The 82,702-nt window shown below is 55.6% G+C and carries 86 protein-coding genes and 2 pseudogenes (1 of these 88 only partly in view); 41 read left to right on the top strand and 47 right to left on the bottom strand.

Annotation, left to right across the window (positions count from 1 at the left end; all coding sequences use genetic code 11):
• A protein-coding gene (locus tag M8010_RS15515) for a GH36-type glycosyl hydrolase domain-containing protein (protein ID WP_250093457.1) crosses the window boundary here: on the bottom strand, positions 1-365 show its start. The gene continues 8,191 nt to the left of window position 1, outside the view; 365 of the gene's 8,556 nt are visible here — the first part of the coding sequence; the start codon lies at positions 363-365; its stop codon lies off the left edge, out of view.
• A 302-nt stretch (positions 366-667) separates the two neighbouring features.
• On the opposite strand from M8010_RS15515, the gene M8010_RS15520 reads away from it, so the two are divergent.
• Positions 668-2,029, top strand: coding sequence for a diguanylate cyclase domain-containing protein (locus M8010_RS15520; protein ID WP_250093460.1), 1,362 nt, complete (start codon positions 668-670; stop codon positions 2,027-2,029).
• 40 nt (positions 2,030-2,069) lie between these two features.
• On the opposite strand, the gene M8010_RS15525 is transcribed toward M8010_RS15520, so the two are convergent.
• Positions 2,070-3,476, bottom strand: coding sequence for a sigma-54-dependent transcriptional regulator (locus tag M8010_RS15525; protein ID WP_250093461.1), 1,407 nt, complete (start codon positions 3,474-3,476; stop codon positions 2,070-2,072).
• A 399-nt stretch (positions 3,477-3,875) separates the two neighbouring features.
• Here M8010_RS15525 and M8010_RS15530 point away from each other — a divergent pair, with 399 nt between their 5' ends.
• The 9 genes from M8010_RS15530 (at position 3,876) to M8010_RS15570 (ending at position 11,489) form a co-directional block, all read left to right on the top strand.
• Positions 3,876-4,271, top strand: coding sequence for an EF-hand domain-containing protein (locus tag M8010_RS15530; RefSeq protein WP_250093463.1), 396 nt, complete (start codon positions 3,876-3,878; stop codon positions 4,269-4,271).
• A gap of 300 nt (positions 4,272-4,571) precedes the next feature.
• Positions 4,572-5,090, top strand: a complete 519-nt coding sequence (locus tag M8010_RS15535; protein WP_250093464.1) for a hypothetical protein — start codon at positions 4,572-4,574, stop codon at positions 5,088-5,090.
• 41 nt (positions 5,091-5,131) lie between these two features.
• Positions 5,132-5,587 carry a phage holin family protein gene (locus M8010_RS15540; protein ID WP_250093466.1) on the top strand — a complete coding sequence of 152 codons (456 nt, stop codon included), beginning with the start codon at positions 5,132-5,134 and terminating at the stop codon, positions 5,585-5,587.
• Positions 5,584-6,429, top strand: a complete 846-nt coding sequence (locus M8010_RS15545; RefSeq protein WP_250093468.1) for a DUF3618 domain-containing protein — start codon at positions 5,584-5,586, stop codon at positions 6,427-6,429. Before M8010_RS15540 ends, M8010_RS15545 begins: the two co-directional genes overlap by 4 nt.
• A 3-nt stretch (positions 6,430-6,432) precedes the next feature.
• Complete coding sequence (locus M8010_RS15550) at positions 6,433-7,710, top strand: FAD-dependent oxidoreductase (protein ID WP_250093470.1); 1,278 nt, start codon at positions 6,433-6,435, stop codon at positions 7,708-7,710.
• 267 nt (positions 7,711-7,977) lie between these two features.
• A complete protein-coding gene (locus tag M8010_RS15555) occupies positions 7,978-8,580 on the top strand; it encodes an SRPBCC family protein (protein ID WP_250093471.1) in 603 nt (200 codons plus the stop codon).
• A complete protein-coding gene (locus tag M8010_RS15560) occupies positions 8,565-9,383 on the top strand; it encodes a PIG-L deacetylase family protein (protein ID WP_250093473.1) in 819 nt (272 codons plus the stop codon). Before M8010_RS15555 ends, M8010_RS15560 begins: the two co-directional genes overlap by 16 nt.
• 113 nt (positions 9,384-9,496) lie before the next feature.
• Positions 9,497-10,432: an ectoine hydroxylase gene (gene thpD, locus M8010_RS15565; protein ID WP_250093475.1), complete on the top strand. Its 936-nt coding sequence runs from the start codon at positions 9,497-9,499 to the stop codon at positions 10,430-10,432.
• A 379-nt stretch (positions 10,433-10,811) separates the two neighbouring features.
• On the top strand, positions 10,812-11,489 hold the full coding sequence (locus M8010_RS15570; protein WP_250093477.1) for a hypothetical protein: 678 nt from the start codon (positions 10,812-10,814) through the stop codon (positions 11,487-11,489).
• A 34-nt stretch (positions 11,490-11,523) separates the two neighbouring features.
• On the opposite strand, the gene M8010_RS15575 is transcribed toward M8010_RS15570, so the two are convergent.
• Complete coding sequence (locus M8010_RS15575; protein ID WP_250093479.1) at positions 11,524-13,869, bottom strand: membrane-bound PQQ-dependent dehydrogenase, glucose/quinate/shikimate family; 2,346 nt, start codon at positions 13,867-13,869, stop codon at positions 11,524-11,526.
• A gap of 235 nt (positions 13,870-14,104) precedes the next feature.
• Between M8010_RS15575 and M8010_RS15580 the strand changes: the two genes are divergently transcribed.
• The 9 genes from M8010_RS15580 (at position 14,105) to M8010_RS15620 (ending at position 22,309) form a co-directional block, all read left to right on the top strand.
• A complete protein-coding gene (locus M8010_RS15580) occupies positions 14,105-14,653 on the top strand; it encodes a PRC-barrel domain-containing protein (RefSeq protein WP_250093480.1) in 549 nt (182 codons plus the stop codon).
• Positions 14,654-14,813: 160 nt separating this feature from the next.
• Positions 14,814-14,999, top strand: coding sequence for a hypothetical protein (locus M8010_RS15585; protein ID WP_250093483.1), 186 nt, complete (start codon positions 14,814-14,816; stop codon positions 14,997-14,999).
• Positions 15,000-15,050: 51 nt separating this feature from the next.
• Positions 15,051-16,085: a potassium channel family protein gene (locus M8010_RS15590; protein WP_250093484.1), complete on the top strand. Its 1,035-nt coding sequence runs from the start codon at positions 15,051-15,053 to the stop codon at positions 16,083-16,085.
• A gap of 86 nt (positions 16,086-16,171) precedes the next feature.
• A complete protein-coding gene (locus tag M8010_RS15595) occupies positions 16,172-16,321 on the top strand; it encodes a hypothetical protein (protein ID WP_250093486.1) in 150 nt (49 codons plus the stop codon).
• Between the two features lie 76 nt (positions 16,322-16,397).
• Entirely contained in the window at positions 16,398-18,647 is a 2,250-nt protein-coding gene (locus M8010_RS15600) for an HAD-IIB family hydrolase (protein ID WP_250093487.1), read from the top strand.
• Between the two features lies 1 nt (position 18,648).
• Complete coding sequence (locus M8010_RS15605) at positions 18,649-19,827, top strand: glycosyltransferase family 28 protein (RefSeq protein WP_250093488.1); 1,179 nt, start codon at positions 18,649-18,651, stop codon at positions 19,825-19,827.
• Entirely contained in the window at positions 19,814-20,704 is an 891-nt protein-coding gene (locus M8010_RS15610) for a glycosyltransferase family 2 protein (protein WP_250093490.1), read from the top strand. The genes M8010_RS15605 and M8010_RS15610 overlap by 14 nt, the downstream gene beginning before the upstream one ends.
• Positions 20,701-21,297, top strand: coding sequence for an SAM-dependent methyltransferase (locus M8010_RS15615; RefSeq protein WP_250093491.1), 597 nt, complete (start codon positions 20,701-20,703; stop codon positions 21,295-21,297). The genes M8010_RS15610 and M8010_RS15615 overlap by 4 nt, the downstream gene beginning before the upstream one ends.
• Positions 21,284-22,309 (top strand): hypothetical protein, encoded by a 1,026-nt coding sequence (locus M8010_RS15620; protein WP_250093493.1) that lies wholly within the window; start codon positions 21,284-21,286, stop codon positions 22,307-22,309. The genes M8010_RS15615 and M8010_RS15620 overlap by 14 nt, the downstream gene beginning before the upstream one ends.
• A gap of 4 nt (positions 22,310-22,313) precedes the next feature.
• Here M8010_RS15620 and M8010_RS15625 read toward each other — a convergent pair whose 3' ends face one another.
• Together M8010_RS15625 and M8010_RS15630 are read right to left on the bottom strand one after the other, a co-directional pair.
• Entirely contained in the window at positions 22,314-23,228 is a 915-nt protein-coding gene (locus tag M8010_RS15625) for a formate/nitrite transporter family protein (RefSeq protein ID WP_250093494.1), read from the bottom strand.
• Positions 23,221-24,339, bottom strand: a complete 1,119-nt coding sequence (locus M8010_RS15630; protein WP_250093497.1) for a histone deacetylase family protein — start codon at positions 24,337-24,339, stop codon at positions 23,221-23,223. Before M8010_RS15630 ends, M8010_RS15625 begins: the two co-directional genes overlap by 8 nt.
• 240 nt (positions 24,340-24,579) lie before the next feature.
• Here M8010_RS15630 and M8010_RS15635 point away from each other — a divergent pair, with 240 nt between their 5' ends.
• Positions 24,580-27,564: a sensor domain-containing protein gene (locus tag M8010_RS15635; protein ID WP_250093498.1), complete on the top strand. Its 2,985-nt coding sequence runs from the start codon at positions 24,580-24,582 to the stop codon at positions 27,562-27,564.
• Here M8010_RS15635 and M8010_RS15640 read toward each other — a convergent pair.
• From M8010_RS15640 to M8010_RS15650, 3 genes are read right to left on the bottom strand one after another with little or no spacing between them, the layout of a single operon-like run.
• A complete protein-coding gene (locus M8010_RS15640) occupies positions 27,561-28,829 on the bottom strand; it encodes a DUF2254 domain-containing protein (RefSeq protein ID WP_250093501.1) in 1,269 nt (422 codons plus the stop codon). The two genes, M8010_RS15635 and M8010_RS15640, sit on opposite strands and share 4 nt — an antisense overlap.
• Positions 28,826-29,398, bottom strand: coding sequence for a DUF421 domain-containing protein (locus tag M8010_RS15645; protein ID WP_250093614.1), 573 nt, complete (start codon positions 29,396-29,398; stop codon positions 28,826-28,828). The genes M8010_RS15640 and M8010_RS15645 overlap by 4 nt, the downstream gene beginning before the upstream one ends.
• Positions 29,399-29,407: 9 nt before the next feature.
• The gene (locus M8010_RS15650; RefSeq protein ID WP_250093502.1) at positions 29,408-31,750 is read right to left on the bottom strand and encodes a catalase; all 2,343 of its coding nucleotides are present in this window, start codon (positions 31,748-31,750) and stop codon (positions 29,408-29,410) included.
• A 281-nt stretch (positions 31,751-32,031) separates the two neighbouring features.
• Between M8010_RS15650 and M8010_RS15655 the strand changes: the two genes are divergently transcribed.
• The 3 genes from M8010_RS15655 to M8010_RS15665 all read left to right on the top strand — a co-directional run bounded on the left by M8010_RS15655 (position 32,032) and on the right by M8010_RS15665 (position 35,380).
• Positions 32,032-33,312: a DUF2254 family protein gene (locus M8010_RS15655; protein ID WP_250093504.1), complete on the top strand. Its 1,281-nt coding sequence runs from the start codon at positions 32,032-32,034 to the stop codon at positions 33,310-33,312.
• 17 nt (positions 33,313-33,329) lie between these two features.
• Complete coding sequence (locus M8010_RS15660) at positions 33,330-34,541, top strand: NAD(P)/FAD-dependent oxidoreductase (protein WP_250093506.1); 1,212 nt, start codon at positions 33,330-33,332, stop codon at positions 34,539-34,541.
• Positions 34,542-34,669: 128 nt separating this feature from the next.
• Positions 34,670-35,380 carry a matrixin family metalloprotease gene (locus M8010_RS15665; RefSeq protein ID WP_250093509.1) on the top strand — a complete coding sequence of 237 codons (711 nt, stop codon included), beginning with the start codon at positions 34,670-34,672 and terminating at the stop codon, positions 35,378-35,380.
• A 6-nt stretch (positions 35,381-35,386) separates the two neighbouring features.
• On the opposite strand, the gene M8010_RS15670 is transcribed toward M8010_RS15665, so the two are convergent.
• Positions 35,387-35,935, bottom strand: a complete 549-nt coding sequence (locus M8010_RS15670) for an outer membrane beta-barrel protein (RefSeq protein WP_250093511.1) — start codon at positions 35,933-35,935, stop codon at positions 35,387-35,389.
• Between the two features lie 241 nt (positions 35,936-36,176).
• On the opposite strand from M8010_RS15670, the pseudogene M8010_RS15675 reads away from it, so the two are divergent.
• A pseudogene (locus M8010_RS15675) lies at positions 36,177-36,914 on the top strand (Crp/Fnr family transcriptional regulator); the annotation flags it as partial.
• Positions 36,915-37,389: 475 nt separating this feature from the next.
• On the opposite strand, the gene M8010_RS15680 reads toward M8010_RS15675, so the two are convergent.
• Together M8010_RS15680 and M8010_RS15685 are read right to left on the bottom strand one after the other, a co-directional pair.
• On the bottom strand, positions 37,390-37,668 hold the full coding sequence (locus tag M8010_RS15680; protein WP_250093512.1) for a hypothetical protein: 279 nt from the start codon (positions 37,666-37,668) through the stop codon (positions 37,390-37,392).
• A 116-nt stretch (positions 37,669-37,784) separates the two neighbouring features.
• Positions 37,785-38,228 (bottom strand): BON domain-containing protein, encoded by a 444-nt coding sequence (locus tag M8010_RS15685; RefSeq protein WP_250093514.1) that lies wholly within the window; start codon positions 38,226-38,228, stop codon positions 37,785-37,787.
• A gap of 177 nt (positions 38,229-38,405) precedes the next feature.
• On the opposite strand from M8010_RS15685, the gene M8010_RS15690 reads away from it, so the two are divergent.
• Complete coding sequence (locus M8010_RS15690) at positions 38,406-38,609, top strand: CsbD family protein (RefSeq protein WP_250093516.1); 204 nt, start codon at positions 38,406-38,408, stop codon at positions 38,607-38,609.
• Positions 38,610-38,678: 69 nt separating this feature from the next.
• Here the strand turns inward: M8010_RS15690 and M8010_RS15695 are convergent, their stop codons facing one another.
• On the bottom strand, positions 38,679-39,047 hold the full coding sequence (locus M8010_RS15695) for a hypothetical protein (RefSeq protein WP_250093517.1): 369 nt from the start codon (positions 39,045-39,047) through the stop codon (positions 38,679-38,681).
• Positions 39,048-39,285: 238 nt separating this feature from the next.
• Between M8010_RS15695 and M8010_RS15700 the strand changes: the two genes are divergently transcribed.
• Positions 39,286-39,453, top strand: coding sequence for a hypothetical protein (locus M8010_RS15700; protein WP_250093518.1), 168 nt, complete (start codon positions 39,286-39,288; stop codon positions 39,451-39,453).
• A 127-nt stretch (positions 39,454-39,580) separates the two neighbouring features.
• Here M8010_RS15700 and M8010_RS15705 read toward each other — a convergent pair whose 3' ends face one another.
• The gene (locus M8010_RS15705; protein WP_250093519.1) at positions 39,581-40,948 is read right to left on the bottom strand and encodes a sensor domain-containing diguanylate cyclase; all 1,368 of its coding nucleotides are present in this window, start codon (positions 40,946-40,948) and stop codon (positions 39,581-39,583) included.
• A 222-nt stretch (positions 40,949-41,170) separates the two neighbouring features.
• Between M8010_RS15705 and M8010_RS15710 the strand changes: the two genes are divergently transcribed.
• The 3 genes from M8010_RS15710 to M8010_RS15720 are packed head-to-tail and all read left to right on the top strand — an operon-like array spanning position 41,171 to position 46,888.
• Positions 41,171-42,550 (top strand): efflux transporter outer membrane subunit, encoded by a 1,380-nt coding sequence (locus M8010_RS15710; protein ID WP_250093521.1) that lies wholly within the window; start codon positions 41,171-41,173, stop codon positions 42,548-42,550.
• Positions 42,547-43,779 (top strand): efflux RND transporter periplasmic adaptor subunit, encoded by a 1,233-nt coding sequence (locus M8010_RS15715; protein WP_250093522.1) that lies wholly within the window; start codon positions 42,547-42,549, stop codon positions 43,777-43,779. The genes M8010_RS15710 and M8010_RS15715 overlap by 4 nt, the downstream gene beginning before the upstream one ends.
• Entirely contained in the window at positions 43,772-46,888 is a 3,117-nt protein-coding gene (locus tag M8010_RS15720) for an efflux RND transporter permease subunit (protein ID WP_250093523.1), read from the top strand. Before M8010_RS15715 ends, M8010_RS15720 begins: the two co-directional genes overlap by 8 nt.
• Before the next feature lie 3 nt (positions 46,889-46,891).
• Here the strand turns inward: M8010_RS15720 and M8010_RS15725 are convergent, their stop codons facing one another.
• Genes M8010_RS15725 through M8010_RS15735 form a run of 3 tightly spaced genes read right to left on the bottom strand, consistent with a single transcriptional unit; the run spans position 46,892 to position 48,868 of the window.
• Positions 46,892-47,602: an aspartate/glutamate racemase family protein gene (locus M8010_RS15725; RefSeq protein WP_250093525.1), complete on the bottom strand. Its 711-nt coding sequence runs from the start codon at positions 47,600-47,602 to the stop codon at positions 46,892-46,894.
• Between the two features lie 25 nt (positions 47,603-47,627).
• Positions 47,628-47,840: a penicillin-binding protein gene (locus M8010_RS15730; protein ID WP_250093526.1), complete on the bottom strand. Its 213-nt coding sequence runs from the start codon at positions 47,838-47,840 to the stop codon at positions 47,628-47,630.
• 44 nt (positions 47,841-47,884) lie between these two features.
• Complete coding sequence (locus M8010_RS15735; protein WP_250093528.1) at positions 47,885-48,868, bottom strand: GlxA family transcriptional regulator; 984 nt, start codon at positions 48,866-48,868, stop codon at positions 47,885-47,887.
• A 187-nt stretch (positions 48,869-49,055) separates the two neighbouring features.
• Between M8010_RS15735 and M8010_RS15740 the strand changes: the two genes are divergently transcribed.
• From M8010_RS15740 to M8010_RS15750, 3 genes are read left to right on the top strand one after another with little or no spacing between them, the layout of a single operon-like run.
• Positions 49,056-49,487, top strand: a complete 432-nt coding sequence (locus M8010_RS15740; RefSeq protein WP_250093529.1) for a GFA family protein — start codon at positions 49,056-49,058, stop codon at positions 49,485-49,487.
• Between the two features lie 60 nt (positions 49,488-49,547).
• Complete coding sequence (locus tag M8010_RS15745) at positions 49,548-50,360, top strand: DUF1206 domain-containing protein (RefSeq protein ID WP_250093530.1); 813 nt, start codon at positions 49,548-49,550, stop codon at positions 50,358-50,360.
• Positions 50,361-50,378: 18 nt separating this feature from the next.
• On the top strand, positions 50,379-50,981 hold the full coding sequence (locus tag M8010_RS15750) for a YqaA family protein (RefSeq protein WP_250093532.1): 603 nt from the start codon (positions 50,379-50,381) through the stop codon (positions 50,979-50,981).
• Positions 50,982-50,993: 12 nt separating this feature from the next.
• Here the strand turns inward: M8010_RS15750 and M8010_RS15755 are convergent.
• Positions 50,994-51,131 (bottom strand): annotated as a pseudogene (locus tag M8010_RS15755) (hypothetical protein); the annotation flags it as partial.
• Between the two features lie 83 nt (positions 51,132-51,214).
• Here M8010_RS15755 and M8010_RS15760 point away from each other — a divergent pair.
• Positions 51,215-51,739 carry a type II secretion system protein gene (locus M8010_RS15760; protein ID WP_250093533.1) on the top strand — a complete coding sequence of 175 codons (525 nt, stop codon included), beginning with the start codon at positions 51,215-51,217 and terminating at the stop codon, positions 51,737-51,739.
• A 41-nt stretch (positions 51,740-51,780) separates the two neighbouring features.
• On the opposite strand, the gene M8010_RS15765 is transcribed toward M8010_RS15760, so the two are convergent.
• Both M8010_RS15765 and M8010_RS15770 read right to left on the bottom strand, forming a co-directional pair.
• The gene (locus M8010_RS15765) at positions 51,781-52,977 is read right to left on the bottom strand and encodes a CaiB/BaiF CoA transferase family protein (RefSeq protein ID WP_250093535.1); all 1,197 of its coding nucleotides are present in this window, start codon (positions 52,975-52,977) and stop codon (positions 51,781-51,783) included.
• A 35-nt stretch (positions 52,978-53,012) separates the two neighbouring features.
• A complete protein-coding gene (locus tag M8010_RS15770) occupies positions 53,013-53,924 on the bottom strand; it encodes a histone deacetylase family protein (RefSeq protein WP_250093536.1) in 912 nt (303 codons plus the stop codon).
• A 158-nt stretch (positions 53,925-54,082) separates the two neighbouring features.
• Here M8010_RS15770 and M8010_RS15775 point away from each other — a divergent pair, with 158 nt between their 5' ends.
• Both M8010_RS15775 and M8010_RS15780 read left to right on the top strand, forming a co-directional pair.
• Positions 54,083-54,736 carry an ABC transporter ATP-binding protein gene (locus M8010_RS15775; protein ID WP_250093616.1) on the top strand — a complete coding sequence of 218 codons (654 nt, stop codon included), beginning with the start codon at positions 54,083-54,085 and terminating at the stop codon, positions 54,734-54,736.
• Entirely contained in the window at positions 54,726-57,293 is a 2,568-nt protein-coding gene (locus M8010_RS15780) for an ABC transporter permease (protein WP_250093538.1), read from the top strand. Before M8010_RS15775 ends, M8010_RS15780 begins: the two co-directional genes overlap by 11 nt.
• A gap of 6 nt (positions 57,294-57,299) precedes the next feature.
• Here M8010_RS15780 and M8010_RS15785 read toward each other — a convergent pair whose 3' ends face one another.
• From M8010_RS15785 to M8010_RS15800, 4 genes are read right to left on the bottom strand one after another with little or no spacing between them, the layout of a single operon-like run.
• On the bottom strand, positions 57,300-58,283 hold the full coding sequence (locus M8010_RS15785; protein ID WP_250093539.1) for a LysR family transcriptional regulator: 984 nt from the start codon (positions 58,281-58,283) through the stop codon (positions 57,300-57,302).
• A 4-nt stretch (positions 58,284-58,287) separates the two neighbouring features.
• The gene (locus M8010_RS15790) at positions 58,288-59,571 is read right to left on the bottom strand and encodes a TRAP transporter large permease (RefSeq protein WP_250093541.1); all 1,284 of its coding nucleotides are present in this window, start codon (positions 59,569-59,571) and stop codon (positions 58,288-58,290) included.
• Entirely contained in the window at positions 59,568-60,062 is a 495-nt protein-coding gene (locus tag M8010_RS15795; RefSeq protein ID WP_250093543.1) for a TRAP transporter small permease, read from the bottom strand. Before M8010_RS15795 ends, M8010_RS15790 begins: the two co-directional genes overlap by 4 nt.
• A 16-nt stretch (positions 60,063-60,078) precedes the next feature.
• Positions 60,079-61,083 (bottom strand): TRAP transporter substrate-binding protein, encoded by a 1,005-nt coding sequence (locus M8010_RS15800; RefSeq protein ID WP_250093545.1) that lies wholly within the window; start codon positions 61,081-61,083, stop codon positions 60,079-60,081.
• 303 nt (positions 61,084-61,386) lie between these two features.
• Between M8010_RS15800 and M8010_RS15805 the strand changes: the two genes are divergently transcribed.
• Positions 61,387-62,256 (top strand): polysaccharide deacetylase family protein, encoded by an 870-nt coding sequence (locus M8010_RS15805; protein WP_250093547.1) that lies wholly within the window; start codon positions 61,387-61,389, stop codon positions 62,254-62,256.
• On the opposite strand, the gene M8010_RS15810 is transcribed toward M8010_RS15805, so the two are convergent.
• On the bottom strand, positions 62,229-63,116 hold the full coding sequence (locus tag M8010_RS15810; RefSeq protein WP_250093549.1) for a phytanoyl-CoA dioxygenase family protein: 888 nt from the start codon (positions 63,114-63,116) through the stop codon (positions 62,229-62,231). The two genes, M8010_RS15805 and M8010_RS15810, sit on opposite strands and share 28 nt — an antisense overlap.
• A gap of 131 nt (positions 63,117-63,247) precedes the next feature.
• Here M8010_RS15810 and M8010_RS15815 point away from each other — a divergent pair, with 131 nt between their 5' ends.
• Positions 63,248-63,487, top strand: a complete 240-nt coding sequence (locus M8010_RS15815) for a DUF1289 domain-containing protein (protein WP_250093551.1) — start codon at positions 63,248-63,250, stop codon at positions 63,485-63,487.
• A 44-nt stretch (positions 63,488-63,531) separates the two neighbouring features.
• Here M8010_RS15815 and M8010_RS15820 read toward each other — a convergent pair whose 3' ends face one another.
• The 6 genes from M8010_RS15820 to M8010_RS15845 form a co-directional block, all read right to left on the bottom strand.
• Complete coding sequence (locus tag M8010_RS15820) at positions 63,532-63,918, bottom strand: nuclear transport factor 2 family protein (protein ID WP_250093553.1); 387 nt, start codon at positions 63,916-63,918, stop codon at positions 63,532-63,534.
• 30 nt (positions 63,919-63,948) lie between these two features.
• The gene (locus M8010_RS15825) at positions 63,949-64,359 is read right to left on the bottom strand and encodes a hypothetical protein (RefSeq protein WP_250093555.1); all 411 of its coding nucleotides are present in this window, start codon (positions 64,357-64,359) and stop codon (positions 63,949-63,951) included.
• On the bottom strand, positions 64,352-65,704 hold the full coding sequence (locus M8010_RS15830) for a GMC oxidoreductase (RefSeq protein WP_250093557.1): 1,353 nt from the start codon (positions 65,702-65,704) through the stop codon (positions 64,352-64,354). Before M8010_RS15830 ends, M8010_RS15825 begins: the two co-directional genes overlap by 8 nt.
• 38 nt (positions 65,705-65,742) lie before the next feature.
• Positions 65,743-66,702: a GGDEF domain-containing protein gene (locus tag M8010_RS15835; RefSeq protein ID WP_250093559.1), complete on the bottom strand. Its 960-nt coding sequence runs from the start codon at positions 66,700-66,702 to the stop codon at positions 65,743-65,745.
• 192 nt (positions 66,703-66,894) lie between these two features.
• Positions 66,895-67,827 (bottom strand): DMT family transporter, encoded by a 933-nt coding sequence (locus tag M8010_RS15840; RefSeq protein WP_250093560.1) that lies wholly within the window; start codon positions 67,825-67,827, stop codon positions 66,895-66,897.
• Positions 67,828-67,900: 73 nt separating this feature from the next.
• Complete coding sequence (locus M8010_RS15845; protein ID WP_250093562.1) at positions 67,901-68,647, bottom strand: SDR family oxidoreductase; 747 nt, start codon at positions 68,645-68,647, stop codon at positions 67,901-67,903.
• A gap of 127 nt (positions 68,648-68,774) precedes the next feature.
• Here M8010_RS15845 and M8010_RS15850 point away from each other — a divergent pair, with 127 nt between their 5' ends.
• Positions 68,775-69,107, top strand: a complete 333-nt coding sequence (locus M8010_RS15850; protein ID WP_250093564.1) for a DUF3135 domain-containing protein — start codon at positions 68,775-68,777, stop codon at positions 69,105-69,107.
• 37 nt (positions 69,108-69,144) lie between these two features.
• Positions 69,145-69,795 carry a TIGR02117 family protein gene (locus M8010_RS15855; protein WP_250093565.1) on the top strand — a complete coding sequence of 217 codons (651 nt, stop codon included), beginning with the start codon at positions 69,145-69,147 and terminating at the stop codon, positions 69,793-69,795.
• Between the two features lie 14 nt (positions 69,796-69,809).
• On the opposite strand, the gene M8010_RS15860 is transcribed toward M8010_RS15855, so the two are convergent.
• The 5 genes from M8010_RS15860 to M8010_RS15880 all read right to left on the bottom strand — a co-directional run bounded on the left by M8010_RS15860 (position 69,810) and on the right by M8010_RS15880 (position 74,517).
• Positions 69,810-70,787, bottom strand: a complete 978-nt coding sequence (locus M8010_RS15860) for a Gfo/Idh/MocA family protein (protein WP_250093567.1) — start codon at positions 70,785-70,787, stop codon at positions 69,810-69,812.
• A 32-nt stretch (positions 70,788-70,819) separates the two neighbouring features.
• Positions 70,820-71,206: a hypothetical protein gene (locus M8010_RS15865; protein WP_250093569.1), complete on the bottom strand. Its 387-nt coding sequence runs from the start codon at positions 71,204-71,206 to the stop codon at positions 70,820-70,822.
• Between the two features lie 11 nt (positions 71,207-71,217).
• Positions 71,218-72,813: a phage tail sheath subtilisin-like domain-containing protein gene (locus tag M8010_RS15870; protein WP_250093571.1), complete on the bottom strand. Its 1,596-nt coding sequence runs from the start codon at positions 72,811-72,813 to the stop codon at positions 71,218-71,220.
• A 29-nt stretch (positions 72,814-72,842) separates the two neighbouring features.
• The gene (locus tag M8010_RS15875; RefSeq protein WP_250093572.1) at positions 72,843-73,448 is read right to left on the bottom strand and encodes an ATP-binding protein; all 606 of its coding nucleotides are present in this window, start codon (positions 73,446-73,448) and stop codon (positions 72,843-72,845) included.
• 148 nt (positions 73,449-73,596) lie between these two features.
• Complete coding sequence (locus M8010_RS15880) at positions 73,597-74,517, bottom strand: LysR family transcriptional regulator (RefSeq protein WP_250093574.1); 921 nt, start codon at positions 74,515-74,517, stop codon at positions 73,597-73,599.
• 102 nt (positions 74,518-74,619) lie between these two features.
• Here M8010_RS15880 and M8010_RS15885 point away from each other — a divergent pair, with 102 nt between their 5' ends.
• Together M8010_RS15885 and M8010_RS15890 are read left to right on the top strand one after the other, a co-directional pair.
• Entirely contained in the window at positions 74,620-75,375 is a 756-nt protein-coding gene (locus tag M8010_RS15885; RefSeq protein ID WP_250093576.1) for an SDR family oxidoreductase, read from the top strand.
• 84 nt (positions 75,376-75,459) lie between these two features.
• Positions 75,460-75,726: a hypothetical protein gene (locus tag M8010_RS15890; RefSeq protein WP_250093578.1), complete on the top strand. Its 267-nt coding sequence runs from the start codon at positions 75,460-75,462 to the stop codon at positions 75,724-75,726.
• Between the two features lie 296 nt (positions 75,727-76,022).
• On the opposite strand, the gene M8010_RS15895 is transcribed toward M8010_RS15890, so the two are convergent.
• The 12 genes from M8010_RS15895 to M8010_RS15945 all read right to left on the bottom strand — a co-directional run bounded on the left by M8010_RS15895 (position 76,023) and on the right by M8010_RS15945 (position 82,416).
• Entirely contained in the window at positions 76,023-76,253 is a 231-nt protein-coding gene (locus M8010_RS15895) for a DUF2798 domain-containing protein (protein ID WP_250093580.1), read from the bottom strand.
• Between the two features lie 125 nt (positions 76,254-76,378).
• Positions 76,379-76,558, bottom strand: a complete 180-nt coding sequence (locus M8010_RS15900) for a hypothetical protein (protein ID WP_250093582.1) — start codon at positions 76,556-76,558, stop codon at positions 76,379-76,381.
• On the bottom strand, positions 76,545-76,892 hold the full coding sequence (locus tag M8010_RS15905) for a fumarylacetoacetate hydrolase family protein (protein WP_349666115.1): 348 nt from the start codon (positions 76,890-76,892) through the stop codon (positions 76,545-76,547). Before M8010_RS15905 ends, M8010_RS15900 begins: the two co-directional genes overlap by 14 nt.
• A gap of 728 nt (positions 76,893-77,620) precedes the next feature.
• The gene (locus tag M8010_RS20150) at positions 77,621-77,995 is read right to left on the bottom strand and encodes a GNAT family N-acetyltransferase (RefSeq protein ID WP_502846227.1); all 375 of its coding nucleotides are present in this window, start codon (positions 77,993-77,995) and stop codon (positions 77,621-77,623) included.
• A 266-nt stretch (positions 77,996-78,261) separates the two neighbouring features.
• Positions 78,262-78,759, bottom strand: a complete 498-nt coding sequence (locus tag M8010_RS15910; RefSeq protein WP_250093585.1) for a nucleoside deaminase — start codon at positions 78,757-78,759, stop codon at positions 78,262-78,264.
• A gap of 40 nt (positions 78,760-78,799) precedes the next feature.
• Entirely contained in the window at positions 78,800-79,066 is a 267-nt protein-coding gene (locus M8010_RS15915; protein ID WP_250093587.1) for a DksA/TraR family C4-type zinc finger protein, read from the bottom strand.
• 117 nt (positions 79,067-79,183) lie between these two features.
• A complete protein-coding gene (locus tag M8010_RS15920; RefSeq protein WP_250093588.1) occupies positions 79,184-79,663 on the bottom strand; it encodes an acyl-CoA thioesterase in 480 nt (159 codons plus the stop codon).
• 96 nt (positions 79,664-79,759) lie between these two features.
• Complete coding sequence (locus M8010_RS15925) at positions 79,760-79,990, bottom strand: DUF2798 domain-containing protein (protein ID WP_250093590.1); 231 nt, start codon at positions 79,988-79,990, stop codon at positions 79,760-79,762.
• A 3-nt stretch (positions 79,991-79,993) separates the two neighbouring features.
• Entirely contained in the window at positions 79,994-80,290 is a 297-nt protein-coding gene (locus tag M8010_RS15930; RefSeq protein ID WP_250093591.1) for a hypothetical protein, read from the bottom strand.
• 65 nt (positions 80,291-80,355) lie between these two features.
• Positions 80,356-80,709 (bottom strand): TfoX/Sxy family protein, encoded by a 354-nt coding sequence (locus tag M8010_RS15935; RefSeq protein ID WP_250093594.1) that lies wholly within the window; start codon positions 80,707-80,709, stop codon positions 80,356-80,358.
• Between the two features lie 32 nt (positions 80,710-80,741).
• The gene (locus M8010_RS15940) at positions 80,742-81,563 is read right to left on the bottom strand and encodes a 2-keto-4-pentenoate hydratase (protein ID WP_250093596.1); all 822 of its coding nucleotides are present in this window, start codon (positions 81,561-81,563) and stop codon (positions 80,742-80,744) included.
• Between the two features lie 94 nt (positions 81,564-81,657).
• A complete protein-coding gene (locus M8010_RS15945; protein WP_250093599.1) occupies positions 81,658-82,416 on the bottom strand; it encodes a hypothetical protein in 759 nt (252 codons plus the stop codon).
• Positions 82,417-82,702: the final 286 nt, after the last annotated feature.

Below are 82,702 nucleotides of genomic sequence, written 5' to 3' on the forward strand. Positions count from 1 at the left end.
CGACCGTCCATGTGGGAAATCAGTTCCAGCGCCAAGTCGTAGATACGGGGGAAACCGGCCGCCTGGCCATCTGCCAGACGCGGCAATTGCCGACTGTACCCGCGCGGAAGATGTCGCCGTGCCAGGCTGATCTGCTGCTCGATCAGATAGAAGTTGTCGAGCAGCCAGGCCTCGGTGGGTACGATCCTTTGCCCCGCCGTTACCGCTTCCGTGACGACGTCGTAGGCCGCCAACAGAACACGGGCATTGTCCGCCAGACGCGAAAGTAACCTGTCCGCACCCGGGTGCGGATCGATTTGATGCTGCTCCCCCAGGGTCACCGCATGACGCTTCAGTTGCTCAATGCTGAACAACTCCGCGCGCAATACCTCGGTATCCCGGTCAAGGCGAAGCCCATTCCCAGTGCGGGTCAAAAATCTGAACACATTGATGGTTATTGCTCCTTGATAATCCCTTTCGAGACTATGTAAGAAGTGCTCCCCGGTCGGTGCAGTAACACACATAAGAAGCCTGAGTGGGATAGCGCACGGTGACCGCGAGGTGGCAGGCGTAGGCTTTATTGGCTGATGCCCGTTGACAGGCTGAGAGATAGCGCTTATCGCATAGCAGTATCAGATAGCGGGCGTTCCTTATGATTCTTTCTACTCTTTTTTCGGCAGCCTGAAATATGCAGAAGACTATACGATTATCGGATTTTATCCGGGTAGAAATAGAGCCAATTCTTCAGGATTGGGAAGAATTTGCCACATCCATCCTCCATGCCAGGCATATGGGCAAGGTCGGGCTGCGCGACCACGCCAGGGAAATGCTTCTGGAGATTGCTGACGACCTTGATTCAGGCCAGAGCGAATCAGAGCGCGCCGCCAAATCGAAGGGCAGGGGGCCAGAGGATGAGGAGGAATCATGGGCAGAGGTGCACGGCGAGGACCGACATACCAGCGGCTTCAGTGTTATGGAGACCGTTTCCGAGTTCCGGGCCCTGCGAGCAAGCGTGGTGTCATACTGGACCAAAACCCATCCAATCATTGCCGGCCAGCAGCTTGAAGACCTTACCCGCTTCCATGAAGCAATAGATCAGGCCGTTGCCGAATCACTGGAACAGTATGCGACCGCCAAAGAGATGGAAACCCGGCTGTTTGGTGCCATTCTGGTGGCGTCGCCGGATCCGATTTATGTGCTGGATCTCAGGGGCCGATTTATTTATGCCAATAAGGCCACTGCCGACCTTTTCGCTCTGCCACCCGATGCGATCATCGGAAAGTCCAATTTCGACCTCGGGTTTCCCTTTGCTCCGGACTTTAATCGAAATCTTGAAAAGGTGATTGCTGACCAGGCCACCTACCGGGGTAAATTTTCTCACACGTTTGCTTCCGGCCAGGGTGAACGGTTCGACTATGTGCTTGCGCCGGTGTTGGATGAAGATCGAAACACGGAAGCGATGGTCTGCATTTCCCGGGATATTACCGAACAGGCCATTGCCGAAGAAACCATATGGCATACTGCTCACCATGATTTTTTGACCGGGCTTCCTAATCGCCGACTTTTTCTGGACCGGCTGGAACAGGAGGTCAAGCACGCAAAACGCAGTAGCCTGCCCCTTGCGCTACTGTTCCTGGATCTTGATGGCTTCAAGGAAGTCAATGACTCGCTCGGCCATGAGGCAGGGGATCGTGTGCTGTGCGAGGTTGCACAGCGCCTTGCTGATTGCGTCCGGGAAGACGATACGATTGCCCGTCTGGGCGGCGACGAATTCACCGTGATTCTCACTGCCGCCAGGCAGCACAAGGATGTTGAGGTTGTAGCCCAGACCATTATTGATGCACTCGCAAGGCCTTTCCAGACCAAGCATCAGCCCGCGCGGATTTCCGTCAGCATTGGAATCTCGCTCTACCCCGAAGATGCGTCTGATCCTCTTGCTCTGCTGCAAGCGGCAGATAAAGCCATGTATATTGCTAAAGAATCCCGGTCAAACCGAATGTGTTTTTATAGCACGTCTGAGGAACGAAACAGACCTTTGTCTCCCTGGTAAAGGTTTGAAAATGTCGCCTTTGTGCCTATCGTAGGTATCGTCACGCATCATTGCGGTTTTCATAGTGCTTTAACCGGTTGTAAAGGGTTTTCATGCTGACCCCGAGAATATTGGCGGCCTTCTCCTTCTTACCCCGGCACTCGTGCAGGGTAGCAAAGATCAGGGTCTTTTCTGCCTCTGCCACAGAGGAGCCAATACTTACGGTCACAGAGGGCCCCTGGTTGATCTGATTGTTCAGAGGATGAACGACATCGTCTGGTATCTCATCCGCTGTGATTAATCGATCGGCCATGATGTAGGCTCGTTGGACCGCATTTTTCAATTCGCGCAGATTGCCCGGCCAGGAATGTTTCTCAAGTATCCGTAAAGCCGCGTCTGAGAAATCAATTTTGCGCCCATCCTGTTCATTGAGCTCCCGCAGGAAGTGTCTGGCGAGTATTCGGATGTCCTCTGCTCTTTCCCTCAGGGGAGGAAGCGCGATGGGAAAAACCTGCAGACGATAGAGTAGGTCTGCCCTAAACTGGCCTTCTCTCACTTTGGTTTCCGGACAGCAGTTGGTGGCTGCCACGATGCGGACATCTGCCGCTATCTCACCATCACTACCGACGCGGTTGAATCGACGGGTTTCCAGGACCCGCAGCAACTTGACCTGCAGGTCTACAGGCATCTCAGTGATTTCATCGAGAAACAATGTCCCGCCACTGGCTCGCTCAAAGACCCCTTTATGTTCTCTCACTGCTCCCGTAAAGCTGCCTTTCTCGTGACCAAACAGCTCACTTTCTATCAACTGGGGAGAAATCGCGCCGCAATTTACGGGTACAAAAGGGCGGTCCCACCGATCACTGAGCCTGTGGATTTCCTGGGCGACAATCTCTTTGCCTGTGCCACTCTCACCACGGATAAAGACGTTGGCGGTGGTTGGGGCAACCTTTCTCACCTGGGCTGTTATCTCCTGCATTTTGACTGAAGTGCTCGAAGCCATGCTGAACTCCGCTGCGGCTGTTTCTTGTTCCGGACCTACCACTGCCTTCGCCCTGCTGTCACGTTCGATAACCACATTGACCCCCAACGCCTGATAAAGTCGCTCACGGGTGACGGGTCTGGCGAGATAATGGCTTGCACCTTGGCTCAGGCACTGCCTGGCAAACGAGTTACTCTCCGCCGGGCCAACGACAATGATCGTTGCAGAGTACTCCATCGCCAATCTGATCAATTCCAGTTGTCCAATCGTCTCCCTGTCTATATCCAGTACCAGGCAGATAGGGTAAGCACTGCGCAGAATGTGCCTGGCATGGCTCTCCACTTCCGTGTAGGTGGTGGTGAAATGGAGGTTGCCAACCATCTCTGCCAGGCCCCGACCATTGTTACTGACAATAAGTAAATGCGGTGGGATCGCAGAGCTATCATTATTTGAGAGAGGTATAGTTTTTGCCTCTACGAGCTTCATGAATTGCTCCTTTTCACATCGATGCGTCCCAATGCCGAATGGGCCCATTCCCTCAACTCAAGCTAACACGGCGGCAAAGCTCGCTTCTGTGCGATTGCCAACGCAGCTGCAAACACACGAACCGACCAATGGATTAGCAGCAATTCGGTAAATTCGGGTAAGCACCAAGAAAATTTGACGGACCAAAACCCCTTTCCGCGGCCCGATTGGTACCACTATTTCCGAACCCCTCCTGAGTCGCCCGACGATAATCTCACTAACTTATTGATAAAGCGGGCTAGAAAAATAAATTCTGAGAGCAACTATCCCCGGCTATCAGGCGTGGCACGGGGCTTGCGAGATGAGTGATGTCACCGGGCACGAGCCCGGAATCTAAAATCTCTCAAAGAGGGAATAATCATGTTTAAACAATTATTAATTTCAACAGCGATTTCGGCTGCGCTGTTCTCAACTCCGCTGCTGGCGGCAGAGAAGAGCATGGGCAGTGACAATCCGCAAACGACTGGCCAGGGCAACGTTGGCAACATTGGCACCAACGACGCCGGAGGCCAAGCGAGCACATCTGCGCACGGCGCGGATTTCGATGAGCTTGATCGGAACAAGGATGGTGAGCTTGATGAGGATGAGCTCAACCGCTTCGGCGCCACTGCGGCAGGAAGCTCGGACAACCAGGGCGATAAAGACCGCGGTGAACGTATGATGAAGCAGTACGACCGTGACGACGATGGAAGTGTGACCAAAGAGGAGTTTGATAGCGGGTCCGAATCCAAATCGGGGACGACCCTGGAGCAGTGAAGGCAGTGATCTGAAGCGACATTGTCAGATAAACCGGAGGGCGATCGGTCTCCCTCCGGCTCGCCCCATTTAGGCCCCGGTTCATTCCCTCTCTCCCCAGGAACCGTTTGAGTAGAATTTTCCGATTGCGTGCACATCTTGCCATCTTTACCTCTATCACTTCCTCCCCGACGCATTGCTTTTCTCTCGTCTGGACCTGTGCAGTGCGGCATCACCGGCTGTGGCACGGGCTATGCAACGTTTATCTGTGTTCAAACGCGAGAAGTTTGAAATGTCATCCAGCATCTCAGGAGAAATACTATGGAACCAAACGATCCGAATGCTCATCAAGGCAGGGGTACGCAGCCACCGCCTAAATCACCGCCATTGCCTGGTACATCGTCACAACAGGCGGGCGCAACCGGGAATGAAAAGCGTTCCGAGCCAGGCGCCGAATCCGGTTCCGCCGAAGGCGGTGCCAGCGAGCTCGCAGTTGAAGTGAAGAAAGCCGCAAATGCCAAGGTTAAAGAAGGTACGGACATAGCTAAAACGACCGTTTCCAGCACCGTCAGTCACGGTGCTGAAGCGATAGGTCGAGCAGCAGACACTTTCCGGGATCAGGGAGAGGAAACTTTGGCTCAGACAACGACCTCCATCGCTTCCGGGCTGTCTGAATACGCCGAACGGCTTGAAAAACGTACCTCCGAGGATTTGATTCAGGATCTGGCGCGTCTGGCTCGCCAGAACCCGACGATTTTCGTGCTTGGCAGTGTGGCTATTGGGATCGCTTTAAGCCGGTTTCTCAAAGCATCTTCAAGATCGACTGGTGAGAATCGCTGAGCAAACAAGAGCTCTCTAACAAGGAATTCCAGGAGGTTAAAATGGCTGATGCCGCTCAGAATGGAAATCTCGATTCGTCCAGGCCAAACAGTGCCTCACAAGCTGCCAGCCAGCCCGAGGACAAAGTGCGATTTTATGAATTGTTCCGACATCTAATCGACGATCTCGCTCTTCTTCTTCGCAAAGAACTGGCTTTGGCGGGCTCGGAAGTGTCCCACACACTCACCGATACCAAAAAAGCAATATCGGGGCTTCTCAGCGGCGTGATGGTATTGAATTCCGGATACTTGGTCCTGCTCGCTGCTGCCACGTTGGGTCTTGGAGAATGGATGGAGCTTTGGATGGCCGCCCTGATTGTTGGTGGGGTAGTGACCGTTATAGGGCTGATTATGGTAACGACGGGCAAGAAGAAGCTGGAATCGTCCAGCCTGAAGCCGGAACGCACCATGGACAGCGTCAAGAAAGATACGGAATCAGTAAAAGGAAAGGCGTTATGACGACTGCAAAAGAGCAATTTAAAAACGATCTGAAAAAAGATCCTGCGGATCTGGAGCGTGAGGCTGACGGTGCACGTGAAGATCTTGAGGGTACAGTTGACAAGCTGATGCATCAGCTTTCTCCCACGGAACTGCTCAATCGGGGAATTTCAATGGTCCGGAACACAGGTGATGTTGACTTCATTCGCAATCTCGTCAATCGGGTGGAAAGCAATCCGATTCCAACCGTGCTTGCGGGGGTGAGCCTGATCTGGCTGATAACCGCCTCCAGCAGCCCCAATTCATCCTCCCGTGGCTCCGCCGAACGCACCAGGGACGCCGCCGAACGTACACGGGAAGCTGGCCATAAAGTGGCCGAAGGTGCCAGTGATGTTATGCACCGGGTAAGAGACAGCGGCCGCCACACTGCCGAAAATGCACGTAGTGGGCTTCGTGATGCGCGCGAGGGGTATACTCAGCTGCTACGTGAACAACCTTTGTTGGTTGGAATTCTGGCAGTGGCAGCCGGAGCCACTCTGGGAGCCCTCCTGCCACGGACCTCGACGGAGGATCGGGTGATGGGAGATTGGAGCGACAGGGGAACAGACGCTATCAAGGAGAAAGCAGAGGAAAAGCTGCAGGATTTGCAGGGAAAGGCTTCCCCGGACAGTGCAGAGAGCTACGATACACCAGCAGGGGGCATGCCCTCAGCGAAGACTACGAATAAGACTACATCTAGCTCTACAGGTGGAGAGGACGCCCCGGCAGCAACCGGCGCTGGGCAATCGGCCGCGCCGCCGCCTCCGGCCTCACCGGGATCAGGTTCAGATTCCGGCAAGACTCATGGTGGAACTAACTATTAGTGGATGGCCTACTCAATTGCAGTGATTGGTAGTGGCATAGCGGGACTGGCGGCGGCCTACGGGGCTCGTCGCGCAGGCCACGATGTCACCGTATTCGAAGCCCGCGACAGCCATGGCATGGATGCCCACGCCCTTGCAATGGAGGACGGCCGGGTCGATGTGCCTCTGCGAGTAATGAGTCCCGACGCCTGGCCCTGCGTGCTCCAGCTGGCCAAAGAGGTGGGTGTGGGCACCTTCAAGGTACAAGTGCACGCCTCCTGCAGCTGGACCAATCGCTACACCTGGTTTCGCAGTGGAGAAGTGCCGGTTCTTGGCTGGCCTTTTCTTGGCTCGTGGCGCTACCTGAACACCCGTGCGCTTCGCATGGGTTTGGGTATACGGCAACTGGGACACCTGACGCGCAAGCTTCAACACCCATACACCGACGCAACCCTGGGCGAAATCCTGGAGTACCACGACTTCGACCCCCTGTTCTGGCGTGGGCTGGTATTGCCCATTCTTACCACCATTTGCACCTGCGAAGAAAACCATCTACTGAACTGGCCGGCGGCGCAGCTGCTCTCGTTGCTCCATGGCATTCTCTACGGCAAAGACCTTTACCGCCTCGAGGGTGGCACCTCAGCTCTGGTTCAGGGGCTGGCCAAAGGCCTGCCACTGCATTCCGGCAGCCCTGTGACAACGGTTGAAGAAAGCCGCGAAGGCGTGCAGGTCTACAACGAACGGGGCGAAGGCGGTGTATTTGACCGGGTGATCGTTGCTACCCAGGCCAACCAGTTGAGCTTTCTGAATGACACGCAGTTTGGTGAAGAGCGGGAAACCCTGAAAAATATCGGATTTGCCTCGGGCGAACTCTGGGTCCATCAGGACCCACGCTTCATGCCTTCAAAGAAACATGACTGGACCGCGCTGAATTTCCAGATGGATGAAGCGCTGGAAAAGCCCATGTTCACTGTATGGGTCAACAAGGTGGAGCCCACTCTCAGGAACAGCGCGCCTGTGTTCCAGACCTGGAACCCACTTTACGAGCCGTACCCGGACACTGTGCTCGCGCGGGTTCCGCTGGAACGTGCTGTCGTTCACCGCGGCACTGCCCGGGTCCACGATGCCCTCGTCCGCTGGCACCGCCAGCCAGGCCGCAAAGTCTTCTTCTGTGGCTCCTGGGCTTACGAAGGGGTGCCACTGCTTGAATCCGCCGTGCGCTCTGCAAACGCCGTGGTGAACAGCATCGCAGTACCTTATGGAACCGTCCGCCCGCGCAGTGACTGGCAAAAGCGCCGGTAAAACTTACCTGACCAAGTGTAAGACTGACCTGAATTTTTCGTCGCTCTACCGACAATTCTATCGTCCGGTCATCCACCGCTGGGATTCATCGGCCTTTCAAACAGACAGTTAGTGGCAAATTCGGCACTTTCGGCACTTTACCGACCCTATGTTCCAACTCTGGCACACAAGCTGCAAATCACCATGCTACCTATACGATTTTGCGAATTCTGACGGCTCAGGATGCGCAAACAACCCTTTTACTTTTATTTTTCGCGGAGAACCGGCATGAATAACTCAGGCAACCATCGATCAACGTCATTTATTTCCTCTCACTCCAGGGAACTGGGGCTCTTGCTGGGTATAGTGGCGGTCACCGCAGGAATCGCTTTCTATTGGCGTCGCAACGCCGGAACCTTGAGGGCACTGAGCTCTCCTAAAGATGTAAAGCTTGAGAGTCACACCACTATCAATTGCTCTCCTGAAACGGTTTACCGGTTCTGGAAAGATTTCAAGAACCTTCCCCAAGTCATGAGCTTTCTTGAGCGGGTCGAGCGTCAGGAGGGAGACGTCTACCACTGGGTCGCCCGGGGTCCAGCAGGCCCTGGCGTTGAGTGGGACGCGGAAGTGGTTGATGACCAGCCGAACAAGCTATTGGCCTGGCGCTCTCTGGAAGGCTCGGAAATACAAACCTGGGGAACCGTGCTTTTCAACGGCCGTAATGACAACCGGGGAACCGAGGTGGCTGTAGCATTCAATTTCAGCCCGCCGTTTTGCCGAAGGAAGAGAGCCCACAGAAATGAGCAAGTTGTGAAAGCGGTCTGCTGGCGCGGAACTGATGATGGGCATGCTTCAGGGACAGGAGGCAACATTCGATGGAGCAGGCAGTAAGCGCGCAGAGAAAATATCATGTCGCCCCTTCTCACGATTTGAAGCTCGCATGCTGCCATTTCCATCATGGCGCCATTCCGCTATCGACTTTGGGCCCGGTACTCATAGCCTCTCCCCATCCAGACGATGAAACTTTAGGATGCGGTGGACTGATCGCCCGATGCGCAGAAATTGCATGCCCTGTCTCCGTGTTGTCGATGACCAACGGGGAGGGTTCGCACCCGGGTGACACAGCATGGCAGGAAAAGCTTGGTAACATCCGTAAACGCGAGCAACACCGCGCTTTGAAAGCCCTCGGATTGAAGGAACCGGACATTATCTCACTTGGACTGTCTGATGGCGGGATGGAGCAACTGACAGGTGCTATGTACGAACGCGTTGTAGCGGTGATTCAGGATGTTATTCAGTCACGCAGCATCAGAACCGTGTTTGTGCCAGCCATTGACGATCGCCATGCCGACCATCAGCAGACGGCCCGCTTTGTTACCGAAGCCGTCGCAACGCTTTCTGTGGCACATTTTTTCAGCTACCAGATCTGGCCACCTGAACAACGGCCTACTCAGGTGACCGCCAATGAGGTGGAGTATTGCCTTAACATTTCAGACATTGTCGGTGTGAAGCACCGAGCTATCCGGAAGCATCAATCGCAATTAGCTCCGATCGATTCTGCCCATACGGAGGGCTTTCGCATGCCCCAAGAACTTTTGAAAGAAAAGCTGAAAGCTCACGAATCCTACGCACTGGTTCGTGATATGCCCGCCTGGTGCGGTCGATTGAATGAGGAAGCCATTCTACCCCAGTAACACTTCTCGGAGTCCGCAGGATAATGCTAGCGAGGCCTTTGCGTAGGTTAACGCACAGACGCGCGATTGATTCATAGACATTCTGATCTGTACTACGGCAAAGGAGTTTTGCTATGAGCCAATCCAATGATGCCTTTCCTTCGCGCCTGAAAGAGTCCGAAGATCGGATCGATCCCTTTATCCGAACCAATCCGGTGATTCATTCCGGCAATGAATACCGATGGCATGGGCCACTGGATGAAGTCGCGTTATCGAAGTATGAGCGTGACGGCTTTCTATGGTTCGAAGGGTTCTTCAATCAGGAACGGATGGCGCCATTCTTTGAGGAACTGCGTCAGATGGCGCAGGACAAGGAACTTCTGGCATCTGACCAGGTGATCCAGGATCCCAATACGGGTGACATCCGTTCAGTATTCGCCATGCATGAGCTTTCAGATCATTTCAATCGCCTGACCCGAGACCCTCGCATCCTGGGCATGGTCAGGCAGCTGCTTGGCGGTGAGGTCTACATTCATCAATCGCGGATCAACGACAAGTACGGATTTGAAGGCAGTGGGTTTTACTGGCACTCGGACTTCGAAACCTGGCACTGTGAAGATGGAATGCCCCGCATGCGGGCGGTAAGCGCCTCGCTGATGCTCACGGACAACAACGAGTTCAATGGACCGCTGATGCTGATTCCCGGTTCCCATCACTACTTCATCCCTTGCGTGGGTGAAACGCCGGACCTCAATTGGCAACAATCCCTCAGGTCCCAGCGGCTGGGGGTTCCGGACCAGAAAGCACTGGCTATGATGGCCAATCGCGGCGGTATTCAGGCTCCGAAAGGGCCGGCAGGGTCGCTGATGCTTTTCGAGAGCAACACTCTGCACGCGTCGAACAGCAATATGTCCCCCTGGCCCAGGTCTAATCTGTTTTTTGTCTACAACAGTGTCGACAATTTATTGGTAGAGCCCTATGCCGCCAACTCGGAACGGCCCGATTTCCTGGGGGCACGTAAGAACACCGCACCTCTGACCATGTATGATGATTTCCCGGAACTTGCCTGACCAAATCGGGGCCCGGGCTAGTAAACGCGGTCCCGTCGTAGTGGAGGCAGGGTGAATACACAATTGTTGGCAGTGTCTGGAATTATCGTTCTCGTCATCGTGATGGTTGACGTTGCATGGACGACCCTCACTACGCAGGGGAGTGGGCCAATTACCAGACTGATTACCATCGCCGTCGATTCAGCCTCGGCAAAGGCCCACGCTGTCTTTGGTCGTCGTGCCGTACTGGTTACCGCGGGGCCCATTGCCATTGTGGCAGTAGGGTCTGTGTGGGTGCTGTCCCTATGGTCCGGATGGCTGCTTATTTTCAGCGCTTTTCCGTACGGAGTGATCGAGGCACAAAGCGGGCAAACAGCGAATTTAGCGGATCGCATTTATTTTGTTGGCTTCTCTGGGTATGGGGGATTTCAAGCCGGGCGGAGAGTTCACGCGCCTTTTAACGGCGCTGGCGGCGTTTAACGGGCTGGTCTTGGTCACCCTGATTATTACTTATGCGGTGCCAGTGGTTCAGGGGGCGGTTGCGCGGAGAAAGCTGGCGTTCTCGATTTCTTTATTGGGCAGTAGCCCTCAGGAAATGGTTTGGCGAGCCTGGCAGCACAATAATACCCAGGGGTTTGAAAACGCGCTTGGGCAGATTTCCTCGGACTTGATTCAGTGTTCGGAGCAACGATTAGCTTATCCGCTGCTTGATCTGTTTCATTGCAGGCAAAGCCGCTTCTCTCTCGGTGTTCAACTGGGCCGCCTGGACGATGCACTCAGTTTGCTGACAGAGGGTTTGCAATCAGACTACCGGTGGAATTCGTTTACGGTGGATAATACTCGAAACGTTATCTCCCATTATCTGGACAGGTCCGAGCAAAAGAGTAACAACGCTGACGTAGGCGCGCCACCGTTGCCTGCCATTGGACTCCTCAAAATCAAGAACGTACCACTGGCGGATAATCAGGATGATGCGTTCGACCATCAGAAAAACCGACGGGTTCGTTTACACAGGCTTGTTCGCCGGGAAGGTTGGGAATGGTCTGCCGTTGAACGGGAAGACTCGGATGCGCTCTAAAGCTCACTGATCTGTGAATAGATGCACTAACCGGTTATGGCTGATTCAGTTTGTAGGCCAGCACATAATCGCCAAGCGTAGTCCCGACCGAGCCGTGCCCGCCTGCAACCAGCACCACCATCTGTTCTCCCTGGCTGTTCAGGTAGGTCATAGGGGTGGCCTGGCCCCCTGCCGGAAGACGGGCTCGCCACAGTTCCTCGCCATCGGTCAGGTTGTAGGCGCGAAGATAGTTATCGACAGTGGCGGCAAGGAACACCACACCGCCGCGGGTGATGATGGGACCGCCAATCCCGGGAACCCCCAGCTCCAGAGGAATCGGGATGGGCGCCATGTCTTCAATGGTGCCGTTCTTGCGCTGCCAAACGATCTCCCCAGTACGCAGGTCAGCACCTGCCACATAGCCCCACGGGGGGCGTTGGCAGGGGATGTCCAAAGGAGACATCAAGGGCATCATTTCCACTGCGTATTCCGCTCCTACATTTTCGTTAATACCTAATTCACCCTGGTTTGTGGCACCCATGGGCGTGCCGCCGTCTTTTGGCACCAGGCGCTGGATAAACGCCATGTACAAGGGCATCCCGAACATCACCTGGCGCTCGGGGTCCACAGCAATGCCCCCCCAGTTGAAAACACCGAAATTGCCGGGATAGACGAGGGTGCCCTGTACTGACGGCGGCGTGTATATGCCTTCGTAGCGCAGGGACTGGAATTTGATGCGACAGATCATTTGATCGATGAGACTTGCGCCCCACATATCGGATGCCTTCAGGGTTGGCGGGCGGAAGCTCAGCCCGGAAATCGGCTGGGTCGGCGCCGCATAGTCGCCTTCAATGGTGCCCTGGGGAGTGCGCTGCTCGGTGATGGGGATCAGTGGTTCACCGGTTTCCCGGTTCAACACGTACACATCCCCCTGCTTCGTGGGTACCACCAGTCCCGGTTGCACACCCTCGGTGGTTTCGATATCCACGAGGCTGGGCTGGGCCGGCGTATCCATGTCCCAGAGATCGTGATGAACGAACTGCTGCACCCACGCCACCTGTCCGGTTTCCAGGCTGAGCGCGACCACTGAGGAAGCATAGGTTTCTTCTTCCGGGGTCCGGTACATGCCAAGCTGGTCCGGCGTGCGATTACCCATCGGGAAATAGACCAGTCCGAGCTCTTCGTCAGCGCTGGCAATGGACCAGCTATTGGGAGAGCTGGTCGAGTAGGTTGCCTTTTCACTGATGGGTTGCGTCTGTTGCGGTCGTGCAGGGTCCCAGTTCCACACCAGCTCGCCGGTTTTAACGTCGTAGGCACGAATAACCCCGGAAGGCGAGTTGATGTCGTAGTTATCATTGACAGAACCGGCAACCACCACCACTCCATTGGCAACCACCGGGGGTGACGTAGAGTAATAAAAGCCGGCCTGGGTGTATGGCATGTTATGGAGGAGATCCAGTGAGCCGTCATCTGCAAAATTGCTGCAGCGGGCGCCGGTAACCGGATCCAGAGCCAGTAGCCGGGCATCGGATGTGGGCAGAAAAAGCTGGGAATCACATGGCCCGCTGGTCTGGTTTTCCGCAGGGATCTGAAGGGTTTTTACCTCCGGGAGATCGTCGAATTCCGAGCTGGGCGGCAAGTAGGATACGCCCCGGCACGTCTGATGCTGGCGCTGGCTTTCCAGCGGCACTTGCGCATCATAAACCCAGCGCTCCTCTCCATTGTCTGCATTCAATGCCACCAGCCAGTTATGAGGTGTGCACAGGTAGAGCGTGTTGCCTACTTTCAGCGGGGTGGCTTCGTAGGTGGTCTCGCCAATATCATCGGGCCCTTTGCGGTCGCCGGTCTGGTACTCCCAGGTCAGTTCCAGCTCGCGGACGTTTTCGGGCGTGATCTGGTCCAGCGGCGAATATCGTTGACCGAGATTGCTGCGCCCGTAGCTGAGCCAGTCGCCCTCCGGGACATCCCCGAGTCTGGGGTTCGGGATCACCGAATCGGTGGTCAACTCACCGTCAATGCGGTGAGCATCGTAGGGGATGCTCGCCACCGTAAACAGGCCGACGGCCACCCAGGCAATGGCAAGAGTTATTGCCCCCTGCCGATGCTTCGCCGAGCCCGGCAAAAGCAACGGAATGGCCAGCAATAAAAGGACACCCAGCCGGGACGCCAGCGGCCACCAGTCGAAGCCGGCCTCCCAGTATGCCCAGATGGCAGTGGCAACCAGCAGCAGGGCGTAAAAGGTCTGGGCGAGCGCGCGCTGGGATTTCAACAAAAGCGCGATGATTATCAGGGCTGTACCGGCAAGGGCGTAGAACCAGCTGCCACCTAGAACGATGAGCCAGCCCCCTCCTGCCAGCAGGGGAAGGCCGAACAGAATGAGTGCTATCGAAAGTAAGATCATGAGCCTGTCCCTAGTGTCACAACGATCTGACCTTATGCTGCACCTGCCGTGTCAGGAACGTCTGTGCACTAGGCCACACTGCAGCTGCTGAGCGCATTGCAATACCGTCATTAGGTAATCAATCCACGCCCTGCTAGCGTTACAGGCAAGGTGATCGCTGTCCATCACCTGTAAACACCCCGGATTGCAAGAGCGGGGTCCCCCCTCAGGAGTTCAGCAAATACAGGAGTTCAACATGATTCGTACACGTGTGATTCGCACAATGGGCATTTCCCTTATTGCCGGTGGTGCCATAGCCTTTGGCCTGCCAGCCTATGCGGCCCAGGGACTTTATTCTGCAGATGACTTGATGGATGCCGATGTCTATGACAGGAACGGTGAGGAAGTCGGCGAGGTAGAGAATGTCCTCCTGGATGACAACATGTCGGTTCATTCACTGGTGATCAAGACCGGTGATGTGCTGGGCCTGGGTGGCCGTGATGTGGTAACCGAGCGCGGCACCTTTACCTTGCGTATGGAAGAAGACGACAACAACGAGTTTGACGATCTGGATTACGAAATCCATATGGAAGCAACCCAGGATGAGATCAAGGCGCTACCAGAATACGATGAAAGCTGGTGGAACCAGACCAGTGACGCTATGAGTCAGGCCTGGGAAAACACCAAGGAAACCAGCCGCAGCGCCTGGCAGGACACCAAGCAGGCGACTTCCTCTGCCTGGCAGAACATCAAGCAGGGTGTGGACAGTATGTCTGATGGTGCTGAGGATGAAGTTAAAAACTGATTCGTACGGGGGAGTTCGGCTCCCCCGAGACGGACCTCGTGGCCGAGGAAGCCACTCTGCCCCAGTATTACCTCACGGCATCCCCACGCTAATGCTAGCGAGGCCCTCGCGTCTGAAAGAGTCCGAAGATCGGATCGATTCCTTTATCCGGACCAATCCCGTGTCTCATTCCGGCAATAAATACCAATGGCGTGGGCCACTGGATGAAGTCGCGTTATCGAAGTATGAGGGTGACGGCTTTCTATGGTTCGAAGGGTTCTTCAATCCGGAACGGCCCGATTTCCTGGGGGCACGTAAGAACACCGCATCTTTGCCCATGTATGATAATTTCCCGGAACTTGCCTAACCAAATCAGGGCCTGCGCGAATTTAGACGGCCTTGTTTTAGTGGAGGCAAGGTGAACACACAATTGTTGGTAGTGTCTGGAATTATTGTTCTCGTCATTGTGATGGTTGACGTTGCATGGACGACTCTTACTACGCAGGGGAGTGGACCAATTACCAGACTGATTACCATCGCCGTCGATTCGGCATCGGCAAGGGCCCATGGTGTCTTTGGTTGTCGTGCCGTCCTGGTTACCGCGGGGCCCATCGCAATTGTGGCAGTAGGGTCTGTGTGGGTGCTGTCCTTGTGGTCCGGATGGCTGCTTATTTTTAGCGCCTTCCCGTACGGAGTGATCGAGGCACAAAGTGGGCAAACAGCGGATTTGGCGGATCGCATTTATTTTGTTGGCTTTACCTTGTCTACTCTGGGTATGGGGGATTTCAAGCCAGGCGGAGAAGTTACACGCCTTTTAACGGCGCTGGCCGCGTTTAACGGGCTGGTTTTGGTTACCCTGATTATTACTTATGCGGTGCCAGTGGTTCAGGGTGCTGTTGCACGGAGAAAGCTGGCGTTCTCGATTTCTTTATTGGGCAGAAACCCTCAGGAAATAGTTTGGCGAGCCTGGCAGAACAACAATGCCCAGGGGTTTGAAAACGCGCTCGGGCAGGTTTCTTCGGACTTGATTCAGTGTTCTGAACAACGATTAGCTTATCCGCTGCTTGATCTGTTTCATTGCAGGCAAAGCCGTTTCTCACTCGGTGTTCAACTGAGTCGCCTGGATGAAGCGCTCAGCCTCTTGACAGAGGGATTGCAGCCAAGCTACCGATGGAATTCGCTTACGGTTGAAAATACTCGCAAAGTTATCTCACATTATCTTTACAGGTCTGAGCAAAAGAGTAACAACGGTGACGTAGACGTGCCCCCGTTGCCTGCAATTGGAATCCTCACAATCAATAATGTACCACTGACGGACAATCAGGATGATGCGTTCGATCCATTGAAAAACCGCCGAGTGCGTTTGCACAAGCTTGTTCGCCGTGAAGGTTGGGAATGGTCAGTAGTGGGACATCAAGCCCCTGGAGTTGTGGAAAGCCAGAGAGTTCGTTAGCGAACAGACAGATCCCTCCTGCGGTCTGAGAATCTAACAAGGTTAGCGCCAACCGCGCTCCCCTATCCGACCCGGAAGGAGCGACCATGTCGACAATCACCACCATTAATCCTGCGACCGAAAAAGCAATCCAGACTTACGACGTCATGACCGAAAAGGAGGCGACGGAGCGGCTTGAGGCCTGCCATGCGGCGTTTGGCAGATGTTACGCCTGGAATGCCCGCCTACGACGATGAAATCTTCGGGCCTGTTGATGTCAACGCGATTTTCATCCGCCTCAATACGCAGCCGCTAAAGCCCAGGAGGCAGTCTATGGAAAGGCTTCAGTTGAATGGCGAGGGCAGGGTAATCATGCATATTGCACTGCAGGGCTGCATCAGGGCTGGCTCCATCCCCTATGGCCTTACCGCCGATACTGGCGGTCATATCCGGTATTTGCTCGAACTGGTAGAAGCCCTCGCTCAATGCCCTGAAGTCAGCCACCAGATTATTGTGACCCGAGCCTTCGACGCGCCTCATCTGGGTGAGGAATACAAACATCTGAAAGAGACCCTGAGCAAGAACGTGACACTGTGGCGTTGCCGGGGCGCCTCCTCCGTCTACCTGCCAAAAGAGGAGTTATGGCGGGAACTCCCCCACCTGGTCAGGGATCTCCTCGCCCGGATCAAGCAGTCAGGACTGCAGCCAGGCCTGATACACGCCCATTATGCGGATGCGGGAGTCATGGCACTGCTTGTAAAGGCAGCTCTGGGAATACCCTATGTCTTTACCGCTCACTCCCTTGGTGCCACCAAGGCCCAGCACAAACCAATCGACGCCCCGGTAGACAAGACGCTCAGGCGCCGAATCCGCCTTGAAGAAATGGCCATCAAGGGCGCGGACAGGCTGATCGCCAGTTCGGAACATGAGATCCGCATACAATATGGCCTATACAGACACCACGACATCCGCAAGGCGCGGGTGAATCCTCCCGGCTGCGACTTGCAAATGTTCCGTACCCTGGCCCCTGCGACTGCCGCCAGAGAGGTTGACGCTGAGTTGAGGCGTTTTCTCCGCCGCCCTGATCGTCCCTGCCTGCTGGCTATTGCCCGCCCGGTGGAGAAGAAAAATCTTTACGCCCTGGTGAAAGCCTATGGCGAGAATCCAAAGCTTCGTGAGCAGGCTAACTTGGTGATCTTCGCAGGCACCCGCAGTCAGATTCAAGCTGGCGAGCCCGAAGCCCGGCAGGTCTGGCAGCACCTTCTGGAGCTAATAGACGACTACGACCTATACGGCGACGTCGCTTATCCCAAGCACCATGACCTCAGCCATGTGCCGGCCATTTATCAGTGGGCTGCCCGGCGTCGCGGGGTGTTCGTTAATCCAGCCCTCAACGAGCCATTCGGTCTGACCCTGTTGGAAGCGGCTGCTGCGGGCCTCCCCCTGGTTGCCACACAGGAGGGCGGGCCAGAGGATATCGTAGGCCGGTGCCAGAACGGGCATCTGGTTTCACCTACTGACATCCACGCTATTGCACAAGCGTGCCATCACCTGCTGAGTGATGACCTTGCCTGGAAACGTCACAGCTTACGTGGCAGCCAGAATGTCAATTTTTACACCTGGTCGCGGCACGCTAGCCAGTATCTGCAGGATGCAGGCCTCGCACGCCCCGAACGACCGTCTGCCCCTCACGCCAGACCGGTCACGCAATTGATTGCGACCGATATGGATGCCACCTTGCTGGGCCATTGGGAGGGCCTGGCTAAGCTCCGGAATTGGCTGACACAAAACCCGCATTATCTGTTCGTGGTAGCCACTGGCCGGACGGTGAAAGACGCAATGGCTGAGATGGCGGCCTGGTCGGCGCCCCTTCCGGATTTCCTGATTGCGGATGTCGGCTCCTCTATTTATAGGATTGACCGCCACGGCGAGCCGCAATTGATAGCAGACTGGCACCGGCGCCTGGATGAAGGCTGGCGGCGCGAAGCTTGTCGCAGAATCCTCGATAAAGACGAATCCCTCACGCCGCAGCCCGTTTCCACTCAGTTCGCTTACAAACTCAGCTATTTTCTGGACGACTCCCGGATCAGAGCGTCGGATTCGTCCGCTAAGCCGGTCATAGAGCGTATCGAGCAAACCCTGCTAACGGCCGGGCTGACTGCCCGGGTGGTGCATTCCCACGGCAATCTCATCGATATCCTCCCTGCGTGTGGTGGCAAAGCCCGCGCCGTCGGGTTTATCTGCGAGCAGTTCGGGCTGGGTCGCCACCAGGTGGTGGCCGCGGGTGATTCCGGTAACGACGTTGATCTGCTGCACTATGCGGGCCTTGGTGTTGCGGTGGCTAACCACACCGCAGAGCTTGAGGCACTGCGCGGATGCAGGAACATCTATTGGGCTCAGACTGACTGCGCGGCAGGCCTCCTGGAGGGGCTGCGCCACTGGCATGAGCTTAACAATAGCCTGCCAACGAGCAATGTTCCTGACACTGCCGGTTGCGCCGGTTCAAACCCGGTTCATACCCCTCATTCCCGCCCGGTCCCCGCTTTGAAAATCGGGACCCGGGAAATCAAGGCAGGAGCCTGATATGTCCGCGCAACAATTTCCCACCCATGATATCGAGCTCTCCCAGCGGCCCATTGGTTATTTCGTGCATCATCATGGGCACGGGCATGCGAAGCGCTGCCAGGCTATTGCCCATCAACTTTACCCACGTCCAGTGACTATTTTTTGTGCCATACCGGAAATCTTTTCAAGCTTGCCGGAAAATGCCGAAGTTATCCAGATACCGGATTTTCATGGCAAACAGGCCCGATCCGAGCAACTGCACAAAGAACCCACTTGTCTCGCCCTGGATTGCGCGCCGGTGGGTGTGTCTGCCATCCGGGGAACCGGTGGCATTATCGCCGCCTGGCTGGCCCGTAAAGATCCCGCCCTGTTTGTGGTGGATGTTTCGGCTGAACTCGCATTACTGGGCCGAATCTGCAGCGTGCCGGTGGTTAAAATCCGCATGCACGGGGACCGTCAGGATGCGGCCCACCAAGCCGCCTATTCAGCCTGCGCTGCCATGCTCGCGCCTTTCAGCGAACTACTGGAGCAGGACGATTGGCCCGACCACCTGCGCAAGCGAACCTTCTATACCGGTGGTCTGATCGACACCCGGGAGGCGATACCCAGCAAGGCAGAAGCGAGGCAAAAGCTAAGCCTGCCAGACACTCAGCAGATCTTTGTGGTGGTCGCCGGTAATGGCGGCGTGGGCATTCCGATAGCGCCGGTCACCCTTGCGGCACGGGCCTATCCTGATGCGCTCTGGCTTACGGTCGGTAAGAGTGTGCGTTACGGCCACGAGACCGATTTTTCCAATCTTGTGGATGTAGGCTGGGTGGATAACGTCAACGATTACCTGGCTGCGGCCGATCTAGTGGTGGCAACGCCGGGCGATACCCTGACGCATGAGATCGCACGGATCGGACGCCCGCTCATCTGTATTCCTGAATGGTGTTATTACGACGAGCAAACCTGCAAGGCCCGGGCCCTCGCGGCGAAGAACCTTGCCGTCTACTCGCCCACTTGGCCTGGCAGTTTCGCGCAATGGCGAACGCTTGTAGACAAAGCGTATCAGTGTAATGTTGCCAACCAATCCCAACTGGTGGACAACGACGCTGCCAGTCGCGCCGCCAAATTTCTCGAGGATCTGATACAAAAACTCTGGCGCAACAGTGCCCCGGACGAACTCATAGCGGGGATCGTCTATGACCAATGCTGAGCACCGCCCCGCTGCAAGCGTACTTACCCTGGTCCGGGGCCGACAGGCTCATCTTGACGCTTTGATTGAAGGCCTGAAGAAGCAAACCTGCCTCAACATCGAGTTGGTTATTGCCAGTATGCAGCCGGAGCCCCCGGTCGTCTCTTCGTTCTTGCCCTTTCCCGTGAGCATAATTTATGTGCCCGGCGCAAGACTTCCCCTGGCTGCTGCCAGAAACGCCACAGCCGCGCAGGCTCGCTCCGATCGACTTATTTTTCTGGATGTTGACTGCATTCCATCACCTACGCTGGTGGAGAGCTACATCGAACAACTGCATGCTTCCGGCTGTTGCCTGTTAGGCGAAGTACGGTATTTGCCCGGTACGCTACCACAAGACAAAACCGGGCTCTCGTTCAGCGACCTGGCCGCCCACGCGAAACCACATCCTGCGCGCCCCTGCCTGCAGGGTGAAGGTTGGTTTCATGAGCCCGACCCCCGCGCTTTGTGGGGTCTGTCCTTCGCCGTGACCCGGAGCCAATATCAGCGTGCAGGCGGAATGGATGAGGAGTACCTTGGTTACGGCGGTGAGGAAACCGACTTTGCGGAGCAACTCGCTGCAGCCAGTGTCAGGTTGGCCTGGTGCGGAAACGCCCTGGCACTGCATCAGCACCATCCGATGCATTCGCCGCCGCTGGACAGGTTTGACGATATCCTCGGCAATGCCATTCGTTTTCATGACAAGTGGGGCAGCTGGTGCATGGAATACTGGCTGGACTATTTTGTTGATTACGGCCTGATCGAATGGTCCTCAACCACCGCTTCCATCAAGGTAATCCGCCAACCCACGCAAGCTGACATTCAGGCCTGCCTGCAACCGCCGGAGGTCGCATTCGCGTGACAGCTCAAAAATACGGCTCGTCGCCAGAGTTCTTCGAACGTCTTTATCAGGAGGCCGAAGACCCCTGGAACTTCCGCAACTCAGACTACGAACGCCAACGTTATGCTGCCATCGTGGACAATGTCAGGGACCGACAATACCGGTCAGCTTTCGAGCCAGGTTGCGCCATTGGCGAACTTACAGTGCTGCTCGCACCTTTCTGCGAGTCGCTGGAGGCGATGGATTGTTCATTAACCGCCGTAAACACCGCTCGTCATCGGTGCCGGGATTATCCCCAGGTCCAGGTTCACCAGGGCGCATTACCTGAAGATCTGCCCGTACGGAGGTTTGATCTGATCGTGTTCTCGGAACTGGGCTACTACTTTAACCGGGACGATCTGGCATCCCTGGTCATTCAGCTCTGGTCGAAACTGGAACCGGGCGGACGCCTGATTGCCTGCCACTGGCTCGGACATTCCGATGACCACCAACTCCATGGGGCAGAGGTTCACAAGATAATGGCTCGCATACTTCAAGAACGCGGGGACTTGAAAGACACTGACCGCGGCTACGCCCTGCAACGCTGGGGTAAGGGAAACGATGAGCACCTATGACAACACGATCACCCATATACTGGCGGATCTTCCGGAGCGCCCGACTGCAGCTGACTACCGACGCGCGGCTCAAAATCTGCTGCCCTACATGCGTGAGCATGTGCCCCCCATGGGGGAGGGCGATAGCATCGCCCGATTACGCTTCCTGACTCTGGTTGCCCGTCGCGACCTGAGTCTGGCGCGGCTAATTGAAGGTCACCTGGACGCAACCCAGATTTTACGGGAGGCACAACGCACTGCCGACAGCACCAAACTTTATGCCATCTGGGCCTCGGGAGGCCCGTCGGATACCACGAAGATTACCGGCGAGCCAATGGCGGGCGAACTCAAGGGTAGCAAAAACTTCTGTAGCGGATCGGATATCGTTGATCACGCTTTGCTGCACGTGAATGCGAGCGACCAACTGATTGAGCTTGATATGCGTTCGGTAGCGTCTCGGGAACGCCTCAAATTCGAGGAGGGTCAATGGAAGTCGGCGGCGTTTTCGCAAACCCATACCTGGACGGTGACATTTGATAGCCTGCCAATCACTCGGGCTAATCTAGTTGGTGAATGCAAGTGGTACTTCGAGCGGCCGGGCTTCTGCCTTGGCGCCCTGGCACCGGCGGCATGCTGGGCAGGCGGGGCCATGGGGCTGGTCGATGCTGTGCGCGACAGAACGCTCAAGGACGGCCATGCCAGGGCCCATCTTGGCGCCATGGTTGCTGCCACCTGCAGCATGCAGTCGATGCTCAGCTGGGGTGCAGGGCAGGTCGATGCCGATCCGGGGAACACAACGGGAAACATGTTTCCAACGGCGCTACTGGTCAGACACCATATCGAACGGGCCTGTACTGAAATCCTCGATCGCTTTGGCCGTACCCTGGGCCCTCGCCCTTACGTCTTTGAGACCGACAATGCCCGCCGAATTGCAGAACTCACGGTGTATATTCGCCAGTGTCACGCGGAACGGGATCTGGAAGAATTGGGAGGCTACCTGGAAAACCATCGCCAGTTTCCCTCAGCCTGGTGAATCATCACATTTCTTCATGAACCTGGCCATAGGCCAGCATCGCGAATAAACCTGTACCGCCGATAATGTTGCCAATGAGTACTGGAGCAATATGGTAGAGCAGGGCGGTAAAGATATTCATATCCCCATTGAGCACCAACGTAAAAATTTCGTTAGACCCGGCAATCACATGGGTAAAGTCACCTGCCGCGATCAGCCAGGTAAACATGATGATAATCAGCACTTCGGATTTTTGCGCTGAAGGTAGCATCCACACGATAGCCGCTATGAAAAAGCCTGATGGAATACCGCGCAACAGTGTTTCGGCGGGGCTCAGCGTTGCCAGGTGATGGGATATCTCCAACATCGCCCCGAGAGTGTCGACCGTAAGAATACCCCCGTGCACGCCGATGGCGGCGGTAATAAGTGTGCCACACAAATTTGCTGCAAGCACAATGCCCCAAAGGCGCGCGATGCAATAGAACCCGTTACGCGTTGGCTGGGCCAGAACCGGCAGTACGACGGTGATGGTGTTCTCGGTGAACAGTTGAAGCCGGCACAGGATCACGAGGACAAACCCGAACGAGTAGCCCAGGCTTTCAAGTAAAGTCAGGTAAGGGTGATCTGAGCCCAGATTGGCGCGGATAATGGCCTCGACGAGGACCGAGGTCGAAATCCCGAGCCCCGCTGCCACCCCGGACCACCAGAGCGACATTTTCGGACGTTGTAGCTCCTCTTCGCCTTCGCGCAGGATGATGGAGTAGAGAGCCAACGACGACAAGCTGCCATGTTCGGCTACGGTGTCACGTTCCTTCGGAGTCAGCGACTTTTCGCTTGACGTCGGTGTCTGTTCGCGGGATTCACGATCCTCGGCCTTGGCGCGAGACTCCTGCTCGTCCACGGCTTCCTTCGCTTTCTTTTCGGAGGAGTGTTCAGGCACGTCGGGTATTCAGCCCTTGATGAAACTGGACGGCATCCGCCACAGCCTCGCAGCCAGGGTCATCCGGCATGACATTGCACGCATTGACCGGGTTTCCTGCCAGCACCTTTACGACAGCATGAGCGCTATCGGCCAATGCCTGAGCGTTGTAGCCGCCCTCAAGCAGAAGCACCAGACGGCCGTCGCAGAGCTCATCTGCCAGGTCACTCATGCGCTGGGCAAGAATGGCAAAGCCGGTCTCATCCATGGCGCAGACCATGTCGAGGTGATGGCAATCGAAACCCGAGGAAACCAGCAGAATATCGGGCTGGAATGCCTTCGCTGCCGGCTTCACCACTTCGTCGAACACCTTCAGCAGTGCCGCATTGCCGCTGCCCAGAGGCAGCGGGACGTTGATTTGAGAACCAACTCCCGCTCCGCTCCCGGTTTCATACAGTAGGCCGCTGCCCGGATAGAACGGCGCCGCACAGTGGCTATCAACCACCAGCACGGAAGGATCGGAGTAGAAGATTTCCTGCGTGCCATTACCGTGGTGCATATCCCAGTCCCAGACCATCACTCGCTCATAGCCAAGTCTCGCGCGCGCATGGGCAGCGGTAACCGCAAGGTTGTTATACAGACAAAAGCCCGAGGCGTGGTCGGAATGGGCATGATGGCCTGGTGGCCGCAGGATACAGAACGCCCGCCGGGCCTCACCAGCCGAGATGGCCTCGCACGCGCTGATTCCCGCTCCGGCAGCCAGGCAGGCCGCTTCAATACTGCCCGGCGACACCGCAGTGGTATCTTTGGCCAGCCAGCAGGATTCACCCTCTAAAGACTCAATATGCGCGACATAGGTCTTGTCATGAACCCGCTCAAGTTGAGCCGTGCTGGCCGCCGCCGGCAGCATCCAGCGAACCCCTTCAATTGGATCAAGCATCAGTCGGTCGACGATCGCAGTCAGTCGGTCCGGGCGCTCCGGGTGACTGTAGGTTTCCAGGTTGCTGTTAGGATATTGCAGCGCAATCATTGCCTTGACAGCGTCGGTCCAGGCGGGATGGCTGGGGTCCCATCCGTGCGGGTTGTGGCCGAGCATCCGCATGTCGTAGTAGACCAATACTGGTGTTGTCATAGCTATCATTCGATTTGGAGCCGTCAGCACGGACGATTGCCGTTGCGAACTGGCATGTTCGCAAACGCTCTGTCTATATGAGCTTATTAGACGGGAGTCCGGTATTCAGTACGTCAACGCACATAGCTAATAAATCATTCCAACGTTCCGATAAAGGGTAAAGTCTGCTACCGAACGGAAGGAAGTCGACTGCGACTGGTAAAATAAATGTAGGAATTGCCGATTGCGAACAGGATTATTTTGAGACATCGCTACGACGGGATCGGTTATGGGGCGACCGTGGGTTTTGGCATGACAGTTCTCTTTACAGTTTTTGTGGGGATCATTGCGCGCACACTGACGGAACGCCGTCTGAATCGTCAGGTAAAGTTTATGAGCGAAGAATCCGATACAGCACAGCCCTCAGAGAACAATGATATTTCCGCTGTCCGTGAATTACCGGATACCGATATCAGAGATCTCCGAGAAAGCGAAGTTCGCCATCGGGAGCTGTTTGAAGCCAACCCTCATCCAATGTGGATCTTTGACCTTGAAACTCTTGCATTTTTAGAGGTCAACGAGGCTGCGATCAGAGCGTATGGGTACAGTCGAGAAACGTTTCAGCAAATGACACTTCTGGACATTCGTCCTACGGAAGATTTTTCACTGGTTGTTGATAGCATCGCGAACACTTCCGGACGGCTTAACGATTTGGTGAGGGCACGGCACTATACCAGTGACGGCCGGCTGATCGACGTCGAAGTCAGCTTCCATTTTCTTGAGTTTAACGGTCGGCAAGCTGCGCTGGCAGCGATCAACGACGTTGAAGAGCGTAACCGGGCCCAGAATGCGCTGCGCACGCGCGAGGCGGAATTCCGGACGCTTGTTGAAACCATGCCGCAAATTGTATGGGTTACCCGCCCTGACGGCTGGCACATTGACTTTAACCAATGCTGGCTGGATTACACTGGGCTGACGCTTGAAGAGAGCCTCGGATTCGGATGGAACCCACCCTTCCATCCGGAGGATCGGAGCCGTGCGGCTGAGCGGTGGCTTGAGGCGACGAACAGTGGCGAACCCTATGAGATTGAATACCGGCTACGTCGGTGGGATGGGGTTTATCACTGGATGCTCGGCAGAGCCGTTCCAATGCGCGATGCTGAAGGCAACATCGTAAAATGGTTTGGCACTTGCACCGACATTGACGATCTGAAACGAACCCAGGAGCGCCTGGATGAGGCTCAGCTCGTCGGTAAAATCGGGGATTGGGAATACAACCCCCACACCGAAGAAACGGTCTGGTCACCGATACTGTATAAGTTACTCGGAAGAGACAGTCGACTTGGCCCCCCAGAAACCCTCGATGAGTGTGCGAGCCTCTTCCACTCTGAAAGCGCTTCTCTTTTGAAAGAAATGGTGAGTCTGGTAACCGAATCCGGCCGCACTCAAAGATTTGACCTCCGAAGAAACGAGGGTGACGGTGAAGACACTTACGTTCAGGTAATTGCAGTACCAAGAAAGCATGACAGCGGTGAGGTCGTAGGCCTTTTCGGCACGGTTCAGGATATTTCGGAACGAAAACAGGCCGAACTGGCGCTGTACACCAAGGTACAGCAACAACGGCTCATTGCAGCACTTGGCCGGTTTGCGTTATCAGCTGCGTGTCTCGACGAGGTGTATACGGAAGCTGAATTGACCATTATGCAGGGTCTGAAAGTGGAGTTCAGTGAGGACTCGCGATTCGCTCTCTCCGAACTAATTGCCTCTCATGGTGTTGCCAGTAGGGTCGACGTTCTGGTTGACGCATTTGAACAGTCTATTGGCGTGTTAGGCGCGCACTCCGTTGAGACCCGTAAATTCTCAGCCGATGATGTTGGTTTTCTGCAAGAGGTTGCCAATATCCTCGGTGCTGCAGTCGAGCGCCAACGAGCCAACGAGAGGCTTAGTCACATGGCCCTTCACGATCCGCTGACGGACTTGCCAAATCGTTCGCTCTTAACTGATCGTATCAACGTCGCCTTGTCTGATGCTGAGCGTCATCACAAACAAGTGGCACTGCTTTTTCTGGACCTGGATCGGTTCAAGCATGTAAATGATGTATTTGGGCATGCCCTGGGGGATCTGCTTCTTCATGAGGTTGCAAAGCGGCTGTCACGCTGTGTGCGCTCCGAGGATACGGTAAGCCGGCAAGGAGGCGACGAGTTCGTTGTCGCACTGGCAGGGATTGAGAACGAACAGGATGCCGCTGTCATTGCCGATAAGCTCCTCACGGTCATTACCTCTCCCTTCATTCTGGAGGAAACCGAAATTATTCTCGGCATCAGTATCGGGATAGCGTGTTTTCCCCGCCATGGAAAGGACGTGGTAACTCTGCTGCGTAACGCAGATGCGGCAATTTACGTCGCCAAGGAGTTGGGCCGTAACCGTTATCAGTTCTACCAACCTGAAATGAATATGCGAGCACTGGAGCGCCTGACCCTTGGGAGCGACTTGCATCAAGTCGTGGCACGTAATGAGTTGTTTCTGATGTACCAGCCACAATTTGCCCTCAGTACTGGCGATATTCTCGGCGTGGAAGCTCTCGTTCGATGGCAGCATCCCTCTCGTGGACTTATCTCCCCTTGCCAATTTATCCCGATTGCGGAGGACTCCGGCCTCATTGTCCAGATTGGCAACTGGGTTTTGGAAGCGGCCTGCGAACAGCACGCTCGCTGGATGTCTCAGGGCTTAACAATGGGTTCAATGGCGGTGAATATTTCTGCACATCAGTTTCGCCAGGCTAATTTTTGCGATCTGATAAGCGATGTGATTTCACGCACAGGAATACAGCCTGACTTACTGGAATTGGAAGTCACGGAAGGCGTGGTCATGCAAGGCATTGACGAAGTTTTGCACAAGCTCAACATACTTCGTGGATTGGGGGTAACGCTTGCTATAGACGATTTTGGGACTGGCTATTCAAGTCTGAGTTACCTGAAGCAGTTTCCACTCCATCGCTTAAAAATAGATCAATCATTCTCTCGGGAACTGCCGGGGGACCAGGGGAGTAGCGCAATTGCCAAGGCGATTATCGAAATGGGGCACAGTCTTGGTCTGGATGTGCTGGCCGAGGGGATTGAGACCAAAGAACAGGAATATCACCTCAAAATGCTAGGCTGTGACGCGGGACAAGGCTTTCTATACGCCAAACCACTTTCGGCCGGGGATTGCGAGCATTACCTCCGAGGAGCTTCGTCCTGTGGTTAAAGCGCTGAAAACGCAGCCTCTGTGCGTACCGCATTGATATCGTCAGAGAGTGTCAGGGCGGTTTCCGAATAAGTCAGTGCCCGCCGTGAATGTTTTTTAGCGGCGCCAACCACCTGGGGATCGTCGGTTTCGGCCAGGGCCCAAAAGGCTTTCTGCAGCCGGATGGACACCTCAACCATACCCGCACCGTCCCGGGCGATGGCGGTGAAGGCATCGTCGAATAAATCATCGACCTTTAACTCTGGAACCGATACACGGTCATAGGTGATGGCCTGTACCTCCTCTTTTTCAAGCGGGGATTGCCAAAGTGTAAACAGTCGCACAAATGTGCCAATGACGTTAATCGCGGTTCCCGGGTCATTGATGCCCGGCGAAAGTGCCTTATCGGCGATCTCGGACAACGCAAGCAGCCCAAAGCGTGGATCATCTTCAAAGGTGCGGTTTGAGCTGATGGTGAAGGCGCTGGAAAAGGCATCCGGATCGAACCCCCGACAATCTTCGGTGCAACCTTTAATACTGAGCAGAGGCAGGTGTGTGTGGACAAAGGAACCGGGCAGCGCGGTAACCATTACATGACAATTGAGCGCCTCAGCGCTGGATTGTAGCGTCTCCAGATCAATATGCTGCACATAACCCACTGTTGGCGAAAAAATCGCGATGCCCAGTTCTCTGGCCTGATGGGGCAGAACTTTCAGGGCACCTAGCGTCGGCGCATGGCGGCGGCGATCCAGTGCGTCGCTGGCAGCCTTTTCCACTTGTTCAATGGTGTTCACCACACGGCCCAGCCGGGCGATTCTGTCCACCCAGCGAACGAATGTGATGATGACAATGGCAAACACCAGAAGGGTAAGCACGAAAATCGCAAACCGGCCGGCGGATTCAAACATCTCATTCTGGATGGCTATCAGGGAAACAATACTGAAGATGAAGGCACCGATAAACGCAGACAACGCGTTCTGGGTAACGTCATCCGCAATAACCAGCGGTATGGAACGAGGTGTCGCGCCGGCGCTGGCGGATGCATAAGCGGCCACCATGGACCCCACCGCAAAGGTAGCAATCACCAGCATGCTGGACGCCATGATGGACAGCAGGGATTCGACGGATTTCAGTGTGACGTCCGGTAGCATTCCGGAAAGCCCTACATCGTCAGCCAGTTTGGCAACGAATGTGCCACCAATAGAAAGCACGCAAAGAATTAGTGGCTTGACCCACAGTCGCTCTCTAATCCGGCTGAATACAAACCGTAGCCTGTCTAGGGTCAAGGCGCCGACTTCCTCATATTTTTGCGCTGGTTTTTCGCCCGCGCAGCGGCTGAATTCGGGGAGCCGTTGACTCCCACGAGGGTGGAACCGCTGCCACCCGGCTTGACAACGCTGAATGAACCATCAGTCTCCAGTATGACAGCGTGCACGTTTTCCAGCGAATCTATTCCGGCCGAGCGGACTGCTGCCCGGACCTCATCTTCGTTCACGCGCGCCTGCATCAGCGCCGCTGGAAGGAATTTGCCACTGTACAGCAACATCAATGGCTCTCCCGTCGCCAGCTTCCGAACCCACCGCGCCCTGACACTGGACCAGGTGACTGCGAACTGCAGGCTGATGAGCAGAGCGAACGCCAACAACCCTTCAGCCAGGGCGACATCCTTGGACAGCAGGACCGTCGCCAGTGTCGAACCCAGGGCGACGGTCACTACCAGGTCGAAGGCGTTCATTTTTGACAGCGTTCGCTTTCCGGAAACGCGGAGAAAAACAACCAGCGCAATGTAAGCCAGCACCCCGACAATCAGGGTGCGTAGCAGGCTGTCCCATCCACTAAAAAATAGGTTATCGATGCTGCTGCCTCATTTGGTTGGTGGATCCATTTCGCGGGATGAATGGCGATGCGCCGAGACTGCGTCGATGAAAGCGGGTGCGATTTCGGCTGCATCCGCGCTTTCCGCCAGGAGAATACCCGGGTCTTTCCCGGCGGTTGAATCGATGCCTGCCATTTCCAGCAGCTTCCGTCCGGCGCCCAGAACAAGAATCGTTTTGCAGTGCTTATACTGATCTTTGACAAACTCCATGGGGTCACCATTATCCAACAGTGCCTGGATCGCTTCGGAACCATCGGGTAATACCAGCGCGTCGAAGAGGAATCCCGGAGCATTTTCCATCGATTTATCCGCTTCTATAGTCTCGCCGGAATTGCCGACGAAATTGCCTACCCTTGGCCCGACGAAATGAACCACTGCCCCCGCATTGGTCAGAGCACTGTGCAGACTGGCAAGCGAGGCATAATGCACGCCATTTTCAATCAGTACGGCAATCTGGCGTGTGCGGACACCGCATTCGCCCGGCAGTGCAGTCAGCGAAAGGGCGGGAGATTCAGTGACTTCAGGGGGTGGCGGATTATCCATTGCCTTCGGCATGGCATCGGGCACCGCCATGCCCAGACCGTCGGCAACTTTGGCAGCCAGCTCCTGCGAAACATTCACCAGCGAGGACAACATCCGCTCACGTATGGCCGGAACGCCGACTTTGCTGAGCTCGAAGGTGAATCCGGCTGTAATATGCGCCTGTTCGACCGGTGTCTGGCTGTTAAAGAACAACGTGGCCTGGGCATAATGCTCGGCGAATTTCTCCGGTTTGCCACGAAGTTTATCTTCCGCGTTGGCATCGGGGAAAGACACGAATCCCTCTGTGCCGGCCTGGAAGGGGCAGCCGCCCGCCAGTGAATTGGGTTCGTAGGCAACCCGCCCGCGGTGCACTGCCTGACGGTGAAGTCCGTCGCGCTGGTTGTTCTGTACCGGGGCCAAGGACGCGTTGATCGGGATTTCGTGGAAATTGGGGCCACCGAGTCGTATCAGCTGTGTGTCGGCATAGGAATGAATGCGGCCGGCGAGCAAGGGATCGTTTGAAAAGTCGATGCCCGGCACCACGTGGGCCGTGCAGAACGCCACCTGCTCGGTTTCCGCGAAGAAGTTATCAGGGTTGCGGTTCAGTACCATGCGCCCGACGGGCGTCAGCGGCACCAGTTCCTCCGGCACGATCTTGGTTGCATCGAGCACATCGAAGCTGAAGCGTTCCGCCTGTTCCTCGGTGAAGATCTGCAAGCCCAACTCCCATTCCGGGAATTCGCCGGCCTCGATGGATTCCCAAAGATCGCGCCGATGAAAGTCAGGATCCGCGCCGGAAATTTTTACTGCTTCATCCCAGACCAGTGAGTGGGTGCCCTGCAGCGGTGTCCAGTGGAACTTGCAGAACACTGATTCGCCCTGTTCGTTTACCAGGCGGAAGGTATGCACACCAAAGCCTTGCATCATCCGATAGCTGCGAGGTATCCCGCGGTCCGACATCACCCACATCAGCATGTGGGTGGATTCCGGCATCAGTGAAACAAAATCCCAGAAGGTGTCGTGGGCCGACGCCGCCTGCGGCATGCCGTGATGGGGTTCAGGCTTGAGCGCGTGGACCAGGTCCGGAAATTTCATCGCATCCTGAATGAAGAATACCGGTATGTTATTGCCGACCAAATCCCAGTTGCCCTGGTCGGTATAGAACTTCACCGCAAAGCCGCGGGCGTCCCGGGCGGTGTCTTTCGAGCCACGTTCACCGGCGACGGTGGAAAAGCGCGCAAAAACCGGCGTTACCTTACCTTTTTCAGCGAACGGGGCCGCGCAGGTGTATTTGGTGAGCGCATCATAGGCTTCGAAATACCCGTGCGCGGCTGAACCGCGGGCATGGACAATGCGCTCGGGGATGCGTTCGTGATCAAAGTGCGTGATTTTTTCCCTAAGAATGAAATCTTCGAGTAACGATGGCCCGCGCAACCCTGCTTTGAGGGTGTTCTGGTTATCGCCAATGGGCACACCCTGGTTGGTGGTCAGCGTTTGATCACTCGGGTCGACTTTAAAAGCCTCAAGCGGCGCGATGGTTGCATTGGTCCCGAGCTTTGCTGGGCCGCCGGTTTTTGCGGTTCCGGCTTCCTCAGTGGTGGTGCTCGCGGTCAGCTTGCTGGAGCCCGGTTTTGCCGTCTCCCCGGCCGGTGGCGCTATGGCGTTGTCGTGGCCGTGCTCGAGTTTCTTGATGGGGTTATGGGGTATCGCAGCGACGAAATCCTGGCTTGCGCCGGCCTGCTTTGCAACGATGTCGTTGGTTTTGAGCACACCGGGCGCTCCCTTGGCTGATTTCTTTTTGGTCGCCATGGATCCTCTCCAAGTTGGGTGAAGGCTAGGGGTGCATCATCTGTGCGAACCCTGGCTGTCAACTATGGCGCTGTTGGCGGGAGCGCTCTGTGCGCCAACAAACGGAGCGGCAAAAAATTTTGCGTTTCGTCGATGGCGAGTATTACAGGCATCGCTCACGGTGAGTGCGGCAGCGCACCGACGCGGCTTTTACTGCCGGGTGATTCTGGCGGGCGCACGCCCGAAATGATTGGTCGGGAGGATACCTGAGCACTACCGGGCTGCTACCGGGAGGTGACAGCATGAAAAAGACGAACCGCAGCCAGCCACGAGTGCACCGGACGACTCTTCGCATCGGACACATTACCCTGGCGATGGGCGTTGCCATGGTCACTGGGCTGGGGATTGGCCTGGCTGCACTGGCCGTGGATACCCAGTGGCTGTGGCCACCACCGGTCGAACTGGGTACCGTTGCCGACGCGCGAATCCTGCTGGGGTCGGTGATTGGTGGTCTGATCACGGTTGCGGTGTTCGGCCTGTGGATGCGCACGGTGGTGGTTGGCATGATGGCCTCGCATTTCTCCCCCCGCACACTGCTGATTTTCCTGGACGACAGCTTCCAGCGCCATCTGCTGGCGTTCATGTCAGCAGGTATCGTGGCGGTACTGGTCATCCTGTTGCGCATGCCAACGGAAGAGCAGGCCGCTGCTCCCCTTGTGAGCACCGTACTGGTGGTAGTGATTGCGCTCGCCGCCATGGCGGGGGTTTTACTGGCAATCCAGCATGCAACGCGGAGCCTGTCGTTGCCGGAACTGGTCAGCCGCCTTGCCGAGGATGCCGTCCAGGTACTGGATCGCCACCCAAAGGCCCGGATCGAACCCACAGATGTGCCGCCACCGATGGCCGCAGCGCGAACCGTCTTTTCCTCGGGGACCGGCTGGGTTACCGCCATTGATATCGACCGGATGCGCAAGGCGCTTCCAGTCGGCGGAGTTATTCATCTGCGTTGCCGGATTGGTACGTTTGTCACTCCCCGACATAAGGTCGCACTTGTCTCGCTCATAAAGGACGGCGGTGAAGTCGATCTTGATGCCATCGCCAGCGCTATCCGTCTTGCCCGCACCCGCAGCCCCGACAAGGATCTCGCGTTTGCCGTGAGCCAACTGGTGGATGTCGGTACCTTTGCCCTTCAGGAGCGTTGGGATACTTCAACGGCCCACGAAGTCATAGTCCATCTTGGCGCCGTGCTCGCGGAGATCGTTGACCGCGGGCTGCCGCGATTGCACGACCGCGACGCCGATGATCGCTGCATCTACGACGAAGCCAGTTGGGATGCCGCCGATCTTGTGCAGCAGTGCGTGGAGCGGCTGCGAGGTTCGGCTGCCCGAGATCCTGAAGTATCCCGGCATCTGATGCAGCTGCTCGGTCAGGTTCGACAGGTCGCGGAGGACCGCAAGTCAACGATGGTTATTGCGGAGGTCGATCAACAGGTTGAGCTGATACTGGCCCTGGCGCAGACCAGCGGCATGCTGGCCCACGATCGCATGCGGCTGGAGCGAGAAGCCGAATTTGTTGCCCGGTGATGGATAAGGAAGAAAAGATGGACCTGAAAAGCGGATACCCGTTCTGGGCGGTGAAGAATGGCCTGATGTATGCCTTCCCTCAGCTTGATGCCGACCTGACTTGCGATGTGGTAGTCATCGGTGCTGGGATTACCGGTGCGCTGATCGCAGATGAACTGGCGGGCCATGGACACGACGTAGTGGTGGTCGATCGGCGCGACGTTTGTTGGGGTAGCACCTCGGCCAGCACCGCCTTGCTGCAGTATGAAATCGATACCCATGCGACGGACCTCGCCAAACGCTATGACCAGGCCTCGGCGCTTTTGGCTTATCAATCCAGCTTGCGCGCAATCAGTGAGATTGAGGAACTGGCCCACGAGGTCGGAGATGTGGATTTCGCCAACTGCGACAGCCTTTACTACGCGAGTAATTGCTCTGATGTTTCAAGCCTGGCCGATGAATTCGCCTGGCGGAAGCAACATGGGTTTCCGGTTCGCTGGCTGAGCCGAGCTGCTTTAAAAGACGAGTACGAATTCAAGGCGCCTGCCGCCATCCTAAGCTCCGTGGCGGCGCGGGTGGATCCCTACCGCCTCGCCTCAAGACTGCTGAAGCGAATGCAGCGAAAGGGCGTGCGGGTATTCGATCGCACCGAGGTCACATCCATGACCGCCACGGCAGATTCGGTTCAGTTGATCACCGACAGTGGCATGTCGATAAAAGCGAAACACACCGTGGTTGCCAGCGGCTACGAGTCTCAACATTGGTTGCGCCAGCGCGTTGCGAAAAATCTCAGCAGTTACGCCTACATCAGCGATCCCGTTAATCCGGTGGAGCCGGGCTGGTTGGCAAACACGATGCTGTGGGAGTCTTCCAGGCCGTATATCTATTTGCGCAGTACCGGCGATGGGCGGCTGCTGGTGGGCGGAGAGGACGACGACCGCGACGTGCCGGCCCGTCGGGATCGGATGGTCGAACGTAAGGCGGCGACTCTGCAGCGTAAGGTTGGACGTTTGTTTCCTCACCTTCAGGCCCAGCCGGCTTTTGCCTGGGCAGGTACATTTGCTGAAACCAGCGACGGCCTGCCGCTGTTCGGTGAACACTCGCAGCATGGGCCACGTGTGCTGTTCGCGTTGGCCTACGGTGGTAACGGCATCACCTACAGCATGCTCGGCGCGGGCTTGCTGCGCGCGCAGATCGAAAAGCGCTCACACCCGCTGACCGGGCTGTTTTCCTTCGCGCGACTGGAATAACTGTATCCTGGTCAACATTCCTTTACCAAACTTCAACCGACATCTCCCGGCGCCGCCATTACTCTTTTGCCATGAATCGAGTATTGACGCTGCGGGAACGCCTTTTTCAATCAGGGAATATCATCATAATGCTGATAGTGGCAGGCTTCCTGCCGCTGTCGCCCCCATTGCTTGCCGCAGAAAAAGGGGAGGGCTACCGGCTGCTTGAGCTGGAAGGCTACCTGGTAAAATGGGGCGAGCATAGGCTGGGAGCAGGGGCAAAAATCAGCTACGCCTTTGCGGATGAAACGCTGCATTTTGATGATGCCCGCAATTGTGGCGTTCTGGCGCCGATGAAAGCGCTCTCCGGGCAGGATCTGCCCTTTGAGACACTAGTACAGGAGACCGCCGCCGCGTTCCGGGTATGGGAAGGTGCCGCTGACCTTTCATTTCACCGGGTTGCGGATGCCCGCGATGCAGACATCATTCTCGGGGCGCAGGGCCAGCCACGTCGGCGGGCCTTTGCCAACGTAACCTTTGCATCCCACGGGAAAGGGAAAGTGCGCGCCATCGACCAGGCACTAATATGCCTGAACCCCGAACAGAAATGGAAAGTCGGGTTCGGTGGCGACACGGAAATCTACGATATCCGCTACACGCTAATTCATGAAATCGGGCACGCCATCGGCCTGGACCATCCCGGCCCCTCCGGGCAGGTGATGGGCTTTCGCTACACCGAGAACTTTCCCGGGCTGCAGCCAGGTGATCTGCGTGGCATACAGCAGCTCTATGGGCATCGGGCCAGTGACAGCCAACTGGTCACCGGCACCGACCCCCGTCATACCGAGTCAGCACTATAACTGTGTTCAGAAGTTATAACCCAGACCCACGGTATAGGCCCAGATGCCGTCATCCTGGAACGCATCGGTAGCATCGTCGGTGTCGCTAAACAGGAATTGATACTCGGCGCGCGCAAGGAAATAGGTCTTGGTCTGCACGTAGTATTTTATCCCCGTTTCCAGACCGGCAAAGGCGCTGTCCTTGACTCCGTCCCCATAGATACCGCCGAGGCTCGCACCGACAAAAGGCCGCGCGCGGTCGTTGAGAAACTGATAGTCGATGTATCCACGGGTTGAGCCGTTCCAGAAATCATCCGTGACACCTTCACCCTCGATATCGGCGAAATTTACACTTTGGCGGACACCGGCTACCACGTCACGCCGCAGATACCAGCCCAGATCACCGGTCACGCCGAAGCTGCCACTATTGAAATCCCGGTCGTTACTGCCGGTGCCGGAGAGGGAGAATTCACGGTCACCCTCGCTCGGGCCAAACTCAGCGGATTGTGCGGACACTGCCAGGGGCAAGGCACCTAAAAGACAGAAAGTGATCGCCGCAGTCTTGATTCTGATCATGGGAAGCTCCTTGCTCACATTATTCAGATTGCATTTCCTTAATGCGCCCATTGGTATTGGACGCGGGTTGTGGCGCAGCAAAGGGTGGTACAGTGTTCCAATGTCAGCGCACACCTATAGGATGGGGGGTGGACCACCCGCCCGTCTGTTCGCAAGCACACACAGGCTCTGTGCGGTAACGCACAGAGCCCACACCACACCCTGGTTACGATCAGTTACATTCAACCTGTGAGATTTTCCGATGCTATTTCAAAGGAATGCCATCTTGATCAAGCCGGAACCCAAACATAATCATCTGTTAGCAGCGTTGCAGCCTGAAGTCCAAAGCCGTTTGTTCCCATACCTGGAACTTGTGCCTTTACCTTTGCGTGCCGTTATGTATGAGTCCAATCGGCCCATGAGTCATGTTTACTTTCCTACTGATTCCATAATCTCACTGCAGTACCAGATGGAAAACGGGGCATCGACTGCGATATCGGTGGTTGGAAACGAGGGCTTGCTGGGTGTCACCTTGTTTATGGGAGGGGAGACTACTCCTAGCCGGTCGCTGGTTCAGAGTGCGGGTTACGCCTACCGACTCCCCAGAAAGCACATAAAAGAAGAGTTCAATCGCCACGGTCAGCTTTTGCTATTGATGTTGCGCTACACCCAGGCGCTGATCACGCAAGTCGCCCAGACTGCCGTGTGCAATCGCCAGCATTCGATCGACCAGCAACTCTGCCGCTGGCTTCTGCTTTCCATTGATCGGCTATCACACCACCACTTGACCATGACACAGGAATTTATCAGTCATATGCTTGGCGTTCGCCGTGAGAGTGTCACCGAAGCAGCGGCGAAATTGCAGAAACTGGGCGTTATTTCCTATAAGCGTGGGATGATCACAGTGCTTGACCGTGCGAAGCTTGAATCGCTGAGTTGTGAGTGTTATCAAGTGGTGAGGAATGAATGCGATCGCTTACTTGATTACGTGCCACAGCGCCAGATAATCAAGAATACTGATGCTATTCCCACGGTGACGTTGCCGCTCCTCGGCACCGCAGGTAATTCCCATAATGTGAACGGGGCGCATTCCGCTGAGACGGTTATAAAAAACGGCCTGCGCTAGGGAGCGAGGCCGGTGCTAAAGGGCACTGCTTGCGGGTCCAGAGCCATACAGCCAGAGAGGGGCCGGTAACAGCCCCAGTTCAACGTAAGCCAAGAAAGGAAAGAATCACCACAACGATAACCACAACACCGACAATATAAATGATCTTGTTCATGGGGATATCCTCTTCCTCTGATTCCTGAATTCTGGTTGCGCCTCATCCTTGTGGCGCATGATGCAACATCCTGTTGCGGCTGTTCCATCGCCTCATCTGCAGTTAGATTAGGCTTTCGGTTATGTCCGGTCTGTTCGCTATCGCACTGAGTACGCGAATTCTCAGACAGGCCCGGGTAATCGCCCTGTATTCGGTCTAGTCCTTGTTTTGCATATCAGACTGGTTATCCTTTTTTTGCTCAGTTTGCTCAGTTTGCTCAGTTTGCTCAGTTTGCTCAGTTTTATTGTATTTGGATTTGGTGGCTTCCTTGTCTTGCTCAGAGCTCTGCGTTTCGGGGGTAGCATCGTGGCCCATGCTCTGCTCTCCCACATCCCTCTCATCGCTACTGTGTTGTTCGGCAAGCAAAGCACTTGAACCCAACGCTATGGCTGGTGTGATCAATGCGTAAAAGGCGAGTGAATAAAGCTTTTTCATAGGAATTCCCTTCGAATTAGATGTGCCAGACCAATGTGCTGGCTGCCGATGATAATCAAATCTAAAGAAGACTCCCCATGGCGCTCCATGGCGCCGGATGGGGATAACTCCAAACGCTATTTCAGCTCCATACTGTTACTGACCGATTTAACGCCCTTTACTCCACGGGCCAGCCGCACAGCAGTATCAATGTCATCCTGCGAATTTACGAAGCCTGACAGCTGGACGACACCCTTGTATGTCTCAACGTTGACTTCGGCGCTTTTCAATGTTGTTTCGTTGAAAATCGCAGCCTTGACCTTGGTGGTGATCACTGTGTCGTCTATATACTCACCGGTGCCCGAACTTGACTCTGTAGAGGCGCATCCGACGAACAAAGCCAGCAGCATCGCTACTGCAAGCATCGGGGCTGATCGCATTATCCGTTCCATATATTTTTCTCCTGTCGCCGCCAACCCCAGACATCCTGTAACCCCAGCGGAGCCGCGCCTCGGCGGTTGACTGACCGGGTGCATAACAAGACTAACGCGGCCCCAAAAGCGAGTCTGTTCGTTGGCCAACAGAATAAATGCTCCTGAAAAGACAGGACGCTCGCCCTTTCCAGGTCTGTGTTTGTTAACGCACAGACAGCGGCTCGGTTTCAACGGACGATAGTAGGGCAGTAGCACGCAGTTCCATATAACGCGGGCTTCCGTGCGTTTAATCCACTATCTGGCCGCAGGGTCAAAGGAGCGAAAATGAATAAGGACACGATCGAAGGCAACTGGAAAGAACTTAAGGGCAAAGTGAAAGAGCAATGGGGCAAGTTGACCGATGACCGCCTTGATCAGGTTGCCGGCAAGCGCGAACAGCTGGCAGGCGAGATTCAGCAGGCTTATGGCGTGACCAGAGATGAGGCCAATAAGCAGATCGAAGACTTCGAGAAAGCATCCAAGCGCTGATACTCGATATTGCCTGATCACTGCCTGCAGGGTATTGCAGGCAGTGTTTTATTTGTCTGGCCTGACGTTTCAGCGCTGGATATAGCGTTGCGGTATCCGCCGATTGCGCCCTTCATTGGCCCCCTCATTGCGATCCAGGGTATACAGAGAATCGCCGTCACGGGCCTTCCCCCGATACTGGACAGTTGAACGGACTTCCACCCATGTCGTAATGTCTTCCAGCTTCATAAAATCGTTCGGAGACTGTTGCTCCGGTGTGTCCGCGAAAACCAGGCTGAACACGAGTGCATGCAGAGCAGCGATGATTTTCCCGAAAATCCATACGACAGATACGATTGTGGTTATCAGGATGGCAGTGTTGAGGGTGGCGAAAGTGTAACGGAGCCTCCGTTGCTTGCCGGACTGCAAATCGACAGGCGTTACTTTCCCGGATTCCATGAGATTCCCTCTCTTAATGCATTTATCAGATTGCGAAAATGTCATGTTAGCTTGAGTGTGGCTGAGTGCCTTGTCGGTGCGTTAGCGCACTCAACTGCGCCTTTGTGTTGCGCAATCTACCTGTGTTGGGCAGCGCACCGACTGATTTCTATGCTTCGATTAACTTGAAGTTGTTACCCCGGCACGGACAAGTGCAGGGTGATTATTAGAATCGACACAAATCACGGGGGATCAGATTATGAACAAGAATCAGGATCAGGATCAGAGCAGCACAGGTCAGGATAAAGACAGTGGCACGGCCGCTGCCGAAAAAGCCACCACTGATAAGCGCCAGGAGGACAGGAGTAAACCCGAAAAGAGTGGTGAAAAGGATGGCGCTGTGCTGGGAAAGATCAATGATGATTGACAGATTTTGCGCCGGCCATTAAATAAGCCAGACAGGCATTAACCATGCCTCAGCGCACCCAGGCCTTGTTGCACAAACGACTGTTCAACGCTGTGGAGCTTCGCCGCAAATGGCCGGCCTCTTGCGCTCAAGGCAGAAGGGCCTGGCCCACTTTATAGCGCTTACCGCCATCGCGTTTGGCCACGTACATGGCATCGTCGGCATTGCGCACCAGCTGCAGGTCATCCTGGCCGTGCTCAGGGTAGACGGCAATACCCAGGCTTGGGGCAGTCATTAGCGTCATCCCTTCCAGAGTGTACGGCTCGCTCAGTGCTGCAATAATTTTATTCGCTACCACAATCGCGTCGTCCTGCTCGCTGATGCCATCCACCAGAATGGCAAATTCATCACCGCCCAGGCGACCGATGGTATCGGATTCCCGCACACACAGCCCGAGACGGTGAGCAACCTCCCGCAGCAGGTGATCGCCCGTGGTGTGACCAAAGGTGTCGTTTATCTGCTTGAACCTGTCCATGTCGAGATAAAGCACGGCCAGCCGCGTGGAATCTCGCCGCGCCTTTTTCAGAGCGCTTTGCAAACGATCCAGGAACAGTGCGCGGTTAGGCAGTTCCGTCAGTTGATCGTGCTGTGCGAGGTATTCCAGGCGAGAGTGCGTTCGCTTGCGCTCCACCGCTGCTGCCACCTGGCTCGACACAAACTGCAGCAGCTCTTTGTCCTTTTCTGTGTAACGCACTGATCCGCAGTAGCTCTGGACCACCAGAGCGCCGATGGTATCCGAGCCCGTCATCAGGGGCACACCAAGCCAGTCCAGAGCGTGCTTGCCGACTACCTTGCCAATCTCTGCGAGCAGCTGCTCGGCAGTATCAGGCGTTAGCAACAGGGCTTCGCCGGAGCGAATCACTTCCGCACTGAGGGTTCCGGAGTCCAGAGGTCGGTGTGGCGGCACGGGGTCGTGCTTATCCACGTAATAAGGGAAACTGAGTTGATCATTCGCAGCATCGTAAAGCGCCACGAAAAAATTCTCTGCAGGCAATAATTGGCCAATCACCTCATGCACACGCGCAAACAGGGCCTGCAGATCTCCGGCTCCGTGAGCCGCTTCTGATATTGTGTAAAGCGCTGTCTGTATCGCGTCTGCACGCTTGCGTTCAGTAATATCCCGGGCAACGCCTACCCGCACCTGTTCGGCCTCAAGCCACTGGGCAGACCACATGATGTGAACAACATGGCCGTCTTTATGCAGGTAACGGTTTTCATGATTGGGCGACGGGCGGCCTGCATTGATGTTCTTTATAAGTGCCCTTGTGAATGCGTGATCGTCCGGGTGCATGAAATCAAAGGCGGTCCGGCCAATCATCTCGTCGGGGCGATAACCGAAAACCCGTTCACTGGCTGCGCTCACTGAAAGAAAGCGACCGTCTATATCCACTACACAGACAACGTCCAGGAGCAAATCCAGCAGTTTATCGTTAGGTATGGGAGGGTTCTGGTTCATGGTGGTAACTATACTGTGAGCCCCCTTGGCTGCGCCAGTGCGTAAAAGACTATTTGAGAGTTTGGGTTAGCTGACGGAATGGGGCCGTCGGGTTATGTCAAAATCGTGTAAATCCCAACAAACAATGGGCATTCGGTAATCTTTGCCATTAAACACATGGTATGTTGTCGCCTCGCACCATCCCAGACAACACATTGAATCCTGTTAGCCATGGTTGAAGTAATGACCAAATCGCATTTACGGCTCCTCCCGATCGCTGCTGTTCTGTTTCTTGCTGCCTGTGCTACCCGGCAGCCCCCCACCCAGGCGCCGGTTGAACTTCCTGCTGCGTTTACTGCCACTGGTCAGCCAGAGATTCCTGATAGCTGGTGGCACTCATTTGAAGACGAGCAGCTAAATGAGCTGGTCGCGCAGGCCATGGACGGCAACCTGAGTCTCAGGGCCAGCTATCAGAGGCTGCAGCAGGCGCGGGCCGTGTCTGACCGACAGCGTGCAGCGCTCTTCCCGACTCTGGATGCCAGCGCAGGAGCCGAACAACAGGAATCCGACACTGTCGATTCCACCACGTTCAGCACCGGCCTGAGTGCCAGTTATGAGGTCGATCTCTGGGGACGCGTGCAATCCCTGAGTGAGGCGGAATCACTGCGCGCTTCCGCCACCCTGGCGGATTACCAGGCGGCTGCCGTATCCCTGAGTGGGGAAATTGCCAACACCTGGTTTCAGCTGGTGGAGCAGCGGGCGCAGCTCGCCCTGGCAGAGACCCAACTGGAAACCAACAGAAACGTCCTGACCGTGATTGAGTCCCGGTTTGCGATGGGGCAGAACAACAGTGCCGACGTGCTCCGTCAGCGTCAGCTGGTCAGTGCTTCGCGGGAGCGCCTGAGCAACATTGAAGGCGAAACCGCTGTACTCAAGCATCAACTTGCAGTTCTGCTCGGGCAGTCTCCGGGGCAGGCCAACTTGCCGGCAGAGGATACCTTACCGGCATTGCCACCTCTGCCGGAAACCGGTGTTCCCGCCGAACTGCTCCGGCGCAGACCGGATTTACAGCAGGCCTGGCGAGTGGTCCAGGCGGCTGACCAGGACCTGGCCGCGGCCATCAGCAACCGGTTCCCGAGATTTTCCATCGAGGTTTCCGTCAGTTCCCAGGCGAGCGATGCAGGGGATCTGTTCGACAACTGGTTGGCTACCCTGGCTGGTAATTTACTGGTACCTCTGGTTGACGGTGGGCAGCGCCGTGCCGAGGTACGACGTTCCGAGGCGGTGCTGGAAGAGCTTGTTCAGGAATATGGCCAGGCCGTCCTCGTCGCTATTCAGGAGGTCGAAGATGCTCTGGTTCGGGAACAGCAACAGCGCCGGCGCCTGCGAAGCCTCAATGACCAGAGCCAGCTGGCTGATACAACCTACCGGCAATTGCGTAACCAGTACTTGAACGGTGCGGTCAGTTACATCGAAGTCTTGACTGCATTGCAGGATCAACAGGACCTCCAACGCACAATCCTGACCACCCGTCAGCAATTGCTCACCACCCGCGTGGCGCTTTACCGGGCACTGGCCGGAAGTATCGAATCCGCGAACACAACGGAGCATAACGAAACATGAGCCAATCTATCGACGAGAACGCCGTCCGTCCGGAGAGAGGCAAAGCAGGCCCACTAAAAACCGCGTTCGTGTCGCTGATGATCCTGTTGCTGGGTATTGCGTTAATCTGGCTGATCTTCAAAACGGAGCCCACCGCCACCCGCAAAGACACAGCCCGCGAAACCGCCATGCTTGTGGATGTCCAGACCGTTAGCCGCGGACGCTACACAGCAACTGTGGAAGTGATGGGGCAGGTGGTCCCGGCACGGCAAATCACACTCGGGTCCAGGGTTGCTGGCGAAGTTATCAATCAGGCCGATGCTTTTACGCCGGGCCGCCGTGTTAAAGAGGACGTGGAACTGCTCCGGATCGATCCGGCGGATTATGAGGCCGCGCTGTTACAAAGACGCAGCGAGCTGCAGCAGGCAAAGGCAGACCTTGAGCTTGAAAAGGGCCAGCAAGCGGTCGCCCGGCAGGAATTCGAATTACTGGGCGACGACATAGAGGCGGTCAATGACGCGCTGATACTCCGCAAACCTCAGCTGGAACAGGCCAAAGCTCGCGTGGCAGCCGCCGAAGCTGCCGTGCAACAGGCCGAGCTTGATCTTGCCCGAACCCGAATCCGCGCACCGTTTCCCGCTCAGGTGCTCAGCCGGGAGGTAACCCTTGGCTCCCAGGTCAGTGCTGGCCAATCCCTGGGCCGGCTGGTAGGAACCGGCCAATACTGGGTTGAGGCGACGGTCCCACTATCGAAACTCCGCTGGCTGACCTTCAATGCCGATCCTGATTCACCCGGATCGCCCGTTGACCTGCACCATGACACCGTCTGGCCTGTCGGTCAGACCCGTGAGGGCCGGCTGACACAACTGATCGGCGAACTGGACGGCAACGCTCGCATGGCTCGGGTTCTGATCACGGTTGAAGACCCACTTGCCCTGGACCAGTCCGCGGGCAAACCACCGCTGATTCTCGGTGCCTTTGTGCGAGCCGAAATTGAAGGCCGACCGTTGGAAGATGTGGTGCGTATTGAGAGGGACTGGGTACGCCGTAACAACACCGTGTGGGTCATGGAGGAGCGTCAACTGGCGATTCGCGAGGTCGAGATTGCCTTCCGTGACGATGAGTACGCATTCATACAGGCTGGCCTGGAGAACGGCGACCAGGTGATCACCAACGACCTGGCCTCCGTTGTAAGTGGTGCGCGCCTGAGGCTGGAGAATGAGCGCACAGAGGGTGGTCGCAATGAGTGATTCACCTGAAGGGCGGGGCTGGGTCGGCCCGATTGAGTGGATGGCCCGCAACTCTATCGCTGCCAACCTGATAATGATCATGCTGCTGGCCGGCGGTTTCTGGATGGCCACGCAGGTGCAGAAAGAAGTCTTTCCAGAGTTCCAACTGGACCTGGTCCAGATATCTGTCAGCTACCCCGGCGCTGCCCCTGAGGAAGTGGAGCAGGGCATACTGCTGCCGGTTGAAGAGGCGGTTCAGGGCATTCAGAGCATTGAGGAAATGACCTCCACCGCGCGCGAGGGCAGCGGTAACATTCAGCTGGAACTGGTCTCTGGCACCAACCGCATGCAGGCCCTGCAGGACATCGAGCAGGCGGTTGACCGCATTCGCACCTTCCCGGAGCAGGCGGAGGAGCCGGAAATCCGGCTGGTAACGCCAACCCGGGATGTGATGGAACTGACTCTCTACGGCGATGTGGATATCTGGACGCTGCGTCAGCTCGGTGAGCAGGTGCGCAACCGTCTGCTCTCTGAGGACGCCATCACCCAGGCCGTTATAGATGACGTACCGGCCTACATGACCAGCGTGGAGATTACCCAGGAGACCTTACGCAAATACAACCTGACCCTTTCCGATGTGGCCAGCCGTATCGAGCAGTCCAGCGAGGACATACCGGCGGGCTCCATGGCCACGGAAAACGGCGATATATTACTTAGGCTCAAGGAGCGTAAGCAGTGGGCCGATGCGTTCGAGGACATTGTGATCCTTAATGCGGCTTCCGGTGGCTCCGTCACGCTAGGCGATATCGCCACCGTTCGCGATGGCTTTGAGGAGACCGGGTTTCATTCCCGTTTCAATAGCCTGCCTTCGGTGGAAATCGAGATCTTCCGAACGGGAGATCAGTCGCCTCTGGACATTTCCGAGGCTGTCGAACAGGTGATGGCAGAGCTGGAAGCGACACTGCCGGATGCAGTGAAGTTGCGCATTGACAGCAACCGCGCCGAACACTTTGAAGACCGCATGGACATGCTGCTAGAGAACGGCGTCATGGCCATGGTTATCGTACTGGTGATCCTAAGCCTGTTCCTGGAGTACCGGCTGGCGTTCTGGATCATGATGGGTATGACCATCTCTTTTGTCGGCAGCGTTCTGTTCCTCCCTGTAATGGATGTCAGCATCAACATGATCTCCATGTTCGGCTTTCTGATGGTGCTGGGGATAGTGGTGGACGACGCCATTGTGGTGGGCGAGAACATCTACGAATACCGGGAACAGGGCATGGGCTTTATGGAGGCAGCCATTCAGGGTGCCAAAGACATTGCCGGGCCAGTTACCTTCAGCATCCTCACCAATATTGTCGCCTTCCTGCCATTGCTGTTCATTCCCGGCGTCACCGGTAAGTTCTGGTGGCCGCTGGGTGTGGTGGTGATCCTGGTACTGGCTATTTCACTGATCGAAGCTCTGTTCATTCTGCCTGCTCACCTGGCCCACAGCGGCAAAGGCAGTGTGACCATCTGGGGGCACTGGATGCACAGCATACAGAGGGTGTTTTCGCGGGGATTCCAATCCGTCGTGGACCGTGGATACCGCCCGCTGCTGGATCTGGCCCTGCGCTTCCGCTACATCACACTGTCGGCGGCCCTCACTATCATGGTGGTGTCCGGTGCCTACGCCGTGAGCGACCACATGGGCATGATCATGATGCCAGAGGCGCCGGCGGATGAGATCGAGGCGGGTCTCCGGTTACCTGTTGGCACAACCCCCCGGCGCGCGGGAGAAATGGCCATGGCCATAACCCATGACACCCAGCGGCTTTTCGAGGAAAATAACCTGTCCCGCAACGTGGAGGGCATTAAAACCAACGTCCGGGGACAGCGATCCATTGATGTCGAGCTTGTGCTTCTGCCGGGGGACGAGCGCGATATGAGCGTCAACGAGATTATTGAACTCTGGCGCAATGAGCTGGGTGATTTCAAAGGTGTCGACCAGATTACGTTTGAGGCAGAGCAGGGCCCGGGTAGCTGGCGCGACGATATCAGCGTCGACCTGAGCCACACCGATATCGACATTCTTTCCCGCGCCAGTCAGCGATTCGTTGAAGAGCTTAAACAGGTCAGCCAGACCCGCAGTGTTAACGATAACTACAGCACCGGGAAGCCCCAGTTCGACATCAGCCTCACCGATGAGGGCCGGGCGCTCGGGCTGACCGGTGCCTATGTGGGCCGGCAACTGCGGGATGCTTTTTATGGCAGCGTCGCCCTCCGTCAGTTGCGGGGCATCAATGAAAATGAAATACGGGTGAGGTTGCCGGAATACCAGCGGCAGGACTTGCACTATCTGGACAACTTCGTGATCCGCACGGCCGACGGCCAGGAAGTGCCCCTGATGGACGTGGCCGAGGTCACCATCAGCGAATCCCTGCGCTCCATTGACCGCCGCGATGGCCGTCGCGTGATTACCGTCGGTACCGACGTGCAACCCAAATCCTCAATCAGTCAGGTACTGGAGCTGACCCAAACCGAGATACTGCCACAACTGCGCGCTGATTTTCCCGGCCTGACCTGGACCTTCCAGGGCAGCCAGGCTGATCTGCGGGAGTCTACCACGGCTTTGTGGGGTGGTTTTGGCCTTGCGATGGGTGCGATCTTCGCCTTACTGGCGGTAGCTTTCGGCAGCTATCTGCAACCGTTAGTGGTTATGCTGGCGATTCCGTTTGGCGCGGTGGGTGCCATCATTGGCCATATGATCCTGGGCATGGAGCTGTCTCTGGTCAGCATTATGGGCATTGTGGCCCTGTCAGGCGTTGTGGTGAACGACTCATTGATCATGGTTTCTTACGCCAACCGGCAGCGTGATCGGCTGGGGCCGGCTCAGGCGATCTATGAAGCCGGCCTGCGCCGTTTTCGGCCTATCGTACTGACCACACTCACCACCTTCGGTGGCCTGACGCCGATCATTACCGAAACCTCGCTGCAGGCCACCTACCTGATTCCCATGGCGGTTTCCCTGGGCTTCGGTATCGTTTTCGCCACGGCATTGATCCTGTTCCTGGTACCCTGTCTTTACCTGGTACTGGAAGACATCAAGGCCTTTTTCGGCGTGCGCCATATGGCGGGGGCGACCGGTTGATTCTTAGCTGTGACTATCGGAGAACTGCGCCAACATCTGCTCAACCGCGGCTTTGGCGTGAATCTCCGTTGTATCGTAAAGCGGAACATTCGTGTCTGTCTGCTGGATCAGCAAGCCGATTTCAGTACACCCCAGAATGACAGCCTGAGCACCACGTTTGGAGAGCGAATTTACGATCTCCAGATACGCCTCCCGGGAGGCCGGGTTGATCTCCCCCCGGCAAAGCTCCTCGTAAATAATACGGTGAACTTCATCTCGCTCGGCCTGATTCGGTGTGATTACCTGAATACCGGCTTCTTCCAGCCGGTTGCTGTAGAACGTCTGCTCCATGGTAAAGCGCGTGCCGAGCAGCCCCACGCGTTCGATACCGTCCTGCGCCAGTGCCTTTGATGTGGCGTCTGCAATATGGAGCAGGGGAATACCGATGGCCTTTTCAATCTCGGGGGCCACCTTGTGCATGGTGTTGGTGCCGATCACCAGGAAGTCCGCGCCGGCTTTCTGTAACGCGAGGGCGGCCTCCGACAGAATCCTGGCCGTTGCCGACCAGTCGCCCTGATGCTGGAGCGCTTCAATCTCAGCAAAATCCACGCTGTAGAGCACCAGCTTTGCGGAATGCAGCCCGCCTAGCCGGGTTTTAACACCTTCGTTGATCAAGCGGTAATAGGTTTGGGTCGATTCCCAGCTCATGCCGCCGAGCAGGCCAATGGTTTTCATAAGGGGCTATCCTTGCTCCGTTCAGTCAGTAACAGGAATTCGGCGAGGAATCCGGATTGATTTCCCCCGCTACCTCTTCAGGGTCAATTCCATGGCTGGTAAGCACCTCCCGCACAAAATTCACCTGGGCCAGAATTCTGTCGGTGTCGTCGCCGTATTCAAAGCGGTTGATCTCGACCGGCTGGGGCATAAAGGTGAATGCGGTTTTGAGGGCGGTGAGAGTGTCTTCGTCTGCCATAAAAAATAGCCTCGCTTTCAAGTATTCAGAATGATGTCGGGCAATCAGTACGCCGGGTTCGCGGCAAACTGCTTTCGGTATTCCCGGGGCGATAGCCCGGTGTAACGGATGAACAGGGTCCGGAAATGCCTCACATCACTGTACCCGACAGCATAGCTGATTTCCTGCACCGAACGCTGGTCGTTCTCCAGCAGGTGCCGGGCCACGTTGACTCGCAACCCGTGCAAATAGTTTGTCGGGGTTTCTCCCGTAACCTTTTTGAAGCGTCTGGAAAAGGTGCTCTGGCTCATATTGGCCTTGGCGGCAAGCTTGTCGGCGCTGACAGGCTCATCAAAATTCTGCAGTAACCACTCCTGAACCCGCGCAATGCGCTCGTCATCGTGGTCGATATTTGGCGGGTCCGTGGAATAGCCAATCTGCCAGACACGGGGTGTTTTCAGTACAAGGGCCCTGGCAGTCTCCATGGCTAGCCGGTGGCCACGCAGTTTTTCCACCAGATACAGGCTCAGATCCACCGCCGAGTAAACACCACCGCCGCAAACGATATTCTCCGAGTCGGTGAGTATCCTTTCTGGCTGCCAGTTTACCAATGGATAGCGTTGTCGACAGACATCAACAAGACCCCAGTGGGTGGTTGCGCTCTTACCGTCCAGCAGTCCGGCTTCCGCAACAAGAACCACGCCAGCACAAGAGGCGGCAATCACCGAGCCCTGCCGATATTGTTCACGCAACCAGGGATAGAGGTCTTTGTGGGCCAGGCAGGCGGCTTCGAAGTCCACACCGATAGCGGCTATAACAACCAGATCCGTCGCGGTGATATCCAGAACCGAGCAATCGGGCGTCAGAGCAAGGCCAAAGAGGGTATTTACGGGCTTGCCATCCAGGGATGCCGTTCGAACCTGAAAGCAGGGGTGGGGTGGATCATGCAGCAAATTGCTCCACAGCACACCTGCGCTGCGAAATATCTCCACAGGTGCCACAGCGGTGGATGGCGCTCCACCCTCGACGAGAACCACAGTAACGTCCATCGTCCGTCCTTGTCGCTAATCGGCTGTATCGTCGAGTCCAATATGCCAACAAGCCGTCTGTAACCGCAAGGTGACGGGTACTGAATAGCAAAATCACCCCCCAAATTTGGTTGATCTCCCTCTGCATTGATTGCGCAGCAGTTGCGAGACTGTCATTGAACCAACTGGTAAACACAGGGGACGAGCCATGACTAACAAGCAGATTCATCAGTGTGAATGCTTTTGCGGCGCCGTGGGTTTTACCGTTCGTGGCGAACCAGAGGCCATGGGATATTGCCATTGCAGTTCCTGCCGACACTGGTCGGCTGCCCCGGTGAACGCCTTCACGTTATGGTTACCTAATACTGTGGAGGTTACCAGGGGAGCGGATCATATAGGCAGCTATAACAAGACCAAAGCCAGCAAACGTATGTGGTGCGGCGCCTGCGGCGGCCACCTGTTTACTGAACACCCGGAGCTGGGGCTGATTGATGTGTACGCAGCCATGTTGCCAGAGCTTGCCTTCGAGCCCACGGTTCATGTGCATTACCAGGAAGCGGTGTTACCCTTGCAGGACGGATTGCCAAAGCTGAAAGATGTTCCAGAGGAAATGGGTGGGTCAGGCGAATACCTGTCTTGACAGGTATTCGCCTCTGTCCAGTCGTCCTCAAGACACTGCCATCGTAAATAGAAAACCGATATGGCGACAAGCAGCTCTACTCCAGATCATCGCGACGCCGTTACCCTTCTTGCCCGGGCAGGTTATGGGGCCCGGGGTATTGTCTATCTTCTGGTTGGCGGGCTGGCTGCCATGGCGGCGTTCGGGCAGGGCGGCCAGACAACCGGCAGCCGTGGCGCTCTGCTGCGTCTGTTACACGCGCCCCTGGGTGACGTGCTGCTGGGCGTTATGGTTATTGGTCTTTTGGGGTTTGCCCTGTGGCGGAGCGTTCAGGCTGCAAAGGATACCGATCACCACGGCACCTCTGCCAAGGGCGTCCTGATCCGGGCTGGTTTATTTGTAAGTGCCATAACCCATACCATGCTTGCCGTGTTTGCGGTCAGTCTGATTTTTAGCCTGGGTGGTTCCTCCGGTGATTCGGGGGGCGGGTCTAAAGACGCTGCTACCTGGCTAATGAGTCAGTCCTACGGCAGATGGCTGGTGGCGGCGGTAGGGGTTGCACTTGTGGCAGCCGGTATCGCCCACGAAATGAAGGCAATCAAAACGAAATTTGACCGCCACTTCAGTATGCCGACGCAAATTCAGTATTGGGCTTATCCTGTTTGCCGTTTCGGCCTGATAGTTCGCGGGGTGGTGTTCGTAATAGTTGGCGGCTTTTTTATCACCGCTGCCTACCAGCTAGACCCGGATGAGGCCGGTGGTATTGCCGAAGTGTTCAGCGCGCTGCGCGGGCAGGCATTTGGCCAGAGCCTACTGGCGCTGGTTGCTATTGGTTTGTTTGCTTTTGGACTCTACAGCTTGCTGGAAGCGGTATACCGCCGCATCAATCCCTAGACCGGAATACATTCTGTTATGGCGTTTCAATCCGAGCGGGCACAGCGATGGTTTCAACGGATAAGCACTTCCAAACACATGCTGTGGTTCCTTGCGGTGGTGTCTTTCCTGGAAACCATCATCGTTCCCATACCCATAGAACTGGTGCTGATTCCGCTGATGGCCATCAACCGGGATCGCATATGGCAGTTGGCGGCGGTTACCACCCTTGGTTGCCTGGTAGCGGCATTGGTGGGCTATGGAGTGGGGATGGTGCTGTATCAATCCGTGGGCACCTGGTTTATCGAAACGACGGGAATGCAAAGCGGCTACCAGTCCTTCCAGACATTTTTCGACCAGTACGGCTTCGTGGCCATACTTGCGCTTGGCATAGTGCCGGTTCCCTTTCAGATCGCCATGATCACGGCAGGCGTGTCCGGCTACCCGATTTATCTGTTTGTGCTGGCTGCCCTGATCGCCCGCGGTATTCGCTATTACGGTCTGGCGTGGCTGATATTACGGTTCGGCAAGCGCGCGGAAGATTTATGGCGGCGCCATGCAGTGACCGCCAGTCTCGCTGCAGCTGGTGCTTTGGTCGCCATCTCTCTAGGACTGCAGGCCGTGGCGAACAGAATGATCTAGGAGAGCAGGTCAGTGATTGCGATAGATGTTTGAAAACTCCTCGCAGGACTCACCGACGGTGGGGGTGTAGATAATCGGGAGCATTTCTTCCAGGTGATCTTCCAGTAGACGGAAGAACAGCGTTTCATTGTCGTCCTGAATCGCACGCAACGTAGTTCGCTCTTTCCTCGGAAATACCAAAAGAATCTGGGATAATGACGTTTCCTACGACATGCATTTGAATGAGCGGATCCATGGCATCGACCGTTAGACGTCCTAAAATATCCCGGGGTTTTACCCTTATTGAGCTGGTGATGGTTATTGTCATCCTTGGGATTCTAGCAGCGTTTGCGCTTCCTCGTTTCGCTTCACTTTCCTCTGACGCCAGGGAAGCAACGCTTGAGTCTGTAGCGGGAACCATGAAGAGCACGATCGGGATCGTAAAAAGCAAAGCCTATGCGCAGGGGCTCTCACGCTCGGCCGCGAATCCCGGCGGCTCGAATCAGACTGGTTATATCATTGAGACTGAAGCTGGCAGGGCTGAGGTAGACTGGCGTAATCTCTGCCCGGAAAGCCGGGCCGAAACAGCGGATGCATTGACAATGCTGGATTATATCTCCGTTGATGAATCCGATACGCTCCTGAAAACCTTCGTAAACAACGAGGTCACCAGGGTCGGGTTTAACCTGCCATCGGATCCCGGCCCCGGATGTTATGTGGAATACGATTCGTTCGGAGTTCCCGACTGCACGGTAACTAAAGTCGTCGGTGGCTGTTGATCAGGGCGTTTGACCTCTCCCCCCCTATTGAACGCTGAGCGTCAGTCGATCGGTTTACCCGCTGTACCGGAATCAATCATTCCCTGAATTTCTTCCCTGGAATACCCGCACTCCGCCAACAGGGCGCTGGTATGCTGGCCTAGCGTCGGGGCGCCCTGTAGATACTGATCTGCAGCCGAAGAGAATCGCGCCGGGGCGCGAGTCTGGCGAATGTGGCCGGCTTGGGGGTGATGGTAGTCCACCAACAGATCATTCGCCTGAACCTGAGGGTGGTCCAGCATTTGAGTGCGCGTCAGTACCGGGGCGCAGGGCACCTGTTCCTCTTCGAGCCTGGCAAGCCAGTGCTCGGCAGAATCTCTGCGGATAACGGACTGGATAAGTTCCAGCCGGTCGTCGATGTTCTGCTGTCGCAATTCTGCAGTCAGGAATCTCGGGTCCTCGGCCCATTCCGGCCGGTTGAGCGCGCGGATAATTGCCTGCCATTCGCGGTCATTCTGCACCGCGATGGCGATGTATCCCGTGGTCGTCTCGTAGATCAGGTCCTGAAAGCTGGCAGCCTCCTGTTGCGGTACATCTCCCCGCACAAAGGTCTGGCTGCCCATGTCCGAGCTCCACAGAAACGCGATAATGGCGTCCAGCATGGACAGGCGCACGTGCTGACTTTCGCCGGTACGCTCACGGGCAAAGAGGGCAGCGGTGATGGCCTGGGCGGCGGTTACGCCGGTCAGCTTGTCCGGCAGGATGGTTCTGACCAGTTGCGGGCGCCGCCCATCAGCGCCGGCCTGCACCGTGGCCAGCCCTGACAGGCCCTGGATGAGCGGGTCGTAAACCGGGCGCTGGGAATAGGGGCCGGTATCCCCGAAACCACTGATCGATACCATAATCAGGTTTGGTGCCACCTTGCGCAGTTCGTCTTCACCCAGCCCCATTCTTTCGATCACACCGGGGCGGAAATTCTGCACAAACACGTCGGCGGTGGCCACCAGCTTCAAAAGCGCGTCACGGCCTTCAGGTTCTTTCAGGTTCAGCGCTACCGACTTTTTGTTGCGATTGTTGTTGAGAAACGACGCCGACACATCGCCCTGCCGGTTGGCCGCAGACCGGGTAAAATCGCCACCCGCCGGATTCTCGATCTTGATCACCTCCGCGCCCTGATCTGCAAGCATCATGGTGGCCAGAGGGCCGGATATCATGGCTGTCAGGTCTATTATGCGGATTCCTTTGAGAGGGCCGGTCATCCGATTGCTCCTGTTGTTACTGATGCTGAGGCTGTTCAGTCCGCGCCAAATACATGGCAGGCTTCTTCCACGATGATTCCATGACGCTTTGCCAGGTTCATCCGATTGTCATCGTAGCCGCCGCCGATGACTGTAGCTACCGGAATACCGTGACGTTTCAGTTCACTGAGTACCTGATAATCCCGTTCCCGAATGCCGGACTCGGAAATGTTCAATTTACCCAGAGGGTCTCCCTGAAATACGTCTACCCCCGCGTCGTAGAGGACAATATCCGGCGTCGATAATGCCAGAGCCTTTTTGAGTGTGTCACTGACGGTTGCCAGGTAGTCTTCGTCACCCATGTCGTCCGGCAGGGCCACATCCAGATTGCTGACCTGTTTACGAAACGGGAAATTGCGTTCGCAGTGAATAGAGCAGGTGAAGGCTCTCGGCTCATTGGCCAATAGTGCGGCGGTGCCATCCCCCTGATGGACATCACAATCAAAAATGAGAACTCGCTGAATACCTCCCTGTCTCAGAAGCACGTTGGCGGCTATAGCCAGATCATTGAGAATGCAAAAGCCGGCGGCGTAATCGAAATGCGCGTGATGCGTGCCCCCTGCGAGGTGGCAGGCAATGCCGTAGTATAGCGCTAACTGTGCCGTCAGAACCGTACCGGAAGGCGCCAGGAAGGTGCGCCGGACCAGGCCCTCGCTCCAGGGTAGATTCATCTGCCGTTTTTCAATGGCAGACAGCCGATTATTGGCGAAGCGCGAAAGATAATCGGGGCAATGAGTGTCGGTCAACCAGGCTTGGCGACACGGCGCGGGACGGAAGCTGTTGCTGGAAGTCAGCAGCCCCTTCGAACGCATGTAATCTGCAAGTAGCCCGAACTTCTCCATGGGAAAGCGATGCTTCTCTGGAAAAGGAAAACTGTAATCGGGATGGTGAACTACGGGTACGGGCATGCATGTTTCCGGTTACGATAGGTTCCGCGGGAATGTACGGGCTTTTTTGCAGATGGGATTGCAGTTCAATCACACTGCACCGGTCATAAGAACTGCACGTACCTTAGCTCAAAGTCTGTCATTCAATAAAAGGTGCTTTCGTGTCCACCAGCGTCCAGATGAGCGATATTAACCTTGCTTACCCAACAGAGTCAGGCACCGTTGCGGTGCTTAACGATGCCTCACTCACGGTCCCACCCGGAGAAACACTGGCCATTACCGGACCGTCTGGCAGCGGGAAAACCTCGCTGCTTTTGCTGCTCTCCGGCCTCCAGCGCCCGGACAGCGGCGATATCCTGGTTGGCAGCCAACGCCTTGGCGATATGGATTCCAATGCCCTGGCGGACTGGCGCAGTGAGCACCTTGGCATCATCTTTCAATCCTTCCATTTGCTACCCGGGCTGACCGCGCTCGGCAATGTCAGTCTGCCGCTTGAGATTGCCGGGCAGGCGAGTGCCCGCGAGCAGGCCCTTTCGATGCTGGACGCAGTCGGGCTGAGCCACCGGCTTCAGCATTACCCGGGGCAGCTTTCCGGCGGTGAACAACAACGTGTCGCCATCGCCAGGGCTCTGGTTCACCAGCCGAGCCTGCTTTTAGGTGATGAGCCTACCGGCAATCTGGATCAGCAAACTGGCGAAAAAGTACTCTCATTATTGTTTGACCTTCACAAACAGAGCAAATCTACGCTGGTGCTGGTGACCCATGACGAGCGCGTAGCGGGTCGCTGTCAGCATCGCGTCAGGATGGAAGGCGGTCGTCTTTATGAAGCGTGAAACCGCCACCAGTCCTCTGTGGATGCTGAAATTCGCAGTTACCGATCTGCGATCACGCATCTCCGCACTCAAAATCTTTCTGGCGTGCCTCATCCTTGGCGTGACACTGGTCGCAGCCACCGCCAGCCTTTACCGAGTTATCGAACAGAGCCTGCTGGCGGATACCCGCGCGCTGTTGGGCGGCGACGTCGAGCTGGATGCCAGTGAGCCGCTACCGGATGAGGTACTCGACTGGATTGGCCGTACCGGTAGCCTCTCGCTGGTCCGGGAATTCGACACTATTGTCAGCAGCAGCGATGGTGAGGGCTTTTTTCGGGCTGAAATACTGATTCCCGATGCGGCCTATCCGCTCTACGGCGAGCTGCAGCTGACGCCGAAAGAACCACGGGAAGAACTGACCGCACGGAAGGATGGGGTTTGGGGCGCCATTATCGACCCCATGCTGGCCGAGCGCCTGGGCCAGTCTGTTGGCGACGAGATCGAGATCGGAGCCGCTACCTTTCGTATCAGCGGCCTGATTGAGGGACAGCCTGACCGCAGCCTGAATGCCAACTGGCGCGGACTGCCGGTGATGATTTCTGAACAGGCGGTCGAGGCAACGGAACTGATCCGGCCGGGCAGCCGCGTGGATTATGAATACCGGGTGCAGACTGATCGTGACCTGAATACCTGGCTGAGCGAATTCGACCAGGCGTTCCCCGATAGCCGCTGGGACATCACCACGTTTGCCGAACGCAGCGAACGCATCTCCGAGCGGCTGGACCAGATTGCCACGGCACTCATCCTGATCGCATTCACCACGCTGTTTATCGGTGGTCTGGGTGTCGCCAACAGCATCCATGCGTATCTGGACGAAAAGCTTGGCACCATTGCCACGCTGCAAACCCTGGGATTGCGCCGCAAACCCTTGGTGGCGATCTACCTGCTGCAAATCGGCATATTGGGCAGCCTGGCCGGCCTTGTCGGCGGTGGAATCGGGCTGGGGCTATCGGCAGTGGCGATCAGCCTGGCCGGCGATGCCTATGCGATATCCGGGCCTGACGGGGCAGGGGACTGGCTGTCCCTCTGGTTCGTACCGCTGCTCCTGAGTTGGCTTTTTGCCGTGCTGACAGCCTATGTTTTCGCGCTACCGGCGCTGGCCAGGGCACTGGCCGCCCCACCAGCGGGGCTGTTCAGGGGGCAGGTTCAGGCTGCAAGCCACGAGCCGCGCAAGTGGCGAGTCGCCAGCTACCTGCTGCTGGCGGTCTACATTGGCGCCACGCTTTTCTGGTTGCCATCCCCGCAACTCGGGTTTCTGTTTCTGCTCGCGGTGATCGTGCTCTGGGGATTCCTGGAAAGCCTGATCAAAGGGTTGCGCCGTGGTGCCAAAGCACTGGAAAACGGCGGCTTTGCCGATAGCAACTTCGCCCGCAGGCTGGCGTTGGCAAATCTGCACAGGCCGGACTCGCCGTTGCGGGCCACACTGCTGTCGCTGGGCACGGCGCTTACTCTTGTGGTGGCTTGCACTCTGATGGTCACCACGCTTTTGCGAGCGCTGGAAACCACTATTCCCGCTGAATCACCTGCGTTGATTCTTTACGACGTTTTTCCGGATCAGATGGAATCGCTGAAATCTGGCCTGGAATCTCTTGATCCGTCCAGCAAAACCGAGCTGTTGCCGCTGGTTCGCTCGCGCCTGGCAACGATCAACGGCAAGCCCATTTCGGAGGTCCTCGCAGACGATCCGCAGGCAAGGCGCGAAGCCATGGGCGATGAATTCAAACTCAGTTATCTGTCCGGAAACCCGGAGGGCCTGGAACTGGTTGAAGGCGAGTGGTGGAATTCATCTGCGCCAGAAGGCGAGCCGGCCTTCATGGCGATGGAAGACCGGGAGGCCAATGAATTGGGGCTGACGGTTGGCGACCAGATAGAGTTCACTGCCCAGGACCAGCCAATTGCCGTTCAAGTAAGGGCCATCTATCGGCAGAAAGGCCTTCAGACGCGGTTCTGGTTCGAAGGTATTCTTCAGGACGGCGCGCTGGACAATTTGATAGGGCGTTACGTCGGCGCGGTCTATCAAAGCGATCCGTCGGCAAAACAGTCGCAGCAATGGCTGGCCAAAAACGTTCCCAACGTGATCACTCTGCGCACCGCCGACTGGCTTGAGACGGCCGGCAACCTGCTCAACAAGGCCGCAGCTGGTCTTGCCGCGGTTGCAACGGTCAGCCTGCTGGCAAGCCTTCTTGTGTTGTCGAGCGTGGTCAGTGTCAGCCGCAGACGACAACTCTATGAGGCCAACCTGCTGCACTGCCTCGGCGCCAGGCATCAGGCCATCCGGCAGTCCATGCTGCTTGAAACCGGTTTGCTGACCTTTCTCGCGACTGTTTTCGCCACCGCGCTTGGGTCTCTGATCGCGCTGCCAGTGGCCGACATAGCATTGAAACTGCCTGCCGGCGATCTGTGGTGGCTGGGCGCGCTCGTTGCAGGCGTTGTCAGTTCGCTGGCTCTGCTGGGTGGCCTGTTGCCAACCCTGAGGGCGATGCGGCTTAATCCGGCGCTTTTGCTGCGGGATAGTTGAGTTGGATTATTTACCGATGTCTCTGGTTTGGGCATTAAACACGTCAACGATGGTCTCGCAAAGCCATTTATGCCCGGACTCTGTTTCTGAACCCTGGTCCCAGCAAAGGTCAAAAGAGAAAACCACCTCTTCGAGAGGAAGAGGTGCGGACTTGAGATTCTTCAAGCGGGGGTCGAGCGACAGCAGGTGCTTCGGGGCAATGGCGATCAGGTCGGTGTTCATCAACACGTCCGGAATCGGATCCCAGCTTGATACGATCAGGGCTGAATGCCGTTCAAGCCCGCGTTGCGCCAGTGAATCATCGATCACCGTTGTGCCGGTGGAAGCCTGTGACAGCTTTACGTGGGGAAGGCTGGCGTAGAGTTCTGCCGTCATGGGTTCGGACGCGCTTGGGTGATCCGGCCGCATGATCACCACAATATCATCTGCCATCAGTCGTTTACTGCGCACGGCTTTGGGCTTCAGGCGGCCCGGTGTCAGTCTGATTTGTGCATCCACCCGGTCCCATGGGCTGTCGGTGGACACGGAAAACGGCAGGATATCAATGGTGATACCGGGTGCCTCACTGCGGATTCGGCTGGAAAAACTCGGCAGGAAAAACCCCGACACATAGCCCGCCACCTGCATGCTGAAAACCCTTTTGGATTCTGCGGGCACAAACTGCTGCTGTGCGCTGATGGCGCCAGAGAGGTGCGATAAGCCATCCTCAACCTGAACAATAATTTCCCTGGCCCTGTCGGTAGGCTCCAGCCCCTTCGCGGTTCTGTAGAACAACTGGTCATTCAGCATGGTGCGCAAGCGCCCCAGGGCGTGGCTGACGGCGGAAGGGGACAGCCCGAGTTCGTTTGCGGCTTTGGAAATCGAACGGTGCTCCATGATGTTGGTGAATATCACCAACAGATTCAGATCAAAATCTCGCAGGTTTACCATTGTGGTGGCGTCTCGCAGCTCTGGTTCTGTTTTTATGCTGCGAGTATAGCGGAATGTCATGGCATCAACCGAAGGTTTCCGGCAGCCAGAGTGTGACGGCCGGTACATAGGCTACCAGGCCGATAACGGTAAGAAGCACCAGCATGAATGGCCAGATATGGCGCGCGACTGTTTCCACCCGCAGGCCGCTGATGCTGGAGGCCACGAAAATGGAATAGCCGACCGGCGGGGTGACCATGCCTACCGCAAAGTTGATGACTACCATGGCGCCAAGTTGAATGGGTTCCAGGCCAATCTGCTGGCCCAGGCCGATCAGTACACCGCTGAGGATGACCATGGCGGAAATATTATCCATCACGGCGCCGAGCAGAAGCAGCATTACGTTGATGATCAGCAGCAGAATGATCGGGTTGTCGGTCAGCAGCAGCAACGCTTCGGTCAGTCGGGCCGGGATCTGTTCACTGGCCATCACCCAGGAGAATCCATAGGCAACGGCGACGATGAACATGATCACGCCGGTGGTTCGCATGGAGCTGATCAGAATGGTGGGTATCTGTTTCCAGGTCAGGTCGCGATAGAAAAAAAGACCGATCACCGCGCTGTAAAACGCGCCTACCATGGCCGCTTCCGTTGGCGTGAACATGCCGCTGTATATACCACCCAGGATGACAACGGGGGCCAGTAATGCCCAGATTCCGTCTTTCAGGGCCAGGAGGATTTCCTTGCCGGTGGCGCGGTTTTCCCTGGCGACTTTGTGATGGCGGGCGTAGAGAACACTCACAACGCAGAAGCCGGACGCGGCGATCAAACCCGGAACAATGCCTGCCAGAAACAGCTTGGCGATGGATTCTTCGGCAAGCACGCCCCAGATCACCATGGGGATGGACGGGGGAATCATTTGCCCCAGGGGGCCGACGGCCGTGGCCAGTGCTGCGGCATACCCCCGCTGATAGCCGCGGCTGTCGAGTTCATCAATCATGATGGAGCCCACGGCAGCGGTGGTGGCAGGGGCGGAACCAGAAATGGCGCCGAAGAAAGTGCCTGCGGCGACGGTGGACATCGACAGGCCACCGGTCAGGTGCCCGAAAAACTTCTCGGCAACCCGCACCAGGCGCCGCGACAGGCCACCGGCGCTCATTACCTCGCCGGCCAGTATAAAGCCGGGAATGGCCAGCAGGCTGGTGACGTTACTGCCCGCGATAAACTGCTGGGGCAGAATCATCGGGTTGATGTCGGCCATCCAGATTCCGATGGCGGCCAGTGATCCAATGGTAAACGCGATGGGTACGCCCAGTGCCAACAGCACAATCAGGCCAACTACCATAATCAGGCCGATTTCACCCATCATTTTACTCCGCTCGGTTTATGGATTCGGGTTGGGCGGATCAGAAGTATCACTGCATGAATACTGATCAAAAGGCCGCCGACGGGCACGGCCGCATTTTTAAGCCAGACCGGATAGCGCACGGCAGGGGAAACCTGGCCCACCGTGAACTCTGCAAAGTTCCACCCTGTCCACAGCATGAGCAGGCCGAACCCGAAAACCAGCAGCATGATGGCGCGCTCAAGGATTTCGGAGATCAGGGGTGGCAGGGCGTCTATCAGGAGCGTGACACGCACATGCCCGCCTTCCCGGACCAGCGAGCTGGCGAACAGGAAGACAGTCCAGGTGAATGCAAGTGCTGCGATTTCGTCGCTCCACACCAGGGCGTCTTCAAGGGCATACCGATAGAAGACGCCAAGAAGGAGGCTCGAAACCATGATCAGGGCGGCCAGAGCCCCGACTAACTGTGACCCGAAGGCCAGGCCGCGTCCCAATTTATCGAGGGAATCATACATCTGGTTTCAGCCGCTCTTATTCGCTGACTTGCTCAAGGGTTGCGTCGAGGATATCCGCACCGATCTTGCTGCGGTATTCGTCGTAAACGTCGGCCACTCTGCTGCGGAAGGCTTCCACATCGTCAACTTCGTTCACCGCCATGCCGGCTGAGCGAATCTGGTCCAGAACGCCGTCGTTGTTGGAGCCAACCGTTTCACGCTGGCGCTGGATAGCGCGTTGGGCAGCCTCTTTCACCATTTCCTGCTGGTCTGCCGAGAGCTTGTTAAAGGTCTGTTTGGACATCAGCAGTGCCAGGGCGTTATAGGTGTGACTGGTAAGCGAAAGGTAATCGGTCACTTCCGGATACTTGTTGGCAAAGATCACCGGCAGCGGGATTTCCAGGCCATCAACCGTTCCCTGCTGAACCGCCGTGAATACATCACTCCAGGCCATGGGCACCGGGTTTGCGCCGATGGCGCGGAAGCTGGCAATGAACAGGTCACTGGGTTGAACCCGCAGCTTCATCCCTTTGAAGTCTTCCGGTGTGCGAATCGGACGTTTATTGTTGATCGCGTGGCGGAAGCCTGCTTCCGGGAACCCCAGCCCGACAATGCCCTTGGAATCAAGCTTGGCGAGCAACGTCTGGCCAACCTCTCCATCAAGCACCTGGTGGGCCTGCGCGTTGTTGGCATACAGGAACGGCAGATCGTTCAGCTGGAATGAAGGCTCCAGAGTGCCTACCTGCGTGCCGGTAATCACACCTGCGTCCATGGTGCCGAACTGCATTGCCTGCAGCATGGCCGTGTCGTCGCCCAACTGGTGGTTCGGGTAAAACTGGACGTTGAACTCGCCGGGTGCTGCAGATTCAAGTTCTTCCGCAAAATAGTGGGCCGCAATCGCGTAGGGGTCCACTTCGCTGTCGGCAGTGGTCCATCCCAGTTTGATTGTTGTTTGCGCATGGCTGACTGCCGCTGCGCTGATCAGAACAGCAGCGGTTATGCTGCCAAACAAACGGGAGGTGAAGAAGGAATGAGTAGCCATCAGAATGTTCCTTTATTTTGTAATCGGTTTTAAGGCCGTTCTGTAGTCATTTCTACATGCTTGGATTAATTTTTTTATCCGATTCAGATCGGTAAAAATAATATAGGGTAAAGAAAAAATAAGCGCAAACTTAATATCATTCAGCTTGAAGTGCACAGGATTCACGATAAGTGTCATGAATTTCATGCATCGAAGAATGCATAAGATTGAATATATAATAATTCTTTCAATCGACTTCTTTAACGGCTATATTCAGGAAAAATAATGCTATGACGTTTCAGATAAATAGCCTGAGGACTTTTTATGAACACAGAAGTGCTATGTGAAGTTGAACGCCTGGAGAAAGACCTTTTATGGCCTGGCGGGAAAAGGCTGGCTATTATCTTTAATATAGCCTTTGAAATGTGGACTCCTGGTTCCTCCTCAAGTGTTAATCCTATGGGTAATGTGCTTTCTGATGATATCAATGACCCAAATGCTGACAGTTACGGTCGCTATAATGTCAATCGTGGCTGCAAAAGATTATTTGATATCGCGGAAAGCCACAAAATAGCTACAAGTGTTTTTACTTCGGGATTGGTGGCAGAAAATCATGCAAATGAACTAAAAAATAAATCCGATTTTGGTCATGAAATAATTGGTCATAGTTATGGGCAGAATTTACTATTCCCTTATCTGAATGATCAGGAGAGAGAAGACAATATAACCAGATCAACTCAACTGATTGAAAGTGCAACCGGGGAACGGCCCCATGGCTGGATAAGCCCGCGAATCACTTCAGATCTTGATGTTCAGCGTAAGCTCTCCCAGCACGGCTATAAATGGCATGGAGACGCCCTGGACGACGATTTACCCTATCTTCAGAAATTCGCGGATAGCGAAATAATGGCGATTCCGGTAACCATTGATTTCAATGATCTTCCCCATGCAATGCGATTCGGAAGAACTCCGGAACAATTTGTACAGATGTTCAATACCACGCTGGATAAACTGCTGGCCAGTAGCCGTGAAACGCTCATTCTGGACGTGATTGTCCATGGCCACTGTTATGGCCGACCTGCCGGAGCCTGGGCTTTCGAGGAAATTGTAAAAAGGTGCACGCAGGAAAAAGACCTGTGGCTGACAACAAGAGGACAGATCTACAATTACGTGCGCCCGTTCTTTGGTGCCTGATATCTTGCGGGCCTTTTCACCAGCTCTCCCAATCTCTCCCCGGTCGCAAGATTCCGAAAAATCTGGGGAGTCATGAATGGCGCTGAGCCGTCCACATCGGGCGCTCCCGAACCCGCAGCCAGATCGCTACCATTCACGGTTCGCGTTTCAAAAGACAGCCGTGTCAGGCTTGTGGTGTTGGGTACGCTCGCGTGCAGGTGGGCGCCTGAAAAGCACAGCAGGTCGCCGGGCAACAAACTGATCGCCAGGGCATCACCCCAGTCTGGCGCCGTGTTCGCTGTCGGCAGCAGGGGGTAGGCGAGAGTTCTTTTCGTTCGGTGCGCCTGCATCATCTCCTGAAAATTCCAGCCAGCACTGTTGTTCTCGACAAGTTGTGTAAAAAATCCTGGGAAAAGCGCGAGCGTTCGCTCTGGCGTTGTCTCGAAGAGAGGAGCCCACCAATTGATCTGTGCCGGCAGGTTGGACCCCCAGGTGTCCCTGTGGGCGCAAAGCGGACCTGTCCGTCCGCCCTGAGTATCCGGCCCGGGTGGTTGGACACGAACAAAAATGCTGTCGCCGTATGTTTTTTCCAGATCGGTATCGATGGCCGACAGCACCCGGCGCCAAGCCAGGTCGACCTGGCTGTCGCTTTTGACTGACGCGCGCAGTGCCTCCGCGGCCTGATCAATCTCGGCGGGAGACATCGAATTGTGAGCAGAGGCCGGATCTTTACCCAGATAGTTGATGCAATGGGTGCGCAGCCTGTCGGTGAGCTCCACTACGGCATCAAAACCACGGAAAACAATCAGGTCGCCCTGATAAATTCTGGCGTTGCGCTCGGCCTCTGGAATAGGGAGTGCCAAATGGTATAAAGCGGTCATGGTCCGGTTTTCACCAAATAACAGTGTTGTTTGTATCTCGGTTTTCCACGGGCTTTGTCTCTTGTAACCGGGAATCTCAATCCTCAATGTTAATTGCAGTATCGCACCGGACAAAAGAAAGGCCAGTTTCCGTGGAACCAGTTACCAAGAAACCCTGCATCGACATCTGCGAGTTCAATAAGAAAGAAATCTGTAAGGCCTGTGGCCGTACCGGGCAGGAAAAGAAAGAATGGAAGCAGCTTTCTGCCGATGAAAAACACGCCATCTGGACCCGTATCCTGGACTCACACGGTTCCGGTAAGGGCAAGAACCCAAGGGCCTTGCGGGAACTTTTTGAAAAGGCCAAACGCAAAAAGCGGAAAAAGGCCTGATCGCACCGGGTTCCCTACTGATCCGGCACAGGCCGCAAGGTGTGCTATTGCTGTGGAGCAGCTGAAGGCAGGTTGCCTCCCAGCATGTTTTCAACCACTGCGGCGTTATAGAAGGCCTCGACGGTCTGTATCTTGTCATCCCGGACACGGAACCAGACGGCAAGCCGCACATCCCCGATTGGTTCAAAGTAGGTTCGGTAATCCAGAATCGCGAACACGTGTTCTCCGTCGGCACTCAGCTGACGGACGATCAGGTCTTTCTGAATGGCTGCCATACCAAACTGGTAGCCCAGCATGTCATCCCTGCTGAGGAAGCGCATATTCGGTCCCACGTATTCAAATCCATCAGCAACCAGCAACTCCTTTGCCTCATCAAACCGATGCGCATGAATGTCAGCGATGAACTGCGCGACGATGTCCTTTGGCTGCATGGATAGACTCCATTTTCAGGTTGAAGATGATTACACATCGTGAAAAATATTATGGGGATCAACCTTACCACGATGGTCTTTACGCAGGTATGCCAAGGCGTACAACTCGAGTTCGGTTTGCGTATAGTAAAAGCCCTTATAGATGATCAGCGGCTCATAACGCGCCAGACTGATCACCTGGGTATGGTTTATTCCGTGGTGTGTCGAGATGACACCTTTGCGTGACAGCTCCTTGTGGAGCGCGTCCGGAGACCTGCCCGCCGAGTAATCACTGAAAAGTGGGTCTGCAAGTTCCGCAAGCTGTTTACTGAGTGCCGTTCCGGGCGCGACTATGTCGCCGCGCTCAGGGCCTTGCCCGTTGAGTATCAACCACCTGCAACCGCTGACGCTGAGCCATGTCACCGCAGCACTGAGACCGATGAGAAGGGTGCGCCTATCCATGGGCATTTCCTTTTAAAGTGCCGGCAAGGTGTGCGCCCAGGCGCAACGCCATTGCCACAATGGTATAGGTCGGGTTGGATGCGCCGCCAGCTGGAAAGACCGACGATCCGGCCACGTAGAGGTTATCGGTGGTATGCACGCGGCAGTTGCTGTCGACCACGGAATCGGCCGCCGACAGCCCCATTCGTGTAGTGCCCATCAGGTGTCCACCATCATGCACCCTGAATTCGGGCTGCAGGACAGAGGGGCGTCCCAATCCTGAGCGCAGGAGTGCCTCGCCGAACAACCGCCAGCTCTGACGCGCCAGATCATGGTAGCGGTAATGGAAATCAACCCGTGGCATTGGGATACCAAGGTAATTGCGCTGGTCACTGTCGCCTACCGAATTCCTGAAATCCGGGGCAATTTCGGCCCGAATGGAAACCGGGGTATGAAGCATCCCGCGCCGTTCGCCCAGCAGCACGGTCCGGGTCATCTGCTCCAGATTGAAATCCGCGCTGAAAGAAAGCACTCCATTTTCGATGCAATAGCTGTCTGATAACTGGAGCGCGTTTACGATGCGCGGATCTTTTTTTATGCCACTCGGGAGCCGGTCCCGGTCCAGGTAAATGTCCGCCACCGCGTAGATGTGTGGATGCTCCATCAGGCCCAATCCGACGGGCATCTGCTCAACGATATCTGAAAGCTGCAGCAACCGGGGATTGCCCACTCCACCGCAGGCAAGTACGAAGGTTTCAGCCGACACAAATGTCGATGAGAGCCGGGGTGCGAGTGAGTCCCGCAGCTCCAGAGCTGTGACGGTGTGCCCCCGTGTTATCAGGCGCACAGCGGTGTTGCCAAGTATCAGGTCAACGCGGGGATGGTATTGGAAAAAGGAATGGTACTTTTTATTGAACCGGACCGGCGGGCTCAGGTAGAAGGGTTTGTAAACCAGTTCCGATGTTCCTTCAATGGCTACCGTCGGCAGTCGATAGGCGGCGTCTGGCAACTCTAGAATACGGGCGGCAGCCGGATACCACCGGCCAATTTCCTGATAGGAAATAGGCCACTCCTGAGCTGCGAAAGCTCTCTCCTCCAGCACGGCACAAAACCCACCCCAGATGGTCGAGGTGCCGCCAAAGCAACGTTGCGTGTGCATGGGAAAGTAATTGTCGTTCAAATCGCCATGTAACTGGACGCTCGCCAGGGTCTGGATGGTTGGGAGTGGCTCCAGTGATCCACTTTCGATGACAGCGATTTCAAGGGAAGGGTCTTTGGACAACTCAAGTGCCGTAGTGATGCCGGCGGGACCGCTACCAACGATAATAATGTCATAGTGACGGTACTTCGGTTGATTGAGAATCATAGAGACAACCTTCCTCGTCACAATCCCTCTGGGCTTGTTCAACTCTGGCTTTCAGAGGTTCCCCTGGGGCTACTGATGCGGTCTCGCCCGCTCCGTTTTGCTTCGTAAAGCGAGTCGTCCGCAGCCTTTAGCAGCGATGACAGGCTTTCAGAATCTGTAATTCTACCGCTGGCGAGGCCCATGCTCAGAGTAACCAGACCAGAACCAGTGGCGGGGTGGGGAATGGCACTTTCTCGCACACTGTTCCTGATTCTCTGCGCCACCTGCTGAGCCAGTGACAGTGGTGCATCCAGCATCAGGATCAGGAATTCGTCACCGCCAAGCCTTATCGGGTAAGCCTCGCTCAATCTCAGACAGCTACGAATCAACTGGGCCAATTGCTGAAGGCAAAGGTCACCCTGCAAGTGTCCCAATGTATCGTTATAGGGTTTGAACTGGTCAATATCCATCATCAACGCCGTCACCTGGTGATAGCGACCCTTACTCACCAACAGCTTGCGCAAACGTTCCAGGGCCCGGCGATTGCCCATCTCGGTCAGCACATCGGTTTCGGCCTTGACCAGCGCATTCTGGTATTCCTCTTTGAGGGCAGTGGTAATGTTCTTTGCCTGAGTGATATCCACACCGATGCCCAGCAGGCCTACCTCCGGAATCAGTGTTTCTGTCATTAACAGCCAGCGGCCATCCCAGGCATCAATTTCAAACTGGCGATAAGTCTGGGAGCGACGCTTCGCCAATGCCGCCTGAATCCACGATTCAATATCGTCAGTCTCGATAATCAGGCCCTGGCCCCTGGCATAGTTGTCACGCATGATATCGGGCCAGGTGGGGTGCGTACCCCGCGTGTGGCAAATGAGGTCGTAATACTGGTCATTGGCATAGAGCAAACGCTCCTGGTCATCGAACAGGAACACCGTTGCACCACTTTTATCAAATAACTGCGCTATTCCCGGCAACGTATGAGTTGGCGGTGAACTAGCATTCGACGGAAACGTCACTATTACTGCCCCTGCTGCTTTCTCTCGCCGTGATCTCGATTCTCTGCCTTACCAGCCGAACCATCATATTTCAAGATACTACGCTAAATTCGATGGTGCGATACCAACCGCTTGCCATATTGCGGGGTTGCCTGATGCCAACACTGCGCGCAATACGGCTGAATCCGCTACTGTTGCAGCGGGGCGGGATGGTTAATGGGAACTGCGGATTTTCGACCAGACTGGCTCGATAAACACCGCGGAACAGATGATCAGCATGGCAGTGAGCTGGAAACCGGTGACCGGCTGAGACAGAAAGTACCAGGTCAGCAAGGCTGCAATCACCGGTTTTAGGAAGAACAGGTAGCTGCCCCGGGTAATATCCGGTACCGCCGCCAGGCCACCGATCCAGCAAAACTGCGTGATCACGGTGTTGAAAAGTACCAACACCAGCATGGCTGACCATTGTTCGGTCGGGCGTTCTAACAGGGTAGCTGGGTTAACCCAGTCGCCCCAGGCCACGCCGACCAGCAGCCACAGGCCGATGCCGCCGACCAGCGTAGTGAGGCTGGTAATACGAAGGGCGCCATAGCGGATGATGATTGGCTTTACCGCAACGGTGAAGCCACCGACGAAGATGGCGCAAGCCAGCGCCATGAGCACACCGATAAAGGTGCTGCCGCCCTTTGCCAGGTCCAGCAGATAGCCATCCGTTAGCAGCAGCGCGACTCCAAACAGAGCCGCCGCCCCGGTAATAATCTTCAGAGGCGTAAATGGCTCCTTGTGGAGATAACGGTTTGTCAGCCCCACAATGATTGGAACGGCGGTCACCATGGTAGCGACCTGGGGTACCGTGGCGTAATCCAGGGCCCAGTGGAAGAACAGGTAGCCCACGGTCACTCCGGCAATGGACAGCATCACAATGCGCACGGGGATTTCCCGTAACGGGGTAATCAGGTCCCGGCTACCGGGTGTGACCAGTGACAGCAGAACCAGCCCGATACCGCCGAGCAGGAATCGCCAGGAGGATAATTCCGGCCCGGCCATACCGGTCACCACGGCGGCGAACTCGCTGGACCCGTGACCGAGCACCCCGATGAATACGGCAAGGTAAGCGATGCTGGGGAATCTGTTCCACAAGCTCATGACGGGAATAACATAGTTAAACTCTTCACAATGGTTGCGCTCTCAGCTTCAGGGATCAAAAGCGCACCTTGTCTCACATCGCCCTTGCAAACAACCCAAAGGGCAGGGCCTTTAACACATAACTGAGTGGTGTCCAGGGCCACCAGGGCACATAGGCGCGGCGTTTTTCGGACTCAATGGCTTTTACCAGTGCCTTGACGCCGGTTTCCAGATCCACCCGGAAAGGCGCGTTCTTCGTATCGCGGTTGATATCCGTAAGAATGTAGCCGGGAAGAATGTTGCTGACGTTGATGGGCTTGCCCCTGGTATCCAGTTGCAGGCCTTCTGCCAGTGAAGCCACGGCGGCCTTGGTGGCGGCGTAGACGTTAATGGGGCCACGGAAACCGCGAACGCCGCTGACCGACGACATCAGTACCAGATGGCCGCTGTTCTGTTCCCTGAAAATCTCCATGGCCGCCTCACTCTGGGCGATGGCAGCGATAAAGTTGGTTTCTGCCGTTTGGCGATTGGCGGCGAAGTGCCCCCGGCCGATGGGCTGGGAACTGCCGATGCCTGCGTTCACCACCACGCGGTCAAGACTACCCAACTCATCCCTGAAGCCCCGGAAAACCTCGAATACCTGATCGTAGTCGCACACGTCCAGGCCTCGAACCAGCACCCGAATGTTGGGGTAGGCCTGCTGCAATTCCCGCTGCAATGCCTCAAGCTTATCCGCCCGTCGCGCGCACAGTGCAAGATTGCAGCCCTTGGCGGCCCATTCACGAGCCATACCTTCGCCAAGACCAGTGCTGGCACCGGTAATCAGAATGTTTTTTCGCATTGGTTACGCCTTGTTTCGGTCGGGTAGATGAGACGCAGATTATCATGATTGGCGAATGCGGGTTACACCAGCCTATACTTCAGAAGGTGCTGCACTGACTACTTGAATCCAGGAAAGGAGCAAAGTCATGGATGTGCCCACGTTTGACGAGCTCAGGGATCTGCTCCAGCGTGACCCGGAAGGGTTCGAGATATTACGCGCGGCATTGATTGAAGACTGTATTCGCCGCAGCTCCACGCGCAACCAACAGCGGTTGCGGGGCCTTCAGTTTGTGATCGATGCCCGGCGCCGGATAGCTGGCAGTCCCATGAAGGCACTGTTGGATATCCAAACCATGATGTACGACTCGTTGCTCGCTCTGCAACAGACCCTGCTTATTCAACGGCGCACCTCTGAACCATCCGCGCCACTGAGTGCACGCGTCCTGCATTTTCGACGGCCCCAATCGCCGCAGCGCTGAGACTGTCCCGGTTTTTATTATTCAATGGGGTATCAGCATGAAAGCTGCCGGCCTGTTTCTCATGTTATTCGCCGTATACGGATGCACCGGAAAACCCTATGCCGTCGAGCCAGCCGCCGAGGCTGACAGCGCTCCAACACAAAGGGTGTACGTTGTGGGCCACGGCTGGCATGTGGGGGTTGTTGTTGCCGCTGACGAACTCAACCCATCGATTCCCGGCCTGAAGGAACGGTTTGGAGAGGCTGGGTATTACGAGCTCGGGTGGGGCGATGAGGGGTTCTACCAGGCCAGCGAGATTACGGCAGGCGTGACTCTGCGGGCAATCGTCTGGTCAAAGGGCACCGTGATGCACGTGGTGGCACTGCCGGTTTCTCCGGATAACTACTTCGCCGGGAGTGACGTCGTTGACACCTGCCTTACCGCTGAAGGTGCCGATTCCCTGATAAAGTACCTGTCCAACAGCTTCGCCCGGGATGCCAACAACAACCTGGTTGAACTCCAGCGGGGAATCTACGGAGACAGCCAGTTCTATAAGGGCGAAGGCCGGTACCACTTGCTCAATACCAGTAACAAATGGACCGCCAAAGCCCTGAAGAGCGCAGGAATGGAGATATCGCCAACGTTCAAACTGATGGCCGATAGTGTGTTGGCGTTCGTCGAGGAAAATCGCGAAGCCTGTGTCAGGTAGCGCAGACAAAACCATTAGTCCCCGGTGAGCAAGCCTGCGTCACGGCGAACCTGATCCATAATGCGCTGGCTCGCAAGGGTGCGCTCATGGGTCATCAGATTGCTCTCAGATTTTCCCTCTGCGATACATCTGACCACATGCCTGATCTGATACTCAAAGCCGTTGACCTCGAACGGACAATCAACGGTCTGCACACTATCGTCATTTGCAACCAGTTTGATCTTTTTTGCCTGCCAGAAATTGCTGGGAATAACGATCCGTCCCTTGCTGCCAAACACAGTCAGTGCGTTGTCGTATTTGTTCCTGAAGCTGCAAAGCAACTGGCTGACTCTGGCACCGGGATAATGCAACTGGATGGCGCAGGTTTCATCGACCCCGGTTGGCCCGAGATGGACCTGAGAAACGATATCTTCGGGGTCAGCCTGCATAAACCACTGCGACGTGGCAACGGTATAGATCCCCATATCCAGCAGAACGCCCCCGGCCAGGTCTGGATTCAGCAGGCGGTCATGAGGTTTGCGCGGCACAACGAAACCGAAAGATGAACGTACACCGCTGATCTCACCAACGCTCTCCCGGGCCAGCCAGGTATTGGCCTGTTGGTAAGCGGGCAGAAACAGCGACCACATAGCCTCCATCACAAAAACCCCTTTGGCTTTGGCGGCCGCGAACAGGCGCTCGGAATCGGCAGCGGTCACGGTCAGAGGCTTTTCGACCAGTAGATGCTTGCCGCAGGCTATCGCCGCCAGAGCCTGTTCCAGATGAAAATTATGCGGGGTGGCAATGTAGATGGCATCCAGACTGTCATCCTCGTACAGCTTTGCGTAATCGTCGTAGGCGGTCTCGATCTGATGCTCATCAGCAAACTCACGACAACGATCAGCGTTACGACTGGCAACGGCCTTGAGCGTGCCAACGCCCTCTGCCTGCATTGCCCGGGCAAACTTCCCGGCGATCCGTCCGGGCCCTACAAGCCCCCAATTGATACTCATGCTTATTACCCCGTGTCGGAACAGCTTTACATTCAGAGGCGCAATTTCGACGCAATGAATGGCGCACAAGCCGTAATGGTAAGCACGACAGGCCAGATATTTCCATCCTTGAAAGTGTAGGCTTCAAGCAACACCGGCCAGGATTTGCCCTGAGCCAGCCCAAACGAAAACTCGAAAACCAGCGTGAGCGCAAGCCACCCAAAGCCTACCGCCCATTGTTGGGAAGCCTGGTTCAGGCGCAGCCAGGGAAGGGCCAGGTAAGCGGCGCCAATAATGAGGACGGAAAGCAGCAATCCGCTCAGAATGAACGCGGCCGGAATGCCGAAGGCGGGGAGAAGAACAATCTCGCGAATGAGACCGTTCGTGATGGCCAGGGCAAGAATGCCGAACCATACAAGCAAACTTTTTAAAGCGATCATGAAAATTGCGTTTACCTCAGTTGGCTGTCCTTGCTGCCACGGCGGCTAATGCCGCTCGACCCGTGGCCAGCCTTCTGCTGAATTCTGATCACCACAAACTCAGCGGGCTTGAGCGGCGCGAAGCCCACCAGAATATTGACGACCCCATGAGTAATGTCGCTTGCGGTAGTCGTCGCGCGATCGCATTGGACCAAATAGGCTTCTTTGGGCGAACTCCCCTGGAACGCGCCCTGCCTGAACAATCCCTGAAGGAAATCGCCAACACTGAGTCGGATCTGTGTCCAGAGCTGGTCATCGTTACGCTCAAACGAGACCCATTGAGTGCCCCGCATGACGCTTTCCTCAATGAACAGGGCGAGCCGGCGCACGGCCACGTACTTCCATTCAGATGCCGGCGCGTCAGCACCGCGGAGAGTGCGGCTCCCCCATATTAGCGTGCCATAACGCGGGAAGGTGCGGATGCAGTTGATACCACGCGGGTTAAGCATCTCGTTCTCGGCGTCGGAAAGAGACAGCTCCGTGCCCAGGGCCCCACTAATCGACGCCTGTATCCCCGCTGGCGCCTTCCATACGCCTCGGCGGCCATCTGTCCGAGCGTAAACGCCGGCCACAAAGCCGCAGGGCGGAAAGGTTCGGGCACGGTTCTCATCGAGCGGGTCCGCGGCCTCAACCCAGGGATAGTAGAGTGCCGAGTTCGAGGCGTCTGCGTTCGCCATCGAAGCGTTTGTGGCGGACATCGTAGAAGCAGAAGCACCCTTGCTACTGTCGACAATGAGAAAGGCCCTTCGCTTTTGGCAAAAGGTTTGCAGCGAGTCCACAACCGTCGGGGAGGTTTCTGCCGGCACGCAGAGGATGTTGAATAGATCTACCTGGTCCAGCAGGTAGATTCCGCCATCCTTCGCCAGCGGATCGAGCTTGTTCTCAAAGGCTGGCTCGTTGGGGGTGAGTGGCGCGCCGTCGGAACCTGGCGTCGTAAAACCTGTCGCCGCCGTGCTCTCGGGTGGTTTGGTGTGGCTCCCAATCATCTCTATCGAAATGTAGGCCGACGCATCGTTGACTATGCGCTTCACAAAACGAGGGTCTGTTTCCCACACTGACAGGTCATCAAAGCGCTCCACGGTATGCGCCTGCTGTCCGGAGGGTTGATAGATCACTGCGAGAGAGAATCGCGTTGCGTCGGGGCTGCCGGTTGTCGTCTCGATCCTGTAATCGTTGGCCCAGGCTCCCGGTGATGCGGCAGTGACTGTCAGCGTAGTGCCGAGAGTCAGCGAAGCCGAGACGGCATCATCGCCGAAGAGCCGAACGATGTAAGCATTACCGCCGCCATTGGCAAAGAAATGCTGGACCGCGTAACCAAGAAAGCTCCGCGAATCCAGCCCGCCAAAGTGATTCTGGAAATCCTGAAAGCTCCGGACCCGCTGGGCGCGATCTATAGGGCCCCGGGCCGCCCAACCAACGAACGCCGTGACCGATGTGTCGACCCCCGAGATCGAGGGCACCATCTCTGGGGTTTCCTGGATGTAAACGCCCGGATAGCGCGTAATGGCAGGTTGGCGCAGTTTGCGGTTCTTGCGGAGCTGAACCTGTTTTTGCAGACGCGGGGACATAGTGAAGGCTCTCCGAGAGATTTGCCGTCTCACTCTAACTCCACCAGCCTGCCCAGCTGGCCGATGAACGCCTCGTCCAGATCCTCGCGACGGTTAGCGGCGAGAATAGCCAGCCCCTGGAACTGCTCGGTACGCTGCAGAAGGTGGTTGATTTCGATGTTGGCGTAGCGGTCGTGGGCATCCTTGACCTCGGTTCGCTTACCGAACAGCGCGTCAGCCTCATCGAAAAACAGGATGGTGTCTGCCTTTTGGGCAGCGTCAAAGACCCTGAGCAGGTTCTTCTCGGTCTCGCCAATATACTTACTGGCTACGGCGCTGAGATCGACACGGTACAGCTCGTGTTCCAGGCTGTTGGCGAGCACCTCGGCCGCCATTGCTCTGTGCCTGGCGGTTCCACCGACGACCAGCAATCCTCTTGGTGGCTTGCGACTGCGTATGGCGGGTGACCCCGAACTCTCATCCAGCCTGGGAGGTTCCCGCATCTCCGCAACAACCTGATGCAGGATCTTGCGCCCCTCATCCGACACAGTCAGGTCGCTCCACTGAGCGACGGGATTTATGCGCTGAGTCAGGTCATCAAGGCCGGAACTCATCCCAAGGTGTGTGTGGCGTGGTGAACTCTTTTTGCGGCTCATGAAACACCTCCTTGTTAGAGGCTAACCTGACTATACAAAGTGTATACGATTTTAGGGTGGTCTGACCCCGTTATTCGGAGAGATGTTTATGCTGAGAACCTGATCCTAAGCCCAGGCATTGCAACGCCATAAGGGGCCTGGTGTCCTATCAACCAGTCCGCGGTTTTAATTGTTGAGATGTTAATCGTATAAATTCTCTGACCTTAAAAGGCAAATAAGATCGCGCTGGATAGATAGCATGTACAGGAAAGCTGCGCAAAGGCTTGTCCGGCAACAAACTGACTAGCCTGCCGCTTTCAATGTCTTCAGCAAATACCCATCGCGGGCCAAGGTGTATGCCTTTGCCGTCAAGCACAAGTTTCCGTATAGCAGAAACGCTGTTGACCATAATGTTGCTTTTGATTTTCAAGTGCGAGTGGCGACTGCCATCGGCAAACTCGATGTCGCTTCTTGCCTGAATCGGGGAGTAAAGAATAAAGTTATGCGCTTCCAGGTGCTCCGGGGATGTCGGCGCTCCATGCTCGGCCAAATAGCCAGGGCTAGCCGCCAGCACTCTGTCGTTGTATCCCAGTCTTTTTGCAATCAAGTCGGAATCTGGCAATTCGCAGATTCGCACAGCGACATCCAGATTGCTTTCAAACAAGTTTTCAAAATGGCTACCCAATAACAATTCCACGGACAACTCCGGAGCCTCTTGTTGCAGCTGGTCAATTACCGGAACAACAAATTTAGTGCCGAAATCCGCCGGTGCCGCAATTCGCAACTTGCCGCTGAGTCGACTGACACCGCTTTTGATTTCCTCTTCCAAAGCAGCCTGATCATCAATGAGTTGGCGTACTCTCTCGTAATAGAGTTGCCCAAGCTCAGTCGGAGTGGTGCGTTGTGTAGAGCGGCGCAACAGTTTGACTTGAAGGCGGTCCTCCAGCGCGGCAATTTTTCGACTGACAGACGAAGGCTCGACCTGTAGATATTCGGCAGCCTTTTTAAAACTGCCCGATTCCACAACTCGGAGAAACATTTGCTCGGTGCTGCTCATAGTTATTGCATTTTTGGCAATTAATAAATGCAAAATACCACCCTTCCTGCTCTCCATCCAATCGAATAGGCTGAATCGACGGTACCGGCCACGAACTTTGTGCCGCCCCCTCTTCACTAAATGCAGGAGAAAATCATGTCTAAAATCGATCTGAACGGAAAAGTTGCGCTTGTATCTGGTGGCGCCAAAAATCTCGGTGGACTTATCAGCCGGGAACTTGCAGCAAGCGGCTCCAACGTAGTGGTTCACTACAATAGCGATGCGACGGAGCGAGACGCGGACGCAACGGTCAAAGCAGTGAAAGAGCTGGGATGCAACGCGATTGCAATCCAGAGTGACCTGACCAAAGCAGCCAACGTATCGGCACTATTTCAACAGGCCAAGGACCACTTCGGCGGCATCGATGTGGCAGTCAACACCGTGGGGAAGGTATTGCGCAAACCCATCACCGAAACAACGGAAGCCGAGTTCGATGAGATGATGGCCATTAACGCCAAGTCCGCCTACTTTTTTATTAAAGAGGCCGGGCTGCATCTGAATGATAACGGCAAACTCATCACGATTCTGACCGCCTTGTTGGCCGCATTTACCGATGGCTATTCAACCTATGCTGGCGGCAAGGCACCGGTGGAACACTTTACACGTGCCGCGGCCAAAGAGTTCTTCGCACGAGGTATTTCAGTCAATAACATTGCACCAGGCCCTATGGAAACACCATTTTTCTATGGCCAGGAAACCCCGGAACGCGTGGAATTCCATAAGTCGCAAGCCATGGGCAATCAGCTGACCATGATTGAGAACATCGTTCCGATTGTGAAGTTCCTGGCAACAGAGGGATGGTGGATCAATGGCCAGACACTCTTTGCCAACGGTGGCTACACAACACGGTAGACAATCAGTTGTTTGTCACCTCTGGTTCTCAGCAACCCGGGGTGACATTCTCGTTTAAAAAGTCCGGACTGACTGGAGAACAGCGTGAGAACACTATTATTCATTTTCGGCGGCATCATCCTATGGGCGGTCATTACTGGGCTTGCGAAATTTTTTAGCAATCAGGCGAGCAGAGGCTGGATGCCGACGGTCATTTTCGCAGCCATCTGGTTACTGGTCACTGGCTGGAACGTTTGGGTAGGGATGACACAAGCTGGCTATACGTTTATGGAAGAGTTGCCAATTTTTTTGTTGACCTATTCGCTTCCGCTTGCGACCGCAGTCGCTATAAAGCGCAAAATCACACCGTAAAAGCGCTGCATTCGTAACGAAGTGGAGAAAATACCGTCCGGTGGAGGGCCGCCAGGCTTGTTCCTCGGGAGCGATCTGGAAGCGATTCATGTATAGCACAAAAAATACCACTCCAAGTAAACCCCAGCCAGACCCCAGAAAGACACCCCAGGCAAGGAACCAGAACGCAAACCCCAAAAAGTAGGGGAGGAATGCGTTTTTCAAGCATGAAAGAAACCTATGAATTGGCTTCGTAACTGATCAAGCCCACCTCAGCGGCTCACTCAGAGCAGATTCAGTGTTGGACAAAGGGAGAATTAAGCCTCTTCCTTCAAAACCAGACTGACAAGCTTGTGAACGAGCGGCGACACCACAATTATGGTGGGAAAGGCGACCGCAAACGCAAAAAGCCAGGCATTCAGCCAGATTGAAACGATATTGCTGACCCAACCCACGTTAAAAACACTGATCACCAGCGACATGATGCAGGACATCAACAGTGACATGAAAAACGAAAACACGATTCTGTGATACTTGCGGTCAATCATTCTTTATCTCTTCAAAACATTCGTAGAGCTCGGTAAGGATTCCCCAGGGCAGTTCAGACTCTTTATCGTTTTTTCCTTCAGCCAAATCGTATCATCCTGGTACGGATGTTCTCTCCAATCTTCCGTCACCTCAATACAAAAACCGGGCAAATCAGAAAGGCCTTGTTCCCTTGGTCGGAGTAGGCGAGGGAGTAGGTAGCCTGCATCTCTGCGGATCGTTCATTGACGGATTCAGGTGAGGCAGTGCCATCGCCCCAGAAAAAGTTGATGGCAGCAGAGAAATACTCACGGTCACTGTGAACCATGATCCAATTCCTTTGCTGAGAACTTGACCCTAAGCCCAGGCATTGCAACGCCATGCAGTTCAGATTGCCAGGCTTCTCCCGCTTGAATGGAATTCGCGGTGGTAATCGTGCCAGTGGTTACAATTTCTCCCGCGTGCAGAGGTGCGTAGTTGCCTTGTTTAGCCAGTACCGAGACCAAATGGGCAACGGCGGCGAGCGGATTGCCCAAGACGTTCGAGCCCTTGCCAGTTTCGATGTGTCGCCCGTTGCGAGACAAATCGAGCGAGAAGGACTCAAGTGCAGCCACTGGATCGCTCCCTAATTGAGCAAGCGGTAGTGATGGCCCGATCAGCAGCGTGCCGTGGGGTGCCCAGTCGGCAACGGTATCAGGGGTCTGGCGCCTTCAGCCTGTCGTGCATCGTGAATAAGATTCGCGACCTCGTAGGCGGCCGGCAGATCGAAAGCTGGCAGACGATCTGTGATTGGCTGAATCTGGCTCGTCGAGTCTTGCGCTGCCTTCACTTCGAGCGCAAGTGCATGAAGGTCGAGTGGGGTCTGCATCGTGGGTTCTCCGGTTGGTCCAATGCCCGCAGTATGCACGGCTTTGGAATGGAGGCGAAGCAGCGTTGGAAAGGACGGCGCCATGCCTGCGATGGTCATACCGATTCATACTCACTCGTATGATTGAGTTCACGCTTGTTCCCTTCGAAAGCCTCGTAAGATACATACATCAACTCCAGGGTTCAGAAAAATTAGCTCGTCGCACTCGCCCAGGATCGGCTCGATTATGTCTGCGTAACAACCCTCAATTATCCAGCTCTCATGATCGGCAATGAAAAGCCTCACATCAGCGATGCTATCCTGGAGTGGGCGCCTCTGCGTCCCTTCGCAAAATGCCACTTCGTCAAGAGACAGGCGAGCGGCTGGTTCTCTGGCAATCAATCTCTTGGAGAGCGTGCTCTTACCAGCTCCTGCATTCCCAAGAAGTATTGTTCTCACCATGCTGTTCCTTCATTTTTGGTCCCGCAAAACCCGATGAATTCGTCAGACCTTGCATTCGCGATGACGAATCGGGATGGACTGTCAAGCGTCGCCTGCGCGCTCTTGTTGGCCAGCCACTTTGAATCCTTCGTGGAAAGTGACAGTGCCTTGGGGAATATTCCCGTCGAAAGACATTGTGAGAAAGACTTCCGGTGGAACTCCTTTTTGGACAGGTTCTGGAACGTTATCGAATCCTAACTTCTTGTAGTACTCCGGATGCCCTACGAGACAACAGCCGCGAGCATGCATCTCCCTCAGTTGTGCCAATCCTTCGCGGATCAGGGCCTTGCCAATGCCCCGACGTTGGTATTCCGGCAAGACCGAAACAGGTCCAAGTCCGTACCAGCCCGGCCACCCATCTCCGCGACCAGCGATACCGTGAGGGCATTGCCAGCACGTAGCGCCTCGATTATAAATTGCTCAGTGTGGTTGCTGATCTCAAGCGTATTGAAGGCAGCTATAGTCACTTCGCTAATTGCGCTGACATCGACACTTGTTCCATTCCTGATAGTGACATCGGGTTTCATGGGGCATATTCCTTTGACCAACGCCCGTCTCACGCGCCGGTTTGGAGCCGCGAAACGGTGGAAAATCGGTGGCCGTGCAGCCGATTTTTAAATCCTTAAACGTACGACATTATGAGCATGGACAACACCCTGTCCCGGTATTCGTTACTCTCACCATCAAAAGGGAGGCAGATCATTTTTTATCAGCCAGGCCCGAAAAGGCGCCGCCGAGTTCTGGAGCTCGATCTGGGTCAACCCCAATCGTTCGGGCCTTACGGGGTGAATTTGGCCGTAAAGCTGCTCTGCATTATTGCCGTCTGCAAACCCGGCACGATTTGCAGTTTCTTGAGGTGCGGCAAACACAATTCGGGGAATGCGAGCCCAGTGAGCAGCAGCCAGGCACATGGGGCAGGGCTCGCAGCTTGCGTACAAAATAGCTTCCGGCATATGCGCACTCCCGAGCATCTTGCCGGCCAAGCGTATTGCCGCTACCTCGGCGTGAGCGGTGGGGTCGCACTCCAGCTTTGCCCGGTTACCAGCCCGGGCAATAACCTTGCCGTTGTGAACCACCACAGCGCCAAAAGGGGCTCCACCATCGTCGACCGATTCGATGGCTAGGCGAACGGCTTCCTGGAGAAAGGCTTTGTCAGTGTCGTCGGTCAGGGAATAGCTCACGTTCGGCCTCTCCTCATTGTTGGATCTTGCCCCTGGGCGGCTAGCGAAGCTGACTGTCCTTGCTGCCTCTGCGATTGATGCCGCCTGAATGGGGGTGTTCCTTTTCATGGGCCGACTGGCAATCAATGCACAACCGGACACCGGGAATAGCCTTGCGCCGGGCCTCCGGAATCAGAGCACCGCACTCATCGCATTCCTCGGCGCTTTCGCCTTTGGCTAGCTGGCTGCGCGCGCGCTGGATTTCGTCTTCAACACTGGCGTCGATCTGTTCCTGCACCGCGCCATCCCTTGACCATCCACCTGCCATGGGCCCTCCGGAATCTGTGTGATTGGCAACATTCAACAACACCATTCGAGCGCGAGCGCTCAAACGTGGCCGAAACCGATTTTTCTCGGAGACGGGTTTGCCTTTCGGCCTCCGAGCTTACTTACGATGAAGTGCTCTGTAGCGTTCCTCGAGTTCGGCACGAATGGCACGGCGCTCCTTACCGTTGGCAAATCGCCGGATCTGATCATCGGTGCGTGGAACCAGCTGCGGCACGGCGACGGCTTTGCCGTTGTCATCAACCGCCACCATGCTAAAAAAGCAGCTGTTGCTATGACGGACCAACTTGTCGCGGATGTTCTCGGTGACCACTTTGATGCCGATCTCCATGGAGGTACGGCCGGTGTAGTTCACACTGGCCAAAAAGGTGACCAGCTCGCCAACGTGGATGGGCTGGAGGAACATCACCTGGTCGACGGACAGTGTAACAACATAGGTCCCCGCGTAACGGCTGGCGCAGGCATAGGCGACTTCATCCAGATACTTCAGCAGGGTGCCGCCGTGCACATTGCCGGAGAAATTGGCTTTGTCCGGCGTCATCAGGACGGTCATGCTCAGGCTTGTTGAATTGTTTTCCATGGCGCTTCTCTGGTGGTTTGCTATCCAGTATAGGCGACAGTGGGCTAAATCGGATGATCACGAAAACTGGATCTGTCCCGGTTTTCTAAGGGAGAATCAAGCCTCTTCCTTCAAAACCAGACTGACAAGCTTGTGAACGAGCGGCGACACCACAATTATGGTGGGAAAGGCGACCGCAAACGCAAAAAGCCAGGCATTCAGCCAGATTGAAACGATATTGCTGACCCAACCCACGTTAAAAACACTGATCACTAGAGACATGATGAAGGACATCAACAGTGACATGAAAAACGAAAACACGATTCTGTGATACTTGCGGTCAATCATTCTTTATCTCTTCAAAACATTCGTAGAGCCCGGTAAGGATTCCCCAGGGCAGTTCAGACTCTTTATTGTTTTTTCCTTCAGCCAAATCGTATCATCCTGATACGGATGTTCTCTCCAATCTTCCGTCACCTCAATACAAAAACCGGGCAAATCAGGAAGGCGCTTGATAAAGGTTCTTGGATAACCTTCGGGCTTTTCACCAATGATGGCGGAATCCGAGTTCTTCAGCGTGACGGCTGGTTGCTGCGATGCACAACCAATAAGGCCTATGCCCAAAAGTACGGTGAGAATGCGTTTCACAGTGTGGATCCTTCGAGACGTTCAGTGCCTGATACGCGGCGGAGTTGTGCCATTGAACCAGGCTGTTACTGCTTGTTTACCTTGGCTCTTGCCGCTGGCTTTCTGGCCCGAAGCGCCGCATCGAATGCCACGGAGGCCCATTCCTTCGCCTGTTCAGCATCCTCGAAAATGCTCTCGGGTGCCATGTAGTAAGACATCTTAATCATGGCGCCATTTTTCTCGTATTCGAACTGATCCAACCCAAGATCAATGAACCGTTCAACCGATTTCTTATCGACCTTCAAATACAGCATATCGTCTGCGACGAGACCAAACATCAGGCCGTCGTGATACACACCATAGCCGCCGAACATGCGCCGAACGGAAACAGGACCAAACTGGCAAAATACATCATTCAGGTTTTCGACGAATTCGCTCATTTGGTCCATTGTCCCGGTTTTTAGAATAATGCCTATGCTGAGAACTTGACCCTAAGCCCAGGCATCGCAACACCATGCAGTGCAGATTGCCAGGTTTCGCCCGCTTGAATGGAATACGCGGTGGTAATCGTGCCAGTGGTTACAATTTCTCCTGCTTGCAGTGGCGCGTAGTTGCCTTGTTTAGCCAGTACCGAAACCAAGTGGGCAACGGCGGCGAGCGGGTTGCCCAGGACGTTCGACCCCTTGCCCGTTTCGATGTGTTGCCCGTCGCAGGACAAGTCGAGCGAGAAGGACTCAAGTGCAGCCACTGGATCGCTCCCCAATTGAGCAAGGGGTAGTGACGGCCCGATCAGCAGCGTGCCGTGGAGTGCCCAGTCGGCAACGGTATCAGGGGCCTGGAACTTCCAGCCGGGGTAGTGCGATTGCACTATTTCAAACCCATGCGCCACCCAATCGATGGCGTCCAGAACGCCGCGAAGTCCATCTTCGACCCGAGGAGCTGAGTGAAAGCGAAGAACGATTTCGGGCTCGATCTTCGGCTCGGCAAATTTGCTGAGCGGGCATGTTGCGACTGTGTCTGTCAACTGAACGACCGTTGTGTCGTAGATGTACGCCCAGATCGGCTCTCGAACCCCAAATTTTGACCACATATCCGGGTTGGTGAAACCGATCTTCCGGCCAACGGGTCTGGCGCCTTCAGCCAGCCGTGCATCGTGAATAAGATTCGCGACCTCATAGGCGGCCGACAGATCGAAGGCTGGCAGACGGTCTGTTATTGGCTGAATCTGGTGCCTTGAGTCTTGCGCTGCCTTCACTTCCAGTGCAAGTGCGTGAAGGTCGAGTGGGGTCTGCATCGAGGAGGCTCCGGTTGGTCTAACTCAGAGATTTGCGGCAATTTCGGAACCGCAAAGCGGTGAAAAAATTCTCCGGCAATTCTTAATCGATAAGTCAGCGTGCTTGCGGGTTTTTTGGTCTCGACTGGGTACCACGAAAGCCTTGCTTAGGTTTCTTTTTCAAATCTACACCTTGAAAAATCCAGCGAAAAGCTTGCTTCCCACCGACCAGTTCTTCATGGGACCACTGTCCACCTGTAGCTTCAGAAGCCCCCCAGACCGAAGGGGGGGCGATAACAATGGGCGTAAAGCTATCATTCATTCGGGCGATTTTATTTGCCGTTTGAGGAGCCTCGTATCGAACCAAAACCTCTTGCGCGGCCCATGGATTAATACGGATCACCATACATGCTTTTCCGACTCTCTCATCAGCTTGAGATAGGTGGCGAATGAATTTCACTATTCCCTGCTCAAATTTTTCAGGACTATCAAGCCCCCCTGACTCCACGATTGTCTTGCGTAGCTTATTACGGAAACCTTCAATTCGATCTGGGTTAAATACCCACTGACAGGTCTTTTTCCAGTTCCAGAACCGCTGAGCATAAGTTTTTTTGAACTTCTGAAACTCCCCACGAGGCTTAATCAATTCACTAACAAAAGGTCGTATTGACTTCCTATTACGGCGCCATCTCCAGCCAACAACGCAAACTTCATGCGCCATTTTTCTATCTTTTTTTGGCAACTTTTTGAACGCTTCGCCAAGGCGGCGCTCTAGGGTATTAACAACTGATCCACAATCCAGCCACTGCATATCTGGTCGGCATGAATACATGTAAAGATTTGAGGATGATAAGCCAGTTAATACGTTGGCCATCCAGTGATCTGCCGGCAACCCCTCCAAGTAACCTCGACCTGTATATCCTATTGCAACAATACCGTCACGAGCATGGTAGACAACTGCTTTATTTGCTTTCTCATCAAACGCTTTAATCGGCCCCCCTGCTCGAGCCTGGGTTGTTAGTAGACGATCACTAACTAGTGCCCATCCAGAAACTCATAATTCATTGATTTCTGGTTAATATTATTGATCAGGCATAAAAAAATCCTCTTGGATCTGGTATGTTTTAAGCGCGAACCAAAACCACCAACCCAAGAGGATT

It is taken from the genome of Marinobacter sp. ATCH36 (assembly GCF_023555055.1).
Classification (GTDB): Bacteria; Pseudomonadota; Gammaproteobacteria; order Pseudomonadales; family Oleiphilaceae; genus Marinobacter.

Coding starts and splice junctions, on each gene's coding strand:
- M8010_RS15840 (WP_250093560.1), bottom strand. CDS start 67,827: ATGAGCTTGTGGAACAGATTCCCCAGCATCGCTTACCTTGCCGTATTC.
- M8010_RS15920 (WP_250093588.1), bottom strand. CDS start 79,663: ATGGAAAACAATTCAACAAGCCTGAGCATGACCGTCCTGATGACGCCG.
- M8010_RS15780 (WP_250093538.1), top strand. CDS start 54,726: ATGAAGCGTGAAACCGCCACCAGTCCTCTGTGGATGCTGAAATTCGCA.
- M8010_RS15560 (WP_250093473.1), top strand. CDS start 8,565: ATGGAGCAGGCAGTAAGCGCGCAGAGAAAATATCATGTCGCCCCTTCT.
- M8010_RS15720 (WP_250093523.1), top strand. CDS start 43,772: ATGAGTGATTCACCTGAAGGGCGGGGCTGGGTCGGCCCGATTGAGTGG.
- M8010_RS15785 (WP_250093539.1), bottom strand. CDS start 58,283: ATGACATTCCGCTATACTCGCAGCATAAAAACAGAACCAGAGCTGCGA.
- M8010_RS15770 (WP_250093536.1), bottom strand. CDS start 53,924: ATGCCCGTACCCGTAGTTCACCATCCCGATTACAGTTTTCCTTTTCCA.
- M8010_RS15540 (WP_250093466.1), top strand. CDS start 5,132: ATGGCTGATGCCGCTCAGAATGGAAATCTCGATTCGTCCAGGCCAAAC.
- M8010_RS15715 (WP_250093522.1), top strand. CDS start 42,547: ATGAGCCAATCTATCGACGAGAACGCCGTCCGTCCGGAGAGAGGCAAA.
- M8010_RS15730 (WP_250093526.1), bottom strand. CDS start 47,840: ATGGCAGACGAAGACACTCTCACCGCCCTCAAAACCGCATTCACCTTT.
- M8010_RS15655 (WP_250093504.1), top strand. CDS start 32,032: ATGAAAAAGACGAACCGCAGCCAGCCACGAGTGCACCGGACGACTCTT.
- M8010_RS15865 (WP_250093569.1), bottom strand. CDS start 71,206: ATGATCGCTTTAAAAAGTTTGCTTGTATGGTTCGGCATTCTTGCCCTG.
- M8010_RS15795 (WP_250093543.1), bottom strand. CDS start 60,062: ATGTATGATTCCCTCGATAAATTGGGACGCGGCCTGGCCTTCGGGTCA.
- M8010_RS15805 (WP_250093547.1), top strand. CDS start 61,387: ATGAACACAGAAGTGCTATGTGAAGTTGAACGCCTGGAGAAAGACCTT.
- M8010_RS15725 (WP_250093525.1), bottom strand. CDS start 47,602: ATGAAAACCATTGGCCTGCTCGGCGGCATGAGCTGGGAATCGACCCAA.
- M8010_RS15630 (WP_250093497.1), bottom strand. CDS start 24,339: ATGACAACACCAGTATTGGTCTACTACGACATGCGGATGCTCGGCCAC.
- M8010_RS15800 (WP_250093545.1), bottom strand. CDS start 61,083: ATGGCTACTCATTCCTTCTTCACCTCCCGTTTGTTTGGCAGCATAACC.
- M8010_RS15535 (WP_250093464.1), top strand. CDS start 4,572: ATGGAACCAAACGATCCGAATGCTCATCAAGGCAGGGGTACGCAGCCA.
- M8010_RS15900 (WP_250093582.1), bottom strand. CDS start 76,558: ATGGTTCACAGTGACCGTGAGTATTTCTCTGCTGCCATCAACTTTTTC.
- M8010_RS15855 (WP_250093565.1), top strand. CDS start 69,145: ATGAAAGCTGCCGGCCTGTTTCTCATGTTATTCGCCGTATACGGATGC.
- M8010_RS15935 (WP_250093594.1), bottom strand. CDS start 80,709: ATGAGCGAATTCGTCGAAAACCTGAATGATGTATTTTGCCAGTTTGGT.
- M8010_RS15650 (WP_250093502.1), bottom strand. CDS start 31,750: ATGGCGACCAAAAAGAAATCAGCCAAGGGAGCGCCCGGTGTGCTCAAA.
- M8010_RS15810 (WP_250093549.1), bottom strand. CDS start 63,116: ATGACCGCTTTATACCATTTGGCACTCCCTATTCCAGAGGCCGAGCGC.
- M8010_RS15690 (WP_250093516.1), top strand. CDS start 38,406: ATGAATAAGGACACGATCGAAGGCAACTGGAAAGAACTTAAGGGCAAA.
- M8010_RS15745 (WP_250093530.1), top strand. CDS start 49,548: ATGGCGACAAGCAGCTCTACTCCAGATCATCGCGACGCCGTTACCCTT.
- M8010_RS15555 (WP_250093471.1), top strand. CDS start 7,978: ATGAATAACTCAGGCAACCATCGATCAACGTCATTTATTTCCTCTCAC.
- M8010_RS15820 (WP_250093553.1), bottom strand. CDS start 63,918: ATGCAGCCAAAGGACATCGTCGCGCAGTTCATCGCTGACATTCATGCG.
- M8010_RS15915 (WP_250093587.1), bottom strand. CDS start 79,066: ATGGCAGGTGGATGGTCAAGGGATGGCGCGGTGCAGGAACAGATCGAC.
- M8010_RS15620 (WP_250093493.1), top strand. CDS start 21,284: ATGAGCACCTATGACAACACGATCACCCATATACTGGCGGATCTTCCG.
- M8010_RS15680 (WP_250093512.1), bottom strand. CDS start 37,668: ATGAAAAAGCTTTATTCACTCGCCTTTTACGCATTGATCACACCAGCC.
- M8010_RS15870 (WP_250093571.1), bottom strand. CDS start 72,813: ATGTCCCCGCGTCTGCAAAAACAGGTTCAGCTCCGCAAGAACCGCAAA.
- M8010_RS15765 (WP_250093535.1), bottom strand. CDS start 52,977: ATGACCGGCCCTCTCAAAGGAATCCGCATAATAGACCTGACAGCCATG.
- M8010_RS15580 (WP_250093480.1), top strand. CDS start 14,105: ATGATTCGTACACGTGTGATTCGCACAATGGGCATTTCCCTTATTGCC.
- M8010_RS15895 (WP_250093580.1), bottom strand. CDS start 76,253: ATGATTGACCGCAAGTATCACAGAATCGTGTTTTCGTTTTTCATGTCA.
- M8010_RS15595 (WP_250093486.1), top strand. CDS start 16,172: ATGTCGACAATCACCACCATTAATCCTGCGACCGAAAAAGCAATCCAG.
- M8010_RS15735 (WP_250093528.1), bottom strand. CDS start 48,868: ATGGACGTTACTGTGGTTCTCGTCGAGGGTGGAGCGCCATCCACCGCT.
- M8010_RS15790 (WP_250093541.1), bottom strand. CDS start 59,571: ATGATGGGTGAAATCGGCCTGATTATGGTAGTTGGCCTGATTGTGCTG.
- M8010_RS15660 (WP_250093506.1), top strand. CDS start 33,330: ATGGACCTGAAAAGCGGATACCCGTTCTGGGCGGTGAAGAATGGCCTG.
- M8010_RS15670 (WP_250093511.1), bottom strand. CDS start 35,935: ATGATCAGAATCAAGACTGCGGCGATCACTTTCTGTCTTTTAGGTGCC.
- M8010_RS15575 (WP_250093479.1), bottom strand. CDS start 13,869: ATGATCTTACTTTCGATAGCACTCATTCTGTTCGGCCTTCCCCTGCTG.
- M8010_RS15520 (WP_250093460.1), top strand. CDS start 668: ATGCAGAAGACTATACGATTATCGGATTTTATCCGGGTAGAAATAGAG.
- M8010_RS15600 (WP_250093487.1), top strand. CDS start 16,398: ATGGAAAGGCTTCAGTTGAATGGCGAGGGCAGGGTAATCATGCATATT.
- thpD (WP_250093475.1), top strand. CDS start 9,497: ATGAGCCAATCCAATGATGCCTTTCCTTCGCGCCTGAAAGAGTCCGAA.
- M8010_RS15760 (WP_250093533.1), top strand. CDS start 51,215: ATGGCATCGACCGTTAGACGTCCTAAAATATCCCGGGGTTTTACCCTT.
- M8010_RS15845 (WP_250093562.1), bottom strand. CDS start 68,647: ATGCGAAAAAACATTCTGATTACCGGTGCCAGCACTGGTCTTGGCGAA.
- M8010_RS15825 (WP_250093555.1), bottom strand. CDS start 64,359: ATGGATAGGCGCACCCTTCTCATCGGTCTCAGTGCTGCGGTGACATGG.
- M8010_RS15530 (WP_250093463.1), top strand. CDS start 3,876: ATGTTTAAACAATTATTAATTTCAACAGCGATTTCGGCTGCGCTGTTC.
- M8010_RS15610 (WP_250093490.1), top strand. CDS start 19,814: ATGACCAATGCTGAGCACCGCCCCGCTGCAAGCGTACTTACCCTGGTC.
- M8010_RS15740 (WP_250093529.1), top strand. CDS start 49,056: ATGACTAACAAGCAGATTCATCAGTGTGAATGCTTTTGCGGCGCCGTG.
- M8010_RS15525 (WP_250093461.1), bottom strand. CDS start 3,476: ATGAAGCTCGTAGAGGCAAAAACTATACCTCTCTCAAATAATGATAGC.
- M8010_RS15665 (WP_250093509.1), top strand. CDS start 34,670: ATGCTGATAGTGGCAGGCTTCCTGCCGCTGTCGCCCCCATTGCTTGCC.
- M8010_RS15710 (WP_250093521.1), top strand. CDS start 41,171: ATGACCAAATCGCATTTACGGCTCCTCCCGATCGCTGCTGTTCTGTTT.
- M8010_RS15860 (WP_250093567.1), bottom strand. CDS start 70,787: ATGAGTATCAATTGGGGGCTTGTAGGGCCCGGACGGATCGCCGGGAAG.
- M8010_RS15945 (WP_250093599.1), bottom strand. CDS start 82,416: ATGGCCAACGTATTAACTGGCTTATCATCCTCAAATCTTTACATGTAT.
- M8010_RS15885 (WP_250093576.1), top strand. CDS start 74,620: ATGTCTAAAATCGATCTGAACGGAAAAGTTGCGCTTGTATCTGGTGGC.
- M8010_RS15940 (WP_250093596.1), bottom strand. CDS start 81,563: ATGCAGACCCCACTCGACCTTCACGCACTTGCACTGGAAGTGAAGGCA.
- M8010_RS15775 (WP_250093616.1), top strand. CDS start 54,083: ATGAGCGATATTAACCTTGCTTACCCAACAGAGTCAGGCACCGTTGCG.
- M8010_RS15605 (WP_250093488.1), top strand. CDS start 18,649: ATGTCCGCGCAACAATTTCCCACCCATGATATCGAGCTCTCCCAGCGG.
- M8010_RS15850 (WP_250093564.1), top strand. CDS start 68,775: ATGGATGTGCCCACGTTTGACGAGCTCAGGGATCTGCTCCAGCGTGAC.
- M8010_RS15750 (WP_250093532.1), top strand. CDS start 50,379: ATGGCGTTTCAATCCGAGCGGGCACAGCGATGGTTTCAACGGATAAGC.
- M8010_RS15695 (WP_250093517.1), bottom strand. CDS start 39,047: ATGGAATCCGGGAAAGTAACGCCTGTCGATTTGCAGTCCGGCAAGCAA.
- M8010_RS15705 (WP_250093519.1), bottom strand. CDS start 40,948: ATGAACCAGAACCCTCCCATACCTAACGATAAACTGCTGGATTTGCTC.
- M8010_RS15545 (WP_250093468.1), top strand. CDS start 5,584: ATGACGACTGCAAAAGAGCAATTTAAAAACGATCTGAAAAAAGATCCT.
- M8010_RS15830 (WP_250093557.1), bottom strand. CDS start 65,704: ATGATTCTCAATCAACCGAAGTACCGTCACTATGACATTATTATCGTT.
- M8010_RS15700 (WP_250093518.1), top strand. CDS start 39,286: ATGAACAAGAATCAGGATCAGGATCAGAGCAGCACAGGTCAGGATAAA.
- M8010_RS15925 (WP_250093590.1), bottom strand. CDS start 79,990: ATGATTGACCGCAAGTATCACAGAATCGTGTTTTCGTTTTTCATGTCA.
- M8010_RS15875 (WP_250093572.1), bottom strand. CDS start 73,448: ATGAGCCGCAAAAAGAGTTCACCACGCCACACACACCTTGGGATGAGT.
- M8010_RS15550 (WP_250093470.1), top strand. CDS start 6,433: ATGGCCTACTCAATTGCAGTGATTGGTAGTGGCATAGCGGGACTGGCG.